Source organism: Eubacterium sp. SB2, from assembly GCF_001244405.1.
Classification (GTDB): Bacteria; Bacillota; Clostridia; order Lachnospirales; family Lachnospiraceae; genus Faecalicatena; species Faecalicatena contortus_B.
Map to the genome: position 1 here is coordinate 1,072,010 of NZ_LN865153.1, position 115,343 is coordinate 1,187,352.

At 45.5% G+C, this 115,343-nt stretch carries 106 protein-coding genes and 8 tRNA genes (2 of these 114 running past the window's edge); 12 read left to right on the top strand and 102 right to left on the bottom strand.

The window, feature by feature from the left end; genetic code table 11:
• The 10 genes from BN1938_RS17100 to BN1938_RS17145 all read right to left on the bottom strand — a co-directional run.
• Window positions 1-1,431, bottom strand: partial view of a rhamnulokinase gene (locus BN1938_RS17100; protein WP_050641733.1) — the 5' portion only. The gene continues 42 nt to the left of window position 1, outside the view; 1,431 of the gene's 1,473 nt are visible here — the first part of the coding sequence; it begins with the start codon at window positions 1,429-1,431; the stop codon falls past the left edge of the window.
• Between the two features lie 10 nt (window positions 1,432-1,441).
• Window positions 1,442-2,488, bottom strand: a complete 1,047-nt coding sequence (locus BN1938_RS17105) for a uroporphyrinogen decarboxylase family protein (RefSeq protein ID WP_050641734.1) — start codon at window positions 2,486-2,488, stop codon at window positions 1,442-1,444.
• Complete coding sequence (locus tag BN1938_RS17110) at window positions 2,488-3,720, bottom strand: TIM barrel protein (protein WP_050641735.1); 1,233 nt, start codon at window positions 3,718-3,720, stop codon at window positions 2,488-2,490. The genes BN1938_RS17105 and BN1938_RS17110 overlap by 1 nt, the downstream gene beginning before the upstream one ends.
• 112 nt (window positions 3,721-3,832) lie before the next feature.
• Entirely contained in the window at window positions 3,833-4,909 is a 1,077-nt protein-coding gene (locus BN1938_RS17115; protein WP_050641736.1) for a uroporphyrinogen decarboxylase family protein, read from the bottom strand.
• Window positions 4,910-5,062: 153 nt separating this feature from the next.
• Window positions 5,063-6,160, bottom strand: a complete 1,098-nt coding sequence (locus tag BN1938_RS17120; protein ID WP_050641737.1) for a substrate-binding domain-containing protein — start codon at window positions 6,158-6,160, stop codon at window positions 5,063-5,065.
• A 70-nt stretch (window positions 6,161-6,230) separates the two neighbouring features.
• Window positions 6,231-7,193 carry an ABC transporter permease gene (locus BN1938_RS17125; RefSeq protein WP_050641738.1) on the bottom strand — a complete coding sequence of 321 codons (963 nt, stop codon included), beginning with the start codon at window positions 7,191-7,193 and terminating at the stop codon, window positions 6,231-6,233.
• 11 nt (window positions 7,194-7,204) lie between these two features.
• Window positions 7,205-8,185, bottom strand: coding sequence for an ABC transporter permease (locus tag BN1938_RS17130; protein WP_050641739.1), 981 nt, complete (start codon window positions 8,183-8,185; stop codon window positions 7,205-7,207).
• Window positions 8,182-9,687, bottom strand: a complete 1,506-nt coding sequence (locus tag BN1938_RS17135; protein WP_050641740.1) for a sugar ABC transporter ATP-binding protein — start codon at window positions 9,685-9,687, stop codon at window positions 8,182-8,184. Before BN1938_RS17135 ends, BN1938_RS17130 begins: the two co-directional genes overlap by 4 nt.
• Window positions 9,688-10,156: 469 nt before the next feature.
• Complete coding sequence (locus BN1938_RS17140; protein WP_050641741.1) at window positions 10,157-11,167, bottom strand: LacI family DNA-binding transcriptional regulator; 1,011 nt, start codon at window positions 11,165-11,167, stop codon at window positions 10,157-10,159.
• Window positions 11,168-11,381: 214 nt separating this feature from the next.
• A complete protein-coding gene (locus BN1938_RS17145; protein WP_050641742.1) occupies window positions 11,382-12,377 on the bottom strand; it encodes an SPL family radical SAM protein in 996 nt (331 codons plus the stop codon).
• Between the two features lie 196 nt (window positions 12,378-12,573).
• Here BN1938_RS17145 and BN1938_RS17150 point away from each other — a divergent pair, with 196 nt between their 5' ends.
• Window positions 12,574-13,545 (top strand): Gfo/Idh/MocA family protein, encoded by a 972-nt coding sequence (locus tag BN1938_RS17150; protein ID WP_050641743.1) that lies wholly within the window; start codon window positions 12,574-12,576, stop codon window positions 13,543-13,545.
• 348 nt (window positions 13,546-13,893) lie between these two features.
• Here BN1938_RS17150 and BN1938_RS17155 read toward each other — a convergent pair whose 3' ends face one another.
• From BN1938_RS17155 to BN1938_RS17180, 6 genes are read right to left on the bottom strand one after another with little or no spacing between them, the layout of a single operon-like run.
• The gene (locus BN1938_RS17155; RefSeq protein ID WP_050641744.1) at window positions 13,894-14,832 is read right to left on the bottom strand and encodes an ABC transporter permease; all 939 of its coding nucleotides are present in this window, start codon (window positions 14,830-14,832) and stop codon (window positions 13,894-13,896) included.
• Window positions 14,829-16,382 carry an ATP-binding cassette domain-containing protein gene (locus tag BN1938_RS17160; RefSeq protein WP_050641745.1) on the bottom strand — a complete coding sequence of 518 codons (1,554 nt, stop codon included), beginning with the start codon at window positions 16,380-16,382 and terminating at the stop codon, window positions 14,829-14,831. The genes BN1938_RS17155 and BN1938_RS17160 overlap by 4 nt, the downstream gene beginning before the upstream one ends.
• Window positions 16,383-16,397: 15 nt before the next feature.
• A complete protein-coding gene (locus tag BN1938_RS17165; RefSeq protein ID WP_050641746.1) occupies window positions 16,398-17,369 on the bottom strand; it encodes an ABC transporter permease in 972 nt (323 codons plus the stop codon).
• 13 nt (window positions 17,370-17,382) lie between these two features.
• Window positions 17,383-18,489 carry a sugar ABC transporter substrate-binding protein gene (locus BN1938_RS17170; RefSeq protein WP_050641747.1) on the bottom strand — a complete coding sequence of 369 codons (1,107 nt, stop codon included), beginning with the start codon at window positions 18,487-18,489 and terminating at the stop codon, window positions 17,383-17,385.
• Window positions 18,490-18,501: 12 nt separating this feature from the next.
• Window positions 18,502-19,548, bottom strand: a complete 1,047-nt coding sequence (locus BN1938_RS17175; protein ID WP_050641748.1) for an alcohol dehydrogenase catalytic domain-containing protein — start codon at window positions 19,546-19,548, stop codon at window positions 18,502-18,504.
• Between the two features lie 12 nt (window positions 19,549-19,560).
• Window positions 19,561-20,523, bottom strand: a complete 963-nt coding sequence (locus BN1938_RS17180; RefSeq protein ID WP_050641749.1) for a phosphotriesterase family protein — start codon at window positions 20,521-20,523, stop codon at window positions 19,561-19,563.
• 165 nt (window positions 20,524-20,688) lie between these two features.
• Here BN1938_RS17180 and BN1938_RS17185 point away from each other — a divergent pair, with 165 nt between their 5' ends.
• On the top strand, window positions 20,689-21,513 hold the full coding sequence (locus BN1938_RS17185) for a sugar phosphate isomerase/epimerase family protein (RefSeq protein ID WP_050641750.1): 825 nt from the start codon (window positions 20,689-20,691) through the stop codon (window positions 21,511-21,513).
• 138 nt (window positions 21,514-21,651) lie between these two features.
• Here BN1938_RS17185 and BN1938_RS17190 read toward each other — a convergent pair whose 3' ends face one another.
• The 7 genes from BN1938_RS17190 to BN1938_RS17220 all read right to left on the bottom strand — a co-directional run bounded on the left by BN1938_RS17190 (window position 21,652) and on the right by BN1938_RS17220 (window position 29,122).
• Complete coding sequence (locus tag BN1938_RS17190) at window positions 21,652-23,103, bottom strand: FGGY-family carbohydrate kinase (RefSeq protein WP_050641751.1); 1,452 nt, start codon at window positions 23,101-23,103, stop codon at window positions 21,652-21,654.
• A gap of 17 nt (window positions 23,104-23,120) precedes the next feature.
• Window positions 23,121-24,506, bottom strand: a complete 1,386-nt coding sequence (locus BN1938_RS17195) for a glycoside-pentoside-hexuronide (GPH):cation symporter (protein ID WP_050641752.1) — start codon at window positions 24,504-24,506, stop codon at window positions 23,121-23,123.
• Between the two features lie 33 nt (window positions 24,507-24,539).
• On the bottom strand, window positions 24,540-25,397 hold the full coding sequence (locus BN1938_RS17200; RefSeq protein WP_050641753.1) for a class II fructose-bisphosphate aldolase: 858 nt from the start codon (window positions 25,395-25,397) through the stop codon (window positions 24,540-24,542).
• A gap of 14 nt (window positions 25,398-25,411) precedes the next feature.
• The gene (locus BN1938_RS17205) at window positions 25,412-26,446 is read right to left on the bottom strand and encodes an alcohol dehydrogenase catalytic domain-containing protein (protein WP_050641754.1); all 1,035 of its coding nucleotides are present in this window, start codon (window positions 26,444-26,446) and stop codon (window positions 25,412-25,414) included.
• Window positions 26,443-26,889, bottom strand: coding sequence for a D-ribose pyranase (rbsD, locus tag BN1938_RS17210; protein ID WP_050641755.1), 447 nt, complete (start codon window positions 26,887-26,889; stop codon window positions 26,443-26,445). The genes BN1938_RS17205 and rbsD overlap by 4 nt, the downstream gene beginning before the upstream one ends.
• Before the next feature lie 214 nt (window positions 26,890-27,103).
• A complete protein-coding gene (locus BN1938_RS17215; RefSeq protein ID WP_049915424.1) occupies window positions 27,104-27,859 on the bottom strand; it encodes a GntR family transcriptional regulator in 756 nt (251 codons plus the stop codon).
• Window positions 27,860-28,066: 207 nt separating this feature from the next.
• Window positions 28,067-29,122 carry an NAD(P)-dependent oxidoreductase gene (locus BN1938_RS17220; RefSeq protein ID WP_050641756.1) on the bottom strand — a complete coding sequence of 352 codons (1,056 nt, stop codon included), beginning with the start codon at window positions 29,120-29,122 and terminating at the stop codon, window positions 28,067-28,069.
• A gap of 177 nt (window positions 29,123-29,299) precedes the next feature.
• Here BN1938_RS17220 and BN1938_RS17225 point away from each other — a divergent pair, with 177 nt between their 5' ends.
• On the top strand, window positions 29,300-30,259 hold the full coding sequence (locus BN1938_RS17225; protein WP_050641757.1) for an aldo/keto reductase: 960 nt from the start codon (window positions 29,300-29,302) through the stop codon (window positions 30,257-30,259).
• Window positions 30,260-30,792: 533 nt separating this feature from the next.
• Here BN1938_RS17225 and BN1938_RS17230 read toward each other — a convergent pair.
• Window positions 30,793-33,351: a winged helix-turn-helix domain-containing protein gene (locus tag BN1938_RS17230; RefSeq protein ID WP_050641758.1), complete on the bottom strand. Its 2,559-nt coding sequence runs from the start codon at window positions 33,349-33,351 to the stop codon at window positions 30,793-30,795.
• Between the two features lie 299 nt (window positions 33,352-33,650).
• Between BN1938_RS17230 and BN1938_RS17235 the strand changes: the two genes are divergently transcribed.
• Entirely contained in the window at window positions 33,651-39,902 is a 6,252-nt protein-coding gene (locus BN1938_RS17235) for an InlB B-repeat-containing protein (RefSeq protein WP_050641759.1), read from the top strand.
• A 178-nt stretch (window positions 39,903-40,080) separates the two neighbouring features.
• Here BN1938_RS17235 and BN1938_RS17240 read toward each other — a convergent pair.
• From BN1938_RS17240 to BN1938_RS17345, 22 genes are all read right to left on the bottom strand, one after another.
• Window positions 40,081-40,162: transfer RNA gene (locus BN1938_RS17240), tRNA-Leu, on the bottom strand.
• A 98-nt stretch (window positions 40,163-40,260) separates the two neighbouring features.
• On the bottom strand, window positions 40,261-41,178 hold the full coding sequence (locus BN1938_RS17245) for a hypothetical protein (protein WP_050641760.1): 918 nt from the start codon (window positions 41,176-41,178) through the stop codon (window positions 40,261-40,263).
• Window positions 41,179-41,655: 477 nt separating this feature from the next.
• Window positions 41,656-41,728 (bottom strand) — tRNA-Lys (locus BN1938_RS17250).
• Window positions 41,729-41,766: 38 nt separating this feature from the next.
• A tRNA-Gln gene (locus BN1938_RS17255) sits at window positions 41,767-41,838 on the bottom strand.
• Between the two features lie 47 nt (window positions 41,839-41,885).
• Window positions 41,886-41,959: transfer RNA gene (locus tag BN1938_RS17260), tRNA-His, on the bottom strand.
• Window positions 41,960-41,964: 5 nt separating this feature from the next.
• Window positions 41,965-42,038 (bottom strand) — tRNA-Arg (locus tag BN1938_RS17265).
• A 51-nt stretch (window positions 42,039-42,089) separates the two neighbouring features.
• Window positions 42,090-42,160: transfer RNA gene (locus tag BN1938_RS17270), tRNA-Gly, on the bottom strand.
• 4 nt (window positions 42,161-42,164) lie between these two features.
• Window positions 42,165-42,239: transfer RNA gene (locus BN1938_RS17275), tRNA-Pro, on the bottom strand.
• Window positions 42,240-42,382: 143 nt separating this feature from the next.
• A complete protein-coding gene (locus BN1938_RS17280) occupies window positions 42,383-42,865 on the bottom strand; it encodes a metallophosphoesterase family protein (RefSeq protein ID WP_050641761.1) in 483 nt (160 codons plus the stop codon).
• Between the two features lie 199 nt (window positions 42,866-43,064).
• A complete protein-coding gene (locus tag BN1938_RS17285) occupies window positions 43,065-43,682 on the bottom strand; it encodes an XTP/dITP diphosphatase (RefSeq protein WP_050641762.1) in 618 nt (205 codons plus the stop codon).
• Window positions 43,683-43,694: 12 nt separating this feature from the next.
• On the bottom strand, window positions 43,695-44,846 hold the full coding sequence (locus tag BN1938_RS17290) for a THUMP domain-containing class I SAM-dependent RNA methyltransferase (RefSeq protein ID WP_050641763.1): 1,152 nt from the start codon (window positions 44,844-44,846) through the stop codon (window positions 43,695-43,697).
• Window positions 44,847-45,070: 224 nt separating this feature from the next.
• Window positions 45,071-45,817: a DeoR/GlpR family DNA-binding transcription regulator gene (locus BN1938_RS17295; RefSeq protein ID WP_050641764.1), complete on the bottom strand. Its 747-nt coding sequence runs from the start codon at window positions 45,815-45,817 to the stop codon at window positions 45,071-45,073.
• A 96-nt stretch (window positions 45,818-45,913) separates the two neighbouring features.
• On the bottom strand, window positions 45,914-47,029 hold the full coding sequence (locus tag BN1938_RS17300) for a uroporphyrinogen decarboxylase family protein (protein ID WP_050641765.1): 1,116 nt from the start codon (window positions 47,027-47,029) through the stop codon (window positions 45,914-45,916).
• A 14-nt stretch (window positions 47,030-47,043) separates the two neighbouring features.
• A complete protein-coding gene (locus tag BN1938_RS17305) occupies window positions 47,044-48,441 on the bottom strand; it encodes a PTS fructose transporter subunit IIC (RefSeq protein WP_050641766.1) in 1,398 nt (465 codons plus the stop codon).
• Window positions 48,438-48,902, bottom strand: a complete 465-nt coding sequence (locus tag BN1938_RS17310) for a PTS sugar transporter subunit IIA (RefSeq protein WP_157355568.1) — start codon at window positions 48,900-48,902, stop codon at window positions 48,438-48,440. The genes BN1938_RS17305 and BN1938_RS17310 overlap by 4 nt, the downstream gene beginning before the upstream one ends.
• Before the next feature lie 11 nt (window positions 48,903-48,913).
• Window positions 48,914-49,831 (bottom strand): 1-phosphofructokinase, encoded by a 918-nt coding sequence (gene pfkB, locus BN1938_RS17315; protein WP_050641768.1) that lies wholly within the window; start codon window positions 49,829-49,831, stop codon window positions 48,914-48,916.
• A gap of 965 nt (window positions 49,832-50,796) precedes the next feature.
• Complete coding sequence (locus BN1938_RS17320) at window positions 50,797-51,270, bottom strand: DUF1700 domain-containing protein (protein ID WP_050641769.1); 474 nt, start codon at window positions 51,268-51,270, stop codon at window positions 50,797-50,799.
• A 456-nt stretch (window positions 51,271-51,726) separates the two neighbouring features.
• Window positions 51,727-53,154, bottom strand: coding sequence for a beta-Ala-His dipeptidase (gene pepD, locus BN1938_RS17325; protein ID WP_242843883.1), 1,428 nt, complete (start codon window positions 53,152-53,154; stop codon window positions 51,727-51,729).
• 91 nt (window positions 53,155-53,245) lie between these two features.
• Entirely contained in the window at window positions 53,246-54,310 is a 1,065-nt protein-coding gene (locus BN1938_RS17330; protein ID WP_050641771.1) for a 2,5-dihydroxypyridine 5,6-dioxygenase NicX family protein, read from the bottom strand.
• Window positions 54,311-54,347: 37 nt separating this feature from the next.
• Window positions 54,348-55,415, bottom strand: a complete 1,068-nt coding sequence (locus BN1938_RS17335; protein WP_050641772.1) for an aminopeptidase — start codon at window positions 55,413-55,415, stop codon at window positions 54,348-54,350.
• 30 nt (window positions 55,416-55,445) lie between these two features.
• Entirely contained in the window at window positions 55,446-56,756 is a 1,311-nt protein-coding gene (locus BN1938_RS17340) for a cytosine permease (RefSeq protein ID WP_050641773.1), read from the bottom strand.
• 30 nt (window positions 56,757-56,786) lie between these two features.
• On the bottom strand, window positions 56,787-57,572 hold the full coding sequence (locus BN1938_RS17345; RefSeq protein WP_050641774.1) for a carbon-nitrogen hydrolase family protein: 786 nt from the start codon (window positions 57,570-57,572) through the stop codon (window positions 56,787-56,789).
• A gap of 142 nt (window positions 57,573-57,714) precedes the next feature.
• On the opposite strand from BN1938_RS17345, the gene BN1938_RS17350 reads away from it, so the two are divergent.
• Window positions 57,715-58,647 (top strand): LysR family transcriptional regulator, encoded by a 933-nt coding sequence (locus BN1938_RS17350; RefSeq protein WP_050641775.1) that lies wholly within the window; start codon window positions 57,715-57,717, stop codon window positions 58,645-58,647.
• A 41-nt stretch (window positions 58,648-58,688) separates the two neighbouring features.
• Here BN1938_RS17350 and BN1938_RS17355 read toward each other — a convergent pair whose 3' ends face one another.
• Together BN1938_RS17355 and BN1938_RS17360 are read right to left on the bottom strand one after the other, a co-directional pair.
• Window positions 58,689-60,287 carry an OPT/YSL family transporter gene (locus tag BN1938_RS17355; RefSeq protein WP_050641776.1) on the bottom strand — a complete coding sequence of 533 codons (1,599 nt, stop codon included), beginning with the start codon at window positions 60,285-60,287 and terminating at the stop codon, window positions 58,689-58,691.
• A 49-nt stretch (window positions 60,288-60,336) separates the two neighbouring features.
• Window positions 60,337-61,008 (bottom strand): AroM family protein, encoded by a 672-nt coding sequence (locus BN1938_RS17360; protein WP_050641777.1) that lies wholly within the window; start codon window positions 61,006-61,008, stop codon window positions 60,337-60,339.
• Between the two features lie 275 nt (window positions 61,009-61,283).
• On the opposite strand from BN1938_RS17360, the gene BN1938_RS17365 reads away from it, so the two are divergent.
• Window positions 61,284-62,255, top strand: a complete 972-nt coding sequence (locus BN1938_RS17365; protein ID WP_050641778.1) for a LysR family transcriptional regulator — start codon at window positions 61,284-61,286, stop codon at window positions 62,253-62,255.
• Between the two features lie 20 nt (window positions 62,256-62,275).
• On the opposite strand, the gene BN1938_RS17370 is transcribed toward BN1938_RS17365, so the two are convergent.
• Window positions 62,276-64,150 carry a PEP/pyruvate-binding domain-containing protein gene (locus BN1938_RS17370; RefSeq protein ID WP_050641779.1) on the bottom strand — a complete coding sequence of 625 codons (1,875 nt, stop codon included), beginning with the start codon at window positions 64,148-64,150 and terminating at the stop codon, window positions 62,276-62,278.
• Window positions 64,151-64,291: 141 nt separating this feature from the next.
• Window positions 64,292-65,260, bottom strand: coding sequence for a LysR family transcriptional regulator (locus BN1938_RS17375; protein WP_050641780.1), 969 nt, complete (start codon window positions 65,258-65,260; stop codon window positions 64,292-64,294).
• A 123-nt stretch (window positions 65,261-65,383) separates the two neighbouring features.
• Here BN1938_RS17375 and BN1938_RS17380 point away from each other — a divergent pair, with 123 nt between their 5' ends.
• Window positions 65,384-66,667 (top strand): aspartate aminotransferase type Ic, encoded by a 1,284-nt coding sequence (locus BN1938_RS17380; RefSeq protein ID WP_050641781.1) that lies wholly within the window; start codon window positions 65,384-65,386, stop codon window positions 66,665-66,667.
• Window positions 66,668-66,695: 28 nt separating this feature from the next.
• The gene (locus tag BN1938_RS17385) at window positions 66,696-67,955 is read left to right on the top strand and encodes a Glu/Leu/Phe/Val family dehydrogenase (protein WP_050641782.1); all 1,260 of its coding nucleotides are present in this window, start codon (window positions 66,696-66,698) and stop codon (window positions 67,953-67,955) included.
• A gap of 303 nt (window positions 67,956-68,258) precedes the next feature.
• On the opposite strand, the gene BN1938_RS17395 is transcribed toward BN1938_RS17385, so the two are convergent.
• From BN1938_RS17395 to glf, 3 genes are all read right to left on the bottom strand, one after another.
• Window positions 68,259-68,978 (bottom strand): protein kinase family protein, encoded by a 720-nt coding sequence (locus BN1938_RS17395; protein ID WP_050641784.1) that lies wholly within the window; start codon window positions 68,976-68,978, stop codon window positions 68,259-68,261.
• Window positions 68,979-69,134: 156 nt separating this feature from the next.
• Entirely contained in the window at window positions 69,135-69,542 is a 408-nt protein-coding gene (locus BN1938_RS17400) for a GtrA family protein (RefSeq protein WP_050641785.1), read from the bottom strand.
• A gap of 15 nt (window positions 69,543-69,557) precedes the next feature.
• Window positions 69,558-70,655 carry a UDP-galactopyranose mutase gene (glf, locus tag BN1938_RS17405; protein ID WP_050641786.1) on the bottom strand — a complete coding sequence of 366 codons (1,098 nt, stop codon included), beginning with the start codon at window positions 70,653-70,655 and terminating at the stop codon, window positions 69,558-69,560.
• Between the two features lie 418 nt (window positions 70,656-71,073).
• On the opposite strand from glf, the gene BN1938_RS17410 reads away from it, so the two are divergent.
• Window positions 71,074-72,306 (top strand): 6-phosphofructokinase, encoded by a 1,233-nt coding sequence (locus BN1938_RS17410; RefSeq protein ID WP_050641787.1) that lies wholly within the window; start codon window positions 71,074-71,076, stop codon window positions 72,304-72,306.
• 128 nt (window positions 72,307-72,434) lie between these two features.
• On the opposite strand, the gene BN1938_RS17415 is transcribed toward BN1938_RS17410, so the two are convergent.
• Genes BN1938_RS17415 through BN1938_RS17450 form a run of 8 tightly spaced genes read right to left on the bottom strand, consistent with a single transcriptional unit; the run spans window position 72,435 to window position 81,775 of the window.
• Window positions 72,435-73,793 carry an 8-oxoguanine deaminase gene (locus BN1938_RS17415; protein ID WP_050641788.1) on the bottom strand — a complete coding sequence of 453 codons (1,359 nt, stop codon included), beginning with the start codon at window positions 73,791-73,793 and terminating at the stop codon, window positions 72,435-72,437.
• A 12-nt stretch (window positions 73,794-73,805) separates the two neighbouring features.
• Window positions 73,806-74,723, bottom strand: a complete 918-nt coding sequence (locus BN1938_RS17420) for an ABC transporter permease (protein ID WP_242843884.1) — start codon at window positions 74,721-74,723, stop codon at window positions 73,806-73,808.
• Window positions 74,724-75,785, bottom strand: a complete 1,062-nt coding sequence (locus BN1938_RS17425) for an ABC transporter permease (protein WP_082203052.1) — start codon at window positions 75,783-75,785, stop codon at window positions 74,724-74,726.
• Window positions 75,786-77,339: an ABC transporter ATP-binding protein gene (locus BN1938_RS17430; RefSeq protein ID WP_154253272.1), complete on the bottom strand. Its 1,554-nt coding sequence runs from the start codon at window positions 77,337-77,339 to the stop codon at window positions 75,786-75,788.
• Window positions 77,340-77,354: 15 nt separating this feature from the next.
• Entirely contained in the window at window positions 77,355-78,410 is a 1,056-nt protein-coding gene (locus BN1938_RS17435; protein WP_050641789.1) for a BMP family lipoprotein, read from the bottom strand.
• 41 nt (window positions 78,411-78,451) lie between these two features.
• On the bottom strand, window positions 78,452-79,396 hold the full coding sequence (locus BN1938_RS17440; protein WP_050641790.1) for a nucleoside hydrolase: 945 nt from the start codon (window positions 79,394-79,396) through the stop codon (window positions 78,452-78,454).
• A 28-nt stretch (window positions 79,397-79,424) separates the two neighbouring features.
• Window positions 79,425-80,264: a YjjW family glycine radical enzyme activase gene (locus BN1938_RS17445; RefSeq protein ID WP_050641791.1), complete on the bottom strand. Its 840-nt coding sequence runs from the start codon at window positions 80,262-80,264 to the stop codon at window positions 79,425-79,427.
• Window positions 80,264-81,775, bottom strand: coding sequence for a YjjI family glycine radical enzyme (locus BN1938_RS17450; RefSeq protein ID WP_050641792.1), 1,512 nt, complete (start codon window positions 81,773-81,775; stop codon window positions 80,264-80,266). The genes BN1938_RS17445 and BN1938_RS17450 overlap by 1 nt, the downstream gene beginning before the upstream one ends.
• A 140-nt stretch (window positions 81,776-81,915) precedes the next feature.
• Here BN1938_RS17450 and BN1938_RS17455 point away from each other — a divergent pair, with 140 nt between their 5' ends.
• Together BN1938_RS17455 and BN1938_RS17460 are read left to right on the top strand one after the other, a co-directional pair.
• Complete coding sequence (locus tag BN1938_RS17455) at window positions 81,916-82,617, top strand: Crp/Fnr family transcriptional regulator (RefSeq protein WP_050641793.1); 702 nt, start codon at window positions 81,916-81,918, stop codon at window positions 82,615-82,617.
• Between the two features lie 88 nt (window positions 82,618-82,705).
• Window positions 82,706-82,779, top strand: a tRNA-Arg gene (locus BN1938_RS17460).
• Window positions 82,780-82,821: 42 nt separating this feature from the next.
• Here the strand turns inward: BN1938_RS17460 and BN1938_RS17465 are convergent.
• From BN1938_RS17465 to BN1938_RS17520, 12 genes are all read right to left on the bottom strand, one after another.
• The gene (locus BN1938_RS17465; RefSeq protein WP_050641794.1) at window positions 82,822-85,065 is read right to left on the bottom strand and encodes a bifunctional diguanylate cyclase/phosphodiesterase; all 2,244 of its coding nucleotides are present in this window, start codon (window positions 85,063-85,065) and stop codon (window positions 82,822-82,824) included.
• Window positions 85,066-85,085: 20 nt separating this feature from the next.
• Entirely contained in the window at window positions 85,086-86,171 is a 1,086-nt protein-coding gene (trpS, locus tag BN1938_RS17470) for a tryptophan--tRNA ligase (RefSeq protein ID WP_050641795.1), read from the bottom strand.
• Window positions 86,172-86,528: 357 nt separating this feature from the next.
• Window positions 86,529-87,209, bottom strand: coding sequence for a phosphatase PAP2 family protein (locus BN1938_RS17475; protein WP_050641796.1), 681 nt, complete (start codon window positions 87,207-87,209; stop codon window positions 86,529-86,531).
• Between the two features lie 156 nt (window positions 87,210-87,365).
• Entirely contained in the window at window positions 87,366-88,190 is an 825-nt protein-coding gene (locus BN1938_RS17480) for a glycerophosphodiester phosphodiesterase family protein (protein ID WP_050641797.1), read from the bottom strand.
• Between the two features lie 15 nt (window positions 88,191-88,205).
• Complete coding sequence (locus BN1938_RS17485) at window positions 88,206-89,126, bottom strand: diacylglycerol/lipid kinase family protein (protein WP_050641798.1); 921 nt, start codon at window positions 89,124-89,126, stop codon at window positions 88,206-88,208.
• Between the two features lie 73 nt (window positions 89,127-89,199).
• Entirely contained in the window at window positions 89,200-89,802 is a 603-nt protein-coding gene (locus BN1938_RS17490; protein WP_050641799.1) for a TetR/AcrR family transcriptional regulator, read from the bottom strand.
• A 243-nt stretch (window positions 89,803-90,045) separates the two neighbouring features.
• A complete protein-coding gene (gene mutY / locus BN1938_RS17495; RefSeq protein ID WP_050641800.1) occupies window positions 90,046-91,818 on the bottom strand; it encodes an A/G-specific adenine glycosylase in 1,773 nt (590 codons plus the stop codon).
• 365 nt (window positions 91,819-92,183) lie between these two features.
• Window positions 92,184-92,909, bottom strand: a complete 726-nt coding sequence (locus BN1938_RS17500) for an amino acid ABC transporter ATP-binding protein (protein ID WP_207642678.1) — start codon at window positions 92,907-92,909, stop codon at window positions 92,184-92,186.
• Window positions 92,910-92,919: 10 nt separating this feature from the next.
• Complete coding sequence (locus BN1938_RS17505; protein WP_050641802.1) at window positions 92,920-93,612, bottom strand: amino acid ABC transporter permease; 693 nt, start codon at window positions 93,610-93,612, stop codon at window positions 92,920-92,922.
• A 14-nt stretch (window positions 93,613-93,626) separates the two neighbouring features.
• Window positions 93,627-94,400 (bottom strand): basic amino acid ABC transporter substrate-binding protein, encoded by a 774-nt coding sequence (locus BN1938_RS17510; protein WP_050641803.1) that lies wholly within the window; start codon window positions 94,398-94,400, stop codon window positions 93,627-93,629.
• Between the two features lie 204 nt (window positions 94,401-94,604).
• On the bottom strand, window positions 94,605-95,432 hold the full coding sequence (locus BN1938_RS17515) for an undecaprenyl-diphosphate phosphatase (protein ID WP_050641804.1): 828 nt from the start codon (window positions 95,430-95,432) through the stop codon (window positions 94,605-94,607).
• Window positions 95,426-96,271 (bottom strand): Cof-type HAD-IIB family hydrolase, encoded by an 846-nt coding sequence (locus BN1938_RS17520; RefSeq protein WP_050641805.1) that lies wholly within the window; start codon window positions 96,269-96,271, stop codon window positions 95,426-95,428. Before BN1938_RS17520 ends, BN1938_RS17515 begins: the two co-directional genes overlap by 7 nt.
• Window positions 96,272-96,390: 119 nt before the next feature.
• On the opposite strand from BN1938_RS17520, the gene BN1938_RS17525 reads away from it, so the two are divergent.
• Window positions 96,391-97,572, top strand: a complete 1,182-nt coding sequence (locus BN1938_RS17525; protein WP_050641806.1) for a cell wall hydrolase — start codon at window positions 96,391-96,393, stop codon at window positions 97,570-97,572.
• A gap of 615 nt (window positions 97,573-98,187) precedes the next feature.
• On the opposite strand, the gene BN1938_RS17530 is transcribed toward BN1938_RS17525, so the two are convergent.
• From BN1938_RS17530 to rplB, 29 genes are all read right to left on the bottom strand, one after another.
• Window positions 98,188-98,943 (bottom strand): aminoglycoside phosphotransferase family protein, encoded by a 756-nt coding sequence (locus tag BN1938_RS17530; protein WP_050641807.1) that lies wholly within the window; start codon window positions 98,941-98,943, stop codon window positions 98,188-98,190.
• A 318-nt stretch (window positions 98,944-99,261) separates the two neighbouring features.
• On the bottom strand, window positions 99,262-101,880 hold the full coding sequence (gene adhE / locus BN1938_RS17535; RefSeq protein WP_050641808.1) for a bifunctional acetaldehyde-CoA/alcohol dehydrogenase: 2,619 nt from the start codon (window positions 101,878-101,880) through the stop codon (window positions 99,262-99,264).
• A gap of 276 nt (window positions 101,881-102,156) precedes the next feature.
• Window positions 102,157-102,693, bottom strand: a complete 537-nt coding sequence (locus tag BN1938_RS17540; RefSeq protein WP_025654686.1) for a bL17 family ribosomal protein — start codon at window positions 102,691-102,693, stop codon at window positions 102,157-102,159.
• Between the two features lie 125 nt (window positions 102,694-102,818).
• A complete protein-coding gene (locus BN1938_RS17545; RefSeq protein WP_050641809.1) occupies window positions 102,819-103,778 on the bottom strand; it encodes a DNA-directed RNA polymerase subunit alpha in 960 nt (319 codons plus the stop codon).
• 164 nt (window positions 103,779-103,942) lie between these two features.
• Complete coding sequence (gene rpsD / locus BN1938_RS17550; RefSeq protein WP_050641810.1) at window positions 103,943-104,536, bottom strand: 30S ribosomal protein S4; 594 nt, start codon at window positions 104,534-104,536, stop codon at window positions 103,943-103,945.
• 21 nt (window positions 104,537-104,557) lie between these two features.
• Window positions 104,558-104,953, bottom strand: a complete 396-nt coding sequence (gene rpsK, locus BN1938_RS17555; protein WP_009001882.1) for a 30S ribosomal protein S11 — start codon at window positions 104,951-104,953, stop codon at window positions 104,558-104,560.
• 30 nt (window positions 104,954-104,983) lie between these two features.
• Window positions 104,984-105,352, bottom strand: coding sequence for a 30S ribosomal protein S13 (rpsM, locus tag BN1938_RS17560; RefSeq protein WP_050641811.1), 369 nt, complete (start codon window positions 105,350-105,352; stop codon window positions 104,984-104,986).
• A 383-nt stretch (window positions 105,353-105,735) separates the two neighbouring features.
• Window positions 105,736-105,849: a 50S ribosomal protein L36 gene (gene rpmJ / locus BN1938_RS17570; RefSeq protein ID WP_003497809.1), complete on the bottom strand. Its 114-nt coding sequence runs from the start codon at window positions 105,847-105,849 to the stop codon at window positions 105,736-105,738.
• A 119-nt stretch (window positions 105,850-105,968) separates the two neighbouring features.
• Window positions 105,969-106,187 carry a translation initiation factor IF-1 gene (gene infA, locus BN1938_RS17575; RefSeq protein WP_005613024.1) on the bottom strand — a complete coding sequence of 73 codons (219 nt, stop codon included), beginning with the start codon at window positions 106,185-106,187 and terminating at the stop codon, window positions 105,969-105,971.
• 2 nt (window positions 106,188-106,189) lie between these two features.
• Complete coding sequence (locus BN1938_RS17580; RefSeq protein WP_050641813.1) at window positions 106,190-106,471, bottom strand: KOW domain-containing RNA-binding protein; 282 nt, start codon at window positions 106,469-106,471, stop codon at window positions 106,190-106,192.
• Window position 106,472: 1 nt separating this feature from the next.
• On the bottom strand, window positions 106,473-107,117 hold the full coding sequence (locus BN1938_RS17585) for an adenylate kinase (RefSeq protein ID WP_050641814.1): 645 nt from the start codon (window positions 107,115-107,117) through the stop codon (window positions 106,473-106,475).
• A 192-nt stretch (window positions 107,118-107,309) separates the two neighbouring features.
• Entirely contained in the window at window positions 107,310-108,662 is a 1,353-nt protein-coding gene (gene secY, locus BN1938_RS17590) for a preprotein translocase subunit SecY (protein ID WP_050641815.1), read from the bottom strand.
• Window positions 108,662-109,102: a 50S ribosomal protein L15 gene (gene rplO / locus BN1938_RS17595; protein ID WP_009001876.1), complete on the bottom strand. Its 441-nt coding sequence runs from the start codon at window positions 109,100-109,102 to the stop codon at window positions 108,662-108,664. The genes secY and rplO overlap by 1 nt, the downstream gene beginning before the upstream one ends.
• A 26-nt stretch (window positions 109,103-109,128) precedes the next feature.
• Window positions 109,129-109,311 (bottom strand): 50S ribosomal protein L30, encoded by a 183-nt coding sequence (gene rpmD / locus BN1938_RS17600; RefSeq protein ID WP_025654679.1) that lies wholly within the window; start codon window positions 109,309-109,311, stop codon window positions 109,129-109,131.
• A 122-nt stretch (window positions 109,312-109,433) separates the two neighbouring features.
• On the bottom strand, window positions 109,434-109,943 hold the full coding sequence (gene rpsE, locus BN1938_RS17605; RefSeq protein ID WP_025654678.1) for a 30S ribosomal protein S5: 510 nt from the start codon (window positions 109,941-109,943) through the stop codon (window positions 109,434-109,436).
• Between the two features lie 15 nt (window positions 109,944-109,958).
• On the bottom strand, window positions 109,959-110,327 hold the full coding sequence (gene rplR, locus BN1938_RS17610; protein WP_050641816.1) for a 50S ribosomal protein L18: 369 nt from the start codon (window positions 110,325-110,327) through the stop codon (window positions 109,959-109,961).
• Between the two features lie 17 nt (window positions 110,328-110,344).
• Window positions 110,345-110,887 carry a 50S ribosomal protein L6 gene (gene rplF, locus BN1938_RS17615; protein WP_025654676.1) on the bottom strand — a complete coding sequence of 181 codons (543 nt, stop codon included), beginning with the start codon at window positions 110,885-110,887 and terminating at the stop codon, window positions 110,345-110,347.
• Window positions 110,888-111,031: 144 nt separating this feature from the next.
• On the bottom strand, window positions 111,032-111,433 hold the full coding sequence (rpsH, locus tag BN1938_RS17620; protein ID WP_025654675.1) for a 30S ribosomal protein S8: 402 nt from the start codon (window positions 111,431-111,433) through the stop codon (window positions 111,032-111,034).
• A gap of 33 nt (window positions 111,434-111,466) precedes the next feature.
• Window positions 111,467-111,652 carry a type Z 30S ribosomal protein S14 gene (locus tag BN1938_RS17625; RefSeq protein WP_025654674.1) on the bottom strand — a complete coding sequence of 62 codons (186 nt, stop codon included), beginning with the start codon at window positions 111,650-111,652 and terminating at the stop codon, window positions 111,467-111,469.
• A 13-nt stretch (window positions 111,653-111,665) separates the two neighbouring features.
• Entirely contained in the window at window positions 111,666-112,205 is a 540-nt protein-coding gene (rplE, locus tag BN1938_RS17630) for a 50S ribosomal protein L5 (RefSeq protein ID WP_025654673.1), read from the bottom strand.
• Between the two features lie 23 nt (window positions 112,206-112,228).
• Window positions 112,229-112,540, bottom strand: coding sequence for a 50S ribosomal protein L24 (gene rplX / locus BN1938_RS17635; protein WP_050641817.1), 312 nt, complete (start codon window positions 112,538-112,540; stop codon window positions 112,229-112,231).
• Window positions 112,541-112,553: 13 nt separating this feature from the next.
• Window positions 112,554-112,922 (bottom strand): 50S ribosomal protein L14, encoded by a 369-nt coding sequence (gene rplN / locus BN1938_RS17640; protein WP_025654671.1) that lies wholly within the window; start codon window positions 112,920-112,922, stop codon window positions 112,554-112,556.
• Between the two features lie 45 nt (window positions 112,923-112,967).
• Window positions 112,968-113,225 (bottom strand): 30S ribosomal protein S17, encoded by a 258-nt coding sequence (gene rpsQ / locus BN1938_RS17645; protein WP_025654670.1) that lies wholly within the window; start codon window positions 113,223-113,225, stop codon window positions 112,968-112,970.
• A gap of 11 nt (window positions 113,226-113,236) precedes the next feature.
• Window positions 113,237-113,443 carry a 50S ribosomal protein L29 gene (gene rpmC / locus BN1938_RS17650; RefSeq protein WP_025654669.1) on the bottom strand — a complete coding sequence of 69 codons (207 nt, stop codon included), beginning with the start codon at window positions 113,441-113,443 and terminating at the stop codon, window positions 113,237-113,239.
• Window positions 113,433-113,870 (bottom strand): 50S ribosomal protein L16, encoded by a 438-nt coding sequence (gene rplP, locus BN1938_RS17655; protein ID WP_025654668.1) that lies wholly within the window; start codon window positions 113,868-113,870, stop codon window positions 113,433-113,435. The genes rpmC and rplP overlap by 11 nt, the downstream gene beginning before the upstream one ends.
• Complete coding sequence (gene rpsC / locus BN1938_RS17660) at window positions 113,870-114,526, bottom strand: 30S ribosomal protein S3 (RefSeq protein ID WP_050641818.1); 657 nt, start codon at window positions 114,524-114,526, stop codon at window positions 113,870-113,872. Before rpsC ends, rplP begins: the two co-directional genes overlap by 1 nt.
• 14 nt (window positions 114,527-114,540) lie before the next feature.
• On the bottom strand, window positions 114,541-114,927 hold the full coding sequence (rplV, locus tag BN1938_RS17665; protein ID WP_025654666.1) for a 50S ribosomal protein L22: 387 nt from the start codon (window positions 114,925-114,927) through the stop codon (window positions 114,541-114,543).
• Between the two features lie 31 nt (window positions 114,928-114,958).
• Complete coding sequence (rpsS, locus tag BN1938_RS17670) at window positions 114,959-115,240, bottom strand: 30S ribosomal protein S19 (RefSeq protein ID WP_025654665.1); 282 nt, start codon at window positions 115,238-115,240, stop codon at window positions 114,959-114,961.
• Between the two features lie 26 nt (window positions 115,241-115,266).
• Window positions 115,267-115,343, bottom strand: the final stretch of a protein-coding gene (gene rplB, locus BN1938_RS17675; protein WP_050641819.1) for a 50S ribosomal protein L2. 766 nt of this gene lie beyond the right edge of the window; the window shows 77 of its 843 coding nt (coding positions 767-843); the start codon falls outside the window, past its right edge; its stop codon occupies window positions 115,267-115,269.

Here is a 115,343-nt window from a genome sequence, read left to right on the forward strand (position 1 = left end):
TTCCGCTTCATCTTCCGGCACATATTCCCTCACCTGGAAGGAATCTCTCACTATTCTGCGTATTTCTGTTAATGAGGAGGCGTGTCCGCAACCGTAAGCCTGCATCAGGAGATTGCCGGTTGCTGTGCATTCTTCCGGGCCTGCCGTTACTTTTTTGTGAAGCGCATTGGCTATAAACTGATTTAACAGCGTATTTTTTCCGCCGCCTCCGGTTACGTGCACAACATCGATTTTTTTCTCTGCCGCATCTTCTATCTTCCCTAAAACATATCTGTATTTCAATGCAAGGCCCTCATAGATCAGCCTGCTGATTGCACCGATGTCATCTTCTTTGAGGTGGATCTGATTTGTTTTTTTCAGGTATTCGACGATCGCTTGGGGCATATTATCCGGTGCGAAAAAGCTGTTGTCGTCTACGTCTATAAACGCCATAAATTGGGGGGCTTTTTTTGCCTCTTCTACGATTCTGGAGTAGTCCAGTCCCGGATCTTTTCTATTCCATTGTTTCTTACATTGCTGAATAATCCAGAGTCCCATGATATTTTTTAGGAAAAGGGATTTTCCAAGTACTCCGCCAGAATTGGATATATTAAGTGCGAAGCTTTTTTCATTATTTACGGGCTGTTTCAGCTCCATTCCTGCCAGAGACCATGTACCGGAACTGATGAAGGCGAAGTTTTCACCTTCTGCGGGAGTCGCTACTACCGCGCTTGCCGTGTCATGTACGGCGGGCGTTATGATCGGAATCCCGCGTTTTAGTCCCGCTTGGTCTGCAATATCGTCCCGGAGGGTTCCTACTTTGTCCCCTGCAAACGAGATCTGGGACTGCAGTTCTACCGGGATATTGTAGGCCTCGAAGATTTCATCATCCCATTTGCGGTTGACTGTATCTACCATCATGGAGATCGAGGCCGCCGTATATTCGCAGACGGGTTTGGCTCCAAGCAGATAATGCAGAATATCTCCCACAAACAGCAGCTCCCTGGCATGGTCAAGCTGTGTATCTTTCTGCTTCCTTGCTGCAATAAGCTGGTTCAGAGTATTAAACTCCAAAAATTGGATTCCTGTCTTTCGGTAAAGCATTTTTTTTCTTGGTTCCAGCAGGGCATCCGTGCCCTCAGTCCGTTTATCCCTGTATGTATATGGGATTCCCATCAGTGTCCCGTTTTTATCCAGCAGGCCAAAATCTACGCCCCAGGTGTCCACGCCGATGGAATCCAGTTTAGGGCCGTATTGGTCTGCATAGATCCGGAGTCCTTTTAATATTTCTTCATAAAAACGGTAAACATTCCATTTCCATTCTCCCCGGATTTTAAGTCCCTGTGTTGGAAACCTACACAGTTCATCCAGTTCTATGATGCCGTTTTCCAGGGTTCCTGCGATACAGCGACCGCTTTCCGCCCCCAGATCAACTGCAAAATATCTGCCCATTTGCACACCCCTATTCTGCGATTTGCTTTAATTTTTCAATATCTAAGGGATACGTCCCCAATTCCTTTAACGCATCCAAAAAGACCTTGTAATTCTGCGGATTTATTCCGCTGTGGATCGAGTTGGAGGAGGAGATAATGTGTCCGCCTCCCACGCTTCCCTGGAGCAGGCAGCGCGCCACTTCCCTGCGCACCTGGTCTTCTGTCTTATTTACAAGTGTTTCTACACAGTCCACATTTCCCTTGAATGCAATCCTGTCACCATACCTTGCCTTTAATGCGGCAAGATCCATATTTCCTCTGGCGTCTATCGGATCCAAACAGTCTATTCCTGTGTTTACCAGATCTTCTACTACGCTGTTTAAATCTCCGTCACTGTGTTTGATCACCTTGAGCCCCAGACTTTTCGCCTTCTTCACCAGTGCTTCAAAATGAGGCAGTACCTGTTCCCTGTACATGTCGGGATTCATGAGAAGCGCCTGGTCGTTGGCAATATCATCGCCCACAACGATGACCTCGATCCCAAGCCCGGCAAGATTTTCGCAGATTCTGCCGGAGTATTCCACGCTCATCTCCATCAGCCGCTGAACCAGCTTTGGTTCCTCATAAAAGCCCGCCAGGAAATTTTCAAATCCCATCAGATCCCTGGGCTGTGAAAATACGTCCCGCACCCTGGCAATCACACATTTTTCCTGTCCAAAGAGATCCAATGCTTTTTTAATCTTATTGAAGCGGTACGGCGCATCGGGATCAGGCATTTCATAGGTATCCAGATCGGACAATTCCTGGATCGGAAATCCTACCGGATTCGGATATTCGTCATAGGAAACCCTGGTAATTCCCCATTCATCGATGAAATGCCGGTCGTCTATTACTGTATTTTTTGAATCCAGTCCAACGGCAATCCCGTCCAGATCCATTTTCTGTACGAATTCCAGGTCATTTGCGGTATTGCAGATCTGCTCCATTACCTTTGGATTGAGCACCCACTCACAGGTGGGAACTCTGTCAGGCTCCTGCCGGTTTAAAGCTGCCAGAATTCTCTCTCTTCCATTCATCAGCATCCTCCTCCCAGTGTCAGTATTCCTTCCTCTCGGGTTTCAGCCGCATTTATATGATAACCGCTCTCCCGGTGGTTCCTCAGCGGATTGATATCCGTGAGCCCCAGTTCCATGCGAACAACGGATAACAGCGGCTCCACATCCGTTTCAAATGCCTCCATGATGATCTGGTTACATCTTACTACATCATTTTCTGCCTGGGCAGCTTTCAGGGCCTTACGGTCAATCAGCAATGCCTTTGCATAGGCGGTCTGGATATTCATGACTGAGTAAATGATGCCTTCCAGGCTGTTTTCAATATTATGGGACTGATCCAGCATATAGGCAATCTGGTTATCAACGCCTTCCATCCCCGCATCGATGATTTCTTTGAAAATCAGGAAGATCTCCAGCGGGTTCACGGTTCCCAGAATCAGGTCATCATCCGCATACCGGTGGTTGTTAAAATGGAACCCTCCCAGTTTTCCTTCATCCAGCAAAGTGGATATAATATGCTCAATATTGGTCCCCGGCAGATGATGCCCCAGGTCCACCAGCGTCTTTGCCTGAGGCCCTAATTTGCTGCACATCAGATAGGAGGTGCCCCAGTCCTGCACGTCGGTTGTGTAATAGAACGGTTCAAAGGGTTTATATTCCAGCAGTAGAGTCATATCCGGATCCATCGCATCATACAGAACCTTCAGGCCCTCATACAGGCGGTGCTTCCGCTCCCTCAGGTTATCCTGCCCCGGATAGTTGGTTCCGTCCGCCACCCACATCCCGATTGTCCGGGACCCCATCTCCCGCGCCATTCTGACGCAGTCTTTAAAGTGTTCCTTCGTCTGTTCACGTACCCAGTCCAACGGCGAACACATGGAACCATACCTGAACTCCTGCCCGGAAAATGTATTCGGATGCACGGTACCGATTTTCATGCCTTTCTCCTCGGCATATTCCCTGACCGGGCCGAATCTTCCGTCCTCAGTCTTGTCCCAGCACACATGGCTAGCCATTACCGGCGTGATCCCTAAGCACCTCTGGATTTCCGCACAGTCGTCGATCTTATCCCAGATCGTAACGGCTGCCCCTTTATCTTTAAATGTACCATATCGGGTTCCCGAATTTCCCACTGCCCAGGAGGGCAGTTCAATGACTTGCGCCTTTAGTAAATTTTTAATTTTCTCCAGGTCAAAACCCTTTTCACCTAATTCTTCTTTTAAAATCTCATATCTCTTTTCATATCGCTTCATTGACTTCTCCTTTATTTGTATCTATTTTCCCCTTTATTCATAACTGTCTTCACCTTTATTCATAACGATCTTATATATCCGTAACTACCCTATTTATTCGTAACTGTCTTATTTATTCGTAATAGGAATGCCTCGCAGCGTCCACAAATGCCAATACGTTTTCCCACGGCACTTCCGGCTCCAGTATATGCGTAGGGGCCACCACAAGCGCGCCTCTTTTTCCTAAGATCTTTTGAACTTCCTTTACTTTTTCCCTCACCTCTTCCGGTGTTCCAAAAGGCATCGTACTTTGTGTCCCGATTCCGCCCCAGAATGCCAGTCTGTCCCCAAATCTATCATATATAAGCGTCAGGTCATTACACTCCGGCTGTACAGGATTCAGGATATCGATGCCCTCCTCGATAAAATCATCCACAATATCTTCCACCTTCCCGTCACAGTGCCGGAAATAAAGTACTTCCGGATTCACAGCCTTCCCTGCCTGAACGATTCTTTTCATACGTTCTTTTATCAAAGCGCCGTACATCTCACGGCTCATCAGCGGCCCTTTTTGTGTCGCTACGTCATCTCCCAGGCGGATGATATCAACACCCAGCTCTGCATATTTCTTCGCCTGCTTGATCCGCAATTCTTCCAGTTTATCGCATATAGCCATAGCCACTTCTTCGTTTTCATAGTAATCCATCAAAAAAGTTTCCATCCCACGCAGCATCCACGCGGTTTCGAAGATCGTCTGATACAGCTCTCCCATTACCACATAGCCCCGGGACTTATATTCTTCAATTTTTTCTTTCATGCCCTCAAAACGGTAATCCGCATCCACATCCGGCCACTCGTAGCCATATACATCCTCGGCGGTCTCACACCACGCGAGGGGATGATACTTGAATTCCAGAAAATGTTCCTGTGACCCGGGCACGGCCCCAACTCCCCACTCATCGAAGATCACGTTATCCGGAAGTTTCTCTTTGAAATATTTTGTAAAATCCGTTTTCTTGTTTGTTACGCCGATATTTACTGACCTGACGTCAAAGTCAAAGTATTCTTCCGGCGCTTCCTCTGTTTGTTCCTGCTCATGATAACATTGCATCAGTCTCGGGGTAAACGCGCCCCAACTGATCTCAAATGGCATCCGGTCGGGTTTCCCCTCCCCCTTTAAAGCCGCCAGTACCCTTTCTCTTGCATTCATATACGCGTACCTCCTCCTGCAGACTGTGCAGGTTCCCTTTTCAAAGGGGACTGTCCCTCTTGACAGAGGGGTCTGTCCCCCTTGGCAGAGGTGTCTGTTCTCCTTGCAGAAGGGACTGCCCCCTTACAGCACAGTCTATTTATTTTTTAGTGACTAATAATCATACTCTCCTGCATTCTCCTTAGTAAACTTCAGCGGATCGCCGGCCGGTACTAAGCAGACATCATTCGCCTTTACCGTCCCGTACTCACCCAGATCGATTTCCGCTCCTGCCTCCAGAGCGACTTCCCCTGTTGCAAGCTTAACGGAAAGTGTTCCTGCTACATTTCCGCAGAGCCTGGTATCCCAGAGAAATGCATTTGGCATGGTGCCATTTTCCAGGTATGTCTTGCACTGGGACGGGGTTCCGGTTCCGCTTACCATGATCTTGCCAGTCAGCCCTGCATTTTCCACTGCCTGAGCTGCGGCTACAATTCCTACAGTTGTCGGAGAAATAATGCCTTTCAGGTCCGGATACTTCTGGATGGCAGCCTCTGCCTCTGTCAGGCTCTTTGTAGCTTCATCGTCTCCATAAAGAACATCTACAAATTCCATTTTCGCGTATTTCTCGTCTTCCGCCATCATATCCCGGTATATCTGCATTTGATTCTCCTGGAACGGGGTGCCGGTCTTAGAGCTCAATGCAACAAATTTGCCCTCATAATTCATGCTCTCTGCAAACGCCTCGAAGTTCTCCTTTCCAAGCACATCATAATCCGTAGACATTACCGCACCGTCTCTTCTGTCTTCGTTTCCGGTGACGTCATCATTCACGCAGAGAACGATAATTCCAGCGTCCCGCGCTTTATCAAAGGTAGCGCACAGAGCATCCGGATCACTTGGTGAAATACAGATCACATCGACCTTATCCTGGATGGCTGCCTCAATCAGCGGGATCTGAGCCGTCGCGTCGCTTGTATCCGGAGCCGTATCCTGGAATGTTGCCCCTGCCTTTTCCACGCTATCTTTCATCCCCTCAATGATCGGGTCAAAATAAGGAATCCCCTTTGTCAGGCAGATATAGCGGACTGTGACATCGGAAGCGCTTTTCGCACTGCCTTCTGCCTTATCGTCCGTACTTCCCTGCTCCTCTTCCTGTTTGCTGCTGTCACTTTTCGGGCTCTGCTCCACGCCCTTTTTCTCACATCCGCTTACCATCGCCGCAGCCAGTAAACAGATCCCCAATACTACTGATAATGTTCTTTTTTTCATAGCAATCCTCCTGATTTTTTTATTTATTTGTTTCTCATGGCTAATTATTTTTTTAATACTGTTGCACCTCCTATTCATATTTTTTAGCCATTTTTTCTAACCCGTTTGAAATAATTATTACAAGAATCAACAGCAGCCCCAATATCGCCATCTGTGCGTAATTGCTAAGAAGCGCCAGCCGCATGCCCGTTCTGATAAATACAATGATAAAAAATGCTGCCAGTGTTCCAAGGACACTCCCCCGGCCTCCCGCAAATGCGGTTCCACCCAGCAGGACCATGGTAATGACGTCCATCTGTCCGTCGCCCGCTATCGTATACTTCGCCATCTGCAGCCTGGACATTGTCATAATTCCTGCGATTGCACAAAATGTACCCTGAATTGTAAACAGCAGGACCTTTGTTTTTTCAACAGCAACGCCGGAATACAATGCTGTGCCGCGGTTCAGGCCAATGGCCGTTATCTTCCTGCCCCATACCGTCTTTTTCAGCAGAAAGGAGAAAATAAGGGCGATTATAATCAAGATAATCAGATTCAGTGGTATCAATCCCAAAATTGTGTATTGATCAAGGCCTATAAACCATTCCGGAAATCCCGAAATCGCCGCGTCACCAACCAGAACCTGTGAAAATCCCTGATAGACTGACATAATGCCGATTGTTATCACTAATGAGGGCAGCTTCGTTACCGTCACCAGAAGGCCGTTAAAAAATCCAAGCAGTGTCCCTGCCGCTATACCGATCACAATTAACACTGGCATACTCATCCCCGCCTGATACAGTACGGCCACCAGGCAGGCCACCAGACTCATGTTTGCCGCGATGGAAAGATCGATCTCCCCCGATGTCAGAAGGAGGGTAAACGGAATCGCCATCAGCCCGAGTTCGCAGTAGAATATCGTGGAACCAAGCAGAAATCTGATATCCAGAAAGTTTGGCGACAGCAGGACCCCGACCACAAGGCTTAAAATCATGAACACAAACACCGTCAGTTCCGGCCGGATCATCCGGTTCATTTTTAATTTATGCTTCATCATTGACCCCCTTATCTCGCTTCGCTGACTGCCAGCCTGTTTTTAATTAAGTTATCGATAATGACAGAGACTACGATGATAATTCCATAAATGGCCTCCTGCCAATATCCGGAAATGCCTGTTATTGAAATGGCATTCTGTATGACTCCCAGAAGCAGGCATCCCAGTACAGTCCCCGTCACTTTGCCGACTCCGCCGTTCATACTGGTCCCGCCGATCACAACCGCGGCAATAGCCGTGAATTCCAGGCCCCGCCCCGCGGCTCCCGGATCCATATAGCCGATTCTGGATATAAAGATCATCCCAGCCAGACCGCTTAACCCGCCGGCCAGTGTGAAGACAAACAACTGTACCCGGTTGTTCGAAATCCCCCGCAGGCTTGCCGCCGCAGGGTTACAGCCAATTTCATATATTTGCCGTCCTGCCCGGAAGTATTTTAAAAATAATGCAAGAAGAACTGCCGCCAGAAGCGCAATCAGTACAGAATATGGAATCCCGATGACGGACTGCTTTGGTTGGGAAAGCGCCATTAAGGACTGCGGTATCACCGAATTATCGATCTGTTTACCGCCCAGAATGAAAATCACGCCACGGTATACATTCATAGTTCCCAGTGTAACAATGACTGATGGAATCTGAAACTTAGTCACGATAAACCCATTGATCAGCCCCAGTACACATCCCAGTGCAATCGCCACGATAAAAACAACTGCGATAGGCAGGCCGCTGTATGTTTTAAAGAGCAGTCCCGCCGCATACCCGGAACACGCCAGGATCGCGCCCAATGACATGTCTACGTTTCTGCTCACTATCTCGATCATCTCCCCCAGGGATACAATCAGCAAAAATGGAAAAAACAGCAGGATGTTGACCAGCGAAGTGGTTGAAAAAAAACGGGGCTCTACGATGCATACGACTGCATAGATAATCACGATCATAGCAATCACGCCTAATTCACGAAATGAACTTAAATTCAGCTTTTTCTTTTTCATTGCGCCTCCTCCAGACAATCGTGCGCCGCGGACAGGATCTTAACGTCTGTGATCTCGTCCTTTCGCAGCATTCCCGTCTGTTTTCCTTCATACATAACCATGACCTTATCGCTCAGTGATATGATCTCACTCAATTCGGAGGAGATCATCATAATGCATTTTCCTTCCTCTGCCAATTTTCTAATCAGCCTGTAGACTTCTTCCTTAGCCCCCACGTCGATTCCCCTCGTGGGCTCGTCCAGAATCAGAATATCCGGGTTCGTACTGATCCACTTTGCCAGACTGACCTTCTGCTGGTTTCCGCCGGACAGGTCTCCCACTTTCTGCGTGACAGACCTGCATTTTGTTTTCAGGCCCTCCACGTATTGTTCAGAGATCTTTTTCTCTTTCTTCGTATCAATGTAACCTAACTTCTTTTTCATACTGTCAATAATTGCAAATGTGGTATTAAAGGCAATTGGTTCCGAAACAAACAGTCCCAAGCCCTGCCGGTCTTCAGGCACCAGCGCAATTTTATTTTTGATAGCTGCCTCTGGGGACTCAATCTTTACTTCTTTTCCCCCGATTCTGATCCGCCCCGACTTCACCGGCGTAATCCCGAATATACCTCTGGCCACTTCTGTCCGCCCTGCCCCCATAAGGCCCGCAACCCCCATGATCTCACCCTTAGCAATCTGAAAGCTGACATGTTCAAAAATGCCGGGAATACTGATATCTTCTACCTCCAAAAATGGCTGCCCAAAGGTCTTGCTCTCTGACTCTCTGCCCCCTGCCCTGAATTCCCTGCCGATCATCTTCTGGATAATCTGGTCCTTGGTGATTTCTGAATTCAGATATGTACCTACGATCTCTCCATCCCGCAGAACCGTAATTCTGTCCGAAACTGCCTTAATCTCCTCAAGCCTGTGGCTGATATAGACGATCGTCTTTCCCTTTTTACGCAGGGTATCGATGAGCTCCAGCAGGTTATCCACCTCGGAAGGCGTGAGCGATGCGGTAGGCTCATCCATAAAAATGATCTTCGCATCCGAAGAAAGTGCGGAAGCAATCTCTATCAGCTGCTGCTCTGCAACGGAAAGGCCCTTCATCATCCTGCCCGGTGAAAACTCAAGCCCCACTTCCAGCATCGCCTCCGATGCCTTCCTGTTCAGGTCCTCCCATTTGATCTTCCGGGTATCAAAATGTCCGGTGAATATATTCTCCGCAATACTCAGATCCTCAAAGACGGAAGGTTCCTGGTGAATCATGGCAATACCGTGTCCGATGGCGTCCACCGGATGTTTCATCCGCACGGCCTTCCCTTCCAGATAAATCTCACCTGAGGTTGGCTGGTAAATTCCGAATAATATTTTCAGAAGCGTCGACTTTCCTGCTCCGTTCTCACCGATCAGCGCATGTACCTCCCCGGCTTCCAAATCAAAGTCTACAGACTTAAGAACATTATTTTTTCCAAAGGATTTACATATCTTCTGAGCGCTTAATAAACTATCTTTTTTCTCCAATATTTCTCTCCTTCCCTTCAGTATTGGGATTGATCCCACTCTATGCGGTAAAAAACAGCCGTTGTTTCCCGGCTTAATTGGGATTGATCCCATTTCTTATTTCATTTATAACATATACTAAAATTAATGTCAATAAACTTGTAAGTTTTTATATTTTTGCAATTCATTTTCGTTGTTTTTACTATATTTTTATTTTTCATTTGTTCATATTTACTATATTTGGTTTTCTATAAAACTAAACAGCAAATTTTCTCTAATTCCTAAATCAGAACAAAGTGTGCAAGCCCCTCACTCATGAGGGGCTTGCACACTTTGGCGCCGCCGCGATGCCGCTTTGCGGCTATATACCTTATCGCGGCATGTGCATCCTCCCGGAGGGTTTTTATGATATAGGAAATTCCAGAGGAATTTCCTATATCATAAAAAAACATGTTCCAGAATCATTGTCCGAAACATGTTTCCATATATACTACGTGCTTTCTCTTTCTATAAAGGTGGTATTCATTTCAATGGTCTCATTAATCCCGTTGTTCTCCTCGATTTTCCGAAACAGCAGCTCTGCCGCTTCATTTCCCATCATACGTATGGGCTGGGAGATCGTCGACAATTTGGGACGGATAATGGAACTGATCTCGATATTATCGTATCCGATCACCCGGATATCCCCGGGCACGCTGTATCCGTTTTCCTGTATCCAGGATATCGCGCCTATCGCCAGCATATCCGTAGCGGCAATCACGGCATCCACTTGTTTCCCTGACTGCATGATCTGAGAAATCCCTTCTGCTCCAAGCATAAAATGTGACATCCTGCACCAGTTATAAGGCGCCTGATATACCAGATCCCGGGAATACCGGATTTCATGATCCTTTAATCCCTGTTTATATCCCTCAAACCGGTACATAACTGCGCAGATCTCTTCCAGGCCGATAAAGGCAATATTCCGACAGCCCTTTTTATATAAATAATCAACATTCTCGCGCACCGCTTTTTTTCCATCTGTATAAACCACTGACACGGTAGGATCGCGCAGGTAGGGGTCATCGGTAAATACTACCGGAACCGTCTCCGACAATTCGAATACATCTTTGAACACCTCATCCTTGCGGTATACACAATAAATGATGCCGTCAATGTTACGCTCCTGAAGCTGCTCCAGATATACTTTTCCCTTTTGTGAATCATATTCCCCATTGCACAGCATAACAAAATAACCATATTTTCTGGCAATATCTTCTATTCCTGACAACAGCATGCTATAGAAAAGATTCGTGGAATCCGGAACGACTAAAGCGATCGTCTTGGACCTGCCCGTCTTAATCCCCTGTGCGAACAGGCTTGGGCGGTAGTTCAGTTCCTTCATGGCGGCTTCCACCTTAAGCCTTGTAGATTCTTTAATGGCCCCGTTTTTATTAATCACACGGGAAACCGTTGATTTCCCCACCCCGGCCAATTTTGCGACATCATAAATTGTACTCATTTGAACTCCTATTTTCACTCAGATCGTCTCAATACCTTATACCCAAAGGGCATGCATTACGGGATGCCCTTTGGGTATGCTTTCTCCCCGCATTGATACTCTGTATTCATATGGGTTATTTTAACATTCTTAGTGAAAATGTACAACCAAAGAAGTCTGATTCGTACGACTTTTCCTGCTCTGGACTAAGAAGTCACTGCCCTCAGCCTTACGGTCAGCTGATATAAAGGATCTGCACATCCCCCAGGATTCTTTTTATCTCCGCCCTCAGAAAATTTTCTGCCTCAGCCCGCGCTTCCGGGCGGTAGCAGTATCTTCCCCTGCCGCGCCCGGTCATCCTCTCCTGATCGTATAAGTCTTCCGCCCCCGGAAAGGCATCTTGATTAATGGCACGGTGGACATAGGAATAGGTCATCAAAATAATTTCCAGGAACATCTCTCTTTTCATTTTAACAGACAGACCGCTCTCCAGCTCTTCCAGAAGCTCCGTATACAGTTTCTTCCAGTCATCAACCAGAATCACCGGTGCAATCAGAAGGCCGCAGGGATACCCTGCTTCACACATCTCGTTCACAGCCTGGATCCGCTGCTTAAGACTGGACGTCCCCAATTCAATCCTGCTGATAATTGGCTGTGGGTTCACACTCATTCTGAAGATCACCCTGCCGCCGTGTTCCAGTCCCAGAAGCGGCTCCACCATATCAAATTTAGTTGGAAATGTTATCTTTCCTCTTCCCTCCTCTACAAAACGAGGAATGGTATAGAGCAGATTCTGCGTGATGGTATTTTCTAATACAAGGTCACTGTTACTGCCGATCTCAAATGTCAGCGGCTGTTCACTCTTCATGCTCTTTTTTATCAGACGGTCCAGCATCTGCTCGCGGTTCACAAATAATCTGAGATACGCGCATTTATTGTAATTGCACACAAGATAGCAGTACAGGCACATGGCCGTACAGCCGGAGGAGGTATAAGGCACCAGATAATCGGATACTTTATGATTCTCCACATATTTATGCGTCTTGCGTATCCCAATAATCAAATTCCTCTTCATTCGGCCAAATTCGGAATTGGGCTTTTCCTGCATCTCTTTGATGGAGTTGTGGCTCTCAATCGGTATCCAGGGGAGGCTGCCAAATTGTTCCTTCAGCTGCTCTCCTAATGTATAAGACAGAGAGTCCGGTTCATAGTAAACAGCATCAAATTTCATAATTATCTCTTTTCTTTTATTTTTTAAGGCTAACGGCCTGCATATAGTATGCGCTGCGGAAAAGAATTTATCATGTTTTGATAAATATGTTATAATAACCTTAATCCACAGCTCTTCCGCTGTTCTGGCGAAAGGGCATGAGTTTCTGGACAGTTTCTAAGCTTTATTAAACATACCTGAAAGGAGTTTACTATCTATGAAAAAAATACGTTGGGGCGTTCTCGGTACTGCCCAAATTGCGAAAGAACAGACTATCCCTGGTATGCAGATGGCGAAAAACTGCGAGTTGTATGCCATAGCAGGACGTTCACTGGAAAAGGCGGAACAATTCCGTGATGAATTTCATTTTCAAAAAGCCTATGGAAGTTATGATGATCTGCTGGAGGATCCGGAAGTGGAGGCTGTCTACATACCGCTCCCGAATAACCTTCATAAGGAATGGGTCCTGAAAGCGGCTGCCTGTAAAAAGCATGTATTGTGCGAAAAGCCGGCGAGCGGAAGCGCCGCAGATACGAAAGAAATGATCCAGTCATGCAACGCTGCGGGCGTCATTTTTATGGAGGCATTTGCCTACCTTCACTCTCCGGTCATGAAGGAGCTTAAAAAGCAGATCGACAACGGTCTGATTGGAAATGTGAATATGATAGAATCTGTCTTCTTTACGCCCGGCTACGAAGATGATATCCGCATCCGCCGAGATACTCTGGGAGGCTCCGTCTATGACCTTGGATGCTATACCATCAGCTTTGCTTCCTGCCTGTTTGGTTCAGCTCCGCTTTCCGGGCAGGCTGTTTCACATTTTACCGGGGAGAAAATTGATGACCTGACCACCGGATACCTGATGTATTCCGGCGGCAGGCGCGCGGTGTTCTCCTGCGGCATGTTCCCTTATCAGCGCGGGGACCGATCCTTTGTCTATGGAGATCGTGGAGTCTTAGAAGTACCGGTCAGATTTAACGCGGAAGGAAAACAGAAGTGGTATCTGGTACAAGATGAAAAGCGCACCGAATTCTGTGTCGATGCCCCACATAATTATATGTTGGAAGTAGAACAGCTTGGTGCCTGTATACTGAATGGGGAGACGCCCCTTGTCAGCCATGAATTTTCAATTGGGGTCGCTGAGGCTATGGATATGGTACTGTCATCCTGTGGGTATCCGGAGCCATAAGATAAAGCAATATGCTGTTCTGAGAAATAGAGCTTGGAAAAGAAAAGAGTTGAATCGGAAGCGTCCTTGCAACATTCAAGGAAAATAATATTCTTAATCTGAAAGCCAGCCCGGAAAAATTTGAATTTGTAATCTATCCCAAATAAAACACCACCTACGACGCATTCGCGTTTTCAGTGGTTCAACTATTATCACTTTTTTACTGTCAATTGTCAATATTTTAGTGCTAATAACTGTCTCTGCGGAGGGTTACTGTGCACATCCTTTGGGCGTGCACAGTAACGGCATCTGTCTCTTACTCCTCCTACCGGAAGGATTTTGTATCTTATAGGCAAACCTCTTTCACCCTCACTTCTGTCCTCTGAAATTCATCACCAGCACTACGCCCAGAAGAACGATTCCGTTTATCACTGCCTCGGCCCAGAATGGCGCCCCCAGAATGCTGATCACATTGAAGACCATTCCCAGGAATACCGCAGACCACAGCACCCCCGGTATATTATATCTACCTGGTGTATGAACCGTAGTACTCAAAAAGGTAACAGCCAGTCCTGGAAGCAGATAGCTTTGTCCTGTATCGGGATACACATTTTTTGACTGGCTCATCAATACGACGGCGCATAGGCCAATCAGAACAGATGCCATGATAAAAGAAACAAAACGCACTATCTTCGTACGGATTCCCGCAAGAGAGACTACACGTTCAGAATGTCCGATCGCATAGATATATTTCCCCAGAGGCGAATGCTCCAGTATGAGCCAGGCAGCGATACCTGCTGCCAGGCATACCCAAATGCAGATATTGAGCTTCACGATCTTAATTTTACTGATCCACATCAGCAGATCCGGTGTCACACCGGTAAATGCCTTGCCGCCGTTCAACCCCAATGAGCCCCCGTACATGATCATGCCGGTGGCCAATGTAGAGATCGTGGAGGGAATCTTAAACACCACCGTGATCAGACCGTTTAAAACTCCCAGTACGACACTGCCCAGCATAATCACAACAAATACACCCAGGGCCGTCCCCCCGGCCGATGCCATCTTGCCGCCAAGCATCAGCAGTAAGCCGATCATATATCCCAGTGAAATATCGAATTCCCCAACCGCCAGAGGTATCAGAGATGCCATAGCGAACATCGCGACGGGGACTCTGCCGATACCGATCACATTTATATTTCTGAGATTCGCGAACTGTGGAACCGCTAACGCAAATATGACTGCCAATACTACGGTTATCACAGCAAGACCGTTCTTACTGAGATCCATACTCTTCCTATTCTTCATAGATAGCTCCACCTCGCAATCGTCTCTCTTTCCAGAATGCCGTCTTTTTTCTGAATCTGTCCTGCCGCCTTTCCTTCCCGTATCACTACAATCCTGGTACATAAGTCTGCGAGCTGCTCCGGTTCTGTAGAAAAGACAATGATTCCCATTCCCTGAGAGGCCGCTTCTTTCAGTAATGCGAACAGCCTCTGCCGTGAATTGGGGTCCACTCCGTAGGTCGGGTCGTCCAGGACGAATACCTTGGGCTTTAAGCTCATCCATTTAGCCATAATCGCTTTCTGCTGATTTCCCCCCGAGAATGTCCCGAATTTCTTTTCAAAACTATCACGGGGCTGTATATCGAATATCTCCTGCATCATCTGAAGGGTTCGCCTGGATAGTTTTTTCCGCCTCCAGTATTTCTTTTCATTTGGCATAAAAAGATTCTCTCTCGCAGAGCATTCCATAACGCCTCCGGATTTCGGACGGTCGCTGGGAAGCAGTACAAGACCGTTCCTGATGGCCTTTCTTGTGCTCATATGGCGCGGAAGGAGGCTGCCCCCGACATAGATCTCCCCCTCCTCCCTGGACCATCTTCCAGACAGCAGCCAGGGCAGCTCGGATATCCCGCTGTCAGCTACGCCGACGATTCCAAGTATATCTCCCGCATACAACTCAAAAGAACATCCGTTCAGGTTTCCATACTTAAGATTCTCGACCCGCAGCACTTCCGCGCCTATCTGATACTGCGTTTTGCACTTGAGCAAATCCCACAAAGAGGAAAGGGTATACTCCCTCTTTGCTTCTGTTTCCTTCTGTGCCTCACCGTTTCTGCGGAGCATCTGGCTGACGATGATCTCTTCCGTAATATCTCCCACGTTTCCATGAAATACCATCTCCCCATCGTTCAATATCACCACAGTGTCACAATATTTAAGCACGGCTTTCAGCCGGTGGCTTATCATAATGATCGGTATTCCCTTTGCAGCCAGCATCTTCATTCGTTGAAGAAAGAATTCCGCTTCATTTTCGGGAATTGAAGCCTCTGATTCGTCCAATATCAGCAGCTTCGTCTGCTTTTGTTCTTCCTCCTGGCCTATTGCGATGGCTATTGCCAGCATATTGCGCTGCATGGCGCTCAATTCTCTCACCATCTGTTCTGTTTCTAATGAGATCTCATACGTCAAAAGCAATCTTTCCGCATATTCTTTGATTCCTTTCCAATCAATCCGTCCATTTTTTTTCGGGTACCCTTTGAATGCGGCGATACATTCTGCCACTGTAAAATCGTCTATCAGCGGGCTCTCCTGATGTACTGCGCGCACACCCATGCGGTACGCTTCATTCGAATCGGGAATATCACTGCATTTTTGACCGGCAATCGTAATTTCAGAACCTGATCCCTTATCAGGATGATAGATCCCTGTCAGTACCTTGATCAACGTGGACTTGCCGCTGCCGTTAGCTCCGAGCACACCGCAAATGATTCCATCCTTCACCGAAAGACTTACATCTTTTAGTACTGTAACACCGGCAAATGATACTGAAATATGTTCCATCTCAACAGACATTGCCTTCTCCTTTCGTTACTTCACTTTCCGTCCTGCTTTCTGAGTCAGAAGTACTGAGATCCAGATCGACAGGATCAGAAGCACTCCCTGAAAAACATAGCTCCCCCATACCGGCGCGCCGGCGATCTCGATTCCATTCTGTCCCAGAGCACAGAGGGCCACTCCTACGACCAGACCAGGTACATTCAGCCGCCCGGGATGAAAAGACGCCTTGCTCAGGAATACGACGGAGTATGCCGGAAGCAAAAGAGAGGTGCCATAGGCAGAGCTGGCGGCACCCAGCTGTCCCAGCATCACGATTGACGATATCCCGCAAAAGAATCCGGCCACAGTGAATGCGGTGAGCCTGACTCTCTCCGCCTTGATCCCGGCGAATATTGCCGTGCGCCCTGACGTACCCACGGCGTACAGATGCCTGCCGAATTCCGTATGATTCAGGACAAAATGAATGACCGCGCACAGCATCAGGAGAAAGATTACACTATATCCCACATAGAATACCTTTCCTCTTGCAAAATGAATCATCGACTGCGGAATATTGGTGTTCAGGATTCCCCCTCCCGACAATGCCTGTGTAATCCCGGCCAGTGAAAGTCCCACGCTCATCGTCGCAATAAAGGAATTGATCCTGAGCTTGGTGACGATCAAGCCATTCAGAGCTCCGCATGCGGCACCTGCTGCAATCATCACGGAAACCACCACGCCCCCCGGAAAGCCTTTCCCTGAAAGGAAGGCACCGAGCACCATGCAGAAGCACAAGATGTATCCCAGTGAAAGATCAAATTCATCTACTACAAGAATGAACAATCCCCCCAGGGCCAGACATCCTACCACGGATTCACTGATGAATATATTGCTGAAATTCTGTACTGTAAGAAAAGATTCGGATAATGACCCAAAGATCAAAATAATGATCAGCAAAACGCCCAGCATTCCATATTTTTCTAGTATTGTATTTCTCCCATTTCGAATATCAGCTTCCTTCATATCGTACCCTCTTTTAATCCCAAAGCTCATAATAACGTTCTTTGTAGTTCATATTCGGCGCCCACGCTTCCCCTTCTTTGGGCAGGCTCTGAATGTCTATGATCTGATAAGGCAGATTTTCGCCTCTAGGCGCTGCAAGTTTCTGTCCATTTAAGACACGTATGGCCTGGTCTGCCGTTGCGTAGCCCAAATATACGTTATCGTAGGCAGCTGTACATGACGCAACCGTTCCCTGTCTGATCAGGGAGATCATCTCCTGATTTCCTAATACTCCGCATACCTTCACATCCTGTATCCCTGCTGTCTCAAGCGCTTCTGTCACACTGACCGCTGCCGGGTCAAAGGGCAGAAAGATAAATTCTGTTTCCGGGTTGGCGGTCACATAACCGATAACCATGCGGTTCAATTCATCCCCCATTTGTTCGAATGTAAACTTCTGAAGCTGGCTGTCAACTGACAGTTCCGTCTGTTCCAGCCCCGCCAGCAGACCATCTTCAAAATATTCCACGGAATAAGATCCCGGACAACTGTAGATGACGACATGTCCGCTCAGTTCTCTATGGGACTCCATCCATTCGGCCATTGCCGTTCCGAGCGCCCGGTAATCAGGTCCGACATCAAACAGGAAATCAACCAGTCCCTCCTCCTCCAGATCCAAACGCGGGTTGGGGTCATCCGTACCGTTGGAACCGCTCACGATCGGGATTCCAGCCGTATTCGCCGCCTGGATTCCCTGCTGGACGCTTCTCGCATCAAGCGAGATCGTAATAATGATATCTGCCTGCCATGCAATCGCATTCATAATCGCGGTATTTTCCTCATCCGGCGTCCCCTTCCCGTCAAACATCTGGATATCCCAATCATATCGCTCTCCCACCTCCTGAATGGCTTCACATGGAACGATACAGCCGGACAAAGAGGCCTGTGCCGGTACTAAAGCCACTTTTACGCCTCTTGGCGCCTTCGCTTTCTCAGCCGGACCCTCAAACTTTGTTTCTTTCAAATCTGTCTTTTGTACCTCTTCTTCCTTCAGCTCTTCCGGCAATTCTATCAGAGCATCACATCCCGTCATCAGAAATACCGTCAAAACCAGAACCGCCAGAATTCTTATTCTCTTCATATCTTGCCACCTCTATTTTGCTGTCCCCTTAGGATGAATCATCACTTTGATGGATTCTTTATCTTCCAGGCTTTCATCAAGCGCTTCAAAATATTCTTCCAGCTTATAATGTCCTGTTATCAGACAATCACAGTCCACTTTTTTACCGCTGATGATCTCGATACATTTATCAAACTCACTGTTAAAAGTGGAACCGACATAGGTCCATTCATTAATGATGAACTGAGCGATCGGCAGTGGAAGCTCTTTTTTCTCACCGTTCGGAAAGGAATATCCTACAAAAGTCCCGCCCTTTTTCAGGTATTTCAAAGAGGCACGGCTCATTTCGGCGCTGCCGCATGCATCCACAATGATATCAAAACCTTTTGGAAAACCGGCCGCAGTCTCCACCAATATCTCCGCCTCTTTTCCCGGCTCGGCAAGATAGGTAAGAGCCCCTTTTTCCTTCAGGATCTTCAATTTACTCTCCACCAGATCTATCACTGCTGTATTCTGCGCACAGGAATTTAAAAATAACTGTGTCAGTATATTCCCGCTGGCTCCGGCGCCCAGAACTAGCACATCATCGCAGTACCTGACTTGGCTTCTCTCTACAGCCCTCAGACAGCAGCCAATCAATTCGCACAGGGCTGCCTGGTCATAGGTGACAGCATCTGGTATCCGATAGACATTCCTCTCATCCACCGCGATATATTCCGCCATCCCGCCCTGCAGATTATGCCCCATAGAACCAAACGCTTCACAAAAAGCGCTTTCTCCTCTCCTGCAGTAATAGCATGTCCCGCACGGTACGCCATTATCTACTGTCACCCTCATCCCTTCCTGGAGAGATAAGACGTTCCTGCCGGTCTTGACGATCCTGCCTGCCAGTTCGTGTCCCGGCACCGCCGGATATCTTCCAAGGACAGAGCCATTTTGGTCATGTGACTTTTCTGCCGGCTTGCAGATTCCGCAGGACATAACCTCGATCAGTACCTGCCCGTCACTGCACTCCGGCGTATCGATCTCACGGATACTGGCATATTTTCTTCCGGGTCTGTCATATACTAATGCTCTCATATTGTCCTCCGCTCATCGTTCAAAAAATGTCCGGGGAGTACGGATCAGGAACTGGTCAAAATCCTCCTGCGTCATCCCGAGTCTCTCAAGTTCCGGCCAGATATAATCAAATACATAGGTATATTGATATTCCATGTCTTCATGGTTCTCTTTATAAAAGTCATCCCAGGTACTGCCGAAGATATTCAGGCTGTCCCGTCCGTCCATAAAGCACATACAATCATGGCTTACGATGATCTGGTCACGATATCCTCTCTCACAGAGCTCTTTCAGGACTTGAGCACGAACCTTAAGCGGTTGGATTGTATCAATGCTGAAACGGTCCAGACCAAGATAACTTCCTCTTTCCGCCACCTTCACGATATATTCCACCTCATCGAGGTCTCCCAGGTGTCCGATAACGACTCTGCTTAAGTCCACCCCCTCCGCCTCGAACACATCCTGCTGTTCATATCCTGAATGCCCGATAGAATGCGTGATAATGGGAAGACCTGTCTCCTTATGTACTTTTGCGATGATCTTCAGCATCCGCTCATCATCCTGATTGATATGATCCTCATGGGTGGCACACTTGATGACTCCTGCCTTGATATCTGTCCCTTCGATTCCGGTTTCAGCTTCTCTTATGAATAACGAAGCAATATAATCCGGATCCTTATACAGGTGCCAGCCATAACTGTTTCCATAGATACCTGTGCATGCCACGACGTTAACACCGGACTTTTCCGATACCTCTTTTATCATATGGATGTCTCTTCCCAGATCCAATGGTGTCACATCTACGATCGTATCGATTCCTCTGTCTTTTACTTTCTTATATTGCCCCACTGCATAATCAATGAACTCCGACCGATTCAGCCAATCCGGAAATGCCTTCCATACATTTGCGTCCACGGTTCCCAAATGCTCATGCATCAGAGTCATTCCCAGATCTTCCGTACTTAGTTTTCCCAACACTGTATTAATCTTTACCATAGCTGTTCCTCCGTCCTTCTATTATCCTCTTTTTCTTACTCATGATTTTATCATATTGTATTTTTATTGTCAATCTATTTAGGTCTAATTTTGTATTATATTGTCATTATTTATGTTGACTTTGTATTGTTATTGTATTATATTTTATTTATGGAGGATAACACTATGAAGAATTATTATGGAATATGTGAGTGGTCCATGCCGGTCTCCGGCCCCCTTGCGATCAGACTTGCCGGCACAGCCGGATTTGACGGGATGCAGCTTGGTGAAGCCGGCGGCCGAAGCCTCAATTTCCCGCTGAACCACCCAGAAATACAACAAATCTACAATGAGACGGCCAGACACTACAAAATCCGTCTTCACTCCCTGAACCTTGGAGCCCTGCTTGCAGAAGGAACCATTGATTTTCCTGTCAATACGCCTCAGGGAGACGCTGCAAGAGCCAGCATCCGTAATGGGATACGAGCCTGCAGGGCACTCGATATCCGTACACTCGTCATCACGGTCAGTCCTAAGACCGAAGATGCATACAGCAATGCATTGAGTCATCTGGAATATGCATGCCGCCTGGCCGAAATCTCTCAGGTTGAAATTGCTGTCGAATCTGCACTTCCTCTTCCGCTGATACAGGTGCTGCTCGATCGGCTGAAGGGCCGGGTGAAAGTCTGTATGGATATCCTGAATCCCCTTCGTTTCGGTACCGGCGATCCGATTGAACAGATCCAGGCGTTTGGAACAGAAACAATCAGCCATTTTCATATGAAAGACAGCCTGCGCTCTCTATTCACACCTGGACAGCGTGGCTGCGTACTTCTGGGCACAGGCGATGCCGGATACATACAGACAGCTGAAACAATCAAAAAAATCGGCTTCCAGGGATGGATGATAACGGAGAACTATTATTATCTCCCTCCGATGAATATGAATGATGATTTTATGAAGTTGATATTGAAAGATTTCGAAACGTTAACATCTACGTTTGAATCCTAACATAATTTCGTTTTGAAAGCAATAAAATGCATCTGGTAAAACATTTTTAGGAAATCACAAAGGAATTTCCTATATTATAAAAAAAGAGAGTCATGGCACATTTGTGCTATGTTCTCTCTTTTTTAGCTGCGCTTTCCCTTACCCTCTCTCCAGCTGCCTGCATATTCTTTTCCAATTCCCGTACTTTTCCTGATATCTACTGCTTAATGTCTCATCAGGCTTAAAATATCTCTCCACTGCCACCATGCTCCGAAAGGCTTCCTGGTAAGTGCATATTCCCAATCCTACGGCTCCGATGATTGCCGCACCTGTCGAAGACACCTCCAGATTCTTTACTTTTTCGATCCGTACTCCAAAGACATCCGCCTTCAGCTGAAGCCATTCATCGGATTTTCCGCTGCCGCCGCCTACACGGATCGTCTCAAACGGGTAATGAAGCAGCTTGAATTGTTCCACGATATCTTTTGACAGGAATGTCATTCCTTCGACCAGGGTATCAAAAATCTTCTGCACTCCCGCCAAATTATTCAGATACACAAAGGAACCTTCCGATGTGTCGAGCCCCGTTGTATAATAGGAGCCGTTCTCTCCGCCAAAATGAGCCGACCTGAAATAGCCGTCGAGAAGTCTCATGTCTTTCTTTCCGACGATCTGATGTATAAACCACAGCAAGTCTTTTCCTGCCGGATGTGCTTTGATCGTAACAAAGCTGTCCTTTGTCGGTCCTGCCACCGTCTGGATTCCTGCTACAGGCAAGGTGTCTTGGTACTCTGACTTCAGATATCCGTAATGGTCGAATGTACCGCCCACGTTGCCGAGAATCCCACGGATATTGCTGTCCAGTCCGAGACCGATAAACCCCACCGCCGAGTCATGCCCACCTGGGAATACCGGTATTTCGTACGGAAGCTTTACGGGGCCGTAATACGTGATCTTGCCGATGCATTCGTCCCCTCCCGTGATCACCGTCCCCATCTCTTCTGTATTGCTTCCAATCAGATCCAGCAATCTCGCCGACCACTTTTTTGTGCGAACATCCAGCATCAGCTTCCTGTTCGCCACAGAATAATCACTGACCGGCCCCAGGCCAAGCCTGAGATTAACATACTGCTGCAGAGTCAGATACTGTGCGGTTCTCTCAGCCACATCCGGCATATACTTCTTCAGCCAATGGATCTTCACCCCAGTATTTCTGGGTGTCAGCGGGCAGCCGCTGATTTTTTCGAACTCTCTTGTGCCGAGTTGCTCTGTATAAAGTTCCATGTCATTCTTTGCTCTCAGATCATAAGATGCCAGCATGGGATAGGTGGGATTCCCTTTTGCATCTACAGGGACTAGACTGTCTCCAATGTAGGAGAATACAAGGCCCGCTATATGATATCTGCTTCCAGCCTCTTCTATGACACGCTGCGTCGTCTCTACGGATGCCAGCCAGTAATCATCTGCCGGAATCTCATGAAAGTCCGTCTTCGGGCTGTGATAAAATACCTGCTTACTATGTCCCGTTACGATACTCCCGTCCGTGATATCTACCAGGTTGGTCCTGGCATTTGAAGTCCCAAAATCCACTACCATGATACATTCTTTCATAAGATTCCCCTTTCTATCTAACCCAGGCTGCCGGAGGATGCTTTTCTGGCATCAATTTCTTTCAGAATGCTCTCAAATTTTTCCTGAGTCAGATTATATGGTAAGATAACGATCAGCATCAGGATTCCGCCGATGATGAGCGGCACTGCATTCAGGTAGTATATACCGGTATTGGTTGCTGCAGTCTGTACCTCCAGCTCAGCAGAATAGTGGATGAGGGAAAGCGCCTGTCCTACAGACCAGGTCGCAACCGCAATGGCGATCTTCCTGGCAAAAGCACACGCAGATACGACGGCTCCCGGAGCCCTGACTCCTGTCTTCCACTCTCCGTACTCGATCGTGTCCGGAATCATTCCCCAGACTACAGAGAAGGATGCATTCAGTGTAACACCGAATAATATGAACCCGAATGCTACCATGTAATAGTTCTGATGTGCGAGTAAAAATACGATGCCGTTCAGGATCGTCAGAATTGCCACTAATACCATTGTGTTCTTTTTACCGAGTTTTTTGTACAGGCCTGGAATCGGTATAATCGCCGGAATTCCAACCAATGATACTAAACTGTTGAATCCGGTCAGCAGTCCGGCATCTCCCAGATAATATTTGCAGTAATACATCACCACCGCAAATCGGAAGTTAAATGTCCATGCTATAAACATTAAAAGAAAAATCATTAAAATACAAGGCTTATTTTTTAAGACCATCTTGAAGCTGTCGATGACTTTTACTTTCTCCGTTTTTTCTACGACTACACGCTCCTTCGTACCAAAGAAGGCAATGAGCAGCATGACCGCAGATAAAATTCCCATGACCGCTGCTGCTCCCTGATAGCCGCGCGCCTCATTGCCTGCACCGATTGCTGCCACAAGCGGAAGTGCCAGGAGAGATACAACTAAGGAACCTGTTGCAGAACCGCCGATCTTGAAAACATTCAGCACCCCTCTCTCGTTTACATTCGTAGTCATTGCAGAGCAGAGCGTACTGTACGCTGTATTAATAAATGCATAGCATACATTTACAAGAAGATATGTAGCCATTGCCCAGATCACCTTCGTACCTTCTCCTGCCTGTATCTTTGTGAAACACAGCACAAGAGCAATGGCCTGTGGAATGGCACCGAACAGACAGAACGGCCTGTATGTCCCCCATTTGGTTCTCACCTTATCTGCGATGGGACCGGCTGATATCGCGGTAAAGGCATCGACCAGATTACACACAAGGAAGATATTGGCAGCCACTGCTGCGCTGATTCCAAGTATATCGGTATAATAGTATAAAATAAAAGTTGAGAGAAAATTTCCGAATAAAGTTCCATATACGTCTGCCGCCCCATAACTGAACCGCTCTCTCCAAGACAGTTTGATATTAGCCGCTTCCAGCGTTTGTTTTATCTTTTCCATAGTATGCCCCTTTCTCACTTCACTCAAGAATGATTATCTGTTCAGTGGCTGCGTATTAAAAATTCTGAACTGTTCCTTCGTTGCATCGATTCCTGCCTGTTCCGCGATCGGAGAGATCTCCGGCCACATGATATTCCCTTCCGATTCCTTCATCGCTTCATATGCCGCCTTTGAGATCGCCATTGCAAGTCCCGTGAAGAAGTTAATCTTACTGATTCCAAGCTCGATACATTTCCTGAAATCCTCGTCCGAAAGTCCTGATCCGCCATGCAATACAAGAGGAACCTCTACTAGATCACGGATCGTCTTCAGCCGGTCAAAATCCAGTTTTGGAGTTCCAACGAACTTCCCATGCACGGTCCCTATAGACACTGCAAGTGCATCGACGCCCGTCTCTCTGACAAAAGTCACGGCGTCCTCCGGCTTCGTGTACATACTCTCATCCGGCGCTCCAGTGGCCGGTGTATTCTTGGAACCCGGCACGTGGCCGATCTCAGCCTCCACTGATACCCCGCACGCATGAGCAATCCTCACGATTTCTCTGGTCTGCTTCACATTATCTTCCATCGAAAGAAGTGACCCGTCAAACATAACGGAGGAACAGCCATAATGAATCGCCTGCATCACGATATCGAAGTCCTTTCCATGATCCAGATGCATACACACCGGTACGCTTGCCTTTCTTGCCCGGTCCAGGATGAACTGCATCAGATACGGTGTCTGTTTCACTTTGAAGGCTGGAGTAGGTACCATCATGATCACCGGAACCCCTTCTTCCTCAGCCGCTTTGATCACTGCCTCCGCAAGCAGATAATCTGTGGCATTAAACGCTCCTACGGCATACTTCTTCGTTCTTGTCTCTTTCAGTATTTCTGTCAATGTAACTAACATCTTATTTCCTCCTTTTATGGGTTGATGATGACTTTGATCGCTTCTCTGTCGGTACGGTTGACCTCCAACGCTTTAAAATAATCATCCAGACTGAATTTATGTGTGATGAACTGATCTACTTTTACCTTTCCGCTCGCCATATAAGCCAGTGCACGGTCAAAACAGAAGGTCTGGCAGGAGACACCTATATATTTCTGTTCATTATAATGAATCTCATTGAACCAGCTTGGTGGAATCACAAAATCTTCGCTGGAATGATAGCTTCCATATTGGATGAATCTCCCTCCTTTCTTCAGGAACTTGAATACACTCTGAACCAGCGGCCAGTATCCGGTGGTATCTATAATGGCGTCAACCCCATGAGGAAATTCCTTTTTGATGGCTTCCTCATGGATACTGTAATCCTTCCGGTCCATTTTTATGACCGGTACGCCGCATTCTCTTAAGATCTGAAGCTTGTTTTCCAGCCCCCCGATCGTAACCGCCTTCTGCGCATTGGAGTGATGACACAACTGTCCAAGAATCAGGCCATGAGGTCCTACTCCCAGAACCAGAACATTCTCCCCTGTCTTTGCGTCTAATACATCCATGCAGTGGACGGCACAGGCTACCGGCTCCGCCACAGTCGCTTCATCAAATGAGAGATTCTCAGGAATCAAGAACACCTTATCCTTAGAGGCTTTCACGTATTCCGCAAAACCGCCCTGAATGTTATGTCCGATCGATGCAAAGTTCTCGCAATACAGAGACTGATCATTTCTGCAGTAATAACAGTCACCGCAATTGGTTGCATTATCAACGGTCACGGCATCGCCGATCTCTACAGCCGTTACATTCTTTCCCTTTTCATATACAGTTCCCGCAAATTCGTGTCCCGGAGTGCAGGGATACTTTGCAAGGCTGGTTCCGCTGGAATTATGGGCTAGCTCCGACCACTTGCAGATTCCGCAGGACTCGATTTTGATGATCACATCATCATCCCCGCAGACCGGCATCGGAATATCCGTTATCTTTCCTTTTCCCGGCGCTTCATACACTAATGCTTTCATGAATCTTCCTCCATTCCAAATTCAATATTATATTTGTCAACCCGCTCTTTGACTCCGGAAGCCGAGACCAGATACATATTAGAGCAGGGCTTCGTCTCACCTGTCCTGATATAGAACTTCGCTCCTTTTGCCTTTTCCCTGAAATCCGGCAGGCTGATATACTCCAGTTCCTGATTATGTACCATTCCCAGAATCTCTGTATGTAATTCCGGGTTCGCCTCCGAAATCCCTTCCAGCATCGTCATCTCCTGTACTGCCACTTCATTCAGACATGCCTTGAGCACCTTGAGAAATTCAGGCTCCCCCGGCACAAATGTAAGATCGATCCTGACAGCATCAGGCGGTATCGGAAAACCCATGTCACAGATTACGAAACTGTCAAAATGACCCAGATCTGTTAACGCTCGAATTAATTCAGGATTAATAATCCCATTTTTTTTCATTTCGCTCCTCCCTTTCTTTATTGTATTTATATTGTATCATATAATGTTTGTCTTTGCAATATTTTTATTTTATTTTTGTATTATTTTTGTATATCTTAATAACCAATGCAAGTTTCTCAGGACAGCTGTCAAAAAGAGCCGGATATCCCGGCCGGATTACAGGACATGTTCTGCAACCCGGCTGGAATATCCGGCTCCTATTTTAAGTACGTCTCTATTTATACCATGTAAATGAGTATCTGACCACATCTGTGACATGATATGTATCCGAATACTCACACACCTTATCATCTGTTGTATATACGGTACTCCTAATATGGAGGATCGGTTTCTCATTAGACAGCTCCAACTCTTTCATTCTCTCCTTGGTAGGAGTCGTAGCATTCACGCTCTGCGTAGAATAACGGATCTCCACTCCATACTGCTCCTGCATGACATCGTGCAGAGAATGATCTCTTAACAGCCACGGGTTAAAATCTCCAAATAAGGATTTAGGGAGATAGATCGTCTGCTCTGCAAAAGGCCTTTCATCGGCAAACCGAATCCTCTTGATCACAAGCACAGTCTCATCTTCCGCACATTTCAGGTGGCTTAAGATCCAGGGATCCGCCTGCACTTCCTGGTAAGAAATGATCTTGGAGGTGGGGGTGATCCCCGATGCAAGCAGTTCCTGATGCATGCTCCTCATCCTGGAAAGATCCTTTTCAAACTTTGGCTGTGATACAAAGCAGCCTTTATTCGGCCTTTTTTCGAGATACCCCTGCTCCGTCAGATCTTCCAAAGCCTTCCGCACAGTAACCCGGCTGACGCCATAATGTTCGTTCAGCCATTTTTCGGTAGGCAGTTTATCACCTTTCTTCAGTTCATTCCTATTGATCTGATCCTTCAGATCCGCAACGATCTGGTGATACAGAGGAATTGCTTCTTTCCCACTTTCCAAATCAGGTCTGCTGTCTTTCTTCTCTTCCATATTCTACCTTCCTATAATTTACTTTAATCACACCTTATTTTTTAGCTTTTGCTGAAACCCCGCCCGCAGGGCATGAATTACGGGATGCCCTTTGGGTATTCATTACTTTTCAGCTTTAGCTAAAACTCCGCTCCCCAAGGGTATGAGTTACACGTTACCCTTGTGTATACATTACTGTTAGATTGTATCATAAAAGTCATCTTACTTTCAATTGACTCCAAACAATTTCTTTCCTCTTTCTTTAAACTGAGGCAGCTCAAGCACTTCCCGATTACAAAATGACTGCGGGAGAATCCCCTTCAGATAATTCTGGAGATGCTCATTCAACACCCTTGACTGGAATGTAATCCGCTCTACGCTTACTCCCGCAGTGTGCGGCGTGACAATCAACCTGTCCGGATCGATCTGATAAATTGGATGATCCACCCTTGGCGGCTCTTCATCCAGGACATCCAGCGCCGCCCCTCTGATCCGTTCCTCCTTCAGAGCCTGGAACAAAGCTTCCATATCAAGCAGCGCCGCCCGTCCTGTATTTACCAGGCAGGCCGTAGGTTTCATCAGTCCGATTTCCTTTTCCCCGATCATCCCTTTATTCTCTTCTGTGACACGTGCAAGAAGAACGATGTAATCTGATTGCCTCATCACCTCATCTAAGTCATATACCTCGATATCCATCGCTTTCATCTTCTCTCGATCTACGAATGGATCGAAACCGATAATCCGCATCCCGAAAGCCTTTGCTCTTTCAGCAAGACCCAGGCCGTTTCTTCCAAGTCCCACGATTCCAAGCGTCTTTCCATAGACCTCGGTGGAATTTTCGTTGATCCGTCTGAACTTCAGATCATTCTCTTTGATCCAGTTCCCCGCTCTTACCTCTTCTACGACTTTAATCAAAGGCTTCGCCAGTGCCATGATCAATAAGAACGTAAATTCAGGTACAGAACGTCCACATCTTCCGGCACTGAAAAGAACCGGGATTCCAAGCTTCGTGCAGGCCTTGATGTCAATGTTTTCTTCCGGGCCGTCCCTGACACTGAGCAGAAGCTTCACATCCGGTGCATGATACAGGACATTTTCTGTCACCTTCTCATAACCTACGATAAATACGTCCACCCCCTTAAGGGCTTCTATCAGCTGTTCTTCATTCAATCTGTCTTTCGGCTGCTTTGTAAGGCTGAAGCCAACCCTTCTTATATCACAGTATTCTTTCATCTTCTTTTCCCACATATCATCAAACTCTGCGGTACACAATACTTTCAGCATCTTTTTTCCTCCTTAGACTTATATTATATATGCATTATATCTGCACGATATCATTTTGTCAATAATATTGTATTGTTTTTGTTATTTATTTTATTTGTTAACACTTGACAATAATAATACGATAAGTATACAATACAAATGTGAAAACAATCTAGCAAACAAAGAAAGGATGATATTATGCGCTACAAACAATTTGGAAACACAGATTTAAGGCTGTCTGAGCTGGCAGTTGGGACATGGGCCATCGGAGGCACTGGCTGGGGAGATGTTAACGAAAAAGATTCCATCGATGCAATCCTTACTATGGTAGAACAGGGCGTCAATCTAATCGATACCGCCCCGAGCTATGGACGCGGCCATTCCGAGGAAGTGGTCGGAAAAGCAATCGCTTCCTGCCGGGATCAGGTCACTCTGCTGACCAAATGCGGAATCCGCTGGCCCGAAGAAGCTAAATACGGCTCTTCTCAGCCCATTCGTGACAGCAGCAAGGCTGCGATCATTAAGCAGTGTGAAGAATCACTGACCAGACTGAATACCGACCACATCGACATCTATCTGATACACTGGCCGGATGTGAATACTCCGTTTGAAGAAACCGTTGAGGCTTTAAATGCGCTAAAACAGCAGGGAAAGATCCTTTATACAGGAATTTCTAATTTTGAAGATGATGACCTCTCCAAGCTTTATGACCTGGGCGCAATTGATGTGGTACAGTTCGCTTATTCTATGGTCAATCGTTCTAAAGAAGAAGTCCTGAAGAGATACGCGCAAAAGGGCGTGTATACAATGGGATACGGCGGCTTAGGCGCCGGGATACTTACAGGCGCGATTCGCGAACTGCCGAAGTTCGAAGCCGGAGATGCAAGACTTGGATTCTATGATTTCTTTGAGGAACCGAAATTCTCTAAGGTAATGGAACTTCTGAAGACACTGGATCAGATCGCAGAATCACATCAGGTCCCTGTAGCGCAGGTAGCAGTCAACTGGACGACTCAGCATTCATACATAGGCGCTTCACTCACCGGAGTCAGAAATCCAAAAGAGGCGCTGGAAAATTGTTCCGCATTCGACTGGTCACTGTCCAAGGATGAGATGGCAGTCATTAACCAGGCTATTGAAGACACGGTGGGTATCTAAGATACGCTCTTAAAAAGGGATACCTTTGAAAAAATATTTAATATAGTAGAGAAACCATTTATAATCAATTTAAATCACCCCAAAATATATACCGCCGGATCAACCGGCGGTATTATTTCGTATACTTTTTTGTTACGCAGAACTCACTTTACATTACAGAAAAAGCTTTAGCCTGGGTCTGGCATTGAGATCCATTTATAAGCAAGACCAGTAAAAGCTCAGCAAAAGAATTATTTTAATTGGAGATATCAGAATGAGAAAAAGAATCTTAACTGTCGCGGACTTAAAAAAATCCTATATTACAAAAGGAAATACTTATCCTGTTTAGCAGGGAGTCGATATTGAGGTACAGCATGGAGAATTTATTGCCGTAATGGGGCCGTTCAGCAGCGGCAAGATCTTTGATAATTATCAGGAGGCTGCCATTCAGGATAAAACCAAAGGGTATCAGGACACTCTTATTCCTTATGTCGGTAATGAGCTTTATACGGCAAGGCAATGGGACTTTTACCCTTACGCAAAGCTAAAAAACTTTACTGAATAATTCCAAGCTCCTTTGCACGTAATACTGCATCCAGTGCGTTATTGACACCTAATTTCTGATATGCAAGGGAAGTATGGGTTTTGATTGTCGGTATTGCAAGCCCTGTAATCTCTGCAATTTGTGCGTTTCTATAGCCCTGGGACAATAGCTCAACCATCCTCACCTGCTGCTTTGACAGCTTCACCGGCTTGTCAGTGCATGTAAAATTGGCCGTAACACCTTTATACTGCTTTGCCGCCGCGTGAGCTGCAAGCAGAATGTCATTCAGATATTTTTGAGAGAGTGCACCTTTGTAATCTGCACTGCTTACATAGGAAGCCACTCTCTTAAGCACAGGAAGGATGGAAGCACCCTCATCAGCAATCACCCTTACAAAGCCATAGGGCTGCATCAGCTCCAGCACAGAAAGAAGCTCTGACACAGCTTCTTTCTTTTTGCCAATTGCGTAGAACAGCACTGACAGAAGCACACCGGCTTCTGCTGCGTCTAAGGGCCGGTTAAGATTCTGTCCATATTCTTTCAGAAGCTGCAGATAACGGGCAGCCTCCTCCCTCTCTCCAAGAGCAATATATGCCCTGGCAGTAGTAAAATGCTGGAATACCCGGAATAATTCCACATGCTCCATATCCGTAACAAAATAATGATCAAGCCATTCCTTTGCAATATCCTCATTTCCGTCAAACAGCGCAAGTTTGGCTTCATATGCTTTGAGATTAGGCATGAAAAATTGTGCTTCCTCTTCAGTCATACGAGTCAGCTCCTTAAGTACAAGGTCTGCTTTCTTCTGAAGGCCAAGCTGCCAGAAAATACTGTGTTGTAAGAGTATCACACAGATGTGTCCTTCAATTTTATTATCCTTAGTCAGACAGCCCAGTGCCGTATGAATCATAGATGCGGCTTCGTCCATACGGTTCTGCTCATAGAGGAAGCAGGCGCGTATGCCAGGCTTCAGGTATGTCCATTCAGCGCCCAGAAGAGGTGCAAACGTATGATCTATATCGTCCAGCACATCCGGCGGCAGAGCCAGGTCTGAGTAATCGAAATTGCTGCGGTGCATATACGGCAGATTGTGTGTAAAAGAAGCAATTGACGTGGCAAGCCCTTCGGGAGTATATTTCTTTACAAACCTTCCAAAAGTTGAAAACTGTTTTATTTTTTTATGCATGGTTGTCCTGTAATCCACGCTGTATGCAAGTATAGAGAATTCCACAAAGGTAGAGCCTGCTTTTGCAATCCCGGGAAGGTTCCGGATAATGGCATCCATATGTTTTGCAAATTCCTGGTACCTGCTGGTAAGGTAATAGTACCAGGCACTCAATACGTGAAGTACCGGAGCCTCCCTGTATGCATAATCCGGAAAATCCTTTTCGAAAAAAGGACGCAGGAATTCAGCATAATCAGCCACTGCCCCCCTGTGATTCTTAAACAGAAATAGATAGAGATAAGTATCTATCGTCTTAAATTCTCCACTGTCCAGAGAAAATTTAAGAGCCCTCGTATAATCTTTGTGTTCCTTATAATAAATAGCTGCTGTTTTATAAAGTTCTCCCGCATTTTTTCCTTCCAATGCAAGGCGTTCCCTTAAAAAATCCTGAAATAAGTGGTGATACCGGTAAGTATTGCCGTGAAGGTGACTTAGGAAAGAATTTGTCCTTGTCAGCTCGTCCATTCTTTTCCTGGCATCCTTCTGGCCAGACAGGGCCTCCGCCATCTCCGGGTCAAATTCATCCACCACAGAAGTGCAAAGACAGAAATTCTTTAATTCTTTATCCCACCGGTCCCAGAGCTGGGATTTAAAATAGTGAGCAAAATCATAGACATTGATGTTATCCGTCAGCTGCCCTGCCTGCGCCATAGCATTAATGCCAATTGCCCATCCATCAGTAGCCAAATAAACAAAGTGAGCTTCTTCTTCGGTTAATTCCCGTCCAAGGCTCCTGAAATACCTGCCGATCTCTGATTCTGTAAACCTTAATTCAGAAGATGTGATCATCTGTTCCCCTGGTTCCTTCAATATAGAAGAAAAGTCGTCCGGTATTGCATGCCGGGACAGGATGAGGGTGACAAAACTTAACGGGAGCCTCTTAATTACCGCAGGCAGTGATTTGATAATCTCGGCATTTGATATCAGATGAAGATCATCCAGAGCCAGAGCATATTCCCCTTCCATTGGATGCATCTCCGTTATCAGAGAAATCGTATGCTCTACCGGAGAGGCAGAAAAGTCCTCATCCACCAATACCCTGTGCATTGCTTCATTCTCCGGCTGCAGGGAATAGAGGCCGGTTGCAAGCTGCTTATAAAACACAGAAGGAGCATTATCATAAGAGTCCAGGCCAATCCAGACGGTTTTACGCCTGCTGGCATTCAACCATAAAAGAGTAGAAACTGTCTTGCCGCTTCCCGCCTGGGCGCTAATATAGATAAATCGGTACATGGATGCCTTTTTGTAAACCCTGAGAAGTGCCTGTCTGGGAGCACACACCTCCGGCAGCAGGTTGGGGATAAATTTATCATTTAAAAATAATGGTATTTCCTGTCCAGTCATATGTAAGTCCTCCAAAAATTAATTAGATTATATCATATTTTCTTAATACAGTATGAGTTTTTTTGCTAAAATCCATAGTTTTTTTCTCTTCTTCCCTGAAACTTTAATTACAAAACCTCATACCGTATAATACTCTGAACCGCCCGTATACAGTAAAATAGTATTAATTATACGATTAGTTATTGTGATAAGGGAGGGGTTATTAGTGAAAAGGAAGATATTTTTGTACATTGACATAAAATATGGCTGAATATGAATTCTTTTTTAATATCATTAAGCTATAGCCTGGAGGAAAATATATGAACCATACAAATAAGAATAAAAGAATAAAATTAACACCGCTGTCCGTACTTTTGACAGCCGCAGTTGTCCTGACCGCATGTCTGTTTCTGCCGGGCGGTTCTATGCCGGCAGAAGTACAGGCAGAAGGAGACTATGACAACGAATATAACATGCTGGACGATGCAGGGTATCTTGACTTTAACCTAAAGCTTGACGATCCGGAGGAATTTACATCATCAGAACACCCCTTAGAGTCCTACGACCCGGACCCTTTGTCCTGGCTCTATGTCGGCCACATGAATAAGACAGCCAACGAAGCCAATAAAGGTTCATACGCTGTATATAACACCATGCCCTTTTTATCCTTAAAAAAGGCATCCATATTAGATAAAGAGAACGGCATCAAGGACGGAGAATTTCAGGTAAATCCCATCTCAGCCCCGAACACTTATACTCCCCCCAGTGAAGCCATTGAAGGCAAAAAAGCAGTGACTGTAGGAACCAATGCCGTTTCTGTGAAAAGAGGAGCAGGTAAGGATGATATCATTGTCCAGCTGGCCATCGATTATGACAGCACGGATAAAAAGGCAGAAAAGGATTACATTCGTCTGACCCCTCTTAAAAAAGACGACACAGGTTATCTTCAGCCAATGAATGAAAAGATATTCACTCTGTCAGGCCCCAGTGTCTACGGAAAGCTGGACACCCGAGCAATGCGGTCCGTCACAGCAATGACAGCGCTTGATATGGATGGGGACGGCATGGACGAATTAGCCCTTTATATTGCAGACCCGGCAAGACCCAGAATACAGCTTTTCCGTGTCACAGATGCTGGAATCGAAGATTACTTTACAGATGAAAATGCATGGGAAAAGAATGTCATAGACTTGTCAAAACTGAATGCCCCGGAGGACCCGTACCAGTTCAATAAAGGGTATGGTGGCAGTTCTGTACCTATCGTAGGGCTTGCCTCTGCCAACATGGCAAATGCAAAGACAGAGGATCTGGTCATTACTGTATGTACGCCCTCCGCCGCCGGCGGCGATAACACTAGGTCATTTAAATCCGCTGTTGGAATCTACCGTCTTTCCGCAGAACAAGGACCCGAAAACCAGTTTCTTACCCATTTGGAGTATGCGGATGAAACCTCCGGGGCAGCTCTTTGTATGCGGTATGTATCTGCACAGGAAGTGGATGCAGACGGCAACGGAACAAAGGAACTGGCATTAGGCGGCTATAATGCGGATGTATCCGCCGGCCAGCTATCAGATTATGCACTGAATTTTATTATCTGGGAGAACGACAGCTACCATCTGCTTTATAATACACCGTTCTTTTTCAGTTCCGGAAATATGCCGGGTAAGACAGCCCGTGAACAATTTGCCATGACCGGGCCCGCTGCACTTACAGGTGCCAGATTAAGCGCCGCATCAGATAAAGACTATCTGCTGTTAGAAAACGCTGTCCTTGCATTCAAACCGAAGGATACCCAGACAGACGCTAATCCCAGGGATAAATACGCGGAGCTCCGGTCAGGAAGCTTTGAGATAAAAAAAGAGGTATCTTCCAACAATTCGGATAAGCAGGGAGGCGGAAGCTACATCGTTCAGGCTGTCTCAGGGCGCTTTGCAGCAGGGTCCGAATCCGGAGAGCAGATTGCCCTTGTACTTGCAGACTGCCCTGCGGCTTCCGCTAACCACAATGAAATATCCCTAAGCATCAACTGGCTCTGGATGGAAGGCGGCAATGTGGCACAGCAGTCCACCAATCCAGAATATGTGAAACAAAGTGACGCCAATTCCTGCGGAACCTCTGTCATCCTCTGTCCCGTATCAAATACGGGGACGGCAGATTATTATGAATATCAGGGGAAGAATTACGGCTGGTCCATGCCGGCTCCAATTGTTGCATCTGCCGCAGTTCCTTATTACAACGAACTTGGTTATTATTCCGGTGAACCGGGAAGAATCCGGTTTGGATTCGCAGAGACATTTTCCCAGAATGGAAATGCCCAGGTGTCCTTAAAAGCCGGGGTCAATTTGGACCTGTCTATGGAAACCGGGATGGAAATCTTCCGGGAAGAAGGAAAGCTCGGTGCAAAAGGAGGTATCGATGCAGGGCTTAACGCTGCTTTAAAGGGCGGATTCGGCCAGGGCGCAGCCAGAGAGGTAATTGTAGAAGCAGTCGGCAGCACAGAGCAGGTATTCGTCTACGCCAAACCTTCCATTGTATATCATTATAAAAAATACGTACCAAAAATAAACGTCACACAGCAGATGATTGACAGCTATGAATCACAGACCGGACAGCAGCCGGCAAGAAATGACGGCACAAAATTAGCGGCAGGGGATGTCATTGAAGAGGGCTGGTATGACTATTTCCTTACCAAACAGTGCACCGGCGCCTTTACGATGATGGATATGGATACCTATTCCCGCCTCTATGAAAAGTACAAGGACCAAAAGGCTGTAAAGGCAGATATGAAGGAACTGTTCTATGAGTACAAGAGCGGTGACCCGCTTACCTATCCAAAAGATGAAGCTTCCATTAAGACCTGGAACCCAGACGGGAGCGCGTCTCTGGCACAGCTTTCTAAGATGGCGCCTGTTACCCCGGGAACGGGACAGACGGTTTCCTTTGACAGACTACAGGAAGAAACAAAAGCCGGCGGTGTGTCTGTTGGATTAGAATACAGCGAAAGCCGGTATGCAAAAGGAAGCATCCAGCTCGGCCTGATTGCGCAGGCAGACCCCGACGGGCAGGCAGGCGTTCATGTGGGAACTGTTGGAGAAACAGGTGTAGAACTTTCATTAGGGACATCAGGAAAAATGGGTGCCACCGTCAACACTCCGGAAACGAATAATCCTAACTATGGATTCGAGGCACAGATGGCCACCTGGGCCACATATACAAATGTCCCCGCCGCCATGGGTTTCATCGTACACGGAGCAATTGAAGGGCTTCCGTTTCCGCCATCTCGGCCATACGTATATGAATCCGGGAAAACCTGGGTGATGCTTGCGTGGGATGCCCCGGATCCCGACACCCCCCGCAGTGCAGATTCCTATCTGATCTACCAGAAAAATGTGATAAATGCGCTGAATAAAGACGCCCCTGTGAAGGCCGGGCAGCAGCACTTTTTGGTCACCGGCCTTGATCCTGACACAGAATATGAGTTTCAGTTTGCCGGAATCAAACATAATATCGAGGGCGAAAAGGCAGCCCCCGTATCCGCCAAAACCCGTCCGGAAACGGGCATCAACTTAATCCAGCCTCAGGATCAGAGCGGAATGGTCGGGGACACCGTAACATTTACAACAGGGGTAATTAATCTGCCGGCAGGACTAGAAGCGGAATATGATTGGCAGAAATTACAGATAGGTGCAGACGGCTATACTGGGACCTGGGAAGATATAGAAAACGCCAATAGCGATACATACGAGGTGCAGATAGAAGATCCGGGACAGGATGTGTCAAGATACCGGGTAAGAGTTGATATTAAGGAACAGACGCCTGGCGGCAGCTCCGAAGTAAAAGAGACCATAATATCCAGAACCGCGTCCTTATATGTAGCTGCGCAAGGGACAAAGCAGGCAGCAAATATCGAGCTTACATTAACAGATACTGAGGGCCGGGCTCTTCCTAACTATATGAGCGAGTACTATATTGCAGCCGGAACAACGGTGCGGATTTTGACAAACGTACTTGATTCGGCAGGTCACCGTGTAGCATACGGGAACGTAAAATTCTACTATATGAAAGACGGCAGTCTAACCTCGATAGGTGAGAGGACTATCAGTAACGGGGGTATTGATGAGTCTGTCGTATTTACAGCAGAAGCTGTCGGCACTTATACAGTCGCAGCCAAGTTTGGCGGAAATGATGCTTTCCGGCCCGGACAGTCTCCGGCATCCGTCCTCCATGCAGGCAATGAGCAGAAGGATTACTACAGCATTGACTATGAGATGAATGGCGGCAGCAACCATCCGGCCAACCCGTCGGCAATGGGAATGGTACCGCCGCCGGTTACACTAAAAGACCCATCTAAAACCTATTCCGCATTCGATGGGTGGTATGCGGACCCGCATTTTACGGAAGGACCCATCACCATCCTTGACGCAGCTGCGCTGAATGCCCTGAGTGATGAAAACCATCACCTGACACTTTATGCAAAATGGGCGGATACCACATATCCGATTCTATATGAGCTGGACGGCGGAACGAACCATCCGGAGAACCCGGATACTTATACCGTCTATGACACGGTAATACTAAAGAATCCCGAAAGAGCCGGATACCAGTTCCAGGGGTGGTATGCGCAGGAACAATACACAGACCAGATCACAGCGCTTCCCCTCTACGATGCGAATCATAATCCGATGGCTCCGGATGCCGTTACCGTATATGCGAAGTGGGAGCCTTTGACGTATACCATCACATATATTTTAAATGGCGGAACGAACCACCCGGAGAACCCGGATGCCTATACTTCCCAGGACGAGAACATTACACTAAAAGACCCGGCAAAAGACGGGGCACAATTTGCAGGATGGTATAGAAACGCCTCCTTTGCAGATGCAGATAAGACAGATACCATTTCCAAAGGAAGCGCCGGGAATCTCACACTATATGCCCGCTGGGCTGGCCTGAAGAAGATGGAGCCTTTTGAAAAAGACAAAGACGGCGTCTGGCTCATTCATAATCTGCAGGAGTTCGAGCTGATGCGGGATCTGGTCAACAGCGGCCAGGGAACCTATGCCGCAGACCCTTATCTGCTTTGCGCCAATATCTATGGAGAAGGGGCCGTCTGGAATGCCCCTATCGGAACAGATCAGACCCCATTTGCCGGAAGGTTCGAGGGTTATGATTATACCATAGACGGGCTTGTCATGACAGGCAGCCCATACCAGGGAATCTTCGGAGTAATCAAAGAAGAAGGCGAAGTGAAAAACCTTCAGACCATCAACTTAAGCACCGATGGAAATGCTCTCAAAGCAGGGGGGATCGCCGCAGTAAACCAGGGCGCCATAGATAAATGCAGCAGCGGCCTTAATGTGGGCACATCGCCATTTATTCACGGCAATGAAATTGAGGACACAGAGGAATATAATAATAGAATCAATGCAAAAAGTCTGGCAGGCGGTGTAGCAGGCGAAAATACAGGCAGCATCCGTAACAGCCATTCCAACGCACTTGTCAGAACAGAGGAAGTGCAGGGCCAGGCAGGCGGAATCACAGGAAAAAATACAGGCAGTATCGAAAATGGCTACAACACAGGCAGGGTGGATGCACCCCAGGGAAAGGCGGCCGGAATCGCTGGCAGTAATGAAAACGGTAAGCTGGCAAATCTATACAACAGCGGCGCCGTGTCAGGCATGGAAAAGGGAGCCATCGCCTCCCAGGGAACAGACGGTTCGGTACGGGCATGTTATTACAATGATTCTTCCCTGGAACCCATCCCCGGACAGACGGTGGACGCCCAGTACAAGAAAGGCTCAGAGATGAAGTCAAAGGGCTTTGAAGACCTCTTAAACACAGAAGCCCAAAGTGCAGGCTATAATATATGGGAACAGTTGAATGTAAAAAATGACGGATATCCGCGTATCTTAAGTAATATTTTAGCGGCGGACACTTCCACTTCCGAAGGCATCAGCGTTCAAGCGCTTAAGGTTCATCCGGCATCTGAACTTCGTGTCACTGAACTTGATCCGGACAGCGGCAGGTACAAGGAAATGCAGGAAAAGGCCAAAAAAGACGGCGCGGTGTTAAGAAGAGCCTGGAACATCAATTACATGTTCCAGGACGGCTACAGCTCTGACACAGAGCATATAATTCGGCTCCATCTGCCATCAGACAGAAAGTGGAAAAGCAGCAAAATAGCGGTCCTCCACAGAATACGGGCCGGGGAATACGAGACACTGAACTGGACGGAAGAGAACAATACCTATATTGCCGATTCCGAAGGTCTGTCCACATTCGCAGTCTTTGAATATAAGAAGAAGGAAGAGGTACCGGACCCATCTGGTCCTGATGACCCAGACGTACCGGATACTCCTGACAGACCGGACATCCCGGATGATTCACCGGATACTCCTGACAAACCGGGTATCCCGAATGACGCATCAGATCAACAAAACGCTTCATATCTGCCACTTAATAAAACAAGAACCGGGGATGATACTTCGATGGAAATTTTCTTCCTTTTAGCAGCGGCTTCCGCAATGACAGCAATAATAATCATTCTGAAAAAGCGGCATAATCCATCCTAGTCTTTGCGGAACGCCTACAGCGGACGCACAATCAGGAAAATCCTGAATAACAACCGCAGTATTCGTGTGAATGTCTGCATTTGCAAGTAATGTATATTCTCTAAGGGGCTGCCCGTATTAAATTTCTGAACATGAAAAAGCCGCAGCCCCTTATATTTAAAGAGTTACGGCTCCCAAATGCGGATAACAGGACTTGAACCTGCACGGGGTACCCCACTAGATCCTAAGTCTAGCGCGTCTGCCAATTCCGCCATATCCGCATACCAGCAAATGTATTTTAATACATCTGCTGGTTTTTGTCAAATAATATATGTCTCTATTATAAATACTTAGAAAAACAATGATAATCAGACAAAATTTAATTGTCCATCCGGCCATCTCCTCCACATACGCTGCAGTCATAATACCCTTGCCCGCCGCATCCGCTGCATCTTTCAAAAGTTGTAGCAGCCTTTGTCTTACGTCCGCCATAATACGGCCCATTTTGTATACGTTTCACCTGTCTGCCGCCTTTACAAACATCGCATTTACAGCGTCCTCCCTCACACTTATAATTCGTACATTTCCTCCCAAGTGTTCTGCCGGATGAACCATGCAAACTATCCGTATGGCCGCTATGATGTGCAACCGAAGGGGTATCTGCGCTGACGCCATTGCCATTACTGTCAAGCATACCATATCCTTCGCAAGTTTCACAAAGGTTTTTACCGGTATTGATACATTCCAGACAAATCTGCTGTGTCTTTTTATCATATCCTTTCCCGTCACAATTCAAGCATTTGCCTACCCGGCCTTCCCCCTCACAGTTGGGGCAGGGATGGATTCCTTCATCAGCAGCCGCAGCTGCAGTACCATCAGGCGGCGTGCTGTCAGGTGATGCACTGCCGGGTGCCGTATCTGCCGGTGCCGTTGAATTATTGTCTGGTCTGCTGCCCGATCCGCCACAGGTCTTACACAAGATTTTACCCTGACCGGTACAAGTGGCGCAGTCCTTATATCCCTTCCCCTGACAGTTGTCACAGTAGGCTTTCCCGCCACACATGCATTCTTTCTTCCCGGTTCCCTCACAATACGCACAGGTATCACGGCCGTCTCCGCCGCAAAAGCTGCATTCAGAACGCACACCGGTATACATGTCACCAAACACACCGCTACCATTGCAGGCTGCACAGTCACTCTCTCCCATGCCATCACATGATGCACAGTTCAGTTCTCCTGCGCCGCCACAGAAATCACATATTGTACCGACGTTTCCCTCACATTGCTGGCACTGCACCGAACCGGTTTCCCCACACGGTGGGCAGGGAATATATCTGGACCTTTGCAGTCCGGACAGATCTTCAAATACCGGAAAACAGGCAGAATCCAGATATTTTGTTATTAGTTTTTAGAGCAGTTCCGTCTATTTCTGTAGCACTCAATCATGTCATGGGCAGTTTTATTTATGTACAATATTATGGTTCTATTTTAATTAATAGATAAAATAAAACAACTATGAAAATATTTTCATAGGGATAGTGTCCTGACAGCCCGTTGGCAAGCAGGACGGCAGGGGTGTTCTTCACCGCCCTGAGCATACCAGTTACAGTGACACCATATGTCTCGGCTCCATGTTAAAAATATCATATCTTCCTTCTTACACCATTTTTAAGCAACAAATACACGATGGATACCCTTGGGACAACGACGCTCGTCAGGCACACTAAAAATGCCGTACCCTCAGTTAATACTGAGTTTACGGCATTTTTTTCAATGAGCGTGCGGGGATTCGAACCCCGGACAACTTGATTAAAAGTCAAGTGCTCTACCACCTGAGCTACACGCCCTCATACTATTCAACTATTCCCGCCTGCACCCAGGCAAACTGGGCTAGCTGGATTCGAACCAGCGAATGCAGGAGTCAAAGTCCTGTGCCTTACCGCTTGGCGATAGCCCAATAAAGACTTATATCTGACACTGCGTTGCCAGTACTAATAAAACAAGGGTGGGTGATGGGACTCGAACCCACGATATCCAGAACCACAATCTGGCGCGCTAACCAACTGCACCACACCCACCACAACGAGCCTGGGGGGATTCGAACCCTCGACCTACGGCTTAGAAGGCCGTTGCTCTATCCAGCTGAGCTACAGACTCTTATGAAATTATCCCCTGTTTACGGCTCCTTACAACATGATGCTGTAAGAAAGCGGGTGATGGGAATCGAACCCACGTATCCAGCTTGGAAGGCTGGTGTTCTACCATTGAACTACACCCGCACTATCGGGGTGACAGGATTCGAACCTGCGACCTCCTGGTCCCAAACCAGGCGCTCTAGCCAAGCTGAGCCACACCCCGATGTAGTTGTGCTTGTCACTTTTTCCCGTGACGCAATAGTTATTATATAATAAGGCACAGCTTATGTCAACAATAATTTTTTATTTTTTTACATTTTTTTCGCAGGCAGCCAATTTGGCCAGTAAATGCCTGATTTCAAACCTTCAATCCAGATAATACTGATGAAAACAGGGCTTTTCATTCTCGTTCAGCTCCATGATCATGTAGCTCCCCTTCCTTCCCTCCTGTCTCGGATATGAGACACTGCCGGGATTCAGGACTGTAATCTCCTTCCCCTGATCCAGGTATGGACGGTGCGTATGTCCATACATCACAATATCAGCATTGCGGGCCTTTCCTTCTTCTTTTATATATTCCGGATCCAGCGATACATAGTAGCCGTGTCCGTGTGTGATAAAGACTTTATAATTCCCAATACTGAACTCTTCTTCTTTGGGAAGGTCAGAAAAAAAGTCGTTATTTCCCTTTACCATATGTTTTTCACAGTCCACTACCGCATCAAGATACTCCTCTCCGCCTTCTACATCGCCGAGGTGGATAAACATATCCACTGTACCGGCCTGATCCAGAATACGGTCCAGGTTATAGTGGTTTCCATGCGTATCGCTAACTATCAATACTTTCATTCCATTCATCCTTGTTCTTTTTTATATACTATTTACAGCTCCGCCGAAAATCTGCCTGCAGGATATGCAGCGGGACAACTCATGCGTATGTTATACCGAAGGCTGCGTTCCTGCTATTAAGGGCATACACTATGAGATGCCCTTTAATTATACCTTATTTTTTAGCTTTAGCTCAAAATCTGTCCCGCAGGGGCATACATTACGGGGTGCCCCTGCGGGTATACTTCTTTTTCATAATCTCACGCATCGCCCGCAGAGCGTTCCCTCTGTGGCTGAGCTCATTCTTCTTCTCCGGCTCCATCTGTGCTGTCGTACAGCCATATTCGGGTACGTAAAAGATAGGGTCATAGCCAAAACCATTGTCCCCTATGATCTCATGTCCGATGATGCCTTCTATAGTCCCTCTGACAGTCTCTGCAGTCCCATCCGGAAAGACAGCCGCTATGGCACAGACAAATCGCGCTGTGCGCTGCTCATCAGGCACATGCTCCAGCTGATCCAGAAGCATCTGGTTTTTGATGTCATAGGAAGTGTCAACTCCGGCATACCTTGCCGAATAAATCCCCGGCGCCTTGTCCAGATAATCAATCTCCAGTCCGGAATCATCTGCGAGGATCACATCATGCGGCAGCAGCTCCGAGATTGCTTTCGCCTTGATCATCGCATTTTCTTCAAAAGTCGTCCCGTCCTCCACGATATCAATATCTATCCCGGCTTCTTTCATGGAGTATACCGGAATCCCAATATCATCCAAGATCATTCGGATCTCTTCCATCTTATGCTCATTGCCTGTTGCGAAAATGATTCTCTTATCCATAACCGTATTCCTCTATTCTTTTGGTTTTGGCGGCTTCGGCCCCAAAAACTGATAAAAATATGTCTTGATCATTCCGTTGTATATCTTGCGGTTCTTATCCGCAGTACGTCCAAAATACCGCTCCGCATCCTCATAACTGGTAATCATATAGGCTGACCAACTGTCCAGATTGCGGAAGCTCTCGCCAAATTCGCTGTAAAGGGATGCCAATGCCTGTTTTTCTTCCAGTCTTTCTCCATATGGAGGGTTGGTAATGATAAATCCGTATTTCTTAGGATGTCTCAAATCCCTGACATCACGCTGCTGGAAATGAATCATGTGATCCACTCCGGCATCCTGCGCATTCTGTCTTGCCGCCTTCACCACGTCTGCATCTAAGTCATACCCCTGAATATCAACTTCCACGTCATCCTCAATCAAATCATTCGCCTCATCGACGGCCTCATACCAGGCATGACGGGATATCAGGTTTGTCCAGTCCTCCGCGAGAAACGACCGGTTCATGCCCGGCGCAATATTTGCAGCCATCATAGCCGCTTCTATAGGAAACGTGCCGCTGCCGCAGAATGGATCCACCAGGATCCGTTCCCTGCTCCAGGGTGTCAGCATAATCAGAGCTGCTGCCAGGGTTTCTGTAATAGGAGCCTTGCTGGACAGCTGGCGGTATCCTCTCTTATGAAGGGATACGCCCGATGTATCGATCCCCACTGTTACCATATCCTTCATCAAAAATACACGGACCGGATACGACGCGCCGTTCTCCTCAAACCATTTCATATGGTAATGCACTTTCATCCGCTCTACCATGGCTTTTTTCATAATCGACTGTATATCGGACGGGCTGAAAAGCTTGCTCTTGACAGAGGCCGCCTTAGCTACCCAGAACTTCCCATCCTTCGGGATTAATGTCTCCCATGGAATCGCCTTCGTATTCTCAAACAATTCGTCAAATGTCTCTGCCTTGAAATACCCCACTTTCAACAAAATACGTTCCGCTGTACGCAAAAATATATTTGCCCTGCAGATTGCCTTCTCATCGCCATAAAAAGTTACTCTTCCGTCTTCCACCTGTGCAATCTCATACCCCAGATCCTGAATTTCTCTTTTCAGAACCGCCTCAAGGCCAAAATGGCAAGGTGCGATCAATTCAAGCTTATTATTCATCAAATCCTCCAATCGGACAATATCAATATATCTTTATTTTTCAATATATGTATACATATTACTATAAATTTGGGACGTAGTAAAGTTGAACTTTACTACGTCCCAAACCTGTTTATTGTCTATTTTAGATGAATTTTGCTTTATTATTCATTATTTATAAAATTATATCTTTGCCACGCCTTATCCGGAGTAATGAAAAATAAAATGAATTTTCATACGTCCTTTTAGCGAATAGCAATAAGATTACTTGAATTTTCATATATATTTTTAGGAACATAATTGGTCAATATAATGGCACTTGAAAATTCTCCAAATGTAACCGAACATACATTTCCAAATTTGGCCGCATCGCACAGCATATATTTCTTCTGTGATTTTTCCATCGCTTTTTGCTTAACCAGCGCCTCACTGACATCAGGGGTAGTATATCCGTTCTTTTTCGTAATCCCGTTTGCCCCAAAAAAGCCGATTGTAAAATGAAACTTCTCCAGGCTGTTCAGGGCTTCCCCTCCAACCACCGCTTCCGTAGACTCTTTCAGTTCACCGCCTATAATCATGGTTTTAAACCCCATGGCTGCAAGCCGCCGTGCATGGGAGACTCCATTAGTTACATAGGTAGCACTCCTCTCCTGGATATAGTCTATCATGTACCCGGTAGTTGTACCCGCATCCAAATATACAAAATCGTCTTTTTTTATCATAGAGGCGGCATACCTGGCAATCTTGATTTTCTCAGTCCGGTTAACCTCTTCTCTGTTGGAAACCTTCTCGTCCTTTGTATGGAACGTATCCCCAGCCAATACGGCGCCCCCAAAGACTTTAACCAGCTTCCCCTCTTTGTGCAGGGCAGTAAGATCCCGCCTGATCGTAGATTCAGATGCTGAAAACTCTTCCATCAGTTCCTGGAGGGTTACACTTTTTCTATTTTCCAACAGCCTTAATATCTCCTGATGCCTTTTTCTGAGCAGCATTCGGCTCCACCTCCTGCAAATTGCCTGCTTATCGCTTTCCACTTATTATACAATTAGGAATCTTCTAATTCAATCTTAAAGCATATATTTGCATAATTACTGCTTTGAGTATTCCTTTGCATACTCAAACATTCTGGCCACATTCTCCGGCGGTATATCTGATTGGATATGGTTACATGAACTCAGTATAAATCCTCCGTCCCTGCCCAATATATCAATCAGCCTTTTTACTTCATCCTCCACCTGTTCAACCGAACCTGTCATAGCTTTCTGCGTATCTACCGCTCCATGGAAACAAATCCTGTCCCCAAATTTATCTTTTAAGGTAACCGGATCCATTCCTGCAGCAGAGGTCTGAACGGGATTTAGTATATCAACACCACAGTCGATCAAATCTTCAATAATATCAGCAATAGCTCCGCAGCTGTGCAGATAAATCTTCGCCTGCGGCGCCTTCTGCCTGATTGCCTGATTCAGCTTCTTTCTGGCCGGGAAGATAAACTCCCTGTATGCATCCGGTGATATAAGCAGGCTTTGCTGGCTGCCGTAATCGTCTCCTGATTCTACAATATCAATATATTCCCCAACCTGATCCAGGAGATATCCATACATCTCTATCTGGACTGTTAATATTTTTTCTATCAGGGCATGGGCAAATTCGGGATCTGTAATCGTATCTACCATGAAATTCTCCATCCCTCTCAGCCAACAGGCGATTTCAAATATACCGTTGCAGGGCATTCGAAGAGATATTGCATATTCGTTCTCCTCATGCAGCTTCTTTGCCCTCTCCTTCATTCCTGTTACATCCAGCATCTCTTCCGGCTGCGGCCATGGATAGGTATCCAAATCTTCCAGTTCCGCATCTTCCAGCGGGTTTTTTACGGTCTCTACATATAAACCGGTGTCCCTCTGAACAAGTCCCCATTCATTGGAAAAAGTACCGTCATCGTGATATTTGGGATATTCCTCCGACTGCTTTGCAAAAACTCTCCGGATATCAATATCAAATCTGTCCAGAATCCGTTCGTCATAATAACATACATTGGATCCTTTTCTGTACGGCTCAATCTCTCCTTCTATCTCCAAAAAGTCCTTGACCTTAAAGTAAGCCTTGTCTACCATGCTGCAGGCAGTCCCCCCCAAATCCAGGGGGATCCTGTCCACAGGCTTATGATTCACCGCACATAATACTCTTTCTTTTGATGTCATAAAATTTTCCCTTCTTATTTTTTGTTTTTCTTAACCTTCATTCCTTTTAGGAAATTGACCATTAGCGCAGATATAACCATGCCAACCGCTGTACAGAGCAGGAATAAAAACGGTTTATTCACAAGCCCCATTACAAAGATACCGCCGTGAGGCGCCTGCAATGTAAGGTTGAATGCCATTGCCATGCCTCCTGCCACTGCAGAGCCGACCATCAGAGACGGGATAACCCGAAGCGGATCCGCACCGGCAAATGGAATTGCCCCTTCTGCTATAAATGATGCGCCTAAAAGCCATGCTGTCTTTCCGCTCTCCCTTTCTGCCGGAGTATAGAGATTTTTGTTCAGGACAGTTGCCAGAGCCATCGCCAGAGATGGCACCATACCGGATGCCATACTTGCTGCCTGGGGGCCATATACACCTTCTGCAAGCAGCCCCACGCCAAACATGTACGCAACCTTATTCACCGGGCCGCCCAGGTCAAATGCCAGCATAGCTCCAATTACGGCCCCCAGTAATATGCCGCTGCTGTTTGACATATTGGTCAGCCAGTTTGTCATCGCGCTCTGAAGCATAACGCAAGGCGGTGCAACCACAAAATACATCAGTAAGCCTACGATAAAAGTGGAAAAAAGAGGAATAATTAAAACGGGTTTTAAACCTGCCAGCGCTTTAGGCATTTTAATCTTTTTAATTGCCCATGCTATGATACCCGCCAGCAGACCCCCGATGATGCCTCCGATAAATCCCGGGCTGGGATCCAGCTGCGTAACAATCAGGCCTGCTACCATACCCGGCGCAATACCCGGCCTGTCCGCCATGGAGTATGCAATAAACCCTGCCATAATCGGTATCATAACGCTGAATGCAATGCCGCCTATCTTATTCAGATAAAATGGAAGGGATCCCTCCACTCCGGATGCATCAATGCCGAACATAAACGAGATGGCAATCATGATTCCGCCCGCCGCAACAAAAGGAATCATGTAGGACACGCCCGTCATTAAATGCTTTGGTATCCTCTTGAGCAAGTTAAGAAACGTGTCTGCTTCCTGTTCTTCACTTGCCTTTTCTTTTGTGCCTCCCCCTGTGTACAGCGGGTAATTCTCGTCTTTCGCTGCTTCAATGGCCCTTTTAATTACGGTATCCGTATTATGTATCGTATCAGAAACTGTAGCCTCTACGATCTTTTTCCCGTTAAACATGGATTTATCAACCGAAACACCAACCCCCAGTATAACCACGTCTGCTTCCCTAATCTCCTGTTCCGTCAGTTTATTTTCTATTCCAACAGAACCTCTTGTCTCCACTTTGATGCCTATGGACATTTTTTTTGCTTCTTCCGCCAGCTTTTCTGCTGCCATATAGGTATGTGCAATACCTGTAGGGCAGGCTGTAACTCCTACAAATTTCATCCCAAATCCCCCATTTCTTCTATGATGTAATTATACAGTTCCATCTTGTCTTCAATCTTTAACAGCATCTCCATAAATTCCTGATGCACCAGTTTTCTTGATAGTTTTGCCAGCACCTGTAAATGGGTATTATTCTCATCGCCGGCAGGCATAATCAGGGCGATTGCCACCCTTACAGGCTGTCCATCCATAGACTTCCAGTCTATTCCATCCTCAAAGCGAAATACTGCAATCATAGGATTTTTTAATCTTTTTACTTTTGCATGTGGGATTGCTAACTGTTCGCCAAACCCCGTAGAATCCATCTTTTCTCTTTTTAAAAACATTTTCTTCAGTTCCGAGGCCCTTACCCCTGCATATTCACTGCATTTTTCACTTATTAGCTCTAATGCGGCGTCTAAGCTGGCTGACTTTGGCCTTTGGTTCACAAAAATGTAATCCGGTTTTAATAACTCTCTCATATGCGCCCCTTTCATAACTGCTTTTCATCAAATTGCTCTAACACTTTATATATTTCTTCCTTTGTTGCAAGATGCTCTGAAAATGCACTGGCACTTCCGGATGCTACTCCCATCCGAAAGGCTTTTTCATAATCGCCCGCTTCCAGCCAGCCAGCCAGGAACCCGGCGACCATAGAGTCTCCTGCCCCCACCCCATTTTTTAACTTGCCTTTTGGTGCAGGTGCATCATATATCCGGCCGTTTTCCGCTGCTAATATGGCTCCGTCTCCCGCCATGGATACAAGAACGTTACGGGCGCCCATTTGCTGCAGCAATTTCGCATGTTTCATAATATCTTTTCTGTCATGGATATCTTTTCCGAATATTTCACCTAACTCAAAACTATTTGGCTTAATCAAAAACGGATGGTTTTCCAGGACATTAACCAACAAATCGTTGGATGCATCAACAACAATCAAGACCTTTTTATCGCTTAAACGGTTCATGATAACCTTGTAGATAGAATCCGGCACAGAATACGGCACGCTGCCTGCTAATACAAGAATGTCATTCTCGTTCAATGAGTCTAACTGTTTAAATAGTTTTTCTATGTACTCTGTAGAAATATATGGCCCCTGTCCGTTGATTTCTGTTCCTTCTATAGACTTTAACTTTATGTTAATTCTGGAAACTCCTGACGGCAGGAAAATGAAATCCTGCTGGCATCCCATCTCTATGACCCTCTTCCTGATCTCTTCACCTACAAATCCTGCGATAAATCCCAGCGCCTTGTTTTCAATTCCCAGTGACTGCAGAATCATGGAGACATTAATTCCCTTCCCTCCCGGAAGGATCATTTCTGAAGTGGTCCGATTGGTCACTCCCAGTTCAAAATTATGAACCGAAACAATATAGTCTAAAGAGGCACTTAATGTAACCGTATATATCATTCCTTCACCCCCTTCCAATGAACTTAGCATCATTATACTTTCATAATCGTTCACAATCAATCTCCATTATTTACAATTTTCATATGTATTTTTCTACATTTCCGCTATTTTTGGCTGTTTTTTTAGCCAATGCATACAAATAATGACCGTTTGCGTCATTTCTTTCATTTCACTTTTCATTTCCAAATTCTTAAATACAATTTTGGGACGTAGTAAAGTTTAACTTTACCACGTCCCAAAATATTTCTTCCCTGTACCAAAATGAGTTTAAACTGTTCAGACCCGTGAACAGTCACATAAGTTTACAATTTGACCTGCATAAAGGAGCTCTAATTAGTAGTTGTTGCTCTGGCTGTTAGAATTCTTGTTGTTATTGTTGTTGTTATTCTTGTTGCTGTTAGAAGAAGAGTTGTTTGAAGAATTCTTGTTAGAATTCTTGTTCTTGCTCTGTTCATCAGAATAAGATGAATATGAATTGCTGTTTGTGTTCTTTGATGAGTTGTTAGAGTTATTTGAGTTGTTTGTGTTACTGTAATTGTTTGACATGAGTATTCCTCCTGAGAAATTTATTTGGTACACACATATTGTTCCTGCCAAACTACTTTTTTATTCATATTTTACAAAATCGGATAAATCTTTTTATTTAATATTTTTTTTATTTTTGCTTGCTTTTTCCAGTTTTGTATATTATACTTATCAATGTAGAAAGGTTACTTTCTACAACCCCTTATTAATTATTTATACTCCCCTCAAAAGACCGATGGCTCCCCCATCGGTCTTTTACTTTTATAAGCAAAAACAAAACTCCCTGGCCCCAGCGCGAGAAGCCATCCATGCTTATCGTGATGTGGCCAGGTTGCCCTGGTTTTTCTTCTATTTTACTCTACTCCGGCTTACAGACTATACCCCGTTTCCAGCCACTCCTGTCTTTCCGCATCCACAGGCGCCCCCATACCAGCCAAACCTCACCTTCGCCGCCCACTAATAAGCTGAATGATGATCAGAATAACGATGATCGGTATAAGTATCGGAGCCAGCAGCCGTACAAGACCGGTTACGATTGAAAATATAACAACAATTACCATAATGACTGCCAGAACTGCCAGCAGCTTCTTCCACCAGGTATCAAATCCAAAACCTCGCATCTTTTGTCCCCCATTCTCCTGTTGGGTGCTTCTCCCCTTCTCGAAGTCATCGTAAGTGCTTCCACCAGCCTCATAAACTGTGGAACGGTCGGTTCCGTCCACGGCATCAATAACAGTTCTGGCCAGGATCCAGGGATCTCCCAGCATCTGAAGTACTTCTTCCTCGCTCTTTCCCTTTCTCACTTCATCCGATATATACTGATTATAAAAATCTACATTCTCCTGTACTACACTGCCGCTCAAATCGTTTTCAAGCGCCTGGCGCAGCTGCTGAAGGAATTCCATCCGTGTCATTATTGTCTATCTCCTCCTACTTATGCATGACATCTATCTGCATTTTTGTTTCAATCCGCGCTTCATGATTCATCCGCCCCCATACAGGTAATCGGATCCTCACTACCTTATCAAATAAACGCCTTTCACTTAGGATAACACAAACCTCTTTTCATTCCAAGTAGAAGAACCTTAAATTTTTCTAAGAAATTCCTAAGGGGCACTTCCCACATCCCATCCACTCTAATTAATCCGAAGGTAGTTTACAAGCTTCAGCCTTGTGAACGTATGGGGCGATCCTGTTCCCCCAAGCGAATCAATACGCTCCCCCCGTTTGGCGCCCCCTGACAAACGCCTCTCACCTTCCGATTGGATGCCCCCAGCGAAATGAAGGGATAGCCGCCAGCCTCCTAAGGGCACATATGCCCTTAGGAGGCTGGCGGCTATCCCTTCATTTCGCGTCCCCTCCCCAAGATACTACGCCAATTCTTTCAGCAGCTCAGTCAGATAACTCCACATATGCGCGATAGATTCTTTTGATACTTTTTCTTTTGTGGAATGCACATCGTAAAGGTTTGGCCCCGTCGAGATAATATCCAGCCCCGGTTTTTTGTTATCCCAGTACCCGCACTCAAGCCCCGCATGGATTGCAGCCACCTCAGCTTTTTTATCAAACAATTTTTCGTACAGTGCAATTGCCTTCTCCCGAAGAGGTGACTCTTTCCTGTACTGCCAGCCCGGATAATCGTTCTCAAAGATACAGGTATCGCAGTACTCATCCGCTATAATCTGGATTTTATCCCTCAGCATATATTTCTGTGATTCCACGGAACTGCGCAGGGACATCAGCAGGGTAAGCCTTCCGTCTTCCATTGTCAGCGCCCCCATATTCATAGAAGTCTCTATAAGGCCTTCTATCGCAAAAGAATATCCTGCTACACCGTAGGGCAGAAGCATCAGGCTGTTCATAATCTTCTTTTGATACATTTCCGTATAGACAACAGCACCTTCCAGCAGACTTCCCTCATCTAATTGGAAGGAAATAGAATCCGTGTACTGAAGTTCTGCCTGGAATGTTTTTTCCGCTTCCCGTATTTTTGCTTTTACGGAATCCAGATCCTCCGGCTTTATATAGAAACATACCCCACCATTGCTGGCAATGGCGTTCGCCTTTCCGGGGGCATCCAGATCATTGATCCGTATCTGCATATCTCTGAGGGCATACAGGAGCCTTCCGAGCAGCACAATAGAATTCCCCAGCCCCATTCCGATATTGATGCCTGAATGGCCGCCCGCAAGACCCTGGAAGGCCACTTTGAGAGGCACTCTTGCCTCCTTTAGCGTTTCTGTCTCCACATCCCAGGCCATACGGCATCTCAGACCGCCTGCACAGCTAGTGTAGAATACGCCCTCCTCCTCAGAATCCAGATTAATAAACCGCGTCCCCTTCAGAGAAGAAATGTCAATCACATCAGCGCCGATCAAACCTACTTCTTCCTGTACAGTAAACACGACTTCCAGATCGGGATGCGCGATATCATCACTGTCGAGAAGAGCCAGGCAATACGCGATTGCAATGCCATTATCAGACCCAAGAGAAGTTCCGTCCGCATAAAAGTATTCGTCGTCTTCCTTCACCTCGATCCCGTCGGCGTATACATGGCCGCTGTCATTTTCCTTTACATATACCATATCCAGATGTCCCTGGAGAATCACGGGCTCCCCGGCATGAGGTACTGTGGCGGGTTTACGGATTATGATATTATAATGAGAATCCTGTACTGCCTCCAGCCCTCTCTCCCTCGCAAAATCAGCAATATAATCGCTGATCGCCTTCTCATCTCCCGATGCTCTTGGTATCGAGCAGACTTTTTTAAAATAAAAAATCACTTTTTCTATGTCCATTCGCTGCATTCCCTTCTTTTTTTATATAACAGAAGGACACCCTGGCACAAGCCTGCCGGGTGTCCCCATTTACTTCAGACCTGTTTTACTTTTAGTAACCTGCCACTCCCATTTTTTTGCAGATTTCAGCAAGCTCAGGATCTACATATTTGCCGTTTTCTTCGATTGCAACTCCATCCAGAATAATGGATGGTTTGGAAACTACACCATCCGTGTGGGATGCAGCTGTCCAGTAACTACCGCGTATCATCTTGCCCTGGCTTCCGATACCGAATTCCATGCAGCCAAAGATTCTTTCGTCCTCTACGATACGTCCCGTAGCCTTTGATACTCCCGGATTGAAACCAAGTGAATAGTGAGCCAGACGGAACATATTCGGATCGTCAAATGAGTGCAGCCATGAACTGAAACGCTCTGCGTCTTTGCCGCCTTCAATCTTTGTCACGATTCCATTTTCCAGTGTCAGCTCTACATTGTCTGACAAAATCCCCATATCTGTTGGCGGGAAGATAGCTGCGTCAAAGACCAGTTTGCCGTTGATTGTCTCTTCGATCGGGCACCAGCTGATCTGTCCGCACATCATGAACGGATATCCTTTAAATGTAGCCAGCTGGCCGGAATGGCGGACCTTTCTGCCTTCATTTCTGGCTGTAAGATAGGTTCCGTTTTCATCCTTGATGATGATTTCATTGCCCGCTTCCATCTTCGCCTTGAGCGCTTCCCCGAGTTCCACGACACGCGCCACATCCACTTTGCCGATACAGTTAACAATCATGGTTACATCCATACCAGTCAGGTTGATATAGCGGCATCCGAAATCGATTGCCTTTCTCCAGGACTCACACAGCATAATGGAGGAGTAAGATAACTCGATCCATACATCTGCCACTGCCACAGCATTGCCAAGCGGAGCAATTGGCTCTGCGTATGCATTCTCATTCGTCGGAACGTAAACAAGCACAGGATTAGCTCCTACAATATATGCTGCGTTCATAATCGCATCCAGCACTCTCTTATCCGTGGATGTATCACCCGTTACAACTACGTTCTCGCCGGGTTCAACCAGCATGACTTCTTTTACTAATTTATAAGCCGCTTTACTAACCTCATAAGATAAATACTCCGGCGCCATTTCGATTCCAATTGGATATTCCATATTATTTGTCCTCCTTTAAACTGAATACACGGGTTTTCTATTCATACTCTGCAATGCCAAGCTTTTTGCAGTATGATATACAGGTTTCTTCTTTGTATATGCCGTTCTCTTCAAGAACTTCCCCATCCAGGATGATGGTAGGCTTAGATACCACTCCGTCCGTGTGGGATGCTGCATCCCAGAATGCCCCCATCAGGCTGGCCCCCTGGCTTCCGATGCCGAATTCTATGCATCCAAAGATTCTCTCGTCTTCCACAATTCTTCCTGTGGCCTTGCGCACACCCGGGTTAAATCCGATTGAATAATGTGCCAGGCGGTACATATTCGGGTCGTTAAACGATGCCAGCCACTTCTTAAAAATCTCAGCCTGTGCACCGCCTGTAATCTCTGTCACGCGGCCTTCCTTGAATTCGAGCCTTACCGGATCTTTCAAAAGCCCAATCTCACTCGGCGGGAACAGCGCTGCGTCAAATACCAGCGTACCCTCGATCGTCTCCTCCACCGGGCACCAGCTTACCTGTCCGCCGAGCATCACAGGATAGCCCTTCTTTGTTGCGAGCTGTCCGGAATGTTTTACTTTTCTTCCCTGGTTATAAGCCTTCAGATTTGTTCCGTTTGCATCACGCACAATGATCTCGTTAGATGCCTGCACCTTCTGCGTCAGGTACTCGCCAAACTCAACCACTACATCGTATTTTACTCTACCTACAGTGTTTACCAGCATGATCGTATCCATACCGCAGAGACAGGTATACCTTGCCCCATTTGCTATAGCTTTCTGGAAGCACGGTGTATGCATAACACAATAATATGCAAACTCGATCCATACATCTGCTACAGCCACCGCATTCGCAATTGGCAGGAATGGCTCTTCAAACGCCTTGCCTGTTGTCGGGTATTTGATCATGACCGGATTGGCTCCGATGGTGTATGCTGCGCTCATCACCGCATCGACCACTCTCATATCAGTCGAAGTGTCCGCTGTAACCACGACGGATTCCCCCGCTTTTACAAGCATGACATCTTTCACAAGTTTCATGGCCGCACGCTGCACCTCATAAGACTGATACGAATCTGTCATTTCAACGCCGATTGGATATTCCATTTCCATCACTCCTTCTTTTAAATTGTTTTTTTACTCAAACATACCCTCGGTAAATTTATCCGGAGCAGTTTTTGCCTTAATTTTCATTGCCGCATAGTAAACAATACCGGTGATCAGCAGGGACTGAAGCGGCGGAATGCCGATCTTCACTACATAAGTTGTCACATAACCCACTGCCGTTCCAACCACCATAGCCAATGTGGCCATAAAGTTCCATCCAAGTTTGTCTACCCAGTTTTGTTTTCTTGCAAAGAAATCCACAAACATAACTCCTGCAATTCCCGGATACAGCAGTGCTGCCAGGCTCAGCAGGTCCTGGAAGTGCTCCAGGATTCCCCACAGAGAGAGGATAATTGATAATACGGTACCGACCAGTGTTACAGTCGCTCTTCCTTTATTAGACGTCACATTTAAAATGTTTGAAAAAGAAAGTCCCATTGTATAGTTGTTCACCAGCTGGCTGGTCCATGATGCAAGCCACAGCACGATGAATCCCCATACCGGGAATCCCAGATTCTGCATGACTGCCACGATATCGGCAGTTCCGTTTCCTGCTGCCATAATAGCGCCGATAAATACAAGCGGGATGCCGATTGCAATAATTCCGAGAGGAATCAGGATGTTGTCTTTCCACTTTGGTTTTGCATATCTGGTATAGTCCGCTGCGATTACAAACTGGGAAACATTCATGCCCAGCAACATAGTAACACCTGCCGCAAAAGAAATATCCCCGCTGCCCTGATAGTTCATAATGTTGGACCAGCCCACATTCTTCAGTGCCAGATAAATACCTGCCACGCATAACAGCAATCCACAGGGTACTGCGAGATAATCCGTCCATTTCATGGAAGAATATCCGATAATAGACGGTATAGCAAACAGAAATCCAACGATAATCGTAACAATCGCCCATGCAATTCTGTTCGTTGTATAATCTATCCCCAGTATAACACAGAGTGCATTTCCTGTAACCGATGTCTGGATCGCCCACCAGCCCATACTGATGACCCCAATCACAAGCGCTATGATGAATTTCGCCTGCTTGTCACCAAATCCCTGTCGTGCAATTACAGAAGAAGACAGCCCTGTCTTTGCTCCTATGTACCCGCTCAATGTATTGCCGCCCCAAGTAAGTATTAAAAATGTAAACAGTACAACCGGAACCATCCCCTTGATTCCAAACGCCCCGATCAGCGTTGCACCAATCATCAGAATCGGAACACAGAACTCGAGTCCGCCGAATATAACCGCCGGTGTAACCCAGTTCTGCCGCTGATCCAGCGGCACAGGTGTCATCGGCTCGTCCACGATTGCTGCCTTATCTTCTTTTTTCTTGCCCATATTCTAGTATCCTCCTAAGTCCCTCATTCTTTATAGTTTGCTGTAAACTTCATACCTCTTCATATTCCTCCAGGGAATACCTTTCCTTGCCTGCTCAAGTTTTTCTTTTTCCAAAACGACCCTCGCATAAGCCTCATCAGTGGTACAAAGCCTCATCAGTGTACTCCCGTCCGGATTGGACACGGTCGAATTGCCGCAGTACTGCGCATCTCCCGATGCCCGGTTCAAAGAAACTGTATATACCTGATTCTCCGCTGCCCTCATCTTGCTGCACGTGGTAAATAAATCTTCCCACCCAACGCCCCATGCGCTCGGATAAATTATGACATCCGCATCTTTCTTCTGCGCCAGCGGTGTGGAAACCTCCGGAAATCCCTGATCCGCACAGATCAGCAGACCGATATTCCAGCCCTTGAACGGCACTGTAACAAGCTCATCCCCTTTCTCAAAAAAGTCATTTTCTGTGTCCCAGAGGTGGATCTTGCGGTATTCTCCCAGCAGTTCTCCCTTTTCATTCCAGATGCAGGCTGTATCATAATGTTTATCGCCCTCCGGCACATGGATTCCCGCCAAAATCGCAATTCCATACTCTGCTGCAAGTTCCGAAAAAAATGCTGCCTCTCTGTCAGACAATACAGCGCTTTCGAAATCATAACCACTGATGCACAGTTCCGGGAAACAGAGCAGGTCAATATCCCCGGCCGCATGGCTTTCTACAGCCTTTCTAATCTTTCTGCGGTTATCTTCAACCTTTCCCTCCAAAACTGCCATCTGCACAATCCCCAGTTTCAGCAATATCTCACTTCCTTTCCCCATCTTAAAATATTTTTTACGATGGCTTTCATTTGTATTGATATTACCACAATTTTTGTATAAAATGAAATCACATAATTTTATGACCTAATAAGTTCCGATTATATGGTTAATTACCAGAAAATTCAGAAAGGATTTATGCAAAATGTTAGATCAAAAACTGGACACATTCCTCATCCTGTGCGAGACCAGGAACTATACTCAGACGGCAAACAGGCTGAATATTACACAGCCCGCTGTCACTCAGCACATTAAATTTCTGGAAGGATATTACAAGACCAAACTTCTGTATTACGATGAAAAGCGCCTGCTCCACCTGACCGAGCATGGGAAACTGCTCCGCTCCTACGCCCAGACGATCAAATCAGACTCCCGGATTATAGAACGAAAGCTCAAAAATCAGCCCGAACAGCCTGATGAACTCAAACTTGGAACACTGACCACGACCGGGGAATCCCTTGTTCCGCATATGGTTGCCCAATACCTGAAAAAGTACCCTGACAAAAAGGTTAGCATGTATCTGGGGGAGGCGGATGCACTTCTGCAGCAGCTCAAATCGGGCCGCATTCAGTTCTGTATTATAGACACCTATTGTCCGCCTCTGGAATATGAGAGCTGCGAACTCTTTGAAGCCGACACAATCTGTGTCTGTTCACCGGAGCACCCGCTTGCCGGCAAGACCGTCGATTTCAAGGATCTCAATAGTTACCGGCTGATTTTCCGAGAAAATGACACCAACTCCCCCCGGAACCTGATGAAGATTCTCCATGCACACAACCAGGATATCGACAGCTTCCGTTCTTATGTTGAGATCGGCACGATCAATACTGTGCAGAAAATGGTCATGGAAAACGTTGGAATCTCTTTTATCTACCGCTTTGTCGTGCAGGAGAACCTGGAAAAAGGCCTTCTAAGCCAGATACATATACGCAACTTTTCGTCACATTCCATGTTCAACTTTGCATGGATGAAAAACAGCTTTTTTACCCCCGGCAACATGCAATTCCTGGAAGTATGCAGAGAAGTCCTGAATTCTTCCATTTTTCAAAATAACGGTCAGTTTTCTTCGCCCTCCTGAAGAAAACTGACCGTTTCTTTTTCACGCCGTCTGTCTGCCGGCTATTTTTTCGCTTTTCCCAGCTGCAGGGTGGACGTAAAGAAACTATATAGGGCTGAACCTGCAATAGAACCTGCACCAAGAATGTATAGGATACTCTGTCCTTCTTCCCCCTTCATCTTAACAACGATGATTCTGAAGATCAGGGCTACGATAACCGTGATACCCGTAATTGTGGTACCAACAAGAAGTCCGGTTGCAAACAGGACACCCAGCTGCTTCTTCGGACCGCCGATAAACTGGATAATCGCACCCGGTATCGCAAAGATCAGCAGCCATTTCGCAATCTCAGGGCTGGAGCCGGCATCAATTGTTGTCACAAATGTACGGGAAACCGGTGCAAACATGTCCTGTTCGAAGTATGTATTAAACATCGCAAGAACAACAATAAAAGCTACACCGAATGAAATAATTTCCGCGATATACTGCTGTTTTCTTCCCGCACGCTCAAACTCAGGATCCGCACCGTTTCCACGGAGAATATATCCGCACTTTAAGTCATACGCCATGTCAGAGAATGCCGGTCCTGTAGCCGCCGTATAACCTGCCAGTATTCCCAGCGGAATCTTCGGAAATCCTATCATCATACCTACAAGCAGGAAGATCAGGGCCGTGGCAAATCCGGGGAACCATCCCGAATGCATCGCCGACATCCCTACGATCAATTCTGATGCGATTGCAGAGAACGCTGCAAATATTACCCAGATAATCAGTTTCGGAACGGACATCTCAGCATACATGCCAGATACCACCGCAAGACCGATCGCAACTACAACATATGCAATATAGCCTTTGGCAAGAGCCCCTCTCATATCGGCAATACTGCTTGTAAACCTGCCGGCAACGCTATTCTTGCCATCTTCCTTTTTGAACAGCATAATCCCAACCTGGATCAAAGCTACAAGGCCTGCACCGATCATGATGCCGTGAGGCACATAGTATTGGGACATATTAAACTGATTGTCGTTACTGATACCTATTACAAGAGCACCCACTCCAAATGCACCAAGCGCCCACATATCACCGATCCATGTAACGCCGAGAAGGTCGGTCGGAATTCCCAGTGCTTTTCCGACAATACCGATGCCCATACCTACAATAAGCAGCATTGCTTTTTTGCCCTTATTGACTACCGCCAGAATGGTCTCTGCAGCCGCAATTCCAGGCGGCCATGGCTCATCTGCAGGGAACATCGGAGTATCAAAGGTCTTATAAAGTATGGTTGCATCAATAATGGTTGCTAAAAGCACACCTACCAGCATAGGAACCACCAGCTGCATTTCCCCCATCAGGTATGGAATACCAATGGGAAGGATCAGGCTGTTAGCCGCAGAAAAAGTTGCACCTGAAATCGATGTCTGCACCAGGTTCTGCGCATGGATATTCTTATACTTTTTAAATATTGCAAGCGGTATCCTGGAGAGGATAATTGCAAAAAGTGCACCTACGATAGACGTATTCGTGCTGATACCGACACGTACGATCAGCTCCATCCCGATGATCGCACCCAGAACTGCAAGTATAATGTTCAGGATCAAGATCGCCGGACTTAACGCTAACGGATGCTTCTGTCCCTGTGTCCCGTTATTTTGTTCGTTCATTAAAACGCCTCCTTTGTGTTAAACTCTGTTAGTTGTAAACCTGTGTTGCTTAAATGTCTAACATTTCGCTGACGGTCCTTGCCAGAGTTGTCCTGCAGAGCAGAACAGGCTTCTTCGCGATGGATGAAACAATGCTTTTCGCCTCTTTTGTAAAACCAATACAATCCATCACAATCAGATCCGCGTCAATATCCCTTGCTTTTTCCGCAGCTTTCCGCACTTCAGCCATATCTCCATAGGGGTTTGCCGGTATGGGAGTAACTTTCTCCATGATCGGCCCCCACTGGTCATATGCCTGCTGCACCTGTTGTTCATCAGGTGTTATCACTATGATGTTGGAGTTTTTGCTCAATGCCCGAGCCAAACCATTCAAAATCTTTGCCGGATACACAAGCGGTACCTTTGCTTCAAATATGTCCGGAAAAGTTCCTGCACAAAACAGCATGATGAGAACCGCCCCCTGCTCTTCCAGCCTTGAGATGCAGGTCTGCATCCTTTCCAGTATAAAACTTTCTCCGAATTTGGCAAACGTACCATCATTTAAACGTGAAACAAGAACATAATCTGTTTCCAGAGGTGCCATAGACCGGATCTGTTCCTTTGTCAGCCCGTCCAGTGCACCTGCCTGCAGCAATTCCACCCCCTCGCCGAATATCGGCAGGATATCAGGTGTTACATCCACCCTAGGTGATTGCCCGATTGTAACCGCTCCAATCTTCATCAACCCACCTCCTTTTTCTTTACATCCTCCTTCCCTCAGACACCATAGCAATTATTATACAAAAAGGGACTTATCCTATGTTTGTAAGATAAGCCTCCTTGCTGTATGCTCTTATGTAGTTAGTACCTTGATTTTATCACATAAAAATACTAAAATGAAATTAGATTATTTTATACCCCGATAAGTTCAAATTATAGCTCACTGTTTACACCCTGTGGTCAGAACAGTAACGATTTTAGAACTTCTTGATATACCGCCCAGAAAGGACTTTTACCATGTTAGATTTAAAACTTGAAACCTTTCTTGTCCTATGCGAGACAAGAAATTATACACAGACGGCAAGTGTTCTGAATATTACGCAGCCCGCGGTGTCCCAGCACATCAAGCATCTTGAAAATCATTACCAGGCCAAACTGCTTTATTACGATGATAAACGCCGCCTGCACCTCACAGAACACGGAAAGCTTCTGCGTGCATTTGCACAAACGGTACAGTCTGATTCACAGCAGATCGCGGACCGTCTTAAGGCAGATCCGAAGGAACCGGAGGAGATCAGAATCGGTACAATTACGACAACAGGGGAATCCCTGGTTCCTCACATGGTAGCCGAATATCTCAAACGCTTTCCCAATAAAAAAGTCAGCATGTATCTCGGCGAAGCCGATGCACTGCTGACACAGCTGCAGAGCGGACGTATCCACTTCTGCTTTACGGATATCTACTGCCCCCCGGACGAATATGAAAGCGCAGAGCTCTTTGAGTCAGAGACAATCTGCGTCTGTTCCCCCAGGCATCCCCTTGCCGGAAAAACGGTGCAGTTCGAAGAACTCAACAAATACCGACTGGTATTCCGTGAAAATGACACCTACTCCCACCGCAACCTGATCAAAATTCTGCATGCGCATAACCAGGACATCAATACCTTCCGCTCCTATGTGGAGATCGGAACCATCAATGCTGTCAAAAAACTGATCATGGAGGACATTGGAATCTCATTTATCTACCGTTTTGTCGTACAAGATGATATCGATGCCGGGCGGCTCAGCCAGATACATATTCATAATTTTTCATCCTTCCATCTCTTCAACTTCGCCTGGATGAAAAACAGTTTTTTTGCCCCCAGCAGCCGGCAGTTCCTCGCCGTCTGTCAGGAAAACATGGATCATCTCAAGGGCGGTGTTTCCCCGGTCAGACACACAGCGGAAGGGCCGGAACCGGGGAGCGCCGCAAGAAAGCCCTCCCGTTGACTGCCGCACCTCTCCGGCCGTTATCTGCTGTTTTTACCGAGCCGGCAGACTGCCCTGCCTTCTTTTGCATCCAAAAGCAGGCTGGTGCCGGTTCCCGATACATCATACACTTTTATAATATGCGACAGCTCCTCTTCCTTTGGCCAAAGCTTAGAAAATACATTTGGGAAATGATTCAGTAATTCCGGCTGGTACAGCCTGGTTTTGCTGTTCTCGTTAATTGCCCCATAATAAACGTCCGCCTCCACCAGGTCCTGGAACATATGGCTTCCATAGGAAAGCTCCGGCCGGTAGCCCGCCTTACTGTATGCCACTTCGCATATGGCAATGAACTGGCTGATATCTGCATAGACAACCGGCACACCCAGTTCCGGGGATGAGGTTCCGATCCGGCCAGGCACAAGAAGCATAAGCTTTTTATCTTCCTCCTCGTAATGCTGGTTAATGCAGCTGATCATTCTTCCCACATCGGGCTTTTTCGTATAAGGATACTCATAATATGCCTGCGGATCCACCCAGACAATGCAGTCCAGCGCCTCTTTCTTCGAGCGCCTCATAGAAGTCCGGCGCACATCAAATAATAGTTCATCGTCAAGCCCTTCCGGTATCTCAACCTGCTCGGACGCAGCAACCTGCAGCGGACGGCACTGTAGAAGATTCACCTTCCAGACCCCCTCCCCGGGACTTCTGACGGCAAATTCCACATCCACCGGCCTCTCATATTCTGTCTCCAGCATCTTCAGAATCTTCCTCATCATCTTTATAAAATCATTATTCTCAACCAGACCCTGGCAGTCTGCAAAGTATACCTTTCTGAACTGCCGCCTCTGGGACAATATATATTCCGCATCGCTGTCCCTGCTTAAGACCAGCTTCTTCTGCCAGTCTGTCAGACTAGGAATGACCGCTTCTAGCATTTTCGTACACAGTCCCTCCCCGGAGAGATCCAGTACATCTACCTGGCGCTGGGAAAACTTATGCCGGTCTGCAATCGTTGTCCGGATATTCGCCTGCGCCCGGTCCATGCCCACAAGACGAGGGTAATCCCCCGGCGTCCTCTCCACCGCTCTGGTTCCAAGCCCCATCACGATGCGCAGCATTCCCGCATCCGGATTCATATGTTCCATCCATTTATAAGGGTTGTAGGAACATCCCATCCCCGCAGCCACCGGAAAATACAGATCGCCATACCTTTCTCCTTCTACCTTCTGAACCAGGAGGGCCATCTGCTCATCCACATCGAGCAGCTTCCGCTTTCTTCTATATTCAATCGCGGACGGATTCATTGTGCTGGCATACACCTGGCGCACCGCATTCTCCAGTTCCTCAAGACGCGCCTTTTCGCAGCCCTGATTCATGCAGAAAATAGATTCATATTTTCCGGAAAAGGCATTCCCATAGCCGTCCTCCAAAAAACTGCTGGAACGCACAATGATCGGTGTAGTTCCGTAATGCTGCAGGACTTTCTTCAGTTCTTCCCGTATTGCTTCCGGAAATACACCGTTTAACAGCCTTTTTTTCAGCTCCTCAGCCTCCTGAAAATGTTCTTTCTCCCGACGGTGCTTTTCCCGGAGTTCCATGCAGTCATTCAGTTCCAGATACTTGCAGAACACATCCGAACCTATAAAAAAAGAATTGTGCGGTTCTATGTAGTCTTTGAATTCGGGCAGACGCACTTTGATCAGCTTCCGTGCCACTAAAAGCCCGCATGCCTTCCCTCCGATCAGCCCCTCTCCGATTCTGCGCTCCCACACCTTTCTGAAATCCTCTGTAGAAAAATGTTTTAATATCAGCCGTTCCATCCGCGCTTCCTTTGTCATAAGGCTGTTGCATACCGTTTTCTTCTCTTCCTCTGTCATCTCTTCCCTGCCAAGCAGTTCTTTCCATATATTCATATAAGAACTCCCCCTTTCCGCGATGCTCTGTGCTTCCTTGTTTACCGGCACATCAATTCTTGTCTTAAACTAAGTGTAAATTATACCGGGCAAAATAGCAAATCATTTCAGATTATAGCAGGTATAAGCAAATGGTTATAATTATTCTGCAGCCTGCTCCGCCCCGATCTTTATCCCCGGCAGCGCCATTTTCATGAATTCAGTCATGCATCTTGTCAGATATTTATTCTTGCGGTAATACAGATAGACCTCCCGGACTGCTTCCGGATCATCTATTTTATAATAGATGATGTCCGCGTCCGGCGGCAGGCTCTTTACAACCGTATCGCTGACAAAAGAGGCGCCCATTCCAAATTCCGTCAGATGGTAGGTGGTCAGAAGCTGGTTCAGCTTTAAGGAATAGTTCAGCTGCACTCCCGCCCTCCGGCAGATAGCCTCCACCCGCTCTCTTGTATCATTGTGGGCCCGCAGTACGATAAAGGGATCATCCTTGAATTTTTTCAGCGGAACGCCGGGAAACTGCGGCTGCAGATGGACATTTTCCCTCACATCATCCACGCTCAGCCGGTATTTTGTCGCCCTTTTATTACTGTCAAAAGAAGCCGGGACCGCCAGCAGCAGGTGCTCTTCCATGAAGATTTTCTTTTCATAAATAGATTCATCCAACAGATAGTTATCAATAATAATATCCAGTTCCCCTGCAAAAAGCTTCTGCTCCAGAAGCGGCGTGTGCCCCTCGAAAAGGCTTACCTTTACATTGGGATAAGTATCACGGAATCTGGAGATAATAGGTGGAAATATAAACGAGGAGAATAGGTATGTACCTCCCACAGAGAGATGCCCGGTCTTGAGTTCGTGCAGATTTCCCACATAGTAGGCGAACTCATCTTCCAGATCCATGATTTTTTCAGCCGTTTTTATGTACCGTTTCCCGCAGTCTGTCAGCTGGATCGGGTTGGTGCTCCTGTCAAAAAGAGGCATTCCCACTTTGTTTTCCACCTTTTTAATCATGGCGCTGAGTGCCGGCTGGGATATATACAGGTTCTCCGCAGCCTTTGAAAAGCTTCTTTCTTTATATACTTCATACACATAGTTCATTCCGCTGAACATACCATTCCCCCATCCTCATAAGCATTTAGTTATATTAACTATATAAATATAAATATTTGTTTTTATTCTATGCTATTTCTATAATAAAATCAAGAAAAGAAACAACGCACAAGGAGGACATTAATGAAAGCAATCACAGACTATTCAAGCGAAGACCTGAACGCTTTACTGAAGGACCTGCAGATTCAGTATCAGGAAGCCCGGGCGCAGAACCTGAATCTGAACATGGCGAGAGGCAAGCCTGCAGCCGCCCAGCTGGACCTGAGCAATGAACTGCTTAACAAAATGGAAAACTATACCCTGGCCGACGGTACCGATGCCAGAAATTACGGTATCTTAGAAGGGATTCCTGAGTGCAGACAGCTCTTTGGAGAGCTGCTTGGCCTGAACCCTGATCAGATGATAATCGGTGGAAATGCCAGCCTCAACCTGATGTTTGATACACTCAGCTTCCTGTGTCTGTTCGGAACCGGCGGCTGCAAACCCTGGGTCTGGCAGAAATATAATGGCACTCCGGTGAAATTTCTCTGCCCGGTTCCCGGTTATGACCGCCACTTCAAGATCTGTGAGGAGCTAGATATCGAGATGATATCCGTACCGTTGAAAGAAGACGGGCCGGACATGGACATTGTGATGGATCTGGTACGCAAAGATGCCTCCATCAAAGGAATCTGGTGTGTGCCGCTCCACTCGAATCCACAGGGCGTTTGCTACAGCGATCACGTTGTAGATCAGCTTGCTTCTATGGAAACTGCAGCAGATGACTTCCGGATTTTCTGGGACAACGCTTATGGCATACATCATATTTATGAAGAAGTCCCCTTGAAAGATATATTAAAAGCTTGTAAGGATGCCGGACACCCGGAAAGAGCGTACTATTTCTTCTCCACCTCCAAAATCAGCTTCCCCGGCGCAGGAATCTCACTAATCGCTTCCGGCCCGGAAAACATAAAAGAACTAAAAGAGCATATGTCGGCACAGACCATCGGACATGATAAACTAAACCAGCTGCGGCATGTCCGGTTTTTCAAAACACCCGAAAATATTAAAATCCATATGAAAAAGCTGGCGGAAGAATTAAGGCCTAAATTTGATATGGTGCTGGATAAGCTGGATCAGAACCTGTCAGGAACCGGCCTTGCATCCTGGAGCACGCCAAAAGGAGGGTACTTTGTATCCCTGGATACACTCCCGGGCTGTGCCAAACGCACGGTAGAACTGGCCAGGGCTGCAGGCGTTACACTGACAGGAGCAGGGGCCACATATCCGTACGGAAAGGATCCGAAGGACAGCAACATCCGTATTGCCCCAACCTATCCTGTCATTGAGGAGCTGGAAAAAGCAATGGACATCTTCACCATCTGCGTAAAGATTGCCGGAATCGAAAAAATAATGAAACCAGATTAAATTTTAGTTCATGAAAAGGAGAATCATTATGGGACAGTATAATCCTTATGACAACGTATTAAAAGTAGTAAAAGAAGCGGCCGACATTCTGGGATATTCAGACAGTGACATCGAAGCAATCAAATATCCCGAAAGAGAGTTAAAGGTAGCCATTCCGGTACGGATGGATGACGGAACCACCCATGTTTTTGAGGGCTACCGCATCCAGCACTCTACTTCCAGAGGACCTGCCAAAGGCGGAATCCGTTTTCATCCGGCCGTAAACCTGGATGAAGTAAAAGCACTGGCAGCCTGGATGACTTTCAAATGTGCTGTTGTCAACATCCCATACGGCGGCGGAAAGGGCGGAGTTGTCTGTGACCCGAACAAGTTATCCGAAAATGAAATCCGTGCCATCACGAGAAGATTTACCGCCGCTATCGCCCCGCTGATCGGACCGGAACAGGACATTCCTGCTCCGGATGTAGGAACTAACGCAGCCGTTATGGGCTGGATGATGGACACCTACAGCATGTTAAAGGGACACTGTGTACACGGCGTTGTCACCGGAAAGCCAATCGAGCTCGGCGGTGCGCTTGGGCGTAACGAGGCGACAGGGCGCGGCGTAATGTTCACCACCAAAAACATTCTCAAAAAGCTGGGCCAGGATCCAAACGGAGCCACCGCGGCGATCCAGGGAATGGGGAATGTGGGAAGCATAACCGCAAAACTACTTTACAAGGAAGGCATGAAAATAGTGGCTGTCAGCGACGTATCCGGCGGAATCTACAAGGAGGACGGCCTGAATGTCCCGGCTATCCTCGAGTACCTGTCCAAAGACCGCAGAAATCTGCTGAAAGATTACAATGAAGAAGGAATGAGCCGCATTACCAACGAAGAACTGCTTGAACTGGATGTCAAAGTTCTGATACCGGCTGCACTGGAGAACCAGATCAACGCCTCTAATGCAGACCGGATCAAAGCAAACATCATCGTAGAGGCGGCCAACGGGCCAATCGCCGCGGAAGCAGACGAAACATTGAATGCCAAAGGGATTGTCATTGTTCCGGATATCCTCGCAAACGCCGGCGGTGTTGTAGTTTCTTACTTTGAATGGGTACAGAATATCCAGTCCGTAAGCTGGACAGAAGAAACGGTTAACGAGAAGCTGAAAAACATTATGGATCCCGCATTTGAAGCCGTATGGAATATCGCAGAACAGCAGCATACAACGCTTCGCACAGGCGCTTACCTGATTGCAGTAAAACGTGTAGTAGATGCGAAAAAGGCAAGAGCAATCTGGCCGTAAAAATTCCTAATAGAACTAAGACCGGGGCAGAATCACAACTGCCCCTTCTGTTTGTTCATAGTTTGTTCATTTATCATTAAAAAAACTTTCATTTTCTACTCATGCTTTCTTCATTTCTTTTGAATATACTAAATATATCAAATGAAGAACAAAACATTTGATACTGACATTCGACAACAGGTGCAATACTATTTGAATAAACTTTTTCATAATACATGCCGGGAGCCGCAAAAGCGACTACCCGGCATCCTCCCTTTTTAAGGAGACTTTTCTGATATATCTGTTTTACCACCACTTTCCCCCTTACCTATATATCGGCTCTTCTATAGCCTCCCTTCCGGATTCTTCCACAGTATCTTTACATGCAAGCGCTTTGCCAGCCCATACTGCCGTCAAAAGCACTACAATGGCTGCTATAATAAGCACACTTTTTTTCTGCTTTTTTTGTATCTCATATTTTTTACTGCTCACTTTGGGTAATTCTTTCAGAACTTCTTTCAGATTAACATATTTTTTCTTCGGGTTTTCACCGAGACATTTTTCAATGATTCCAGACAGAAGGTATTCTTCCCTTCTTGAAAGAGTGATCACCGGCTCTGCGCGGGCCAGTATAAACTGCATGGTTTTTCCCAGACTATACAGATCCATAGAAAGCCTGGTATTCTCTTTGATATGGATGACCGGTTTTACAAAATGCTCACGCATAGCCGGCTTCTGCATATTCTGCAGGACAAATCCATTGCTTTCCGCACTCAGGTCCAGCAGAAAAATTTTATTTTCAGCTGTTACAAGGACGCTGTATGGATTCAGATACCGGTAGCACTGATCCCTTTTGCATCTGTGGTACTTTTCCAGTTCCCCTGCCAGCATTCCAAACCATCTGAATACCTCATCCTTTGCAGGCCCGTCTGCATCCTGCATCCTATATACCAACAGCCTGCCAGGAATGCAGTCCATGACAATGCGGCATTTTCCGTTATGCTCTACAAACTTGATAACCTCATATTTTCTTTCTTTAATCAATCATACTCCTTTCTGCAGCTTTTTCTTGATTGAGATACTTATCAGAACCGATGGTGAAACAAACTTTGAAATGTAAAATCAGACCTATCAGAATACTAGTATCTTACTTGATCTGCACAAAAAATGCAAGCACTATTGTGCCTGCATTTTTACCCTCTACTCTTCTTTTCCGTTCTCCAGAAATATCTTTCTGGTGATAAAATTATATACCATTACAATAGCAGTTGCGCCGATCTTGGAAATCATATAGAATATCCCCAGTTTATCAACACAGATCCACATGATTAACTGATTTATCCCCAGCCCGACTATACTCAGGATGATAAATACCACAAAATCCTGCTTTTGGCTTCTGTTTCCTGTGACATTGAATACCCAGTGGACACTCAGCAGATAATTGTAGATCACAGAGATCGTAAACGATACCGCACTGGAAATCAGATAATTAATCCCGCACAGTTCCGTCAATAAAATCATAATCCCGTAATCGATGAGAAACGCGCTTCCCCCGACCACCGCAAATCTGGTAATCTGCTGCCACAGGCTTGTCTTCTTATCATTCATCTTATCCGCCTGCCCTTACATTTCTTCCAGTCTGTTTAAGGCCGCTTCCACAACCTTGTCCATGTCATAATACTTGTAATCTCCAAGCCGCCCTCCGAATATCACATTCTTCTCCCGGGCCGCCAGCTCTTTGTACTGTTCAAACAGACTGTTATTCTTTTCGTCATTAACCGGATAATAAGGATCCATTCCTACAGACCATTCTGAGGAGTACTCTCTGGAGATCACGGTCTTTTCCTGTTTGCCGAATTCAAAATGCTTGTGTTCTATGATTCTGGTATAGGGAACTTCCCGCTCTGTATAATTCACCACCGCATTGCCCTGGTAGTTGTCACAGTCCAGCACCTCTGTCTCAAAACGCACAGAACGGTATTCCAGCGCCCCGAGTCTGTACTCAAAATATTCATCTATCATACCGGTAAAAATAATGGTCTTAGCAATATCCGGGTTTTCTTTTCTAAAAGTAAAAAAGTCTGTGCCTGTCCTGACTTCAATTCCTTCCAGCATCTTCTCAACAACTGCCGTATAGCCCCCCATCGGAATCCCCTGGTACCTGTCGTTGAAATAATTATTATCATAGGTGTATCGAAACGGCAGTCTTTTGATAATAAATGCCGGAAGATCCCGGCAGTCTCTCCCCCACTGCTTTTCCGTATATCCCTTGATCAGCTTCTCATAGACATCGCGCCCGCCCAGAGACAAGGCCTGCTCCTCCAGATTCCGGGGTTCTGTAATATTTGTCTCCGCAACCTGCTTTGCGATCATGTCTTTCGCTTCCTGCGGAGTCCGGACCCCCCACATCTTGCTGAATGTGTTCATGTTAAAAGGCAGGTTGTACAGCTCATCTTTGTAAACTGCAATGGGAGAGTTAATATAATGATTAAATTCCGCAAACTGGTTCATATATTCCCACACTTTTTTATTGGATGTGTGGAAAATATGTGCTCCATATTTGTGTACGTGAATCCCTTCTATGTCTTCGCAGTAAATATTTCCTGCTATGTGGTCACGTCTGTCAATCACAAGGCACTTCTTTCCGCTTTTATTCAGTTCGTGGGCCATCACAGCGCCGTACAGACCTGCCCCCACTACCAGATAGTCATACTGATGCATTTGTTATCCTCCTAAATATAAGTCCTTTTTATGCGGACTTTTCTCACTTTGTCCAATATTATAGCATTTTCAGGGCATTCTGTACATAGAATGACTTGATAAATCCGGACATTCCACAATCCGCAGTCCTAATCTTCATAATTATTTGTAACAGTTCAGACAAATCTGAACTGTTACGCATCCAGCACATTGAAATTCGCCAGCGTCGAAGAGCTGGATGCCTGCAACCACCATGTTTTCGTACGGTCTGCGCAGTAAATGCGCAGACCTGTCTGAACCGTTACATTATTTTGCACATTTCCACAACTTATTATATTTTTTCGTTTACAAATTGGTCATTATGCACTAAAATGGATATAAATCGTTTTCTTTATCAGGAAACGAAAACTACTATAATCGAGAGACGGAGGTAACAGACATGAAAGGAAATGTAATCGTCGGCCAGTCCGGCGGACCAACAGCAGCAATTAATTCTAGCCTCGCAGGAGTATACCGCACGGCCAAGGACCGCGGAGCCAAAAAAGTATTCGGAATGCTGCACGGGATTCAAGGCCTGCTGCAGGAAAGATATATAGATATGGCGGATTTTATTCAAACAGAACTGGATGCGGAATTACTCAAGAGAACTCCCGCAGCCTTTCTCGGTTCCTGCCGTTATAAACTCCCGGAGATTCACGAAAACATGGAAGTGTACGACAAGATTTTTCAGATTCTGGATAAACTCGAAATCGAAGCTTTCATCTACATCGGCGGAAATGATTCCATGGATACTATTAAAAAATTATCCGACTACGCCATTGTCACAGGACATCCCACCCGCTTTGTGGGCTGCCCCAAAACGATTGATAATGACCTGGCGCTCACCGACCACACCCCGGGCTATGGAAGCGCCGCCAAATATATCGGCACATCCGTGAAAGAAATCATCCGCGACAGCTTCTGCCTGGAATATGAAAAGGGACTCGTATCTATCGTAGAGATCATGGGACGCAACGCCGGCTGGCTGACAGGCGCTTCTGCGCTTGCAAAAGGCGAGGACTGCGCAGGTCCGGATCTGATCTATCTCCCGGAGCTGCCTTTTGACATTGAGACATTCGGCGCCAAGGTCCGTGAACTGCTCGCCAAGAAACCCTCTGTTGTCATTGCCGTTTCCGAAGGTATCCGGCTCAAGGACAACCGTTATGTGTGCGAGCTGGGACAGAGCATTGATTTTGTAGATGCATTCGGCCACAAACAGCTCTCCGGTACAGCCAACTATCTTGCCAGCTATATCGCAGGTGAGGTCGGCTGCAAGACCCGTACAATAGAACTGAGCAGCCTGCAGCGTTCCGCATCCCACTGTGCCTCCCGCGTGGACATCCTGGAAGCGTATCAGGTAGGCGGTGCGGCGGTAAAAGCTGCAGATGAAGGCGACTCCGGCAAAATGGTCGTCCTGCAGCGCCTCTCCGATGACCCATATCAGAGCGGCACAGAGGTCAAGGACGTACACAAAATAGCAAACGATGAAAAGCTCGTCCCGAGAAACTGGGTAAACAAAGAGGGCACCTACGTAACCCAGGAATTCCTCAACTACGTGCGTCCGCTCATACAGGGCGATGTCTCCCCGATCGTTGTAGACGGAATCCCACGCCATCTGTTCAGGCCAATATAAAAGCTGTATAGAATATATAACAGAAAAAGAGGAGGAAATGAAGCACTTTCATTTACCTCCTTTTTTTAATTTGCATCATTCCCCGCACAGCCATACATTTCCACAGGAGTTCCGCTGTAAAAAATATGTTAATTACACAAATAATTTTTCGAAACTTGATGTGCCTCCTCAATTAACCGGCCTTCTTCCAAAGCAGTCAGCTTTCCCTCGCTTACAGTTATTTTACCTGCTACAATTGTATAATCGACCGGCTGTTTATACCCTACTGTAGCAAGCATGGATTTCGCATCTTCCATCGCTCCAACTAACTCCAATTTCCGTGTGTCGATCATAAAACAGTCTGCCTGCTTTCCAATTTCAAGACTCCCGATATCTTTACGACCAAGAATCTCTGCGCCACCTCTAGTTGCCATTTTCAGAATCTCATATCCATCTGGTGCATCAGAGCTTGCCTGCAGTCTATGCAGCAGATATGCTGCCCTCATTTCCTCTAAGAGGTTAGATCCATCATTACTGGCACTGCCGTCAACCGCAAGGCCAACTCGGACTCCAATACGGAGCATCTCAGGAATCCGGGCAACTCCTGATGATAATTTCATATTTGAAATCGGACAATGTGCAATCCCGGTATCTGTTGATTTTAACAATTCCAGTTCCCTGTCATTAAAATGAATTCCATGTGCAAACCATACATCTGGTCCCAGCCAATTCAGTTTTTCCATATACTCTAATGGTCTCATCCCTATTTTTTCCAGCATATAACATTCTTCTTCCTGTGTTTCTGCCAAATGTGTATGAAGGCGCACGCCAAAGTCTCTTGCAAGCTGCTGAGACTCTTTCATTAGATCTTCTGAAACGCTGAACGGAGAACAGGGCGCTAACGCAATCTGACGCATAGACCCTTCTGAAATGTCATGATACCGCTCAATTAGTTTCTGAGAATCCTTCATAATTTCTGAGGTTGTCTGCACAACCGCGTCCGGTGGAAGTCCACCGTCCTTTTGACTGAGATCCATACTTCCCCTTGATGCATGAAATCGAATTCCCAGCTTATTTGCCGCCTCAAATTGACTTTCAATCAGATGTCCCCCATTTTCCGGAAATACATAATGATGATCAAAGCAAGTCGTGCAGCCATTTTTCATCAGTTCACCAGCCCCAACTAGTGTGGCATAATATACTATTTTTTCATCTATATTTTTCCATATTCCGTATAAATATCGCAGCCACGGAAACAACTCCATGCGCTGAACCTCCGGAAGATTACGGCTAAATATCTGATACAAATGATGATGTGTATTGATCAGCCCCGGATAAACCACAAAGTTTGTTCCATCAATTATTGTTTTTGCCTTTCTGCCCTCTGAACCAATATAAGAAATTTTTCCTTTTTCTATATACATATTCACATGAGAATATACCTGGTCATTCTCATCGCATGTAACAAGATATTTTATATTTTTAATAAGAATACTTTCCTTTTCCATATTCCTCACCCTCTAGTCTTTGATGTCACCAGAAGCCTGTGGCCCCTTCGCTTTTCCACCTGCAAGGATCAGTACAAACATTGTCAGCAGGTATGGAAACATTTGTAGAAATTGTTCCGGTATATCCAGATCAAGCGTAATTCTAAGTGCCTGTGAGAATGCAAACAACAGACTTGCCCAAAAAGATCCCAGTGGATTCCAGCCTCCAAAAATCGTTGCTGCAAGGGCTATGTATCCTCTTCCCGCAACCATCTCTTTTACAAAAAGATTGCTTTGCACGATAGACAAATAGGAACCGGATAGACCGCATAACATTCCGCATACTATAACTGCAATATACCGATATTTCGTAACGTCCACTCCTGCAGTAGACGCCGCTTTCGGATGATCTCCTATTGTACGAAGGCGCAGGCCCACTTTTGTACGATACATCACATACCACGAAATGGCTACGATCAATATAGTGATATACAAATACGGGGACTGTTCTTTAAATAGTGGACCGATCACTGGAATCTTATGTAAAAAAGGAACCGTCACAGTTGGAATCTGCGCAACTTCTCCACTCAATCCTTCTTTGTCCCAAATTGCTTTGCATAGAACAATTGTCAATCCAGAAGCAAAAATATTAATCCCCACACCACTTACGGCTTGATTTGTATGGTATCGGATACAAAAAACCGCATGGATCAGGCCAAACACTCCCCCCATCATGATAGCAGCTAAGGTCCCCATCCAGGGTGATTGAAATACAGAAGTTCCGATTACCGCACCTAACGCACCAGCCAGCATCATACCTTCAATACCAAGATTTATGATCCCGCTGCGTTCACAGATTACACTTCCTATGGAAGCCAGAATAAGCGGAATTGCCATTCTCAACGTCACTAACAGCATATTCATAGAAATGAGATGTTCCAAATTATCCACCTATTTTGCCCCCTTTCCCTTTATGAAAGAAACAAGTTCAGGCGTTGCTACAAACAGGATCACCAGCCCTTGCATTACCTTGATCATACTGGTAGATACCCCTGCTATGTAGCTCATTTTCATTGCCCCGGACTCCATGATCCCAAACAATAGTGCGCTCAATAGAACTCCTACAGGATGATTTCTTCCTAACACTGCTACTGCAATACCAGTGAAGCCATAACCCGGAGAAAAGCCATCCACAAATTTCCCTGTTTTTCCAAATACTTCTGTAATACCTGTCAGTGCAGCTAAAGCGCCGCTCACGGCCATTGTCATGATCACTGTCTTTATCATTCCAATGCCAGATGCCTGGGCTGCTGTACCATTCTCTCCAACTGCCCTGATATTGAAACCCGCCCTTGTTTTACTAAAAAAGAGATATAATAAGACAGCCAATAGGATTCCGATCAAAAATGCAGTAGTTAATTGGGACTTAGGCACTAATTTTGTAAGCATATATTTATCCCCAATCGCAGCAGTCTGTGCAACGCTGGACTTTAGATCCTGTATAGGGCCATGCACACAATAACTGGCAAAAAACTTTAAAATATAATTCAGCATAATGGCTACCAAGACCTCATTGATATTCAATTTTGCTTTTAAGAATCCAGTCACCCCGCCAGCAAGCCCGCCTGCTAACATCCCCGTAACAAAAGCTGCTGCTAATACCAGAGCCCTGGGCATTCCCTGCATTTGCAATGCTGTGACTGTTGCCGCAAGTCCTCCAATATACAGCTGTCCTTCACAGCCAATATTAAACAGTCCCCCCCTATTGGAATATGCACATGCCAATCCTACAAACACTAACGGTATGGTTTTGCCCAACGTTGTAGCCATCGAATTTCTGGAGCCAAAAGCGCCATCAAGTAATGCCCGAAAAGCCTCAAACGGGTGATACCCAGAAGCTAACATAATAACAGCAGTTATGAATAATGATAAAATAATTGCAATAGCTGACAGCAATAAATTTTGCAGTTCAGGCAGCATTATATAACTTGTTCTTTTCCCCTTCACCCCCATTTATTTCCCGCCTTTCTGTCCAGCCATCAAAAGACCTATGGCCTCTTTTGTAAATTCTTCATTTTTTTTCAGAGCCATCACTTCACCTTTGTATAATACTGCTATTCTATCACTGAGCTGAAAAATATCTGTCAGCTCTGCAGAAATTAATAAAATAGCTTTTCCTTGTTTTCTTAATTCTAATAATATTTCATGAATATAATGAATAGCACCTATGTCCAGTCCACGTACCGGTTGGCAAACAAGCACAAAATCTGAATTTTTTTCCACTTCACGGCTTAGGACCATTTTCTGTTGATTTCCGCCTGATAAAGAACCAACGGCCTGTTTTTCGTCTACAGCACGCACATCATATTTTTTCATTGATGCTGAGGCCATCTTATTTAAGTATGTATAATTAATTAGTTCCTTTTTTACAAACTTTTTATTAAATTGATTTCCTAATAAATAATTGTCTAAAATTGAAAAATTAGATAATATAGCCCTTTGATGCCTTTCCGATGGGATATAACTGATCCCCTTCTCTAAGCGTTTTCTAGTGGACCATTTTGTTACGTCCTCCCCTTTGATTACTATGGATCCCTCTTTACATTTTTGAAATCCCATCAAAATTTCTTCCAGCTGCATCTGGCCATTTCCCTCTACACCAGCAATTCCCAAAATCTCTCCCGCATGAATATCAAAAGATACTGTCTCCTGAGCATTTTCTAAAATACGTACTTGATTGATAGAAACGACTGCCTCCCCAATATCATTCGGAAGCCGTTTCAGGTTAAAAGTCACCTCATGTCCGACCATTCTGTTCGCAAGAGCCTTTATAGTCACCTCTTTTGTGGCAGCACTATATACTGACTTGCCCCCTCGCAAAACTGTAACAGAGTCCGAGACTGCTTTTGTTTCATTTAATTTGTGTGTAATAAATATAATGGTCTTTCCCTGTCTTTTTATGTCCCGAAAAATGTCCAGCAGCTGTTCCACCTCCTGTGGTGTAAGCACAGCAGTCGGTTCATCTAAAATAATAATTTCTGCCCCTCGATAAAGTGTTTTCAATATTTCAACACGCTGTTTCATACCGATAGACAAATCTGAGACTTTATCTTCTACATTTAGTCCAAAATTATAACAATCTGAAATTTGCTGTACCTGCTGAATGCTTGTCTTTCTGTCAATCGCAAATCTGCCCGGTTCATTCCCTACCACTACATTTTCCCACACTGTCAGTGCATCTACGAGCATGAAATGCTGATGCACCATGCCAAGTCCACATTCGAATGCCTTCTTTGCCGAATGCTTTACAATATCTTTTCCATTTATTTTCAGAGATCCTTTATCTGCCTTATATAAACCAAACAGTATATTCATGAGAGTTGTTTTCCCCGCACCGTTTTCTCCAAGCAGACAGTGTATCTCCCCTTTTTCTACCAAAAAGTTGATCTGGTCGTTTGCAGTGAAACTCCCAAAACGTTTTGTAATATTTCTCATTTCTACAGCTAACACCGTTGTCACCTCAACTATTCTCTTATAAAAAAGAAGATGTTCCCCGATACAAAACATCTTCTTTTCTTATTTTTACAACTCTGATGGTACTTCGATATCCCCACTAATAATCTGCGATTTAATTGTTTCTAACTGCTCTACAATTTCATCCGGAACCTTTATATTGCTCCCCTCTAAAGTATAACCAATTCCTTCATCAGACAGCCCCAGTACAGTCTCTTCACCAACTTTTAGATTGCCATTCACTGTAGATTCTACAATGTCATATGCTGCATTGTCTACTCGCTTAAGCATACTTGCAACTATATGATCTGGATCTACTGTATTTTGATTTGAATTAACACCGATTGCAATAAAATCAGACTCTTTTGCAGCTGCAAACACTCCAAGACCTGATCCTCCCGCAGCATGGAAAATAATATCATATCCTTTCGCATACTGGCTGCCTGCAATTTCCTTAGCTGTTGTAGTATCCCCAAAAGGATTATCTCCGCCTACGTATTGTATGGCCACATCGGCATCTGAATCTACATATTTAACGCCGGCTTGATAGCCTGCGGCAAACCGGTCAATTGTTTCTGACTCCATTGCGCCGATAAACCCATACTTGTGATTATCCTCCAAATTATAGGACGCCGCATCCTGTTTCATATAAGCTGCAAGCGCACCTACAAGAAATGCGCCCTCCTGCTCCTTGCTTGCATAGCTTGCCACATTTTCTTCAAGAAGAGTCGCATCAATGAGTGCGTACTGCTGATCAGGATAGTCTGGTACAACCATTGTAAAAGCATCCAATTGATCGAAAGCAATTCCAATAATGACTGCATACTCACCAGAATTACTCATATCTCTAAGAATCGTTTCAAAATCTGTAACTTCTTTGGGCTCTGCATAGTCAAAATCTACTCCCAATTCTTCTTTCGCACGCTCTAGTCCACTATAAACCTGATCATTATAAGATTGATCTCCAAGACCTCCTATTCCCAATATGACAGCGACCTTTAGATTCGTATTCTTACTTCCCGATGCATTTGTGTCCTCTTTTTTCTGCTCTTTATCCGAACCCGAACATCCCATTAGACCAAATACCATAATAAGTGTTAATAAAAACGATACTACCTTTTTCATATACTTTCTCCTTTACTGTATCACGCCTCATTTCCTAAGATTTACTGAAAAGCTGCAAATAATGTATTAAGTACTTTTTCTGAATCTACATTTATGCAATGTTCAACATATCTCCCTGTTATTGGCTGCTCTCTTAAATCTGTCACAACCATACCTCGACAATACTTTCCCTCACACTCAATCCTCGTAATTCGTTTTTGTGTGCTAACAAGGGCGGGGTCCACCGCAACAACCATTGCCAATGGATCATGAAGCGGGCAGCACTCCCGCATCCAATTTTGTCGGTGAGCGCCCTGCATATACCACTTCATTTCCTGTTGTAAGAAAGACAGCAGCTCTTTGCATTCTTTTCTGCAGCTCACAAGTGCCTGATCGAAATCTGTCTTTCTCAGAATTGTCTTTAAAGTGACATCCAAGCCGACCATTGTTAAGTTCCATGGAGTCTGTACTACAATATCTGCTGCCTCCGGATCCCCTCCTATATTTGCTTCCACTACCGGTGACACATTTCCTGGTGCATGCAGGGTTCCCCCCATAGAAACAACCCGCTTGATTTTTTTATAAAAGTCCGGATATTTTGACAATACCATGGCAATATTTGTCATACGTCCCAATGTAATTAATATCATTTCCCCATCATATTCGCATGCCTTTTGATACAGGAAATCACAAACATCCATTTCTATTGGCTTCTGCTCTGCTTCAGGTAACTCAACATTTCCAATCCCATTTCTTCCATGTATGAAATCCGGGAATTCTCCGCATTTCCCTTCCAGCGGACTCTCCGCACCAATGCAGACTGGTATTCTCCCCTCCATTCCTGCCAGTTTTAGAATCCTTAATGTATTCTCGGCTCCCTGCTTTGCAGTTACATTCCCAGCACTTGTTGTTATTCCCACAATTTCGATATCCGGCCGGGATAGCGCAAATAATATTGCCAGTGAATCATCTACTCCCGGGTCGCAATCGATACAAATTTTCATCATAGTATGCCTCCTTTCTTTTGTGAGAATATCAGATTATTACAATATCATGAAACCCATTTCTTAACGCGATCTCTTTATAGTACTGCATCTCCGAAGGATCGGGAGATCTCAGTTCTTCCCTGTAAGGTGCACGAACCCCAAACGGCCTATATGCTATAAGCTTATATCGGATATCTCGTCTCTTTAAATATGGTCTTAACAAGTTTGTGATCCTATCCACCGTATCTTCATTTGGCAGGTACTCCGGTACGATTACCGTACGAATTTCTTCCAGCTTTTCATGTTTTGCTAAAAATACTGCATTTTTTAAAACCATTTTATTATCCGTTCCCGTCAGCTTAATATGAGCATCCGGGTCAAATGCTTTTATATCCAGCATCACACCATCGCAAACCTGTAAAAGCTTCTCATCCTGAGTATAATCATAACTGCCATTACTGTCTGCCAATGTAGTAAGTCCCTGTTCTTTTGCCAGCTTAAACAACTCAACGATAAAATCTCTCTGCAGGGAACACTCCCCTCCTGATGTTGTTATTCCCCGGATAAAAGGTATATCACCTCTTATTTCCTCCATTATCTGCCTTGCGGTATAATTCTTTGTTCTTGGCGATGACAGATGCGGACAAACACGGACACAGGTATCACACTCACAACAAAGCATTTCATTCCACTGCACAGTTCCACTCTCCAAACGCAATGCTCCGGCAGGGCAATGTTCTATACAGAGTCCACATCCTATACATTTTGCTATAGTTTCCGGATTATGACAGTAAACACATTTATAGTTACACCCTTGAATGAATATCGCAACCCTGTTCCCCGGCCCATCCACCACACTGCTATGTATGATTTTATTCACAACAGCCATTATAAATTTCGCACCTTTCTCTCATAAATCTTACTGTTTTTCACCTCATAGTATCCCCACATAGCGTTTGCCTGCGGAACAGCAATTCCTGCATCCAATTTTGCAACGTCTGATTTTTTTACCAGATACCCGGTAATTCGTATCACATCGCTGTCAGATGAATAGGTAGAAAAGTATCTCATTCCCTGAGAGAATCCTCCTTTTATCATATCCAGGATTGCATCAGGATTTCTCTGTGCTGTAGCATCAAACGGAAAGATATCCCCGACACCCGACGTGAAGTAAGGATGCACCCTGCCGCAATGTTTAAGATGTTCATGCAGCGGAAGTTCAGAACCAATTGCAATCCTTGCTCCTGGGCTGATATCATAATCACTGTCAATCCCTACTTGTGCATGCATTGTAAAATGATGATCTGTGCAGTCACAATATTTGCTTTTAAAAGAATTCACACATTCTTTCATTTTTTCCAATATATTAACCGCCAACTGATCTGCATATTCACTGTAACCATACTTATCTGACCGCCCTTCCTTCTCCATCAGTATGTTGACGCATTCATTCATTCCCACAACACCAAACATACCTGTAAAATTTTCTACTTTTAAAAATCCTTCTTTTACAAGAAAATTAGATTTAAAGAAATGGCTCTTTTCCACTAAAAACTCAATTTTTTGTTCAATATATTCACATAATACCTTCACTGCATGCGGCAACAATTCACTTACAAAATGTTCACTATCCTTGGCCCTCTCTGACAGTCTGCTGAGAACAATTCGTGATAAAGTATAGGAGCCCCCGGAAACAGGAAGTGCATTATAGCAGCTTGCAATACCATATGGCACATCATATAATTTACTATACTCCTTATGATTTGCAAAACTTGGTTTTGCACAATTCAACGCACAAATCACACATTTTTCTGCAAAATCATCAGGCGTTATATCAGAATCATAGAGCAATGTAATAGATGGAATTGCATTTTTCAGTTCGGTTTCAATTTCGATGATCATTTCACCCGCTCTGGTAGCTTCGGGACCCAGATTCATATGGCAATAGGAATCTGGAATCGAGCGGTCTAAAAAAATCAAAAAACTTCTGATCAGGTCATATGCATGCTCGTCATCCATAAACGGTTCCAAAAGTTTATCAACAGACCCTAAATACACCGGATAATGCGTAACAGACGGAATATGACGGTAAAACATTTCCAGTGTCTGGATCGCATCAAACAAACATTTTGGAGGGTCCAGCCTCAGAAACTTACATCCCTCCCGCATTAATTTTTCATAGTCAGGAAGTGCATATCTGGGTTGATACGTAACATTTCCTTCTGTCATAGTACACAGACATCCTGCCTCGTAAAGCTCGCGAAACTCTTTTGTGGTTTCAAAAAACTCCACATAGTTTAAAGGAATTGCGGATAAGTTTATCATAGCCTGCTCATGTGTGAGAGCTCCATTCGTAATCACTGATTCAACATCCTTTTTTAGATTCGTAATATTTAACATATTCTTTCCTCCTCCAATATTAAAATACTAATGTGAGGCCGGTTCATTTTACTGGTTGCGCCTTATCTGAAAATATGATATCATTACAGACACTTTAAAAAAATGCCATCTGTCACCTTTTTGGTAGAAAGGAACAAAAAATGTCGGTGAATTTCCGAAAAATTATTCAGTATGTTACATCTCCAGAGTATCGCTATCCACTAAGTAAAGAATTTATAGAAATATTAGACAATGAACATTTAAAAATTGACTATGCAGATAAAAACGATCTGCTTATTTCGAACGAAATGCCATCAAATAATATCTACCTTCTTCTAGATGGTTATTGTTGTACGGAAAAATACAGTCCTTCCGGTAAAATGTTGAAATCTATTGCCGCAGGGCCTATACAAATCTATGGACTTTTTGAAGCCGTACATCCCACGCTTACAAAACATACGGCAACCATACGCTGTATTACTTCCTGTGCCTATATCCGTATTACAAACCAAAAATACATAGATGAACTATTAGCAGATCCTATATTCGGATGGATAAATATCCAATATCTCTCTTCTTTCATTAATCAGGTTTTAACGGAAAATGACGGCTTACTTTTAAACAATACCAGGGATAAACTTTTACTCCAGCTTTATCAATATTGTCCAAACTCACACTTTCCAGTCATTGTTAAAACAAAAAAAGAAAACCTGGCACAAATATTAAATATAAGCCTCCGTACGCTTTACCGGCAATTAGATGCTCTTTATAAAGAGGGCCTGCTATCTTCAAAAAAGGGGAAAATTTTAATTACAGAAGAACAATATTATAAAATCCAGACAATTCTCAGCGAGTTCTTTTGATCAATCTATTTTTATTTCATAAACCTATTGACAAGCCCGTGTTTTTATTATATACTAATATCTGCTGTGAACGAAATAGTTTCAGTATGTGCGCGTAGCTCAGCTGGATAGAGCGTCTGGCTACGGACCAGAAGGTCGGGAGTTCGAATCTTCTCGCGCACGCTAAAAAACCTGGAAGCATCTGCTTTCAGGTTTTTTATTATTCTAATTTCTTTTTACAGAAGCATTCCTTTCCTCTAAGAATACTTCTTCAAACTCCGCTGGCGGAACTGCCTTACTAAAATAGTATCCCTGTATCAGGTCTATCCCAATCTCTTTTGCAACGTTATAATCTTCTACCGTCTTCACACCTTCCAGGCAGACTGTTTTTCCAACGTCATGGCATAGCTCTGTGATTGAGCGGATAAATGTGGCTGTAAACAAGTCTGTCGTCAACCCGTTTACAAATCCCTTGTCTATTTTTACGATATCTGCAGGCGTGTTTTTCAGCTCGAACAGGGAAGAATACCCCATCCCAAAGTCATCCATTGCGGTTTGAATCCCTTTTTCCTGCAGTCTTCCCATGATATCATGTACAATGCTATCCTGCTCAATCAGGTAAGTTTCCGTAACTTCCAGGGTAATATTTTCATATGGTACATGAAAAGAATCCAGAGTTCCAAGCACAAAGGACTCAAAATCCTCCTCCAGCATCTGGGGATACGAAAGATTGATACTCATTCGAAAATCCGGCTTCCGCTTAATCCATTCACTGCACTGACGGACTGCCTCTGTAAATACCCATTTTCCGGCCTTGATTATCAGTCCGCTCTGCTCCAGGATCCGTATAAACTCTGACGGCGGTACATCGCCGAAAGCAGTACACTGCCATCTTGCAAGCGCTTCCGCCCCACTCAGCTGTTTTGTCCCGGAGACAATCTGGGGCTGGTAATTCAGAGAAAACCCGGTGAAGCCTCTCTCGATACTTTCTCTGAGAAGTTCCGTCATTTCAAGCTTTCTCCCTCTGCTCTCCAGGATCTCCTTCGTAAATACGGTAAGCCGGTTTTTCCCTTTTAGTTTCGAACATTCCAGTGAATAATTTGCGTACTGCAGAAGTTCCTGATAGTCATCCGAATCCTCCGGATAGGAAGCATAACCAGCAGACATCGTGCAGTAATATTTGCGCCCTTTATAGTCCTGAATCTTTTGGAAATGACTCTGGATCCGGCTGAATACCTCCATGGCATCCTCCTTGCTTCCATTCAGAAACAGGACTGCAAATTCATCTCCGTCCATCCGGTACACTCTCGCATTGGATGGAAGGAATTCGACAATCTTCTGTGCCGTTATTTTTAGGACAGCGTCCCCAAAAGAGCGGTTATTTAAGTCATTGATATTACGGAAACCATCCATATCCAGAAGCATAATTCCAAGATACTCGGTTTCCTCCAGATCTACCATATATTTTTTTGCATCACCCTCGAATTCGAACCGGTTATAAAGACCCGTCATATGGTCAGTCTTATGATTGCGCCCCAAATTGGTAATCATTCCCGCAAACAGATTCGGTTCCCCTCTCTCGTCCCTGATCATCCTGCCGCGGCAGCGAAGCCAGATCCATTCTCCCCTGGCATTTTTGGCGCGGTATTCGATATCATGGGACTCCATCCGTCCGTCTGCGATCTCCTGATTGCTCTCCAGAAAGTGACGTTCATCATAAGGGTGTATCTTCCCGCCCCAAAACGCAGCAGCATTCTCCACCACTTCCCCTGGAAGCCCGAATTCCCTGACCATAGCAGGCGGATAACGAAATACTCCGGTTTTCATGTTTCCGACAAATATATAATCGTCTGTACTTTCCATAAGTGCATCATAAAGATGCTCCTTGTCATATATAAACTCCCGGACTCCGGAATCATTCTGCTGCTCCAGCCTCTGCTTCGCACGCAGTATATGATAATTCCTCTTCTGTATATACATTTTGCAGTCCGCTTTTTCAAGAAGGTCTTCAACCATATAGTATTCTTCCGGATAGATTTCTACAAGACCATAGGAAAAAGACGTTTCGTACATTAATTTTCTGGAATTCTTTTTTTCATTAAGATATGCCAGGATCCTCTGCATGCGCTTTTCTGCATTCTTTTCATTTTCATCATAAAATGCCATAGCAAATTCGTCCCCGCTCAGCCGGAAAAGAACATCGTTTTCTTTCAGTTCCCGGGACATGGACATCGCAACGTATCGTAGCATATTGTCACCTTCACGGTGCCCGTGTCTGTCATTGATCTGTTTCAGGTCATTCACATCACACAGTGCCACGACCAGTATCCTGCTCTCAGTTCTTGCCTTTTCAAGCAAACTTATCAGACGTTCCCTGCCCGCCCTGCGGTTCAATACCTTTGTCAGATCATCATAGTTGGCACGCGCCCAAAGGCTCTTATACTCTTCAGAGTTCTTTATATCCTGCATATTAGGACCCCTTCGCTTCGTTACTCCCTGAACTTCTCTGCCTGTGCATTGATCAGCTCCAGGTCTTCAAAGTAATTAATCTTCATCGCCTCTTTCACATCACGCAAAGTATCGGCAGCCACGCTCTCAGCCTTCTCACTTCCCTTTTTCAGAATCTCATATACGTATGGGATATCTTTCTGGTATTCTTTTCTTCTGTTTCTGATAGGCTCCAGTTCCGCCTGAAGGACTGCGTTCAGGAAACGCTTCACCTTCATATCTCCAAGCCCGCCCCTCTGGTAATGTGCTTTAAGTTCATCCAAATCCGTATAGTCCGGCAGAAATTCCTCAAAATATTCCGGCCTGCAGAAGGCATCCAGATACGTAAACACCGTATTGCCCTCCAGCTTACCCGGATCTTCTATTTTAATATGCGTGGGATCCGTAAACATACTAAATACCTTCTGTTTGATTGAATCCGGCTCCTCAGAGAGATAAATGCAGTTATTCAAAGACTTGCTCATCTTTGCCTTTCCGTCCGTACCCGGCAGCCTCAGGCACGCCGTATTGTCGGGAAGAAGAATATCGGGCTCCACGAGCGTATCGCCATAGACCGAATTAAACTTTCTTACAATCTCCTTTGTCTGTTCCAGCATCGGAAGCTGATCCTCTCCAACCGGAACTGTGGTTGCCTTAAACGCTGTAATATCAGCGGCCTGGCTGATCGGATAAGTAAAGAAACCGACTGGTATGCTTGCCTCAAAATTCCGCATCTGAATCTCGGATTTTACCGTAGGATTACGCTGCAAACGCGAAACCGTAACCAGGTTCATATAATAAAAAGATAATTCGCATAATTCCGGTATCTGTGACTGGATAAACAGCGTTGACTTCTCCGGATCCAGACCGCATGCCAGATAATCCAGCGCCACCTCTATAATATTCTGACGTACCTTCTCCGGATTGTCCGCGTTATCCGTCAGTGCCTGCGCATCCGCTATCATAATAAATATATCGTCATACTCGCCTGCATTCTGCAGTTCCACTCTTCGCTTCAATGAACCGACATAGTGACCCACATGCAGTCTCCCGGTCGGTCTGTCCCCTGTTAACATTATCTTGCCCATGTCTAATCTCATTCCTCCTAATTCTTTTCATATTCAAGTACGCCAGGCGTCATTGCGGCGCTACGCGCTTCTTCCCGGCTAATCTTTTCACATTATAACACTACAGCCAATGGTTTGGCTATAGATATAGTGATTCCGGCTGGTTTTTTTAGTCCCTGCCAGGGCAGGCCGCAGAACCTGCTGCCATCGCTGCGGCTTAACCTCTGAATACTGAAAAAAATTTCACCCGGATCAGAGATTCCAGAAGCCATTTTGAAAAGTCCGGATGACTTTTCCGCAGTCCTCTTAATTTTCCAAAGTGTGCTTTGGGAAATACTCTCTGTTTCGGATGAAATAATCTAAAATATGCTGTGAATACTATTTGCCCCAGGTGGCAATCTGATTCGAAAGCTTGGGCGCTTTTTTTCGGCTTGACTCATAGACAAACTGGTAAATGGTATAAGCCATGATAAAAGCTGCCATTACGTCTATGATCGAATGCTGCTTAAGGAACATTGTTGCGAGTATAATCAGGGCCGCCAGGGTATAGGCACTCCAGCTTATCACCTTATGCTTCTGCAGCGCCTTGCTGTTATAGATGGCTATGCAGGCCCCCAGAGAGTTATATACATGAAGGCTTGGCAGAACATTGGTCGGAGTATCTGCCTTGTAAAGCATCTTTACCATATCCACAAAAACATTATCCCTGGCAAAGTACATAGGACGCAGATTCAGGCCGTTCGGAACTAACGTGGATATAATCAGAAAAATCGTCATTCCAGCAAACATCAGCTTTGCCAGCTTGTAGAAGCCGTCCACATCTGTAAAAAAGAAGTATAAAAATGTGGCTGCTATGAATACAAACCACAGCAGGTATGGCACAATAAAGTATTCTACAAACGGTATCTTATTATCAATTACGGAATGTATAACATGATAGCCTGATGTTACATGCTTCTCAAGATACATGAACCAGGGCATGTAAATCAGGATATAGCTGAACACCCAGGCATGCTTATATTTCTTAATAAAATTCGTGGCTTTCGTCCTAAAGTCCATACCGAACGCTCCTTTTTTTAATGCATATTCTCTAGCTGCCCCGATTATAGCACGAATCACATGCCACAACAATAATGTTCATAAAACCTTAACAAAATCTTTTGATTTTACGGGCCTTTGCAGCTTAATTGTTACTAATTTATTACTAACGAACCTTCACTTTTTACCACACGGCCTTATCCCCTCAAATATATACATATCATATTGCTTTACCGCCTGTTCCATGGCTTGGGAGGTACGAAGCGTCCATACCGCCACCGGTGTAAACAGAAGGCTGTGGAGTACCAGGAGGCTGACGTTCTGGCTGTCCTTTAATTTGTAGGAAATGAAATCCGGCCTGGTGATGCAGTTACTTAACAAATATTTTACGCAGAAACGCAGTATATAATGCGGCGAATGGTCACTTTTCACCAAATTAGACGATAACTGGCCCCTCAGAATATCCTTCCGGTGTTTTTTCAGCCAGCAAAGCACCAGGCAGTTAAAGGACTGAATCAGATAAGGCCCGGTGTATCCGCGCAGCTGCTCTTCCAGATGCACACAAATATCCGTGTTCTGCGTGGGAAGCTTTACCTCGATCAACAAAGGGACACGCCCCTTAATATAGGACAGGACGGAGGAAAAAAGGGGAATCTTTTCGGAAGTTCCGCTGAGATAGCATTGCTGCAGCTCCTCATATGACATTTCTTCTATTCTGCCTTCTTTCCCGCAGACGCGCTTCAAGGTATCATCGTGAAAAACAACCAGACGGCCGTCTTTTGTCAGATGAACGTCCAGCTCTATCCCATACCCTTCTTTTACCGCCTCCTTAAAGGCTGCCATGGAATTCTCCGGTATCCCTTTCTCAACGCAATGAAGCCCTCTGTGGGCCCACTTTTGGCCCATAAAGAGCTTCATTTGTTTCCGCTTCGTCATACGCGGCATAATCATAAACAGATAAACAGCTGCTGTTCCAACTGCAGCCAGAACCAGTACATACATAACCTGCTCCTTCTTTCACGCTGTGATCACCCTGATTTGTTCTTCCAGTACCTCCGCCGTTATCTGATCTCTCAGGAATACGGGTTCCCCGTCTGTATGTACGGCAAGCGGACGTTCTATTTTTATCACGGCCTTTTTGCACCTAAAAACATGAATTCCAGGAAAATGCACATGCCATCCCTTATATGCCGTGGGCAGGAGCAAAAGGACAGCCAGCCTGGGAAGCCCCGATATTACAATCACATCCAGCAGGCCGTCATTCCCGGCCGCATCCGGGCAGAAACAAAAACCGCCGCCCTCGTATGGCTGGTTCATGGCAGCCGCAAAGTATACCTTCGAAAACTTTTTTATCTCCTGTCCATCCAGAGTAATCTCTGCCTGAACCGGCTTGTCATGGAACAGCCTGTTCAGGGCAATTCCCACATATGTCAGTTTGCCCAGTTTCAGATGGTTTAACAGGACTTTCAGCCTGGATACGGCCGCCTGATGGCAGATTGCCGCATCAAACCCAATTCCCGTACTCACCGCAAACCGCCGTTCTTTCCCTGCGCGGGTTAAAAGCCCCACATCCATGGACTGAATCCTGCCGGGCTTCAGAATCATATCCAGCGCCCCAAGCGGATCTGTGGGAAGCTTCATCCCTCTGGCAAAATCGTTGCTGGAACCTGTGGGGATATAGCCCAGGACCGTCTTCCCAAGGTCGGCGATTCCGTTCAGCACTTCATTCACGGTTCCGTCTCCCCCCAGCACGACCAGGGTATGTTCCTCTCCGTCCCCGGTGATACTGCCGGTAATTTTAGTTGCATGACCGGGGGAATCCGTACGAAAGCTCTCATATTCAACCAGTCTTTTTTTCAGTTCCGGCTCTATGATATCCCATATCAAGCCTCCCATACCGGAACGGGAATTCGGATTCACTATAAAGCTGTATCTCATACTGCTGCCTCCATTTCTGGGGATGAGTTTTTTTCAATTCACGGCCGGTATTTTCAAAGGGTACGGCCGCATCTTATAAAATCGTACTGTCCAGGTATTTACCAAGTGAGCGGCGCATATTGCCTTCAAAATCGGCATCCCCTCCGCGGAGACACCATTCAAATACATTGCCGATTACAATCATACGGATGTCAGTTGTAAACTCTTCAATGCTGACATTCAGTCTGACAATTCCTTCCTGCATGGCTTTCTCAACATAGGTCTGCACGGTCACAATGGGATAGGGTCTCTCTGCGCGGCTGGCAGGATTCAGCGCCTGATTTTTCGTATCGTAGTATCCAGAGATAAACTCAACGCCAAGTTCCCTGCAGTAATTCACATAATTCAGATACACATGGATGATGGCAATCTTCGCTTCCTCCGCATTTCTGGGCAGATCGAGCAGATCAGGGTTGATGCTGGGCTGATCCTCTATATAATAAGACAGCAGATCATCTTTTGTTTTAAAATGATGGTAAAAGCTTCCGTTTGACACACCTGCTTCTTCACAGATATTTTTAATAGAAAGCTCTTCGTACCCATTCTTTTGGAGAATCCGCTTTGCAGCGCGGAAGATCCGTTCTTTTGTTTCTTTTGATTTCTGCTGCTGCCTGGACAGCTCTGTCTTGTCACCCATAAATGTACACTCCTTTTATCCCGCTTGTTATAAAGTGAGTATACCATAAATCCGCCCGGGATTCAAGAAAACAGAGCGGACTCTAAAACAACTCTGCGATATACGTTACTGTGCACACCCTACGGGCGTGCACAGTAACGGCATCTGCCCATTTAAAGTCGCCTACGGCGAGGGGTGCTATGCGCCAGTGGCGCATGTTTAGCACGGACCGAAGCGGAGCAAAGACCAGATGCCCCGAGACCATCACTTTATCGGCTCCGATGCCGTGCAGCGAGGTGCACGGCACGGTCTGAACAGTAACCGATATACCTCAAAAGCAGAAGGAATCGGGTATTTATCTTCAATCTCTTCTCTGCGGACAAACAGCATATCCGCGCTGCAGTTTTTCTCCAGCCCGTCCACTTTAATCTCATATCCCGTCATATGCCACTCTACATGGCTGAATATATGTTTCGCGCTCTGTACCTTTTTTATATGCAGCGGAGACAGCCCGATGGAGTTGCAGTACTGTATCACTTCTTTTCTGTCCAGGTGCCCCTCCAGATTAGGAAGTTCATACAGGCCGGCCAGAAGCCCCTTTGGCGGGCGTTTTTTAATCGCAAGCGTGTCCCCGTCCAAAAGGATCAGAACCGTTCTCTTCTCGATCCGTCTGGCCTTTGCCTTGGACCTGACCGGCAGTTCCGTCTCAATGCCAAGCTTTCTGGCCTTACAAAGCCCGGACAGGGGACACTCCGTACATTTAGGCTCACCGTTCGGCACACAGACAATGGCTCCCAGCTCAATCAGTCCCTGGTTAAAATCCGACGGCGCATCGGCAGGAATCACTTCCTCGATCTCCTCCTCAATGCGCGCCCGGACACCCGCTTTCATAATATCGTCATCCCGCGCCATAAGCCTTGCCGCCACCCGCAGGACATTCCCGTCCACCGCAGGCTTCGGAATTCCAAATGCAAAAGAGCCGACCGCTCCTGCCGTGTAGCTCCCGATTCCCGTCAGCGAACGGATTCCCTCATATGTATCCGGAAACTCCCCTCCATATTCCTCCATAATCTGACGGGCCGCCTTCTGCATATTCCGTACCCGGTTGTAATAGCCAAGCCCCTCCCACAGTTTCATAAGCCGGTCTTCCTCCGCCTCAGCCAGGTCCTTCACCGTAGGCAGCTCCCTTAAAAATCTTTCGAAATAGGGCTTCACAGCCTCCACCCTCGTCTGCTGGAGCATAATCTCAGATATCCAGACCCGGTATGCGCTGATATCATGCCGCCAGGGCAGATCCCGTTTATGTTCCCGGTACCAGCGCACAAGGGGAACCACCGCCTCTTTCAGCTCCGGACTCCCCAGCACCACCGGCACCGCCTCATCCATGACAATACGATCCGCCGTCACTTTACAGTCCCGCGCCAAGATATGCACGCCCGCCGCCTTGGCCCTGCGCAGCGCTTCTCCAAAGGCAGGATGGGTATCCATATTTGGGGTAAAATAGCGGATCCCCTTCATCTGGATCACAAACAAAACATAAGCCTCATATCCATCCTTTACAGCCTTACATAGCTCTTCCACATGCTTAACCGCCCGCTCGCTCGGTGCATCTGGAAATCGCGCCACGCCATCCTCTTCCAGCGTAACCCCCTTCACCTCTACAAAACACTTACGCCCGTCTGCCTCAACATAGAGATCAAACCTCGAGTTCCCATAAGTAGTCTCCGCCCTGACAAACGGAGACTCCCCAAACAAATTACCGGCTTCGATCCATTCCTGAGCCACTCTGTTCGGAATCTGAGAATCCATATTCACCATCCTGTCCCCTTTTTCCACAGCAATTAAATCCCACTTCGTCTTCCGCTCCGGCTTAAGGCTCTCCTGCACATAAATAACAGCCCCCGCCTTGAGAAGCTCCGCGCACCGCCCCGTATTCTTCACATGAATCGTCTCTCTTCGCCCCGCAACCAGAGCATACGCAATAAACCGATTCGGCCGCTCCAAAAACACAGCCTTTTCTATTCGTTCATACTTCATACACAAAAACCTCTTTCATCACCAATACCTATTAGACTACCACAGAACCCCCTAAAAAGAAACAAAATAATAGTTGGAGATTATTGGCTGCCTAAGAAGAGTTGTAACAGTTCAGACTGGCCTGAACTGTTACGAAGAGTTTACTGCGAAAAAACCGCATTTTATGGGAGAAAATTGATTCCGAATCAATTTCCCGGAGCGTATTCACTTAGAAAGCATCAGCTTTCTAAGTGAATACGCTCCGACCCATAAAATGCGGTTTTTTTGCAGTTAGCTCTTCTTAAGCGAAGCGGCCGGTTTCCAAAAACAGCATAAGCATCCCCCGCCGCTGTCGGTGCGTCCCGCTTCCATCAGGCGTCCCCTGCCTACAAAATCTTCGAAAGAAACTCCCGAAGCCGAGGTTCCTCCGGATTATTAAAGAATTCCTCCGGAGGCCCCTGTTCTTTTATTTTCCCTTCATCCATAAATATAACCCGGGTCGCCACTTCCCGTGCAAATCCCATCTCATGTGTCACAACCACCATAGTCATTCCATCATGGGCAAGCTTTTTCATTAGCTCCAGAACTTCCCCCACCATCTCAGGATCCAGGGCGGAAGTCGGTTCATCAAAAAGCATGACATCCGGATTCATTGCCAGAGAACGGATAATTGCAATACGCTGCTTCTGACCGCCTGACAGCTGGGACGGATAGGCATGTGCCTTTTCCTCCAGCCCAACCAGCTTCAGAAGTTCCATCGCCCGCTTTTCAGCATCGGCTTTACTCTTCTTCAAAAGCTTAATCGGTGCAAGCGTGATATTTTCCATAATCGTCTTGTGCGGGAATAGATTGAAATGCTGGAACACCATGCCCATCTTCTGGCGATGGCGGTCGATATTCGTTTCCTTGCTTGTAATGTCTGTTCCTTCAAAATATACGTGCCCCGTCGTCGGAGTCTCAAGAAGGTTCAAGGATCGGAGGAACGTTGATTTACCAGAGCCTGACGGTCCGACAATTACAACAACTTCGCCTTTACGGATTTCTTCCGTTACCCCATCCAGTGCATGAAGCCTGTTATTAAATACTTTATGAAGGTCTTCTACCTTAATCAATACTTCTCCATCAGTGATCACTGTTTCTCAGCCTCCTCTCCAGCAGATTTACGAGCTTTGTAAAGATCATTACCATAATCAGATAAATCAAAGCTACAGCAATAAGAGGCATGAATGCATCATATGTACGGCTTCGTATGATATCGCCGCCCTTGGTAAGATCCTGCAGGGCGATATAACCAGAGACTGATGTCTCTTTTAACAGCACGATAAACTCATTGCCAAGCGCCGGGAGAACATTCTTAAAAGCCTGCGGCATAATGATATGGATCATGGTCTGCACATAATTAAATCCCAGGCTGCGCCCAGCCTCAAACTGTCCGTTATCAATAGACATGATACCAGAGCGGAATATCTCGGCAACATAGGCCCCGGAATTGAACCCGAATGCCATAATAGCTACCAGCACTTTGCTGATGTCTGAGCTTCCGAATATTACAAAGTAAATGATCAAAAGCTGTACAACAACCGGAGTTCCTCTGATCACCGTCAGATAGATCTTACAAATTGCATTAAGGATCTTCAGCCTTCCTGTTTTGTCATATGTGGAGCGTATAATTGCAATCAGAAAACCAATTACAATTCCGATTATGACGGCAAAGAAGGTCACCTGCAAAGTGACCCCCAGTCCATCTAAAATGTATTCCCAGCGGTTTTTTTCTATAAAATTCCCATAAAACTTATCCTGCAACGTCTGCAACATAATCGTATCCTCTTTTATTCCGCGCTGTCAGCGCTGATATATTTCGCTACGATTTCATCCAATTTACCAGATTCCTTCAGATTAGCCAGTGCATCATTGATTTTCTCTTTCAGTTCATCATTTCCTTTTTTCACTGCAATTGCGTACTCTTCCTCTGTAAACGCTTCGTCCAGAATCTTGAGCCCTTCCGCTTCTTTTACAAATTCCTTAGCCGGCTCTCCGTCGATGACTACTGCATCAATCTTGCCCTGCTGCAGTGCCTGTACAGCCTCAAATCCCTTGTTATAACGCTCTACAGTTGCATCTTCAATGTCGTCTGCGTAGATATCGCCTGTGGTTCCCAGCTGTACGCCGATCTTCTTACCTGTCAGATCATCTGGTCCGGCAATTGCACTGTCCTCTTTAACGATAATTACCTGTGTTGCTGTTGCATATGTATCAGTAAAGTCTACATTTTCCAGACGGTCCTCCGTCACAGTCATACCTGCCGCGCCGATGTCTGCTTTTCCGCTTGTTACTGCAGTGATGATAGAATCAAAAGCCATGTCCTCAATCTCGAGCTCCATCCCCATCTCCTCTGCTACTGCAGCCGCAATATCAGCATCGATTCCTACGACTTCTTTTCCTTCGTAGAATTCATACGGCGGAAATTCCGCATTCGTAGCCATCACCAGCTTTTCCTTCTTACCACTGTCACCTGCGCTGCTGTCTTCCTTCTTAGATCCGCATGCCGCCATTGATAATACGCATACTGCCACCAATAAAACGCTTAAAACTTTCTTTTTCATTTTCCGTACCCTCCAAATTTACATTGTTATGCATAATCATACACATTATCTCTATATTTTATCATGTTTTCTATAAAAAACAAGACTATGCGCCGTATTTCCCTTAATATTCCATCGGAAATAAAAAGGAGAAGGCTATAGAGGCCCTCCCCGTACTGAATATACTATTTCTTTTATCCCCTTTATACTTCTGTCTGCCGCCTTTTATGCAAATAATGCAGTCATCCCAAAGTAGAGCAGCACAATGATTCCCAGGACGATTCGGTAATAACCGAATACTTTAAAGTCATGATTCTTGATATACTGCATCAAAAACTTGATGGCGAATATGGATACCACAAAGGAGATGATACATCCAAGCAGCAGCAAAAATACTTCCGCGCCCGTAAAATGAAAACCGAACTTAATGATCTTAAGGAAGCTGGCCCCAAACATAACCGGAATGGCTAAGAAAAATGTGAATTCCGCAGCTACGCCTCTGGCCGCCCCAATCAGCAGACCGCCGATTATCGTTGCGCCCGACCGTGAGGTACCCGGTATCAGCGCCAGCACCTGGAAGCATCCGATAATCACGACCATTGGGATCGTCAGGTCCGACAGCCTCTTCACCGCCGGCTTCACATGTTCATGCCGTTTTTCAACGACAATAAATGCAATACCATACAGAATCAGCGTAATCGCTACTACCACATAATTCATCAAATGTTCATCAATAAAGTCGTCAAACAAAAGGCCGATTATGGCTGCCGGAACCGATGCGATCAGCACTTTTACCCACAGCTGAAGGGTCAGCATCTTCTGTTTATGCGTCTTCGTATCAGAAAACGGATTCAGTTTATGAAAATAGATGACTACAACCGCCAGGATTGCCCCCAGCTGAATGACCACATTGAACATTGACATAAAGTCTTCCGTCATCTTCAGCTTTATAAACTCTTCTACAAGTATCAGGTGTCCCGTGCTGCTGATCGGCAGCCATTCGGTAATACCTTCTACAATCCCCAGTACAATTACCTTTAAAGCTTCTAACATATGTCTCCTCCTCTTAGAGCAAATCTTTCAATGGCCTTTGCCGCCCCCTCTTCTTCATTGGAAAGTGTTATGTAATCCGCGGCGGCCTTTACCTCTTCTTCCGCATTACCCATCGCAACGCCAAAGCCGGCTTCTTTTACCATCTCAATATCGTTGTCGCCATCACCGCATGCCATAATCTCCTCGCGCCTGATTCCAAGCATACTGCCCAGTTCAACTAAGGCTGTTCCCTTGTTTACTCCGGCGGCGTTTATTTCTATATTATATCCCAGCGAGCTGACCAGTACGATACCCTCCTGCTGTTCCAGTTCACTCCATGCAGCCGCTTTTTCTTCCAAATCGGCAAACAGCGCCTGCATTTTATCCATATCCTGATATCGTTCCACTGCCAGCGCCATGACATCCGGCACTGCTTTCCTGGTGCTGCGCACATAATCCCACATATGCGGATTGTGATGGTAACGGCTGATGGAATCCAGCTTCTCTTTATCTGCATACCCCTGTCCGTCAAAGTACACTTCTTGTAATGTATCATATTTCCGCAGAGTTTCCAATGCTTTCTTCGCTTTTTCTATCGGAAGGAGGCGTTCAATGAGAATTTTCTCTTCCTGCGCATCGATCACCCTCGCCCCGTTTGCGGTAAGTGCATAACGGATGCCGGGGAAATATCTCAGTTCCTCCGGAATGCCCGTAAACGGTCTTCCTGTTGCCATCAGTACGACTATCCCTTTTGCAATTGCTTCCTGCAGCACCTGCTTTGTATACGGCAGCAGTTCCTTTTTGTCATTCAAAAGTGTACCGTCCAAGTCCAGTCCAATCATTTTTATCTGCTGTTTCATCTCCTGCCAGCTCCTTACTTCTCACTAAATTTTTATAACTTATTCTATCAAAATTTGCTTAATAAAGCAATTTATAGTATAATATCAGGGCAAAACAATTAAGAAAGGAATTGTAGAATATGAAATTGCGCTTAAAACACAGGGGACAGGCTCTTCTGGCATTTATCTGTTCTCTTGTACTGGTGCTTTCTGTTTTCCCGGCGCATGCCGAAGATGCAGAAAGTCTCGAAAGCAAAACTTCTGATCTGCAGAATCAGCTTGAAGGTATCAATCAGGAACTTGTGGCAATAAGTGATGAGATATCAACAACTGAGATGCAGGTTGAAATTACCAACGGTGAAATCCAGAGGACAAAAGATTCCTTAGCTGAGGCAGAGGCAGACGAAGCACAACAATACGAAGATATGAAATCCCGTATTAAGTATATGTATGAAACCGGTAATGCAACACTCCTGGAGATGCTTTTTTCGGCGGACAACCTGACTGACTTTTTAAACAAAGCCGACTTCATACAGAATATCAGTAAATATGACCGGGGGATGCTCCAGATCCTGCAGGATACCCAGAAAGAGATTGCTGACAGAAAAGTAACTCTGGAGGCTCAGCAGGATTCTATGAAGGAACTGCAGAAAAACCTGGAGACCCGGCAGGCAGAGCTGGTTCAGAAGGCAGAGGCAACCTCTACTGATCTGAACGCCTTCAACGCACAGCTTAAAAAGCTGCGGGAGGAGGAAGCCGCCAAGCTGGCTGCAGAGGCAGCCGCTAAAGTTGCGGCAGAAAACGCCGCTGCCCAGAAGCCTGACAGCGGCAATAACAACGCGAATGACAATAATAACCCCGGAGACACGCCATCCGGAGGCAATGATTCAGGAAACAGCAATTCCGGAGGCGGCAGTGATAACGGAGGGTATGATGACACCATAGTCAACGGCGGAGCAACCAATGTGGCCGGAAGCGATCTGGATGTATTTGCGGCAATACTCGATTGTGAGGCCATGCATGATTACGATTCCATGCTTGCCGTAGCAACAGTGATCATGAACCGCGTAAACAGTCCGATCTTCCCGAACACGATCACAGATGTCGTCTACGCCGGCGGACAGTTTGAGCCGGTATGGTCAGGCCGTCTGGATGCCGTACTCGCAAGAGGCGCCAGCGAACTGGCCTACACCGTGGCCCAGGATGCCATCAACGGAGCACGGCTGGCCGCAGTATCCGACTGCTATTACTTCCTCTATGCAGGAACAGCGGGGAGGCCCGGAGTCAACATCGGAAATAACCTCTTCTTCCCAAGCTGGTAGCTAGGGGGATTCGATTTTAGGGCTTTTTGGATGAGGTCCGCCTGACTAAGACGGGGAGGGGGACAAAGCCGGAAGAAAAGAAGGCCGGGGCTTCATCAAAACGGCAGGTAAGATCGAATGTGGGAGAACGCTGGCGGTGGCAGCGGATTGGGCTGGATATGCGGTAGGGATGTCTTGTTGAGATTCTTTGTGTACACACACTCTCCCTTCCGCCCCGAGCAAAGTTACGGCCATCCACTGTCATCGTCCAGAGACCTCCCCCAGTAGGAAGGTTTTAATTACCGGCGGATGCGCCCAGCTAAGAGGAAGGTGAGACTGTTTCCCCCGCCGGGGCAGTGCATGCCGTTTCAAGACTCCATAGAACGCGCGGTTAGAATCCGTTAGAGAAAAAACAGGGAACAGGAAGGGCAGAATTTGTTTTACCAAAACAAATTCTGTTGCCGCCGGCGGCGCGAATGCATCGGCATTCGGGCCAACTGCGGCAAGTCCCTTCCTGTTCCCTGTTTTTTCTCTTACGGATTCTCCGCAAGTGGGCAGGAGTTTGAAACGGCATGCACTGCCCCGGCGGGGGAAACAGTCTCACCTTCCTCTTAGCGTCCCCTCCCCAAATCTCCCCTACTGATAATCAATCACATCAATCCATTTCATTAGGAATTCTTTTTCTAGTTCGTTATCTTTTGTGAGCTGTGCCGCTGCTACGATTGGCAGCCACTGCTGTACGTATTGTTTTGCTGTATCGCTCTTTTTGCAGAACAGTTTCATATACAGGTCTGCTGCATTCTGGTCTTTTAGTGCGAACAGCAGATAGGTCATGGCTGCATCTGCACTGGCGTTGCCCTGGGTTGCGTGCGCCCAGTCTACGACTGTCATCTTGCCGTTCTTTCCTACGATTACATTGCTTGGATTGAAATCGCCGTGGCAGACTTTGTTGTGTTTTGGCATGCTCTCCAGCCTTGTGAGCAGCTCGTATCTTGTTGTGGCATCTAAGTCTTTCAGACCGTTAATCTGACGGGACAGTTTATCTTTCAGCTTGTTTAGCAGCGGTGCGGTCTTGGCATGTACCGTCAGCTGCAGGTCTACAAAGTCCTCCATATATTTTTCCAGGTTGCTGCTGTCTGCTTCCATCATGTCTTCCAATGTCTTTCCTGCTTTGTATTCGATGGCAAGCGCCCATTTACCGTCTATCTGTGTTACCTCTTTTACCTTTGGGATATCCAGTCCTGTCTCTTCTACTCTGGCAGTATTTAGCGCCTCGTTGAATACTGCTGATTTTGGATGCGCAGATTCGAATACTTTTACGACACTATCTTCACATTTGTAAACTTTCTTATAGGGACGTTCCACGATTAAATTCTTTTCTTCCAGTTTCATAAGCTATACCTCCTGTTTTTGATGCCGCTCTTTTAAGTTGTTTTTATTATACATCAACTTTTTTAACAATGTAAGACCCCCCGAGTAATTTTGTGCAATTTTTAACTAACTTTTTCCGTGTGGTTTTATTGTTAATTTTATATCAATCAGAGTCAAAGGGGTCTGACCCCTTTGCAGAATTTAAAAGCGTGACGCTCATGCGCCACGCTCCTATTTGTGAGAAAAAATTTATGAATTTATATTCAAAAGGATATTTATTATTTTTATGCTGCCGCTGCGCCTTACGGCACGGCGGCCGTGAATGAATAACTGCGAAACTTATTTGCCGTAGTAACACTTCAGATAGATCTCTTTGATCTCCTTCATCAATGGATATCTTGGGTTAGCGCCTGTACACTGGTCGTTGAATGCCTGCTCTACCATATCATCCAGTGTGTCGAGGAAGTATTTCTCATCTATGCCATAGTCTTTGATCGTTTTCTTGATGCCGATTGTCTCTTTTAACTCTTCTAATCTTGCAACAAGGTTATTGAATACTTCCTGGTCATCTTTGCCCGTGCAGCCTGCAAAACGTCCCAGTTCAGCATATCTTGCAAGTGCATGCGGGTACTGATACTGTGAGAATGTACCCATCTTTGTCGGAGCCTCTGCTGAATTGTATTTCATAACTTCTGTCAGGAGTACTGCATTTGCAACACCGTGTGGAAGGTGATGAAATGCACCCAGCTTGTGTGCCATAGAGTGGTTCAGTCCGAGGAATGCGTTTGCAAAGGCCATACCTGCCAGACAGGAAGCATTTGCCATCATCTCGCGTGCATGCGGGTCGTTTGCCCCGTTCTCGTATGCGGATGGAAGATTATCAAATACCATCTTTACAGCCTTCATCGCCAGGCCGTCTGTGTAATCTGTGGCCATGATAGATACATATGCCTCGATTGCATGCGTCATAACGTCGATACCTGATGCGCTTGTCAGTCCCTTTGGCTGGGTCATCATGTTATCCACATCTACAATTGCCATATTCGGGAGCAGTTCGTAGTCTGCCAGCGGCCATTTTACACCGGTCTCTGCATCTGTGATGATTGCAAAAGGTGTGACCTCAGAACCGGTTCCTGAGGAGGTCGGGATCGCTACGAAATAAGCTTTCTCTCCCATTTTCGGGAATGTGTATACTCTCTTGCGGATATCCATAAAGTCCATTGCCATGTCTTCAAAATTTGCTTCCGGATGTTCGTACATTACCCACATGATCTTTGCTGCATCCATTGCAGAACCGCCGCCAAGTGCGATAATTGTATCCGGCTCAAATGCTCTCATCTGGTCTGCACCTTTTTGAGCACACTGCAGTGTCGGGTCCGGAGCCACTTCGTAGAAGCATGAATGCTGGATACCCATTTCATCCAGTTTTGCCTCGATCGGAGCTACGTAGCCATTTTTGTACAGGAAGGAGTCGGTAACGATAAATGCTTTTTTCTTGTGCATAATTGTTCCCAGCTCATCCAGTGCAACCGGCATACAGCCTTTTTTGAAGTAAACCTTTTCAGGTGTTCTGAACCAAAGCATATTCTCTCTCCTCTCAGCCACTGTCTTAACATTCAGTAAGTGTTTTACCCCTACATTTTCAGAAACGGAGTTTCCGCCCCATGAGCCGCATCCCAGTGTGAGGGATGGAGCCATTTTGAAGTTGTAAAGGTCGCCGATGCCGCCGTGAGAAGAAGGTGTGTTGATAAGAACACGGCACGTTTTCATGGCTGCTGCATGTTTTGCTATTTTCTCTGTCTGTGCCGGATGGATATACAGGGAAGCGGTGTGGCCGTATCCGCCGTCGGCTACAAGCTGGGCTGCTTTTTCCAACGCTTCATCAAAAGTTTTTGCTTTATACATACCAAGTACAGGAGATAATTTTTCATGTGCAAACTCTTCGGAAATGTCTACTGATTCCACTTCACCTATCAAGATTTTTGTGTTTTCCGGAACATCCACTCCAGCCATTTTTGCAATTTCGTATGCTGATTTGCCCGGAATCTTGCTGTTCAGTGCACCGTTGATAATGATTGTCTTGCGTACTTTATCCAGCTCTGCTCCCTTTTTCAGGAAATAGCATCCACGGTAAGCAAATTCTTTTTTCACTTCCTCATAAATGCTGTCAAGAACTGTTACAGACTGCTCAGATGCGCAGATCATGCCGTTGTCGAATGTCTTGGAATGTATAATGGAGTTTACTGCCATCTTAACATCTGCTGTCTCGTCAATAATTACCGGTGTGTTTCCAGGTCCTACGCCGAGAGCCGGCTTGCCTGATGAATAAGCAGCCTTCACCATTCCCGGTCCGCCGGTTGCAAGAATGATGTCTGCATCCTTCATAACGGTGTTTGTTAATTCCAGAGACGGTACATCAATCCATCCGATAATGCCTTCCGGAGCGCCTGCCTTTACGGCTGCGTCCAGAACAACTTTTGCCGCCTCGATCGTACATGCTTTAGCAGCAGGATGGGGGCTGATGATGATTGCATTTCTGGTCTTCAGACAAAGCAGTGTTTTAAAGATCGCTGTTGATGTCGGGTTTGTAGTCGGAATAACCGCAGCTACCAGACCAATCGGTTCTGCTATCTTTTTAATGCCAAACGCCGCATCTTCCTCTATCACACCACATGTTTTTGTGTCTTTATACGCATTGTAAATGTACTCAGCTGCATAGTGGTTCTTGATAACCTTATCTTCCACGATTCCCCTCTGTGTCTCTTCTACCGCCATCTTTGCGAGTGGAATACGCATCTTATTCGCAGCCATGGCTGCCTCGTAAAAAATCTTATCTACCTGTTCCTGGGTGAAACCAGCAAATACTTTCTGGGCTTCACGCATAGCTTTCATTTTTGCTTCGAGTGTTTCCACGCTGTCTACAATCTCAGGTACTACGACCTTTTCCTTCTTTGCCATTTCTATTTTTCCTCCCGTAATAGAATAATTTTCTTAATTACAGGTCTTAGTTTAACCTATCGTTAAATAATTGTCAATATTGCTTTTGTCAAATATTTAACGTTATTTTTTTAACATTTATTGTTGATATTGCACAAAAATAGAGGCAATCCATACTTTGAAGACAAAAATCCGGCGGCTGCGGAAAGCATTACCATTCAATAAGCTTTCCGCGGCCGCCGGACCGTATCATTATTTATCAAAAATTTATATCTCTATAAACTTTTCTTTCCAGAATTATACTAATTCAATCAGCACTTCCATAGCTGCGTCACCTTTACGCTGGCCAATCTTTACGATTCTTGTGTAGCCGCCGTTGCGGTCTGTATACTTAGGAGCGATCTCTGAGAACAGTTTTTCCGGAAGATCAACTTCTTTTGTATTTCTCTTCTTACCTGCAGCAGCTGCCGGAACTTCCTTTACAGGATAAAGAACCTTCAGCATCTCTCTTCTTGCGTGAAGTCTGCTCGGCATATCTTTCTTGATCTTCTTGTCAACTTCATCATATACGGTAACTTTTTTGCCGTCTACTACTTCTTTTACTCTCTTGCCGTCTTTATCTTTACGTGCAACCTTTGCTTTTACGGTCACTTCTTCGTAATTATCTTTTTCTCTGACAGCCATAGCAATTAATCCCTCCGCTACTTTGCGGATCTCTTTTGCTTTTGCTTCTGTCGTAATGATTCTGCCATTGTTCAGCAGAGCTGTTACCTGGTTTCTGATTAAGGCTTTTCTCTGGCTGGATGTTCTGCCGAGTTTTCTATACTTTGCCATTGTTTTAATCCTCCATTTTCAAACATTTGGTTATGCATCTTCGGGCTTATTAATCAAATGCTCCCGCCATGCTCTTCGGGCTTACTGACAGGATAATTCAAGTAATAATCTATATGGTGCGGTGGCTATTCATCGCCCTGGTTCAGCTCAAGGTCTAATTCCTTCAGCTTGGCCAGCACTTCTTCCAGTGACTTACGTCCAAGGTTACGCACCTTCATCATATCTTCCGGTGTCTTGTTGGTAAGTTCCTCGACGGTATTGATGCCGGCTCTCTTCAGACAGTTATAAGAACGTACAGAAAGTTCTAATTCATCAATGCTCATCTCCAGTACTTTCTCTTTTTCATCATCTTCTTTTTCGATCATGACTTCCGCAGCCTGAGCAACTTCTGAGAGGTCGATAAACAACTTCAGATGCTCGCTGAGCACTTTCGCAGCAAGGCTGACAGCCTCGTCCGGAAGCAGTGTTCCTTTAGTCCATACGTCCAATGTCAGTTTGTCATAGTCCGTAATCTGGCCGACACGCGTATTCTCTACTGTGAGATTTACACGGTCTACCGGAGTATATATGGAATCAATCGGAATAACGCCAATCGGTAAGTCTTCATTCTTATTCTTGTCTGCGCTTACGTATCCTCTTCCTTTTGTAATGGTAAGTTCCATGTACAACTTGCTGTCCTTGCCGCCGCTTAAGGTTGCAATGACCTGGTCAGGATTCATAATCTCGATATCAGAATCCGCCTGGATGTCAGCGCCTGTTACAACACCTTCTCCTTCAAATTCGATATATGCGGTCTTTACTTCGTCTGATTCTGATGTATTCTTGATTGCCAGTGATTTCAGATTCATGATAATCTCGGTTACATCTTCTTTTACACCCGGAATGGAACTGAATTCGTGCAGGACTCCGTCGATTTTAACAGAACTGATAGCTGCTCCCGGAAGGGATGAAAGCATAATTCTTCTCAGGGAATTGCCTAATGTTGTTCCGTATCCACGTTCCAGAGGCTCGACAACGAATCTTCCATATTTTTTATCTTCTGAAATTTCGGTAATCTCAATATTAGGTTTATTAAAATCAAACACTACACAGACCCTCCTTATGGGTTTAAATATGTTGAGGGGTACGATGCCTGTGTCACGCAGGGGCCGTTTAAACAGGCCCTGGTGTGACAAACTACATCCTGCCGCCAAAACGGTATCACCGGATTTCAGCGGCACGGATGTCACTATCATGCTATACTCAAGGATTATTTAGAATATAACTCGACGATAAGCATCTCATCAACAGGAACATCAATCGCCTCACGTGCAGGAAGTTCTTTTACTGTAGCTTTCAGGTTCTCAGCATCTACTTCCAGCCAGTCAGGAATCATATTTCCTCCTGTTACTTCCAGGATATCTTTGTATCTCTGGCTTCCTTTGTGCTTTTCTTTGATTTCAATTGTATCTCCGGCTTTTACAAGGTAAGATGGAATGTTTACCTGTTTGCCGTTTACCATTACATGCTTGTGGTCAACAATCTGTCTTGCTTCTCTTCTTGTTCTTGCAAGTCCCATACGGAACATTACATTGTCAAGTCTGCACTCAAGCAGAATCATCAGGTTTTCACCTGTCATACCTTCCATCTGTTTTGCTTTTGCATAATAGTTTCTGAAAGGTTTCTCCAGTACGCCGTAGATAAACTTAGCTTTCTGTTTCTCGCGTAACTGAAGGCCGTACTCACTCATTTTTCTATTGGATCTTTTTAACTGTCTGTTGGACTTTTTATTGATTCCTAAATAGATCGGGTCCATACCTAATGAACGGCATCTTTTAAGAACTGGAACTCTATTTACTGCCATGTTAGCTTCCTCCTATATATACTAGACTCTTCTGCGTTTCGGTGGGCGGCATCCGTTGTGCGGTACCGGTGTTACGTCTTTGATGCTTGTTACATCAATCCCGCATGCCTGAAGCGCACGGATTGCTGCTTCTCTTCCTGATCCCGGACCCTTTACAAAAACGTCTACCGTTTTAAGACCATGTACTAATGCTGCTTTTGCTGCTGTCTCAGCTGCCATCTGAGCTGCATATGGAGTAGATTTCCTTGAACCTCTAAATCCCAGACCGCCCGCACTTGCCCATGAAAGAGCATTTCCCTGTGCATCTGTTAATGTAACGATTGTATTATTAAAAGATGACTGGATGTGTGCTTGTCCTCGTTCAACGTTTTTCTTGACACGTTTCTTTGTCACTTTTTTGGTAACTTTCTTCGCCATTTAAACTAACCTACTTTCTTGAATTCTTAATTATTTTTTCTTATTCGCTACAGTTCTCTTAGGACCTTTGCATGTTCTTGCATTCGTCTTGGTCTTCTGTCCACGTACCGGAAGGCCTTTCCTATGACGGATTCCGCGGTAACAGCCAATTTCTTTCAGACGTTTGATGTTCAGCTGGATCTCTCTTCTGAGATCACCTTCTACAGTCTGAGTCTCATCGATCACTTCACTGATTTTTTTTACTTCTTCACTTGTCAGATCTCTGACGCGGGTATCAGGATTTACTCCTGCCTCTGTCAGGATACGGCTGGCACTTGTTCTACCGATTCCATAGATATAAGTCAAGCCGATTTCTACACGTTTGTCTCTTGGTAAGTCTACACCTGCAATACGAGCCATGTGTCTTTCCTCCATTTCAAATCTGTTTTCATATTGTCCCTAACTGGGATGTCTCCTGGCATCCGGAAAGGTGCTTCCTTCTCCCGAAAACATCCAGGCATACTTTATTCCGCAGTTTACTGCAGATCCGCCCGCAGGGCATGAGTTACGGAATGCCCTTTGGGATACTACTGTACGCCCTTTCCCGACACGGATTTTCACCGTAAATGATCGCCGGGTATTATAAGCAATATACAAAAGACCACCAACCCTTCGGTACCTGCAGATTCAGCAGTGTGGTGTATCCTTACTGTATATTAAACAGCCCTACACACTTCCTGGTGTGTCGCGCTGTCAGCCGCCTAATTAATTCACAAATCCCAACAGTCTGTACTTTTTAAGTATTAGCCCTGTCTTTGTTTGTGCTTCGGATTCTCACAGATTACTCTGATGCTTCCTTTTCTTTTAATGATTTTACATTTTTCACAAATTGGTTTTACTGATGATCTAACCTTCATGTCAAATCCTCCTTCCATCCTTTGCCTGGCTATACGCTTCCAACTATTTTTGGGCACACCTATCCAAAAACAGCCACTTCATAGTATACCACTAGTTTCCAGGCAAAGTCAATACTTTTTTACTTATCTCTCCAGACAATTCTCCCCTTGCTCAGGTCATATGGAGACATTTCCAACGTCACTTTGTCACCTGGTAAAATCTTAATAAAATTCATACGCAGTTTTCCGCTGATATGTGCCAGCACAATATGGCCGTTTTCCAGCTCTACCTTAAACATAGCGTTTGGCAGTTTTTCAACTACGACTCCTTCAATTTCGATTACGTCAGTTTTTGACATACTTAATCCTCCTGCACGTTTGGCACTTTACTATTCTCATTCGTGTCCAAACGAGAATATCTGTTTATAACACTTCTGATTGTTTCATCATCTGTAGTGGAAGGACTGTCAGCCTTCTTTATAATCTGCAGATGCTTTGGATTCTTTCGCTTTCTCCGGCAGACGGTTCTTTTGGCCCCATCCGCCAGATATATATATTCAGCATTGACATCAATTATGACATATATACAGCCTTTATCTCGGCCTGCTTTGGATTTTGCAAGCATTCCCGGTTCTAATATCATATTACTCTCCGAGGATTTTTACGATGGCAGCAAATACATCCTCAATATCGATGGTTCCGTCCACCTCTTTGAGGATTCCGGCCGTTGTATAATAATCAATGAGCGGCTGTGTCTGCTCATGGTAAACACCGAGACGCTTCTGGACTGTCTCCGGCTTATCATCATCTCTCAGGATCAGCGTCCCGCCGCAGTTGTCGCAGATGCCTTCCTCTTTGGTCGGTGCGTATTCCATGTGATAAGTAGCGCCGCAGTCTACACATGCCCTTCTTCCGGACATACGGCGGATGATATTCTCATCCGGCACTTCTACGTTGATGGCATAATCCACCTTCTGATCCAATCCCGCCAGAGCCTTGTCTAAAGCTTCCGCCTGCGGAATTGTTCTCGGGAATCCGTCCAGCACATATCCTGATGTACAGTCTTCCTGATTCACTCTGTCCACTACCAGGTCTACAACCAGTTCATCCGGAACAAGCAGTCCCTGGTCCATATAAGTCTTTGCTTTCTGTCCCAATTCCGTGCCGTTCTTGATGTTCGCCCTGAAGATGTCTCCGGTAGAAATATGAGGTATCCCATATTTTGCCGCGATCTTCTTAGCCTGTGTCCCCTTGCCTGCTCCGGGAGCCCCTAACATAATAATCTTCATATACATGTTCCTCCATATTTTCATCACCGCCCTGTCCCCAAACGGTGATATATCCATATAGCACATTAACCCGCCGGTTCCGTCCGTCTCAGGACAAAACTTGGCGAGCTAAGTAGTTTCAGTGAAATCCCCGAGGACAGCCGCCATATATACATGCAGACATGCACATCCGGCTTGTTGCGCTCACGCGAATTAATAACCGAGGAAACTGTTCTTCATAGAGTTTCCCTTATTATTCAAAAAGCCTGAATAATTGCGTACAAGCATCTGTGCTTCAATCTGTTTGATCGTCTCTAATACAACGCCCACAATAATGATCAGGGATGTTCCTCCGAAGGAAACATTGGCCTTGAATACACCATTGAAGAAATACGGTATTACCTGAACGATCACAAGCCCGCATGCACCGATAAAGATGATATAATTCAATATCTTCTGTAAGTACTCTACGGTTGGCTTGCCAGGACGGATACCCGGAATAAAGCCGCCGCTCTTTTTCATATTGTTCGCTATCTCTAACGGGTTGAATGTAATGGATGTATAGAAATAAGCAAAGAAAATAGTAAGCACAATATATACAATCAGACCCCATGAATAGATTAAATTGCCCGGGTTACACCAGTTGTTGGAATTCATTCCCTTCAGAATCTGGCTTCCGATTCCTGTGCCTTCTCCCTTTCCAAGGAAAGACGCGATTACGATCGGGAACTGCATCAGTGAGGATGCAAAGATAACCGGGATAACACCTGAAGTATTTACTTTTAACGGGATGTGTGTGGACTGTCCGCCATATGTCTTTCTTCCCTGTACCTTCTGAGAATACTGTACTGCAATCTTTCTCTCACCACCCTGAAGGATGATAACAAACACGATGACAACCAGCAGCACTGCAAGAATAATGATTGCTGCCAGACCTCCTTTTGCAATGGTTTTACCCCTTACAAACTGTTCGTACAGCTGGACGAAATCATCCGGCACACGGGAAACAATGTTAATAAGCAGGACAATGGAGATTCCATTTCCCACACCTTTTTCTGTAATACGCTCACCGATCCACATCAGGAATGCAGAACCTGCGGTAAGTGTACATACTACAATAGCAGCATTTACGAAATTATACTCAACAAGAAGTCCCTGGCGCCCGAACCCTACCGCCATAGCGATAGATTCGATCAGAGCGAGAGCTACTGTGACATAACGGGTAATCGCTGCAATTTTCTTTCTTCCGTCTTCTCCCTCTTTCTGCATCTCTTCCAGCTTTGGAATCGCGATGGTCAAGAGCTGCATAATGATGGAAGATGTGATGTACGGTGTAATGCTGAGTGCAAACACAGACATCTGGGTAAAGGAACCGCCGGTAAATGCATCAAAAAAATTGAATGCATCACCGGTCTGATTCGCAAAAAATTCCTGTATATAGGTTGGGTCCACACCCGGTGTCGGCAGCTGGGAGCCAAGTCTAACAACGACCAGCATTAAAAACGTATAGAATAGTCTTTTACGGATGTCTTCTATTTGAAATGCTCTTCGTACAGTTTCTAGCATTAGATCACCTCTGCTTTTCCACCAAGGGCCTCTATTTTTTCAGCTGCTTTTGCACTAAATGCATTTGCCTGAACAGTAAGCTTCTTAGTTAACTCTCCATTTCCAAGAATTTTTACACCGTCTTTTGGATTTTTAACGATACCGCTCTCAATTAATGTTTCTACGGAAACTGTAGCGCCATCCTCAAATGCTTCTAACGCGCTTAAGTTAATACCAATGATTTCTTTGGAGTTTCTGCATGTGAAACCTCTCTTTGGTATTCTTCTGTATAAAGGCATCTGACCGCCTTCAAAGCCTGGTCTTGGTGCTCCTGAACGAGCTTTCTGACCTTTGTGGCCCTTACCAGCCGTCTTACCATTACCAGAACCGTGTCCACGGCCTCTTCTGAAATTATCACTCTGCTTTGAACCGTCTGCTGGTCTTAAGTTTGATAAGTCCATGATATTACCTCCTTATCGTTTTTTATTTATGCTTCTTCTTCAACTTTCACTAAGTGTCTAACCTGCTGTACCATACCTCTTGTAGCTGCATTATCCGGCATGATGACTGTCTTGTTGAGTTTTCTGAGTCCCAAAGCCTCAACAGTTTTTTTATGCTTTGGCACAGCACCGATTGTAGACTTTACCAGTGTAACTTTTAAGTTTGCCATTATAATTTACCTCCTATACGACAAAGCACGCTCTCGCATCTTATACGACAGGGCAATCTCTATCCACTTATGCAATAGATCAAACTCTATCTTCTTATGCGATAGAGCAAAGCTCTATCTTTTTAGCCTACGATCTCTTCTACTGATTTGCCGCGAAGTTTTGCAACCTCTTCCGGAGTCTTCACTCCTTTGAGCCCCTCAATAGTAGCAAGAACTACGTTCTGCTTATTATTGGATCCTAAAGATTTTGTACGGATGTTCTTGATTCCTGCCATCTCGATCACGGCACGGGCCGGACCTCCGGCAATAACACCGGTACCATCCGGAGCTTTCTTCAGCAATACGGAAGCGCTTCCGAATTTTCCGATCACATCATGTGTTACACTGTCATTATCATCCATAGCAACTTTGATTAATTTCTTAGCTGCATCTTCTTTTCCTTTGCGGATTGCCTCCGGAATCTCAGTAGCTTTTCCTAAACCTGCACCAACATGGCCTTTCCCATCGCCAACAACTACTAAAGCTGTGAATCTGAAGTTACGACCACCTTTAACAACTTTGGTAACACGTTTGATTGATACCACTTTTTCTGTTAATTCCATCTGACTAGCATCAATACGTTCCTGTTTCATATGTGTTCTCCCTTCCTAAAAATTCAGCCCAGCTTCTCTTGCTGCGTCTGCCAGTGCTTTCACTTTACCCTGATATATAAAGCCGCCTCTGTCAAAGACTACCTCTGTGATGCCTTTTTCTTTTGCTTTTTCGGCAATCACTGTTCCTAACTTTGCTGCTGCATCAACGTTGTTGGTCTTTTCTAATTCCGCTTTCACATCTTTCTGAAGAGTGGAAGCCGCAACCAGAGTGTTTCCAACTGTATCGTCGATAATCTGAGCATACATATGATTATTGCTTCTAAACACAGCTAAACGTGGTCTCTCAGCTGTACCGCTGAAACGGTTACGTAATTTCATGTGTTTTTTTCTACGAACTTCGCTTCTTGATTTCTTACCAACCATTTTCACACTCTCCTTAATTATTTCTTACCAGTCTTACCAACTTTACGTCTGATCACTTCATCAGCATACTTGATACCTTTGCCCTTGTATGGTTCAGGTCTTCTCTTGTCTCTGATTTCAGCTGCGTATTGGCCTACTTTTTCTTTATCGATACCTTTTACAGTAATTTTGTTCTGGCCTTCCAGAACGGATTCGATACCTTCCGGGTCGATCATCTCAACTGGATGAGAGTATCCTAAGCTTAATGTCAGTTTATTTCCGGATTTAGCTGCTCTGTAACCAACACCGTTGACTTCCAGAACTTTCTGATATCCTTCTGTTACACCTACAACCATATTGTTGACCAGTGTTCTTGTAAGACCATGTAAAGATTTCATCTTCTTTAAATCACTTGGTCTTGTGACGATAATTTCTTCGCCTTCTTTTTTAATTTCCATTTCAACCGGAAGCTCTTTTTTCAGAGTTCCCTTCGGACCTGTTACGGTCACTACGTTATTCTCCGCAATATCAACAGTTACACCTGCCGGGATTGCGATTGGCAGTCTTCCTATACGTGACATACCGTACCTCCTATAACTTAAATTCTCGGAGAAGCTGCTGTGTGGCTTCTCTGTTTTCAGTTGCTCTTAAATTCTCTGTTCTTAAATACCAGAGAACGGCCATTTCACTCTATTCTTATCATACGAATATAAAGTGTCCGGCACCTACCAAACGAAGCACAGTACCTCTCCGCCTACATTGAGCTTTCTTGCATCTTTGTCTGTGATTACGCCTTTATTTGTAGAAATAATGGCTGTTCCAAGTCCGCCCAGCACCTTCGGGATGTCTGCGCTGTTCGCGTAAACACGAAGACCCGGTTTAGAGATTCTCTTCAGACCTGAAATAACTTTTTCGTTCTTGTCTGCACCATACTTTAATGTGATGTGGATCGTGTTGAAGTTTCCATCGGCTACGATGTCATACTTTGCAATATAACCTTCGTTCAACAGAATCTCAGCAATCGCGGTTTTCATCTTAGATGCAGGAACATCAACTGTATCATGTTTAGCAGTATTAGCATTACGGATTCTTGTAAGCATATCTGCGATTGGATCACTCATAGTCATTGATTATTGACCTCCTTATTTCTTTTTGGTTAGTTACCAGCTTGCTTTTCTAACGCCTGGGATTTGTCCCTTATATGCCAGTTCACGGAAGCAAATACGGCAGATTCCATATTTTCTCAAATATGCATGCGGACGTCCGCAGATTCTGCAGCGGCTGTACTCTCTTGTAGAGTATTTTGGTTTGCGCTGCTGTTTGATTTTCATTGATGTCTTAGCCATGAATTTCCCTCCTTTACTTAGTGAATGGCATATTGAACTGAGTCAATAATTCACGAGCTTCTTCGTCAGATTTTGCTGTTGTAACAAATATTACATCCATACCTCTGACTTTATCTACTTTATCGTATTCGATTTCCGGGAAAATCAGCTGCTCCTTGATACCAAGGGCGTAGTTGCCTCTTCCGTCGAATGCATTCGGGTTAACCCCTCTGAAGTCACGTACACGAGGTAATGCAAGGTTGATCAGACGGTCAACAAACTCATACATTCTTTCCCCTCTTAAAGTAACTTTGCATCCGATTGCCATGCCTTCTCTGATCTTGAAGTTTGCGACAGAATTCTTAGCTTTTGTAAGAACTGCCTTCTGTCCTGAAATCTTCTCAAGATCAGCGACTGCTGACTCCAATACTTTTGCATTTTCTTTTGCTTCGCCGACACCCATGTTGATAACTACTTTATCAAGTTTCGGCACTTCCATGATATTTTTATATCCAAATTTTTTGATCATTGCATCAACGATCTCATTCTGATATGTTTCTCTCAGTCTACTCAAAGTTCTGGACCTCCTTCCCTGAATTAGTCAATTACGTCTCCCGTTGATTTCGCAACACGTACCTTTTTGTCCCCATCCATCTTAAAGCCGATTCTCGTAACTGTTCCTTTGTGTACATACATCACATTGGAAATATCAATCGGTCCTTCCTGATGAATGATACCGCCATTCTGATTCACAGCGCTTGGTTTTGTGTGCTTTGTCAGCATGTTGACACCTTCGACCAGAACTTTTCCATCTTTTTTATTAACAGCAATTACTTTGCCTTCTTTGTCTTTATCTTTTCCAGCGATTACTTTGACAGTGTCGCCTTTTTTGATCTTCATAGTTGACATTCTCGGCACCTCCCTACAGTACTTCCGGAGCTAAAGAAACAATCTTCATAAACTTCTTGTCTCTGAGCTCTCTGGCTACTGGTCCAAAAATACGTGTTCCACGTGGGTTCAAATCGTCTTTTATAATAACAGCAGCATTTTCATCGAATCTGATATAGGAACCGTCTTTACGACGAGCGCCTTTTACAGTACGGACAACTACAGCTTTTACAACGTCACCTTTTTTTACAACGCCGCCTGGTGTTGCATCTTTAACAGTCGCAACGATCACGTCTCCGATATTGGCATATCTTCTTGTAGAACCGCCAAGTACACGGATACACAGTAACTCTTTAGCGCCTGTGTTGTCTGCTACTTTAAGTCTGCTTTCTTGTTGTATCATGCAGGTAAACCTCCTTTAAATATGCTTGCAAAATATGCGATATAATTATTTCGCCTTTTCCATGACTTCCACAAGTCTCCATCTCTTATCTTTAGACAGCGGTCTTGTTTCCATAACCTTAACTGTATCTCCAACGTTGCACTCATTCTTCTCATCATGAGCTTTCAATTTATAAGTTTTTTTGATGATTTTCTTATAAAGTGGATGCTTAACGTGGTCTTCAACTGCAACAACGATTGTTTTGTCCATTTTGTCACTAACAACCTTGCCTGTACGGGTTTTTCTAAGATTTCTTTCTTCCACAGTGCGACCTCCTACTCAGCTTTAGAAGCTTCAGTTATCACCGTCTGGATTCTGGCGATATTTTTTCTGACTTCTTTAATTCTGCTTGTATTATCTAATTGATTCGTTGCATTCTGGAACCTCAGATTAAAAAGTTCCTTCTTAGCAGCTACTAATTCTTCATTTAATTCTTCTACAGATTTCCCTTTTAATTCTTGTACAAATGTATTAATTTTCACTGTTATCACCGCCTTCTAAGTCTGCGCGAGAAACGATTTTGCATTTGCAAGGTAACTTATGCATTGCAAGACGAAGTGCCTCTCTGGCTGTTTCCTCAGGTACTCCTGCAATTTCAAACATAACACGGCCTGGTTTCACTACTGCTACCCAGTACTCCAGTGCTCCCTTTCCTTTACCCATACGAGTTTCTGCTGGTTTTGCTGTTACCGGTTTGTCCGGGAAGATCTTGATCCAGACTTTACCGCCACGCTTGATATAACGTGTCATAGCAACACGGGCTGCCTCTATCTGATTGGAACGGATCCAGCAAGGCTCCGCTGCAACGATACCGTATTCACCATAAGAAATCGTATTGCCTCTTAAGGCTTTTCCTTTCATGGTGCCACGGAACTGTTTACGACGTTTCACTCTTTTTGGCATTAACATTATTTATCGCTCCCTTCCTTATCTGCTTTCGTCGGAAGAACTTCGCCTTTGTAAATCCAAACTTTTACACCGACTTTTCCGTAAGTTGTGTCAGCTTCTGCGAATCCATAATCAATGTCAGCTCTCAGTGTCTGAAGCGGAATGGTTCCCTCGCTGTAGAACTCTGTACGAGCCATATCAGCGCCGCCGAGACGTCCTGAAACAGATGTCTTAACACCGAGTGCTCCGGACTTCATTGTTCTTGACATGCAGGATTTCATAGCACGTCTGAATGAGATACGGTTTTCAAGCTGCTGAGCAATATTCTCAGCTACTAACTGAGCATCTTTGTCTGGTCTCTTAATTTCTTTGATGTCAACGATCAGCTTCTTGTTTGTATAATTTTTTAATTCAGCTTTCACTTTTTCAATCTCAGAACCGCCTTTTCCGATTACTACGCCAGGCTTAGCTGTATAGATAATGATTTTAACACGGTCAGATGCTCTTTCGATCTCGATTCTTGAAACACCTGCGCTGAATAATTTCTTTTTAAGGAATTTTCTGATTTCATGGTCTTCCACCAGGTTATCAGCGAAATCTTTTTCTGCATACCATTTAGAATCCCAGTCTTTGATAACGCCGACTCTTAAACCATGAGGATTAACTTTCTGTCCCATTATTGCCCTCCTTATTATCTTTCATTAAGCACGATTGTAATGTGGCTCATTCTCTTCTCGATCCTATAAGCTCTTCCCTGTGCTCTTGGTCTTACTCTCTTCATTGTTGGTCCCTTGTTTGCGTAACACTCTTCTATATAAAGGTTCTCAACATTCATACCGTTGTTGTTCTCAGCATTTGCAATTGCTGATTTTAATAATTTTTCTATTACACTTGAAGCATATCTTGGGTTGTAAGCTAAAATACCAAGTGCTGTCTGTACATCCTTACCTCTGATGGCATCCAATACAAAGCAAGCTTTCTGAACTGACACTCTGGCGTAAGAAATCTTAGCTGATGGTCTTGTATCTTTCTGCTCGTTTCTTTCTCGTTTGATTTGGGATCTATGTCCTTTTGCCATGGATGAACCCTCCTTTCGAATATCTTATGATTTATCTTACTCTTGACTTTTTCTCGTCCTTGCCGTGTCCTCTGTATGTTCTGGTTGCTACAAACTCTCCGAGCTTGTGGCCTACCATGTCTTCTGTAACATATACAGGCACATGTTTTCTTCCGTCATGGACAGCAAATGTGTGCCCAACGAATGACGGGAAGATTGTAGAACGACGTGACCATGTCTTAACAACTGATTTATCACCTGCAGCGTTCATAGCGTCTACTTTTTTCAGTAAGCTTTCGTCTGCAAATGGTCCTTTTTTAAGTGAGCGAGCCATAGGTTCTAACCTCCTTGTAATCTGAATTATTTAATCGCTTTTCCATCTCTTCTTCTTACAATCAACTTGTTAGAAGCTTTGTTTTTCTTACGTGTCTTAAGAC

Bases quoted from the DNA above. Each gene is read 5' to 3' on its own strand.
- rpmJ (WP_003497809.1), bottom strand. From the start codon at position 105,849: ATGAAGGTTAGATCATCAGTAAAACCAATTTGTGAAAAATGTAAAATC.
- secY (WP_050641815.1), bottom strand. From the start codon at position 108,662: ATGCTAGAAACTGTACGAAGAGCATTTCAAATAGAAGACATCCGTAAA.
- BN1938_RS17280 (WP_050641761.1), bottom strand. From the start codon at position 42,865: ATGAAAGTATTGATAGTTAGCGATACGCATGGAAACCACTATAACCTG.
- glf (WP_050641786.1), bottom strand. From the start codon at position 70,655: ATGCATCAGTATGACTATCTGGTAGTGGGGGCAGGTCTGTACGGCGCT.
- BN1938_RS17440 (WP_050641790.1), bottom strand. From the start codon at position 79,396: ATGATGAAAATTTGTATCGATTGCGACCCGGGAGTAGATGATTCACTG.
- BN1938_RS17340 (WP_050641773.1), bottom strand. From the start codon at position 56,756: ATGGGCAAGAAAAAAGAAGATAAGGCAGCAATCGTGGACGAGCCGATG.
- BN1938_RS17150 (WP_050641743.1), top strand. From the start codon at position 12,574: ATGAAAAAAATACGTTGGGGCGTTCTCGGTACTGCCCAAATTGCGAAA.
- BN1938_RS17490 (WP_050641799.1), bottom strand. From the start codon at position 89,802: ATGGGTGACAAGACAGAGCTGTCCAGGCAGCAGCAGAAATCAAAAGAA.
- rplF (WP_025654676.1), bottom strand. From the start codon at position 110,887: ATGTCACGTATAGGAAGACTGCCAATCGCAATCCCGGCAGGTGTAACT.
- BN1938_RS17530 (WP_050641807.1), bottom strand. From the start codon at position 98,943: ATGAAACTGGAAGAAAAGAATTTAATCGTGGAACGTCCCTATAAGAAA.
- BN1938_RS17175 (WP_050641748.1), bottom strand. From the start codon at position 19,548: ATGAGAGCATTAGTATATGACAGACCCGGAAGAAAATATGCCAGTATC.
- rplP (WP_025654668.1), bottom strand. From the start codon at position 113,870: ATGTTAATGCCAAAAAGAGTGAAACGTCGTAAACAGTTCCGTGGCACC.
- rpmD (WP_025654679.1), bottom strand. From the start codon at position 109,311: ATGGCAAACTTAAAAGTTACACTGGTAAAGTCTACAATCGGTGCTGTG.
- BN1938_RS17205 (WP_050641754.1), bottom strand. From the start codon at position 26,446: ATGAAAGCATTAGTGTATGAAGCGCCGGGAAAAGGAAAGATAACGGAT.
- BN1938_RS17350 (WP_050641775.1), top strand. From the start codon at position 57,715: ATGTTAGATCAAAAACTGGACACATTCCTCATCCTGTGCGAGACCAGG.
- rpsS (WP_025654665.1), bottom strand. From the start codon at position 115,240: ATGGCTCGCTCACTTAAAAAAGGACCATTTGCAGACGAAAGCTTACTG.
- BN1938_RS17285 (WP_050641762.1), bottom strand. From the start codon at position 43,682: ATGGATAAGAGAATCATTTTCGCAACAGGCAATGAGCATAAGATGGAA.
- BN1938_RS17200 (WP_050641753.1), bottom strand. From the start codon at position 25,397: ATGTTAGTTACATTGACAGAAATACTGAAAGAGACAAGAACGAAGAAG.
- BN1938_RS17335 (WP_050641772.1), bottom strand. From the start codon at position 55,415: ATGGAATATCCAATCGGCGTTGAAATGACAGATTCGTATCAGTCTTAT.
- BN1938_RS17160 (WP_050641745.1), bottom strand. From the start codon at position 16,382: ATGTCTGTTGAGATGGAACATATTTCAGTATCATTTGCCGGTGTTACA.
- rplO (WP_009001876.1), bottom strand. From the start codon at position 109,102: ATGGACTTATCAAACTTAAGACCAGCAGACGGTTCAAAGCAGAGTGAT.
- BN1938_RS17345 (WP_050641774.1), bottom strand. From the start codon at position 57,572: ATGGGGAAAGGAAGTGAGATATTGCTGAAACTGGGGATTGTGCAGATG.
- rpsK (WP_009001882.1), bottom strand. From the start codon at position 104,953: ATGGCGAAGAAAGTTACCAAAAAAGTGACAAAGAAACGTGTCAAGAAA.
- BN1938_RS17435 (WP_050641789.1), bottom strand. From the start codon at position 78,410: ATGAAAAAGGTAGTATCGTTTTTATTAACACTTATTATGGTATTTGGT.
- BN1938_RS17230 (WP_050641758.1), bottom strand. From the start codon at position 33,351: ATGACTGGACAGGAAATACCATTATTTTTAAATGATAAATTTATCCCC.
- BN1938_RS17510 (WP_050641803.1), bottom strand. From the start codon at position 94,400: ATGAAAAAGAAAGTTTTAAGCGTTTTATTGGTGGCAGTATGCGTATTA.
- infA (WP_005613024.1), bottom strand. From the start codon at position 106,187: ATGTCAAAAACTGACGTAATCGAAATTGAAGGAGTCGTAGTTGAAAAA.
- BN1938_RS17455 (WP_050641793.1), top strand. From the start codon at position 81,916: ATGTCGGTGAATTTCCGAAAAATTATTCAGTATGTTACATCTCCAGAG.
- trpS (WP_050641795.1), bottom strand. From the start codon at position 86,171: ATGGGCAAGATAATGTTAACAGGGGACAGACCGACCGGGAGACTGCAT.
- BN1938_RS17415 (WP_050641788.1), bottom strand. From the start codon at position 73,793: ATGGAAAAGGAAAGTATTCTTATTAAAAATATAAAATATCTTGTTACA.
- BN1938_RS17295 (WP_050641764.1), bottom strand. From the start codon at position 45,817: ATGCTGCTCAGAAAAAGGCATCAGGAGATATTAAGGCTGTTGGAAAAT.
- BN1938_RS17385 (WP_050641782.1), top strand. From the start codon at position 66,696: ATGGGACAGTATAATCCTTATGACAACGTATTAAAAGTAGTAAAAGAA.
- BN1938_RS17400 (WP_050641785.1), bottom strand. From the start codon at position 69,542: ATGAATGATAAGAAGACAAGCCTGTGGCAGCAGATTACCAGATTTGCG.
- rplN (WP_025654671.1), bottom strand. From the start codon at position 112,922: ATGATACAACAAGAAAGCAGACTTAAAGTAGCAGACAACACAGGCGCT.
- adhE (WP_050641808.1), bottom strand. From the start codon at position 101,880: ATGGCAAAGAAGGAAAAGGTCGTAGTACCTGAGATTGTAGACAGCGTG.
- BN1938_RS17360 (WP_050641777.1), bottom strand. From the start codon at position 61,008: ATGAAGATTGGAGCGGTTACAATCGGGCAATCACCTAGGGTGGATGTA.
- BN1938_RS17170 (WP_050641747.1), bottom strand. From the start codon at position 18,489: ATGAAGAGAATAAGAATTCTGGCGGTTCTGGTTTTGACGGTATTTCTG.
- BN1938_RS17105 (WP_050641734.1), bottom strand. From the start codon at position 2,488: ATGAATGGAAGAGAGAGAATTCTGGCAGCTTTAAACCGGCAGGAGCCT.
- rpsH (WP_025654675.1), bottom strand. From the start codon at position 111,433: ATGACTATGAGTGATCCAATCGCAGATATGCTTACAAGAATCCGTAAT.
- BN1938_RS17465 (WP_050641794.1), bottom strand. From the start codon at position 85,065: ATGCAGGATATAAAGAACTCTGAAGAGTATAAGAGCCTTTGGGCGCGT.
- BN1938_RS17180 (WP_050641749.1), bottom strand. From the start codon at position 20,523: ATGGTAAAGATTAATACAGTGTTGGGAAAACTAAGTACGGAAGATCTG.
- BN1938_RS17585 (WP_050641814.1), bottom strand. From the start codon at position 107,117: ATGAAGATTATTATGTTAGGGGCTCCCGGAGCAGGCAAGGGGACACAG.
- BN1938_RS17540 (WP_025654686.1), bottom strand. From the start codon at position 102,693: ATGGCAAAGTATAGAAAACTCGGCAGAACATCCAGCCAGAGAAAAGCC.
- BN1938_RS17375 (WP_050641780.1), bottom strand. From the start codon at position 65,260: ATGTTCAGCGGAATGAACTATGTGTATGAAGTATATAAAGAAAGAAGC.
- BN1938_RS17370 (WP_050641779.1), bottom strand. From the start codon at position 64,150: ATGAATATATGGAAAGAACTGCTTGGCAGGGAAGAGATGACAGAGGAA.
- BN1938_RS17225 (WP_050641757.1), top strand. From the start codon at position 29,300: ATGCGCTACAAACAATTTGGAAACACAGATTTAAGGCTGTCTGAGCTG.
- BN1938_RS17130 (WP_050641739.1), bottom strand. From the start codon at position 8,185: ATGAAAAAGAAAAAGCTGAATTTAAGTTCATTTCGTGAATTAGGCGTG.
- BN1938_RS17525 (WP_050641806.1), top strand. From the start codon at position 96,391: ATGAAATTGCGCTTAAAACACAGGGGACAGGCTCTTCTGGCATTTATC.
- rplV (WP_025654666.1), bottom strand. From the start codon at position 114,927: ATGGCAAAAGGACATAGATCCCAAATCAAACGAGAAAGAAACGAGCAG.
- BN1938_RS17425 (WP_082203052.1), bottom strand. From the start codon at position 75,785: ATGGGGGTGAAGGGGAAAAGAACAAGTTATATAATGCTGCCTGAACTG.
- BN1938_RS17195 (WP_050641752.1), bottom strand. From the start codon at position 24,506: ATGGAAAAGATAAAACAAACGCTGGAAGCGGCTAATATCAAACTGTCT.
- BN1938_RS17625 (WP_025654674.1), bottom strand. From the start codon at position 111,652: ATGGCTAAGACATCAATGAAAATCAAACAGCAGCGCAAACCAAAATAC.
- rpsE (WP_025654678.1), bottom strand. From the start codon at position 109,943: ATGAAACAGGAACGTATTGATGCTAGTCAGATGGAATTAACAGAAAAA.
- rpsC (WP_050641818.1), bottom strand. From the start codon at position 114,526: ATGGGACAGAAAGTTAATCCTCATGGTTTAAGAGTCGGCGTTATCAAA.
- mutY (WP_050641800.1), bottom strand. From the start codon at position 91,818: ATGAAGTATGAACGAATAGAAAAGGCTGTGTTTTTGGAGCGGCCGAAT.
- BN1938_RS17310 (WP_157355568.1), bottom strand. From the start codon at position 48,902: ATGAGAGAGTTATTAAAACCGGATTACATTTTTGTGAACCAAAGGCCA.
- BN1938_RS17520 (WP_050641805.1), bottom strand. From the start codon at position 96,271: ATGAAACAGCAGATAAAAATGATTGGACTGGACTTGGACGGTACACTT.
- BN1938_RS17300 (WP_050641765.1), bottom strand. From the start codon at position 47,029: ATGACATCAAAAGAAAGAGTATTATGTGCGGTGAATCATAAGCCTGTG.
- BN1938_RS17155 (WP_050641744.1), bottom strand. From the start codon at position 14,832: ATGAAGAATAGGAAGAGTATGGATCTCAGTAAGAACGGTCTTGCTGTG.
- BN1938_RS17290 (WP_050641763.1), bottom strand. From the start codon at position 44,846: ATGAATAATAAGCTTGAATTGATCGCACCTTGCCATTTTGGCCTTGAG.
- BN1938_RS17380 (WP_050641781.1), top strand. From the start codon at position 65,384: ATGAAAGCAATCACAGACTATTCAAGCGAAGACCTGAACGCTTTACTG.
- BN1938_RS17220 (WP_050641756.1), bottom strand. From the start codon at position 29,122: ATGCTGAAAGTATTGTGTACCGCAGAGTTTGATGATATGTGGGAAAAG.
- rpsM (WP_050641811.1), bottom strand. From the start codon at position 105,352: ATGGCTCGTATTGCAGGTGTAGACTTACCAAGAGACAAACGTGTAGAA.
- BN1938_RS17115 (WP_050641736.1), bottom strand. From the start codon at position 4,909: ATGAATGCAAGAGAAAGGGTACTGGCGGCTTTAAAGGGGGAGGGGAAA.
- BN1938_RS17190 (WP_050641751.1), bottom strand. From the start codon at position 23,103: ATGAAAGAATGTATCATGGTAGTGGATTTTGGGACTTCAAATGCCAGG.
- BN1938_RS17125 (WP_050641738.1), bottom strand. From the start codon at position 7,193: ATGAAGCATAAATTAAAAATGAACCGGATGATCCGGCCGGAACTGACG.
- BN1938_RS17120 (WP_050641737.1), bottom strand. From the start codon at position 6,160: ATGAAAAAAAGAACATTATCAGTAGTATTGGGGATCTGTTTACTGGCT.
- BN1938_RS17235 (WP_050641759.1), top strand. From the start codon at position 33,651: ATGAACCATACAAATAAGAATAAAAGAATAAAATTAACACCGCTGTCC.
- BN1938_RS17355 (WP_050641776.1), bottom strand. From the start codon at position 60,287: ATGAACGAACAAAATAACGGGACACAGGGACAGAAGCATCCGTTAGCG.
- rbsD (WP_050641755.1), bottom strand. From the start codon at position 26,889: ATGAAAAAAAATGGGATTATTAATCCTGAATTAATTCGAGCGTTAACA.
- BN1938_RS17305 (WP_050641766.1), bottom strand. From the start codon at position 48,441: ATGAAATTTGTAGGAGTTACAGCCTGCCCTACAGGTATTGCACATACC.
- rplR (WP_050641816.1), bottom strand. From the start codon at position 110,327: ATGGTTGGTAAGAAATCAAGAAGCGAAGTTCGTAGAAAAAAACACATG.
- BN1938_RS17410 (WP_050641787.1), top strand. From the start codon at position 71,074: ATGAAAGGAAATGTAATCGTCGGCCAGTCCGGCGGACCAACAGCAGCA.
- BN1938_RS17430 (WP_154253272.1), bottom strand. From the start codon at position 77,339: ATGTTTTGTATCGGGGAACATCTTCTTTTTTATAAGAGAATAGTTGAG.
- BN1938_RS17110 (WP_050641735.1), bottom strand. From the start codon at position 3,720: ATGAAGCGATATGAAAAGAGATATGAGATTTTAAAAGAAGAATTAGGT.
- BN1938_RS17145 (WP_050641742.1), bottom strand. From the start codon at position 12,377: ATGAAATTTGATGCTGTTTACTATGAACCGGACTCTCTGTCTTATACA.
- BN1938_RS17165 (WP_050641746.1), bottom strand. From the start codon at position 17,369: ATGAAGGAAGCTGATATTCGAAATGGGAGAAATACAATACTAGAAAAA.
- BN1938_RS17445 (WP_050641791.1), bottom strand. From the start codon at position 80,264: ATGGCTGTTGTGAATAAAATCATACATAGCAGTGTGGTGGATGGGCCG.
- BN1938_RS17515 (WP_050641804.1), bottom strand. From the start codon at position 95,432: ATGTTAGAAGCTTTAAAGGTAATTGTACTGGGGATTGTAGAAGGTATT.
- BN1938_RS17330 (WP_050641771.1), bottom strand. From the start codon at position 54,310: ATGGAATATCCAATTGGAATCGAAATGGCGCCGGAGTATTTATCTTAT.
- pfkB (WP_050641768.1), bottom strand. From the start codon at position 49,831: ATGATATATACGGTTACATTAAGTGCCTCTTTAGACTATATTGTTTCG.
- BN1938_RS17450 (WP_050641792.1), bottom strand. From the start codon at position 81,775: ATGTTAAATATTACGAATCTAAAAAAGGATGTTGAATCAGTGATTACG.
- BN1938_RS17580 (WP_050641813.1), bottom strand. From the start codon at position 106,471: ATGATATTAGAACCGGGAATGCTTGCAAAATCCAAAGCAGGCCGAGAT.
- BN1938_RS17215 (WP_049915424.1), bottom strand. From the start codon at position 27,859: ATGGAAGAGAAGAAAGACAGCAGACCTGATTTGGAAAGTGGGAAAGAA.
- BN1938_RS17185 (WP_050641750.1), top strand. From the start codon at position 20,689: ATGAAGAATTATTATGGAATATGTGAGTGGTCCATGCCGGTCTCCGGC.
- rpsD (WP_050641810.1), bottom strand. From the start codon at position 104,536: ATGGCAGTAAATAGAGTTCCAGTTCTTAAAAGATGCCGTTCATTAGGT.
- BN1938_RS17365 (WP_050641778.1), top strand. From the start codon at position 61,284: ATGTTAGATTTAAAACTTGAAACCTTTCTTGTCCTATGCGAGACAAGA.
- BN1938_RS17140 (WP_050641741.1), bottom strand. From the start codon at position 11,167: ATGAGTACAATTTATGATGTCGCAAAATTGGCCGGGGTGGGGAAATCA.
- pepD (WP_242843883.1), bottom strand. From the start codon at position 53,154: ATGGACATAGAAAAAGTGATTTTTTATTTTAAAAAAGTCTGCTCGATA.
- BN1938_RS17320 (WP_050641769.1), bottom strand. From the start codon at position 51,270: ATGACACGGATGGAATTCCTTCAGCAGCTGCGCCAGGCGCTTGAAAAC.
- rplX (WP_050641817.1), bottom strand. From the start codon at position 112,540: ATGTCAACTATGAAGATCAAAAAAGGCGACACTGTCAAAGTAATCGCT.
- BN1938_RS17480 (WP_050641797.1), bottom strand. From the start codon at position 88,190: ATGTATGTACTGGTTCTGGCTGCAGTTGGAACAGCAGCTGTTTATCTG.
- BN1938_RS17475 (WP_050641796.1), bottom strand. From the start codon at position 87,209: ATGGACTTTAGGACGAAAGCCACGAATTTTATTAAGAAATATAAGCAT.
- BN1938_RS17485 (WP_050641798.1), bottom strand. From the start codon at position 89,126: ATGAGATACAGCTTTATAGTGAATCCGAATTCCCGTTCCGGTATGGGA.
- BN1938_RS17505 (WP_050641802.1), bottom strand. From the start codon at position 93,612: ATGTTGCAGACGTTGCAGGATAAGTTTTATGGGAATTTTATAGAAAAA.